95 protein-coding genes and 1 tRNA gene (2 of these 96 cut by a window edge) are annotated in these 115,343 nt (G+C 59.0%); 56 read left to right on the plus strand and 40 right to left on the minus strand.

Annotation, left to right across the window (positions count from 1 at the left end; translation table 11 throughout):
* Nucleotides 1-568, minus strand: the 5' portion of a protein-coding gene (alaA, locus tag ACLH1I_RS01095; RefSeq protein ID WP_198079925.1) for an alanine transaminase AlaA. The gene continues 650 nt to the left of window position 1, outside the view; 568 of the gene's 1,218 nt are visible here — the first part of the coding sequence; it begins with the start codon at nt 566-568; its stop codon lies beyond the left edge, outside the window.
* An 875-nt stretch (nt 569-1,443) separates the two neighbouring features.
* Between alaA and ACLH1I_RS01100 the strand changes: the two genes are divergently transcribed.
* The 14 genes from ACLH1I_RS01100 (at nt 1,444) to nuoN (ending at nt 18,175) form a co-directional block, all read left to right on the plus strand.
* On the plus strand, nt 1,444-2,370 hold the full coding sequence (locus ACLH1I_RS01100) for a LysR family transcriptional regulator (protein ID WP_004201747.1): 927 nt from the start codon (nt 1,444-1,446) through the stop codon (nt 2,368-2,370).
* A 650-nt stretch (nt 2,371-3,020) separates the two neighbouring features.
* Nucleotides 3,021-3,467, plus strand: coding sequence for an NADH-quinone oxidoreductase subunit NuoA (nuoA, locus tag ACLH1I_RS01105; RefSeq protein WP_002913181.1), 447 nt, complete (start codon nt 3,021-3,023; stop codon nt 3,465-3,467).
* Nucleotides 3,468-3,482: 15 nt separating this feature from the next.
* A complete protein-coding gene (gene nuoB, locus ACLH1I_RS01110; RefSeq protein ID WP_002913178.1) occupies nt 3,483-4,157 on the plus strand; it encodes an NADH-quinone oxidoreductase subunit NuoB in 675 nt (224 codons plus the stop codon).
* A gap of 87 nt (nt 4,158-4,244) precedes the next feature.
* Nucleotides 4,245-6,053: an NADH-quinone oxidoreductase subunit C/D gene (gene nuoC, locus ACLH1I_RS01115; protein WP_151628823.1), complete on the plus strand. Its 1,809-nt coding sequence runs from the start codon at nt 4,245-4,247 to the stop codon at nt 6,051-6,053.
* A 2-nt stretch (nt 6,054-6,055) separates the two neighbouring features.
* Nucleotides 6,056-6,556, plus strand: a complete 501-nt coding sequence (gene nuoE, locus ACLH1I_RS01120) for an NADH-quinone oxidoreductase subunit NuoE (RefSeq protein WP_002913160.1) — start codon at nt 6,056-6,058, stop codon at nt 6,554-6,556.
* Complete coding sequence (gene nuoF / locus ACLH1I_RS01125; protein WP_002913158.1) at nt 6,553-7,890, plus strand: NADH-quinone oxidoreductase subunit NuoF; 1,338 nt, start codon at nt 6,553-6,555, stop codon at nt 7,888-7,890. The genes nuoE and nuoF overlap by 4 nt, the downstream gene beginning before the upstream one ends.
* 33 nt (nt 7,891-7,923) lie before the next feature.
* Nucleotides 7,924-10,650: an NADH-quinone oxidoreductase subunit NuoG gene (gene nuoG / locus ACLH1I_RS01130; RefSeq protein WP_151628821.1), complete on the plus strand. Its 2,727-nt coding sequence runs from the start codon at nt 7,924-7,926 to the stop codon at nt 10,648-10,650.
* Nucleotides 10,647-11,624 carry an NADH-quinone oxidoreductase subunit NuoH gene (nuoH, locus tag ACLH1I_RS01135; RefSeq protein WP_002913156.1) on the plus strand — a complete coding sequence of 326 codons (978 nt, stop codon included), beginning with the start codon at nt 10,647-10,649 and terminating at the stop codon, nt 11,622-11,624. Before nuoG ends, nuoH begins: the two co-directional genes overlap by 4 nt.
* 14 nt (nt 11,625-11,638) lie before the next feature.
* Nucleotides 11,639-12,181, plus strand: a complete 543-nt coding sequence (gene nuoI, locus ACLH1I_RS01140) for an NADH-quinone oxidoreductase subunit NuoI (RefSeq protein ID WP_002913152.1) — start codon at nt 11,639-11,641, stop codon at nt 12,179-12,181.
* Nucleotides 12,182-12,191: 10 nt separating this feature from the next.
* The gene (gene nuoJ, locus ACLH1I_RS01145; protein WP_004201743.1) at nt 12,192-12,746 is read left to right on the plus strand and encodes an NADH-quinone oxidoreductase subunit J; all 555 of its coding nucleotides are present in this window, start codon (nt 12,192-12,194) and stop codon (nt 12,744-12,746) included.
* Nucleotides 12,743-13,045, plus strand: coding sequence for an NADH-quinone oxidoreductase subunit NuoK (gene nuoK, locus ACLH1I_RS01150; RefSeq protein ID WP_002913148.1), 303 nt, complete (start codon nt 12,743-12,745; stop codon nt 13,043-13,045). The genes nuoJ and nuoK overlap by 4 nt, the downstream gene beginning before the upstream one ends.
* Nucleotides 13,042-14,883 (plus strand): NADH-quinone oxidoreductase subunit L, encoded by a 1,842-nt coding sequence (nuoL, locus tag ACLH1I_RS01155; RefSeq protein ID WP_004201740.1) that lies wholly within the window; start codon nt 13,042-13,044, stop codon nt 14,881-14,883. The genes nuoK and nuoL overlap by 4 nt, the downstream gene beginning before the upstream one ends.
* A gap of 298 nt (nt 14,884-15,181) precedes the next feature.
* Complete coding sequence (gene nuoM, locus ACLH1I_RS01160; RefSeq protein WP_004201738.1) at nt 15,182-16,711, plus strand: NADH-quinone oxidoreductase subunit M; 1,530 nt, start codon at nt 15,182-15,184, stop codon at nt 16,709-16,711.
* Between the two features lie 6 nt (nt 16,712-16,717).
* Nucleotides 16,718-18,175 carry an NADH-quinone oxidoreductase subunit NuoN gene (gene nuoN / locus ACLH1I_RS01165; protein ID WP_151628819.1) on the plus strand — a complete coding sequence of 486 codons (1,458 nt, stop codon included), beginning with the start codon at nt 16,718-16,720 and terminating at the stop codon, nt 18,173-18,175.
* Nucleotides 18,176-18,231: 56 nt separating this feature from the next.
* On the opposite strand, the gene rnz is transcribed toward nuoN, so the two are convergent.
* A complete protein-coding gene (gene rnz, locus ACLH1I_RS01170) occupies nt 18,232-19,152 on the minus strand; it encodes a ribonuclease Z (RefSeq protein WP_004201736.1) in 921 nt (306 codons plus the stop codon).
* A gap of 57 nt (nt 19,153-19,209) precedes the next feature.
* On the opposite strand from rnz, the gene ACLH1I_RS01175 reads away from it, so the two are divergent.
* The 7 genes from ACLH1I_RS01175 to menE all read left to right on the plus strand — a co-directional run bounded on the left by ACLH1I_RS01175 (nt 19,210) and on the right by menE (nt 26,798).
* Nucleotides 19,210-19,671, plus strand: a complete 462-nt coding sequence (locus tag ACLH1I_RS01175) for a GNAT family N-acetyltransferase (protein WP_017899278.1) — start codon at nt 19,210-19,212, stop codon at nt 19,669-19,671.
* Nucleotides 19,672-19,806: 135 nt separating this feature from the next.
* Nucleotides 19,807-21,096, plus strand: a complete 1,290-nt coding sequence (gene menF, locus ACLH1I_RS01180; protein WP_151628817.1) for an isochorismate synthase MenF — start codon at nt 19,807-19,809, stop codon at nt 21,094-21,096.
* Nucleotides 21,097-21,177: 81 nt separating this feature from the next.
* Nucleotides 21,178-22,848: a 2-succinyl-5-enolpyruvyl-6-hydroxy-3-cyclohexene-1-carboxylic-acid synthase gene (menD, locus tag ACLH1I_RS01185; protein WP_198079929.1), complete on the plus strand. Its 1,671-nt coding sequence runs from the start codon at nt 21,178-21,180 to the stop codon at nt 22,846-22,848.
* Nucleotides 22,845-23,603, plus strand: coding sequence for a 2-succinyl-6-hydroxy-2,4-cyclohexadiene-1-carboxylate synthase (menH, locus tag ACLH1I_RS01190; RefSeq protein ID WP_048325216.1), 759 nt, complete (start codon nt 22,845-22,847; stop codon nt 23,601-23,603). The genes menD and menH overlap by 4 nt, the downstream gene beginning before the upstream one ends.
* Nucleotides 23,604-23,617: 14 nt before the next feature.
* Entirely contained in the window at nt 23,618-24,475 is an 858-nt protein-coding gene (gene menB, locus ACLH1I_RS01195) for a 1,4-dihydroxy-2-naphthoyl-CoA synthase (RefSeq protein WP_004201730.1), read from the plus strand.
* Entirely contained in the window at nt 24,475-25,440 is a 966-nt protein-coding gene (gene menC / locus ACLH1I_RS01200) for an o-succinylbenzoate synthase (RefSeq protein ID WP_048325214.1), read from the plus strand. The genes menB and menC overlap by 1 nt, the downstream gene beginning before the upstream one ends.
* Nucleotides 25,437-26,798, plus strand: coding sequence for an o-succinylbenzoate--CoA ligase (gene menE, locus ACLH1I_RS01205; protein WP_198079931.1), 1,362 nt, complete (start codon nt 25,437-25,439; stop codon nt 26,796-26,798). The genes menC and menE overlap by 4 nt, the downstream gene beginning before the upstream one ends.
* Here the strand turns inward: menE and ACLH1I_RS01210 are convergent.
* From ACLH1I_RS01210 to ACLH1I_RS01220, 3 genes are read right to left on the minus strand one after another with little or no spacing between them, the layout of a single operon-like run.
* Nucleotides 26,795-28,312 (minus strand): tripartite tricarboxylate transporter permease, encoded by a 1,518-nt coding sequence (locus tag ACLH1I_RS01210; RefSeq protein ID WP_004201726.1) that lies wholly within the window; start codon nt 28,310-28,312, stop codon nt 26,795-26,797. The two genes, menE and ACLH1I_RS01210, sit on opposite strands and share 4 nt — an antisense overlap.
* Before the next feature lie 11 nt (nt 28,313-28,323).
* A complete protein-coding gene (locus tag ACLH1I_RS01215; protein ID WP_004201725.1) occupies nt 28,324-28,755 on the minus strand; it encodes a tripartite tricarboxylate transporter TctB family protein in 432 nt (143 codons plus the stop codon).
* Nucleotides 28,756-28,770: 15 nt separating this feature from the next.
* Entirely contained in the window at nt 28,771-29,751 is a 981-nt protein-coding gene (locus ACLH1I_RS01220; protein ID WP_004201724.1) for a Bug family tripartite tricarboxylate transporter substrate binding protein, read from the minus strand.
* Nucleotides 29,752-29,884: 133 nt separating this feature from the next.
* On the opposite strand from ACLH1I_RS01220, the gene tctD reads away from it, so the two are divergent.
* Nucleotides 29,885-30,562 (plus strand): transcriptional regulator TctD, encoded by a 678-nt coding sequence (tctD, locus tag ACLH1I_RS01225; protein ID WP_004201723.1) that lies wholly within the window; start codon nt 29,885-29,887, stop codon nt 30,560-30,562.
* Nucleotides 30,549-31,955 (plus strand): sensor histidine kinase, encoded by a 1,407-nt coding sequence (locus ACLH1I_RS01230; protein WP_043520256.1) that lies wholly within the window; start codon nt 30,549-30,551, stop codon nt 31,953-31,955. The genes tctD and ACLH1I_RS01230 overlap by 14 nt, the downstream gene beginning before the upstream one ends.
* Here ACLH1I_RS01230 and nudI read toward each other — a convergent pair.
* A complete protein-coding gene (gene nudI / locus ACLH1I_RS01235; RefSeq protein WP_048325210.1) occupies nt 31,947-32,372 on the minus strand; it encodes a nucleoside triphosphatase NudI in 426 nt (141 codons plus the stop codon). The two genes, ACLH1I_RS01230 and nudI, sit on opposite strands and share 9 nt — an antisense overlap.
* A 414-nt stretch (nt 32,373-32,786) precedes the next feature.
* Between nudI and ACLH1I_RS01240 the strand changes: the two genes are divergently transcribed.
* From ACLH1I_RS01240 to yfaU, 6 genes are all read left to right on the plus strand, one after another.
* Nucleotides 32,787-33,329 carry a YfaZ family outer membrane protein gene (locus tag ACLH1I_RS01240; protein WP_004201712.1) on the plus strand — a complete coding sequence of 181 codons (543 nt, stop codon included), beginning with the start codon at nt 32,787-32,789 and terminating at the stop codon, nt 33,327-33,329.
* Between the two features lie 102 nt (nt 33,330-33,431).
* On the plus strand, nt 33,432-34,628 hold the full coding sequence (locus tag ACLH1I_RS01245; protein WP_057216343.1) for a nicotinamide mononucleotide deamidase-related protein YfaY: 1,197 nt from the start codon (nt 33,432-33,434) through the stop codon (nt 34,626-34,628).
* A 203-nt stretch (nt 34,629-34,831) separates the two neighbouring features.
* Nucleotides 34,832-35,617 (plus strand): IclR family transcriptional regulator, encoded by a 786-nt coding sequence (locus ACLH1I_RS01250; protein ID WP_087832070.1) that lies wholly within the window; start codon nt 34,832-34,834, stop codon nt 35,615-35,617.
* Nucleotides 35,618-35,627: 10 nt separating this feature from the next.
* Nucleotides 35,628-36,833: an L-rhamnonate dehydratase gene (gene rhmD, locus ACLH1I_RS01255; protein WP_198079933.1), complete on the plus strand. Its 1,206-nt coding sequence runs from the start codon at nt 35,628-35,630 to the stop codon at nt 36,831-36,833.
* A 41-nt stretch (nt 36,834-36,874) separates the two neighbouring features.
* A complete protein-coding gene (locus ACLH1I_RS01260; protein WP_004201705.1) occupies nt 36,875-38,164 on the plus strand; it encodes an MFS transporter in 1,290 nt (429 codons plus the stop codon).
* Between the two features lie 14 nt (nt 38,165-38,178).
* Nucleotides 38,179-38,982 carry a 2-keto-3-deoxy-L-rhamnonate aldolase gene (gene yfaU, locus ACLH1I_RS01265; protein ID WP_004201703.1) on the plus strand — a complete coding sequence of 268 codons (804 nt, stop codon included), beginning with the start codon at nt 38,179-38,181 and terminating at the stop codon, nt 38,980-38,982.
* A 21-nt stretch (nt 38,983-39,003) separates the two neighbouring features.
* On the opposite strand, the gene glpC is transcribed toward yfaU, so the two are convergent.
* From glpC to glpA, 3 genes are read right to left on the minus strand one after another with little or no spacing between them, the layout of a single operon-like run.
* Nucleotides 39,004-40,182: an anaerobic glycerol-3-phosphate dehydrogenase subunit GlpC gene (gene glpC / locus ACLH1I_RS01270; RefSeq protein WP_048295234.1), complete on the minus strand. Its 1,179-nt coding sequence runs from the start codon at nt 40,180-40,182 to the stop codon at nt 39,004-39,006.
* The gene (gene glpB / locus ACLH1I_RS01275) at nt 40,179-41,438 is read right to left on the minus strand and encodes a glycerol-3-phosphate dehydrogenase subunit GlpB (protein WP_048295233.1); all 1,260 of its coding nucleotides are present in this window, start codon (nt 41,436-41,438) and stop codon (nt 40,179-40,181) included. The genes glpC and glpB overlap by 4 nt, the downstream gene beginning before the upstream one ends.
* Nucleotides 41,428-43,050, minus strand: a complete 1,623-nt coding sequence (gene glpA / locus ACLH1I_RS01280; protein ID WP_053810123.1) for an anaerobic glycerol-3-phosphate dehydrogenase subunit A — start codon at nt 43,048-43,050, stop codon at nt 41,428-41,430. Before glpA ends, glpB begins: the two co-directional genes overlap by 11 nt.
* Nucleotides 43,051-43,322: 272 nt before the next feature.
* Between glpA and glpT the strand changes: the two genes are divergently transcribed.
* Nucleotides 43,323-44,669: a glycerol-3-phosphate transporter gene (gene glpT, locus ACLH1I_RS01285; protein WP_004201695.1), complete on the plus strand. Its 1,347-nt coding sequence runs from the start codon at nt 43,323-43,325 to the stop codon at nt 44,667-44,669.
* A gap of 9 nt (nt 44,670-44,678) precedes the next feature.
* On the plus strand, nt 44,679-45,749 hold the full coding sequence (gene glpQ / locus ACLH1I_RS01290; protein WP_198079937.1) for a glycerophosphodiester phosphodiesterase: 1,071 nt from the start codon (nt 44,679-44,681) through the stop codon (nt 45,747-45,749).
* Between the two features lie 463 nt (nt 45,750-46,212).
* Here the strand turns inward: glpQ and yfaE are convergent, their stop codons facing one another.
* The 4 genes from yfaE to ubiG form a co-directional block, all read right to left on the minus strand.
* Nucleotides 46,213-46,467 (minus strand): class I ribonucleotide reductase maintenance protein YfaE, encoded by a 255-nt coding sequence (gene yfaE / locus ACLH1I_RS01295; protein ID WP_004201692.1) that lies wholly within the window; start codon nt 46,465-46,467, stop codon nt 46,213-46,215.
* Nucleotides 46,467-47,597: a class Ia ribonucleoside-diphosphate reductase subunit beta gene (gene nrdB / locus ACLH1I_RS01300; RefSeq protein ID WP_004140835.1), complete on the minus strand. Its 1,131-nt coding sequence runs from the start codon at nt 47,595-47,597 to the stop codon at nt 46,467-46,469. Before nrdB ends, yfaE begins: the two co-directional genes overlap by 1 nt.
* Nucleotides 47,598-47,698: 101 nt before the next feature.
* On the minus strand, nt 47,699-49,984 hold the full coding sequence (gene nrdA, locus ACLH1I_RS01305) for a class 1a ribonucleoside-diphosphate reductase subunit alpha (protein ID WP_004201691.1): 2,286 nt from the start codon (nt 49,982-49,984) through the stop codon (nt 47,699-47,701).
* 344 nt (nt 49,985-50,328) lie between these two features.
* Complete coding sequence (gene ubiG / locus ACLH1I_RS01310) at nt 50,329-51,057, minus strand: bifunctional 2-polyprenyl-6-hydroxyphenol methylase/3-demethylubiquinol 3-O-methyltransferase UbiG (RefSeq protein ID WP_198079939.1); 729 nt, start codon at nt 51,055-51,057, stop codon at nt 50,329-50,331.
* A 146-nt stretch (nt 51,058-51,203) separates the two neighbouring features.
* On the opposite strand from ubiG, the gene gyrA reads away from it, so the two are divergent.
* The gene (gene gyrA / locus ACLH1I_RS01315; protein WP_198079941.1) at nt 51,204-53,837 is read left to right on the plus strand and encodes a DNA topoisomerase (ATP-hydrolyzing) subunit A; all 2,634 of its coding nucleotides are present in this window, start codon (nt 51,204-51,206) and stop codon (nt 53,835-53,837) included.
* 133 nt (nt 53,838-53,970) lie between these two features.
* On the plus strand, nt 53,971-56,811 hold the full coding sequence (rcsC, locus tag ACLH1I_RS01320) for a two-component system sensor histidine kinase RcsC (protein ID WP_198079943.1): 2,841 nt from the start codon (nt 53,971-53,973) through the stop codon (nt 56,809-56,811).
* Between the two features lie 45 nt (nt 56,812-56,856).
* On the opposite strand, the gene rcsB is transcribed toward rcsC, so the two are convergent.
* A complete protein-coding gene (gene rcsB / locus ACLH1I_RS01325; RefSeq protein WP_004201684.1) occupies nt 56,857-57,507 on the minus strand; it encodes a response regulator transcription factor RcsB in 651 nt (216 codons plus the stop codon).
* A gap of 15 nt (nt 57,508-57,522) precedes the next feature.
* The gene (rcsD, locus tag ACLH1I_RS01330) at nt 57,523-60,180 is read right to left on the minus strand and encodes a phosphotransferase RcsD (protein ID WP_198079945.1); all 2,658 of its coding nucleotides are present in this window, start codon (nt 60,178-60,180) and stop codon (nt 57,523-57,525) included.
* 772 nt (nt 60,181-60,952) lie between these two features.
* On the opposite strand from rcsD, the gene ompK36 reads away from it, so the two are divergent.
* The 6 genes from ompK36 (at nt 60,953) to mgtE (ending at nt 68,321) form a co-directional block, all read left to right on the plus strand.
* Nucleotides 60,953-62,071 carry a porin OmpK36 gene (gene ompK36, locus ACLH1I_RS01335; RefSeq protein ID WP_004149145.1) on the plus strand — a complete coding sequence of 373 codons (1,119 nt, stop codon included), beginning with the start codon at nt 60,953-60,955 and terminating at the stop codon, nt 62,069-62,071.
* A gap of 103 nt (nt 62,072-62,174) precedes the next feature.
* On the plus strand, nt 62,175-63,227 hold the full coding sequence (apbE, locus tag ACLH1I_RS01340; RefSeq protein WP_053810124.1) for an FAD:protein FMN transferase ApbE: 1,053 nt from the start codon (nt 62,175-62,177) through the stop codon (nt 63,225-63,227).
* A 73-nt stretch (nt 63,228-63,300) separates the two neighbouring features.
* On the plus strand, nt 63,301-64,365 hold the full coding sequence (gene ada, locus ACLH1I_RS01345) for a bifunctional DNA-binding transcriptional regulator/O6-methylguanine-DNA methyltransferase Ada (protein WP_017899301.1): 1,065 nt from the start codon (nt 63,301-63,303) through the stop codon (nt 64,363-64,365).
* The gene (gene alkB / locus ACLH1I_RS01350; protein WP_198079947.1) at nt 64,365-65,018 is read left to right on the plus strand and encodes a DNA oxidative demethylase AlkB; all 654 of its coding nucleotides are present in this window, start codon (nt 64,365-64,367) and stop codon (nt 65,016-65,018) included. The genes ada and alkB overlap by 1 nt, the downstream gene beginning before the upstream one ends.
* Before the next feature lie 74 nt (nt 65,019-65,092).
* On the plus strand, nt 65,093-66,736 hold the full coding sequence (locus tag ACLH1I_RS01355; RefSeq protein ID WP_049116727.1) for a multidrug ABC transporter permease/ATP-binding protein: 1,644 nt from the start codon (nt 65,093-65,095) through the stop codon (nt 66,734-66,736).
* 148 nt (nt 66,737-66,884) lie between these two features.
* On the plus strand, nt 66,885-68,321 hold the full coding sequence (gene mgtE, locus ACLH1I_RS01360) for a magnesium transporter (protein ID WP_004201674.1): 1,437 nt from the start codon (nt 66,885-66,887) through the stop codon (nt 68,319-68,321).
* Here the strand turns inward: mgtE and ACLH1I_RS01365 are convergent.
* Nucleotides 68,284-69,522: a SulP family inorganic anion transporter gene (locus ACLH1I_RS01365; protein ID WP_080838101.1), complete on the minus strand. Its 1,239-nt coding sequence runs from the start codon at nt 69,520-69,522 to the stop codon at nt 68,284-68,286. The genes mgtE and ACLH1I_RS01365 overlap by 38 nt on opposite strands.
* 280 nt (nt 69,523-69,802) lie before the next feature.
* Between ACLH1I_RS01365 and mqo the strand changes: the two genes are divergently transcribed.
* Nucleotides 69,803-71,437 (plus strand): malate dehydrogenase (quinone), encoded by a 1,635-nt coding sequence (gene mqo, locus ACLH1I_RS01370; RefSeq protein WP_064794903.1) that lies wholly within the window; start codon nt 69,803-69,805, stop codon nt 71,435-71,437.
* Nucleotides 71,438-71,492: 55 nt separating this feature from the next.
* Here the strand turns inward: mqo and eco are convergent, their stop codons facing one another.
* The 5 genes from eco to ACLH1I_RS01395 form a co-directional block, all read right to left on the minus strand.
* Nucleotides 71,493-71,984 carry a serine protease inhibitor ecotin gene (gene eco, locus ACLH1I_RS01375; RefSeq protein ID WP_004201671.1) on the minus strand — a complete coding sequence of 164 codons (492 nt, stop codon included), beginning with the start codon at nt 71,982-71,984 and terminating at the stop codon, nt 71,493-71,495.
* A 173-nt stretch (nt 71,985-72,157) separates the two neighbouring features.
* A complete protein-coding gene (locus ACLH1I_RS01380) occupies nt 72,158-73,267 on the minus strand; it encodes an AI-2E family transporter (protein ID WP_004201670.1) in 1,110 nt (369 codons plus the stop codon).
* 185 nt (nt 73,268-73,452) lie between these two features.
* Nucleotides 73,453-73,529 (minus strand) — tRNA-Pro (locus tag ACLH1I_RS01385).
* Nucleotides 73,530-73,605: 76 nt separating this feature from the next.
* Nucleotides 73,606-75,366, minus strand: coding sequence for an LPS biosynthesis-modulating metalloenzyme YejM (gene yejM, locus ACLH1I_RS01390; protein WP_004201669.1), 1,761 nt, complete (start codon nt 75,364-75,366; stop codon nt 73,606-73,608).
* Between the two features lie 18 nt (nt 75,367-75,384).
* Nucleotides 75,385-75,612: a YejL family protein gene (locus tag ACLH1I_RS01395; RefSeq protein ID WP_004195346.1), complete on the minus strand. Its 228-nt coding sequence runs from the start codon at nt 75,610-75,612 to the stop codon at nt 75,385-75,387.
* A 186-nt stretch (nt 75,613-75,798) separates the two neighbouring features.
* Between ACLH1I_RS01395 and yejK the strand changes: the two genes are divergently transcribed.
* Complete coding sequence (gene yejK / locus ACLH1I_RS01400; RefSeq protein WP_004144267.1) at nt 75,799-76,806, plus strand: nucleoid-associated protein YejK; 1,008 nt, start codon at nt 75,799-75,801, stop codon at nt 76,804-76,806.
* A 13-nt stretch (nt 76,807-76,819) separates the two neighbouring features.
* Here the strand turns inward: yejK and ACLH1I_RS01405 are convergent, their stop codons facing one another.
* On the minus strand, nt 76,820-77,587 hold the full coding sequence (locus tag ACLH1I_RS01405; RefSeq protein WP_017899307.1) for a DeoR/GlpR family DNA-binding transcription regulator: 768 nt from the start codon (nt 77,585-77,587) through the stop codon (nt 76,820-76,822).
* 81 nt (nt 77,588-77,668) lie between these two features.
* Here ACLH1I_RS01405 and ACLH1I_RS01410 point away from each other — a divergent pair, with 81 nt between their 5' ends.
* Nucleotides 77,669-78,265, plus strand: coding sequence for an NUDIX domain-containing protein (locus ACLH1I_RS01410; protein WP_017899308.1), 597 nt, complete (start codon nt 77,669-77,671; stop codon nt 78,263-78,265).
* Between the two features lie 20 nt (nt 78,266-78,285).
* Here the strand turns inward: ACLH1I_RS01410 and ACLH1I_RS01415 are convergent, their stop codons facing one another.
* Nucleotides 78,286-79,572, minus strand: a complete 1,287-nt coding sequence (locus ACLH1I_RS01415) for a serine hydrolase domain-containing protein (RefSeq protein WP_017899309.1) — start codon at nt 79,570-79,572, stop codon at nt 78,286-78,288.
* Nucleotides 79,573-79,675: 103 nt separating this feature from the next.
* Between ACLH1I_RS01415 and ACLH1I_RS01420 the strand changes: the two genes are divergently transcribed.
* Nucleotides 79,676-80,563, plus strand: a complete 888-nt coding sequence (locus tag ACLH1I_RS01420) for a LysR family transcriptional regulator (RefSeq protein ID WP_017899310.1) — start codon at nt 79,676-79,678, stop codon at nt 80,561-80,563.
* A gap of 58 nt (nt 80,564-80,621) precedes the next feature.
* Here ACLH1I_RS01420 and rplY read toward each other — a convergent pair whose 3' ends face one another.
* Together rplY and ACLH1I_RS01430 are read right to left on the minus strand one after the other, a co-directional pair.
* The gene (gene rplY / locus ACLH1I_RS01425; protein WP_004201664.1) at nt 80,622-80,906 is read right to left on the minus strand and encodes a 50S ribosomal protein L25; all 285 of its coding nucleotides are present in this window, start codon (nt 80,904-80,906) and stop codon (nt 80,622-80,624) included.
* Nucleotides 80,907-81,042: 136 nt separating this feature from the next.
* Nucleotides 81,043-82,800 carry a DEAD/DEAH box helicase gene (locus tag ACLH1I_RS01430; protein WP_017899311.1) on the minus strand — a complete coding sequence of 586 codons (1,758 nt, stop codon included), beginning with the start codon at nt 82,798-82,800 and terminating at the stop codon, nt 81,043-81,045.
* A 147-nt stretch (nt 82,801-82,947) separates the two neighbouring features.
* On the opposite strand from ACLH1I_RS01430, the gene rsuA reads away from it, so the two are divergent.
* The 3 genes from rsuA (at nt 82,948) to ACLH1I_RS01445 (ending at nt 85,535) form a co-directional block, all read left to right on the plus strand.
* A complete protein-coding gene (gene rsuA, locus ACLH1I_RS01435) occupies nt 82,948-83,667 on the plus strand; it encodes a 16S rRNA pseudouridine(516) synthase RsuA (RefSeq protein WP_004201662.1) in 720 nt (239 codons plus the stop codon).
* Nucleotides 83,664-84,860, plus strand: coding sequence for a Bcr/CflA family multidrug efflux MFS transporter (locus ACLH1I_RS01440; RefSeq protein ID WP_004201661.1), 1,197 nt, complete (start codon nt 83,664-83,666; stop codon nt 84,858-84,860). The genes rsuA and ACLH1I_RS01440 overlap by 4 nt, the downstream gene beginning before the upstream one ends.
* Nucleotides 84,861-85,190: 330 nt before the next feature.
* On the plus strand, nt 85,191-85,535 hold the full coding sequence (locus tag ACLH1I_RS01445; protein ID WP_002912974.1) for a YejG family protein: 345 nt from the start codon (nt 85,191-85,193) through the stop codon (nt 85,533-85,535).
* A gap of 3 nt (nt 85,536-85,538) precedes the next feature.
* Here ACLH1I_RS01445 and yejF read toward each other — a convergent pair whose 3' ends face one another.
* From yejF to ACLH1I_RS01490, 9 genes are all read right to left on the minus strand, one after another.
* Entirely contained in the window at nt 85,539-87,128 is a 1,590-nt protein-coding gene (yejF, locus tag ACLH1I_RS01450; RefSeq protein WP_151628805.1) for a microcin C ABC transporter ATP-binding protein YejF, read from the minus strand.
* Nucleotide 87,129: 1 nt separating this feature from the next.
* Nucleotides 87,130-88,155 carry a microcin C ABC transporter permease gene (locus tag ACLH1I_RS01455; RefSeq protein WP_017899313.1) on the minus strand — a complete coding sequence of 342 codons (1,026 nt, stop codon included), beginning with the start codon at nt 88,153-88,155 and terminating at the stop codon, nt 87,130-87,132.
* Entirely contained in the window at nt 88,155-89,255 is a 1,101-nt protein-coding gene (locus ACLH1I_RS01460; protein ID WP_151628803.1) for a microcin C ABC transporter permease YejB, read from the minus strand. The genes ACLH1I_RS01455 and ACLH1I_RS01460 overlap by 1 nt, the downstream gene beginning before the upstream one ends.
* Nucleotides 89,256-89,264: 9 nt before the next feature.
* A complete protein-coding gene (locus ACLH1I_RS01465) occupies nt 89,265-91,070 on the minus strand; it encodes an extracellular solute-binding protein (protein ID WP_049116734.1) in 1,806 nt (601 codons plus the stop codon).
* Between the two features lie 68 nt (nt 91,071-91,138).
* Complete coding sequence (locus ACLH1I_RS01470; RefSeq protein WP_004201655.1) at nt 91,139-92,701, minus strand: cyclic di-GMP phosphodiesterase; 1,563 nt, start codon at nt 92,699-92,701, stop codon at nt 91,139-91,141.
* 187 nt (nt 92,702-92,888) lie between these two features.
* Entirely contained in the window at nt 92,889-93,458 is a 570-nt protein-coding gene (mepS, locus tag ACLH1I_RS01475) for a bifunctional murein DD-endopeptidase/murein LD-carboxypeptidase (protein ID WP_004201653.1), read from the minus strand.
* Nucleotides 93,459-93,884: 426 nt separating this feature from the next.
* The gene (locus ACLH1I_RS01480) at nt 93,885-94,598 is read right to left on the minus strand and encodes a phosphatase PAP2 family protein (RefSeq protein WP_004201651.1); all 714 of its coding nucleotides are present in this window, start codon (nt 94,596-94,598) and stop codon (nt 93,885-93,887) included.
* 37 nt (nt 94,599-94,635) lie between these two features.
* Nucleotides 94,636-95,613 carry a CobW family GTP-binding protein gene (locus tag ACLH1I_RS01485; RefSeq protein WP_043520310.1) on the minus strand — a complete coding sequence of 326 codons (978 nt, stop codon included), beginning with the start codon at nt 95,611-95,613 and terminating at the stop codon, nt 94,636-94,638.
* A 120-nt stretch (nt 95,614-95,733) separates the two neighbouring features.
* Nucleotides 95,734-97,200: a mannitol dehydrogenase family protein gene (locus ACLH1I_RS01490; RefSeq protein ID WP_151628801.1), complete on the minus strand. Its 1,467-nt coding sequence runs from the start codon at nt 97,198-97,200 to the stop codon at nt 95,734-95,736.
* A gap of 207 nt (nt 97,201-97,407) precedes the next feature.
* Here ACLH1I_RS01490 and uxuA point away from each other — a divergent pair, with 207 nt between their 5' ends.
* Complete coding sequence (gene uxuA, locus ACLH1I_RS01495; RefSeq protein WP_043520315.1) at nt 97,408-98,598, plus strand: mannonate dehydratase; 1,191 nt, start codon at nt 97,408-97,410, stop codon at nt 98,596-98,598.
* Nucleotides 98,599-98,668: 70 nt separating this feature from the next.
* On the opposite strand, the gene yeiP is transcribed toward uxuA, so the two are convergent.
* Entirely contained in the window at nt 98,669-99,241 is a 573-nt protein-coding gene (yeiP, locus tag ACLH1I_RS01500) for an elongation factor P-like protein YeiP (RefSeq protein ID WP_002912951.1), read from the minus strand.
* 147 nt (nt 99,242-99,388) lie between these two features.
* Between yeiP and ACLH1I_RS01505 the strand changes: the two genes are divergently transcribed.
* The gene (locus ACLH1I_RS01505; protein ID WP_004201647.1) at nt 99,389-99,643 is read left to right on the plus strand and encodes a YkgJ family cysteine cluster protein; all 255 of its coding nucleotides are present in this window, start codon (nt 99,389-99,391) and stop codon (nt 99,641-99,643) included.
* Nucleotides 99,644-99,645: 2 nt separating this feature from the next.
* Here ACLH1I_RS01505 and ACLH1I_RS01510 read toward each other — a convergent pair whose 3' ends face one another.
* The gene (locus ACLH1I_RS01510; RefSeq protein ID WP_049004214.1) at nt 99,646-100,578 is read right to left on the minus strand and encodes a LysR family transcriptional regulator; all 933 of its coding nucleotides are present in this window, start codon (nt 100,576-100,578) and stop codon (nt 99,646-99,648) included.
* A gap of 213 nt (nt 100,579-100,791) precedes the next feature.
* On the opposite strand from ACLH1I_RS01510, the gene ACLH1I_RS01515 reads away from it, so the two are divergent.
* Both ACLH1I_RS01515 and ACLH1I_RS01520 read left to right on the plus strand, forming a co-directional pair.
* Nucleotides 100,792-101,136, plus strand: a complete 345-nt coding sequence (locus ACLH1I_RS01515; RefSeq protein ID WP_017899321.1) for a DUF3302 domain-containing protein — start codon at nt 100,792-100,794, stop codon at nt 101,134-101,136.
* Between the two features lies 1 nt (nt 101,137).
* A complete protein-coding gene (locus tag ACLH1I_RS01520) occupies nt 101,138-102,274 on the plus strand; it encodes an HlyD family secretion protein (RefSeq protein ID WP_151628799.1) in 1,137 nt (378 codons plus the stop codon).
* A 34-nt stretch (nt 102,275-102,308) separates the two neighbouring features.
* Here the strand turns inward: ACLH1I_RS01520 and setB are convergent, their stop codons facing one another.
* Nucleotides 102,309-103,490: a sugar efflux transporter SetB gene (gene setB / locus ACLH1I_RS01525; RefSeq protein WP_048325162.1), complete on the minus strand. Its 1,182-nt coding sequence runs from the start codon at nt 103,488-103,490 to the stop codon at nt 102,309-102,311.
* Between the two features lie 336 nt (nt 103,491-103,826).
* Here setB and fruB point away from each other — a divergent pair, with 336 nt between their 5' ends.
* The 3 genes from fruB to fruA are packed head-to-tail and all read left to right on the plus strand — an operon-like array spanning nt 103,827 to nt 107,607.
* Entirely contained in the window at nt 103,827-104,957 is a 1,131-nt protein-coding gene (fruB, locus tag ACLH1I_RS01530; RefSeq protein WP_004201642.1) for a fused PTS fructose transporter subunit IIA/HPr protein, read from the plus strand.
* On the plus strand, nt 104,958-105,896 hold the full coding sequence (fruK, locus tag ACLH1I_RS01535; protein WP_002912941.1) for a 1-phosphofructokinase: 939 nt from the start codon (nt 104,958-104,960) through the stop codon (nt 105,894-105,896).
* 16 nt (nt 105,897-105,912) lie between these two features.
* Nucleotides 105,913-107,607 (plus strand): PTS fructose transporter subunit IIBC, encoded by a 1,695-nt coding sequence (gene fruA / locus ACLH1I_RS01540; protein ID WP_151628797.1) that lies wholly within the window; start codon nt 105,913-105,915, stop codon nt 107,605-107,607.
* Nucleotides 107,608-107,660: 53 nt separating this feature from the next.
* Here the strand turns inward: fruA and nfo are convergent, their stop codons facing one another.
* Both nfo and ACLH1I_RS01550 read right to left on the minus strand, forming a co-directional pair.
* Nucleotides 107,661-108,515, minus strand: a complete 855-nt coding sequence (gene nfo, locus ACLH1I_RS01545; protein ID WP_017899323.1) for a deoxyribonuclease IV — start codon at nt 108,513-108,515, stop codon at nt 107,661-107,663.
* Between the two features lie 71 nt (nt 108,516-108,586).
* A complete protein-coding gene (locus ACLH1I_RS01550) occupies nt 108,587-109,636 on the minus strand; it encodes a YeiH family protein (RefSeq protein WP_198079948.1) in 1,050 nt (349 codons plus the stop codon).
* A gap of 265 nt (nt 109,637-109,901) precedes the next feature.
* On the opposite strand from ACLH1I_RS01550, the gene yieE reads away from it, so the two are divergent.
* From yieE to cirA, 3 genes are all read left to right on the plus strand, one after another.
* On the plus strand, nt 109,902-110,768 hold the full coding sequence (gene yieE / locus ACLH1I_RS01555; protein WP_004201638.1) for a DNA-binding transcriptional regulator YeiE: 867 nt from the start codon (nt 109,902-109,904) through the stop codon (nt 110,766-110,768).
* Nucleotides 110,769-110,949: 181 nt separating this feature from the next.
* Nucleotides 110,950-112,419 carry an amino acid permease gene (locus ACLH1I_RS01560; protein ID WP_099441505.1) on the plus strand — a complete coding sequence of 490 codons (1,470 nt, stop codon included), beginning with the start codon at nt 110,950-110,952 and terminating at the stop codon, nt 112,417-112,419.
* A 300-nt stretch (nt 112,420-112,719) separates the two neighbouring features.
* A complete protein-coding gene (gene cirA / locus ACLH1I_RS01565) occupies nt 112,720-114,693 on the plus strand; it encodes a catecholate siderophore receptor CirA (protein WP_151628796.1) in 1,974 nt (657 codons plus the stop codon).
* Between the two features lie 70 nt (nt 114,694-114,763).
* Here the strand turns inward: cirA and fghA are convergent, their stop codons facing one another.
* Nucleotides 114,764-115,343, minus strand: partial view of an S-formylglutathione hydrolase gene (fghA, locus tag ACLH1I_RS01570; RefSeq protein WP_004201634.1) — the 3' portion only. The gene runs 254 nt beyond the window's last position; the window shows 580 of its 834 coding nt (coding positions 255-834); the start codon falls outside the window, past its right edge — the gene reads right to left on this strand; the stop codon is at nt 114,764-114,766.

Genomic DNA, 115,343 nt, shown 5'->3' on the forward strand with positions numbered 1-115,343 from the left:
GCAGCTCTTTGGAGTAGACCGCGCCGGTGGGGTTGTTGGGGTTGATGATCACGATCCCGCGGGTGCGAGGCGTGATTTTGGCGCGGATATCGTCAAGATCCGGAAACCAGTCAGAGGATTCGTCACACAGATAGTGCACCGCTTTACCACTGGAAAGAGACACCGCCGCCGTCCACAGCGGGTAGTCCGGAGCGGGAACCAGCATCTCATCGCCACTGTTTAACAGCGCCTGCATCGCCTGCACAATCAGCTCGGACACGCCGTTGCCGATGTAAATATCTTCCACGGTGACATCGCGCATTCCCCGCGCCTGGTAATGCTGCATGATAGCTTTACGCGCCGAGTACAATCCTTTCGAATCGCAGTATCCCTGGGCGGTAGGCAGATTGCGGATGACGTCGACGAGGATCTCGTCAGGGGCCTCGAAGCCGAAGGGCGCCGGGTTGCCGATGTTCAGTTTCAGAACCTTATTGCCTTCTTCTTCAAGACGTTTCGCTTCTTTCAGAACCGGTCCGCGGATGTCATAACAGACGTTCTCTAACTTGCTGGATTTTTCGATGGGGGACATGAATCTTGACCTTTTAGCTGTTATCGCCACTCCCTGCCGTGGAAGTCAGCACGGAACAATGTACTCCGCCTCCCCGCTGTTTTGAAGGCTTTGCAGGAGAAGATTTTGCTAATGCAGGATTTTAAGCGTAATTGATTTATCTGTTGGTTGCTGGTTTTTCCTATGGTTTATGCCTTTTCATGGCATTTTTTCGGTCGTCTATGTTGATGTAGTGCCTTTTTTACCATCATTTATCTGGTTTGTTGGTTAGGTAAACGGGGCGCTGGAGAATGGGGGGCGGCTAGAAAACGCTATTCTTAATCTCATAGCGGTTGATTTGTAATTTTGATGTTAAATAATTTTAATAAAAAACTGCGCGTAAGCGCATTATTATTATTTTTGACAGGTAATAATCTGAGGTTTGTTAATTTATATAAAATGTTGAAAAAAATTTAAAATTATCTCAGTTAATCCTTATTAAGGCTTATAAAAAGGATGGGAATCGGTTAGAATATCGCCGTTAATATCAGTGGTAGTCGGCATGAATTATGGCTGAATTGATATTTAATATATTGTTATTACAGGATTTTATTGTTCGTTGTTCGCCAAAAAGAAGTCCGGCGAAAGAGAGGCTTTCTCACCACTACTGCGCGATTTTCCGGGGCGACGTAAGACGCCTGGCTGGCCGTGGTAATAAATAATAATGAGAAATACGAACAATATATTACTCCGGTGTTCTGCGCATTTGCTCAGACGAGTACTTTGGCATGTAATAACGTTCGTCCAGTTGTTTATCCGCCATCAGACGGTGAGCACGAGGCTCAGGGAATAGCCGGAAACCTGGCGTAAAGCATCAACAAGGCAGGTCAGCGTTAGCCACCTGTAAGTGAAGAAAGATGATTAATACAACACGTCCGATACTCAACCTCGATCTCGATCTGCTGCGCACCTTTGTAGCAGTCGCTGATTTGAACACCTTCGCTGCCGCCGCCGCCGCAGTGTGTCGTACCCAGTCCGCGGTCAGCCAGCAAATGCAACGCCTGGAGCAACTGGTTGGCAAGGAGCTTTTCGCTCGTCACGGACGCAATAAACTGCTGACCGAGCAGGGCATCCAGCTGCTGGGCTATGCCCGCAAAATCCTGCGCTTTAACGATGAAGCCTGCATGTCGCTGATGTATGGCAGCCTGCAGGGGGGACTGACCATCGGCGCGTCGGAAGAAACCGCTGATACTATCCTGCCGTTTCTGTTAAACCGCATCGGCTGCTTCTATCCCAGAATGACGCTGGAGATTAAAGTCCATCCCCATGCCGTCATCATGGCGATGCTGAGCGCGGGAGAGGTCGATCTGGCATTAACCACCCATCAGCTTCCCGGTTTTACCGCTTTCACGCTGAGAACGTCGCCTACCCTCTGGTACTGTGCAGCGGACTACGTGCTGGCGAAAGGGGAATCGATCCCCCTCATCTTGCTCGAAGAGCCTGGCCCGTTCCGTGAGGACATCATCGCCGCGCTGGAGGCTGCCCGCGTCTCCTGGCATCTGGCCCACGGCGCCTCGTCGCTCTCCGGGGTGAAAGCGGCGGTGAAAGCCGGGCTGGGGGTCACCGCGCGTCCGGTCGAAATGATGAGCCCGGATTTGCGCGTGGCCGGCATCAGCGATGGCCTGCCGGTCCTGCCGGATACCCGGTACGTCGTTAGCTGCAATCCGCAGACGGTGGGCGAACTACCGCAGGCGATTTTTCAGTCTCTGAGCCAGGAGAGCGATCCCTGGCGCGCCGGGCCGGCACTTACTCCGGAAGAGGGAGGAAGCACCTTCATTTTGTGAGGTTATTTTGCTAACAAAGATCACAAAAACTGGTAACAGAATGTAAGTGCCCAAAAAGAGCCTCAAGGGTGGGTTTCCCGTCTGGTGGCTCTTTTTTTTGCACTATTATTGATGTTTTGAATCTTTTTTTTATTTCTTTGCAATAAAATCAGCATATTGGCGTGACCTGGCGCTCACCTTGCCGACTTTTCCCAGCACTTTCAACACTTCCTGCTAATGTTAAAAAACCGGATGGATTGTTGCCGATTTCCTGGGGTAATTAACAAAACCGTGTCGCAGATCAAGAAAATACCCCTCTTTGGGGGGAGGAATCGAGGCTAAATCCTGTCAAAATAGCAGGGATTTTTGATTTACGACGGAAACGGACACGATTCAACAACACTAAAACCGAACAGTATGCAAGGTTATTTCGCATAAAAGGGCATTTAATGTTAATGAAAAGATTCCAATGTAAATTAATGTTATGAAAACTTTTGTTAAAGTTGACAAAAGGTTAAAGAAAGGGGTAAAAAGCCACGGCATCTGGGCTTCTCACATCTTCCAGGGACGCTTTTTTGCACGGTTATTTTTTATTCCTCCCGTGAAACGCTGTGGCGTTCATCTGCCAGTAAGAGCAGAGGGTTTTGGCGCTACACTTTTTTGGTTAAGCAATGCGTATGTCAACATCCACTGAAGTCATCGCTCATCACTGGGCATTCGCTATATTTCTCATCATCGCTATCGGCCTGTGCTGCCTGATGCTCGTCGGCGGCTGGTACCTTGGCGGTCGCGCGCGCGCGCGTAGCAAAAACACGCCGTTTGAATCGGGGATCGACTCCGTTGGTTCGGCCCGCTTACGTCTTTCTGCGAAGTTTTATCTGGTTGCCATGTTCTTCGTTATCTTCGACGTGGAAGCCCTGTATCTCTACGCATGGTCGACCTCCATCCGCGAGAGCGGTTGGGTCGGCTTTGTGGAAGCCGCAATTTTCATTTTAGTGCTACTGGCTGGTCTGGTTTATCTCGTTCGCATCGGCGCACTGGACTGGACGCCTGCGCGTTCCCGTCGCACGCTGGTTAACCCGGAAACAGACAGTCCCACTAACCGTCATATGCAGTAAAAGCGAGGCAATAAGATGGATTATACGCTCACCCGCATAGATCCTAACGGTGAGAACGACCGTTACCCCCTGCAGAAACAGGAGATCGTTACCGACCCCCTGGAGCAGGAAGTCAACAAAAGCGTGTATATGGGGAAACTCGAACACGCGCTGCATGACATGGTGAACTGGGGCCGTAAGAACTCAATTTGGCCGTATAACTTCGGCCTTTCTTGCTGTTATGTGGAAATGGTGACGTCATTCACTGCGGTGCATGACGTTGCGCGCTTTGGGGCCGAAGTTCTGCGCGCCTCTCCGCGTCAGGCGGACCTGATGGTGGTCGCCGGAACCTGCTTCACCAAAATGGCGCCGGTGATTCAGCGTCTCTATGATCAGATGCTGGAGCCGAAGTGGGTGATTTCCATGGGCGCCTGCGCGAACTCCGGCGGCATGTACGACATCTATTCCGTCGTCCAGGGCGTGGATAAATTCATCCCGGTCGATGTGTACATCCCGGGCTGCCCGCCGCGTCCGGAGGCCTATATGCAGGCGCTGATGCTGCTGCAGGAGTCCATTGGTAAAGAACGTCGTCCGCTCTCATGGGTGGTTGGCGATCAGGGCGTCTATCGCGCCAATATGCAGTCGGAACGCGAGCGTAAACGCGGCGAACGTATTGCAGTGACCAATCTGCGGACGCCGGACGAGATTTAATTTGCGCCTGCGGGCGGGAGAAACACTTCGCAAATCAATCTACAACAGCGCGAAGTCTCGCCCGGCAGTCACCACGGACCTTTTGCAATGGTGAACCATATGACCGATTTAACCGCGCATGACGCCGCACCAGCCTGGCAAACCCGCGATCACCTTGATGACCCGGTGATCGGCGAACTGCGCAACCGCTTTGGGCCGGATGCCTTTACCGTTCAGCCAACCCGCACCGGCGTACCGGTGGTATGGGTCAAGCGCGAGCAGCTGCTTGAGGTGGGTGATTTCCTGAAGAAATTGCCGAAGCCTTACGTGATGCTGTTTGACCTGCACGGTATGGACGAACGTCTGCGCACGCACCGCGATGGCCTGCCCGCCGCGGATTTTTCCGTTTTCTATCACCTGATTTCCATCGACCGCAACCGCGACATCATGCTCAAGGTGGCGCTGTCTGAAAACGATCTGCATCTGCCAACCTTCACCAAACTGTTCCCCAACGCCAACTGGTATGAGCGTGAAACCTGGGAAATGTTTGGTATTACCTTCGATGGCCACCCAAATCTGCGTCGCATCATGATGCCGCCGACCTGGGAAGGCCACCCGCTGCGTAAAGACTACCCGGCGCGCGCCACCGAATTCGATCCGTTTGAGCTGACCAAAGCCAAACAGGATCTGGAGATGGAAGCGCTGACTTTCAAACCGGAAGAGTGGGGCATGAAACGCGGCACCGACAACGAGGACTTCATGTTCCTCAACCTCGGTCCGAACCACCCGTCCGCGCACGGTGCCTTCCGCATTATTCTGCAGCTGGATGGCGAAGAGATCGTCGACTGCGTGCCGGATATCGGTTACCACCACCGCGGCGCCGAGAAGATGGGCGAGCGCCAGTCCTGGCACAGCTACATCCCGTACACCGACCGTATCGAATACCTTGGCGGCTGCGTCAACGAGATGCCGTACGTGCTGGCCGTAGAAAAACTGGCCGGGATCACCGTGCCGGATCGCGTCAACGTGATCCGCGTGATGCTCTCCGAACTGTTCCGCATCAACAGCCACCTGCTGTATATCTCAACCTTTATTCAGGACGTCGGCGCGATGACGCCGGTCTTCTTTGCCTTTACCGATCGGCAGAAAATCTACGATCTGGTGGAAGCGATCACCGGTTTCCGTATGCACCCGGCGTGGTTCCGCATCGGCGGCGTCGCGCACGATCTGCCGCGCGGCTGGGATCGTCTGCTGCGTGAGTTCCTCGAGTGGATGCCGAAGCGTCTGGACTCCTATGAAAAAGCCGCCCTGCGCAACACCATTCTGAAGGGCCGTTCCGTCGGCGTGGCAGCCTATACCGCCAAAGAGGCGCTGGAGTGGGGCACCACCGGCGCAGGCCTGCGCGCCACAGGTATCGGCTTCGACGTGCGTAAATGGCGTCCTTATTCTGGCTACGAAAATTTCGACTTCGAAGTCCCGACCGGCGGTGGCGTTTCTGACTGCTACACCCGCGTGATGCTGAAAGTCGAAGAGCTGCGCCAGAGCCTGCGCATTCTTCAGCAGTGCCTCGACAATATGCCGGAAGGGCCGTTCAAAGCGGATCACCCGCTGACCACGCCGCCGCCGAAAGAGCGCACGCTGCAGCATATCGAAACCCTGATCACCCACTTCCTGCAGGTATCGTGGGGCCCGGTCATGCCGGCCAACGAATCCTTCCAGATGATTGAGGCGACCAAGGGGATTAACAGTTACTACCTGACCAGCGACGGCAGCACCATGAGCTACCGTACCCGCGTCCGCACGCCGAGCTTTGCGCACCTGCAGCAGATCCCGTCGGCGATCCGCGGCAGCCTGGTATCCGACCTGATCGTCTATCTGGGTAGTATCGATTTTGTTATGTCAGACGTGGACCGCTAATTATGCACGAGAATCAACAACCACAAACCGAGGCTTTTGAGCTGAGTGCGGCAGAGCGTGAGGCTATTGAGCACGAGAAGCACCACTACGAAGACCCGCGTGCGGCGTCCATCGAAGCGCTGAAAATCGTTCAGAAACAGCGCGGCTGGGTGCCGGATGGCGCGATCTACGCCATTGCCGATGTGCTGGGCATCCCGGCCAGCGACGTCGAAGGCGTGGCGACGTTCTATAGCCAAATTTTCCGCCAGCCGGTTGGCCGTCACGTGATCCGCTACTGCGACAGCGTGGTGTGTCACATTACCGGCTATCAGGGGATTCAGGCCGCCATCGAGAAGAAGCTGAACATCAAGCCAGGGCAGACCACCTTTGATGGCCGCTTTACCCTGCTGCCGACCTGCTGCCTGGGCAACTGCGACAAGGGACCGACCATGATGATTGATGAGGACACTCACAGCCATCTGACGCCGGAGGCAATTCCTGACCTGCTGGAGCAGTACAAATGAAAACCGTAATTCGTACTGCGGAAACGCATCCGCTCACCTGGCGCCTGCGCGACGACAAGCAGCCGGTCTGGCTGGACGAGTATCGCAGCAAAAATGGCTATGAAGGGGCGCGAAAAGCGCTGACCGGCATGGCGCCGGACGAGATCGTCACGGCGGTAAAAGACGCTGGCCTGAAAGGGCGCGGCGGCGCGGGCTTCTCCACCGGTCTGAAGTGGAGCCTGATGCCGAAAGACGAATCCATGAACATCCGTTACCTGCTGTGTAACGCCGATGAGATGGAGCCGGGCACCTATAAAGACCGCCTGCTGATGGAGCAGCTCCCGCACCTGCTGGTGGAAGGCATGCTGATCTCCGCCTTTGCGCTGAAGGCTTATCGCGGCTACATCTTCCTGCGCGGAGAGTATATCGAAGCGGCCCAGCATCTGCGCCGCGCGATTGCCGAAGCCACCGAGGCGGGCCTGCTGGGGAAAAATATCCTCGGCACTGGTTTTGACTTCGAGCTGTTTGTCCACACCGGGGCAGGACGCTATATCTGCGGCGAAGAGACGGCGCTGATCAACTCCCTGGAAGGCCGCCGCGCTAACCCGCGCTCCAAGCCGCCGTTCCCGGCGAGCTCCGGCGTGTGGGGTAAGCCGACCTGCGTCAACAACGTGGAAACCCTGTGCAACGTGCCGGCGATTCTGGCTAACGGCGTCGAGTGGTACCAGAACATCTCCACCAGTAAAGATGCCGGCACCAAGCTGATGGGCTTCTCCGGTCGCGTGAAGAACCCGGGCGTCTGGGAGCTGCCGTTCGGCACCACGGCCCGCGAGATCCTTGAAGATTACGCCGGCGGTATGCGCGATGGCCTGAAGTTTAAAGCCTGGCAGCCGGGTGGGGCAGGGACCGACTTCCTCACCGAAGCGCACCTCGATCTGCCGATGGAGTTCGAAAGCATTGGTAAAGCGGGCAGCCGTCTGGGCACCTCGCTGGCGATGGCCGTTGACCACGAGATCAACATGGTCTCGCTGGTGCGCAACCTCGAAGAGTTCTTTGCCCGCGAGTCCTGTGGCTGGTGTACGCCGTGCCGCGATGGTCTGCCGTGGAGCGTGAAGATCCTGCGCGCCCTGGAGCGCGGCGAAGGTCAGCCTGGCGATATCGAAACGCTTGAGCAACTGTGTCGATTCCTGGGCCCAGGGAAAACCTTCTGCGCGCACGCGCCGGGCGCGGTTGAGCCGCTGCAGAGCGCGATTAAATATTTCCGCGAAGAATTCGAGGCTGGCATTAAGCAGCAGTTCAGCAATACCCATGCAATCAACGGGATTCAGCCGAACCTGCTTAAGACGCGCTGGTAATCTAAAGGTTTTTTTATTTTTGGAAGCACGCTAATGGCTACGATTCATGTAGACGGCAAAGAATACGAGGTCAACGGAGCGGACAACCTGCTGGAGGCTTGTCTCTCTCTTGGGCTTGATATTCCCTACTTTTGCTGGCATCCGGCGCTAGGGAGCGTCGGTGCTTGCCGCCAGTGTGCGGTGAAGCAATATCAGAACGCGGAAGACACGCGTGGTCGCCTGGTGATGTCCTGTATGACTCCGGCATCCGACGGCACCTTTATTTCTATCGACGACGGCGAAGCGAAGCAGTTCCGCGAAAGCGTGGTGGAGTGGCTGATGACCAACCACCCGCACGACTGCCCGGTCTGCGAAGAGGGCGGCAACTGCCACCTGCAGGATATGACGGTGATGACCGGCCATAGCTTCCGCCGCTATCGTTTTACCAAGCGTACCCACCGCAACCAGGATCTGGGGCCGTTTATTTCTCACGAAATGAACCGCTGCATCGCCTGCTACCGCTGCGTGCGCTACTACAAAGATTATGCCGACGGCACCGATCTGGGCGTCTATGGCGCCCACGACAACGTCTACTTCGGCCGCCCGGAAGATGGCACCCTGGAAAGCGAATTCTCCGGCAACCTGGTGGAAGTCTGCCCGACCGGCGTCTTCACTGATAAAACGCACTCTGAGCGTTATAACCGTAAGTGGGACATGCAGTTTGCGCCGAGCATCTGCCAGCAGTGTTCCATTGGCTGCAACATCAGCCCGGGCGAACGCTATGGCGAGCTGCGTCGTATCGAAAACCGCTATAACGGTACCGTTAACCGCTACTTCCTCTGCGATCGCGGTCGTTTCGGCTATGGCTACGTAAACCTCAAAGATCGTCCGCGTCAGCCGGTTCAGCGCCGCGGCGACGATCTGATCGCGCTCAACGCCGAACAGGCGATGCAGGGGGCGGCGGATATCCTGCGCCAGTCGAAGAAAGTGATCGGCATCGGCTCCCCGCGCGCCAGCATTGAAAGCAACTTCGCGCTGCGCGAGCTGGTGGGTGCCGACAACTTCTATACCGGCATCGCCAAAGGCGAACAAGCGCGCCTGCAGATGATGCTGAAAGTGCTGCGCGAAGGTGGGATCCACACCCCAAGCCTGCGCGATATCGAATCCTACGACGCGGTACTGGTGCTGGGCGAAGACATTACCCAGACCGGCGCGCGCGTCGCGCTGGCGGTGCGTCAGGCGGTGAAAGGGAAAGCACGCGAAATGGCGGCGGCACAGAAAGTGGCCGACTGGCAGATTGCGGCGATCCTCAACATCGGCCAGCGCGCCAAGCACCCGCTATTCGTCACCAACATCGATGACACCCGCCTGGATGACATCGCCGCGTGGACCTACCGCGCGCCGGTAGAAGATCAGGCGCGTCTCGGCTTCGCCATCGCCCATGCGCTGGACGACAGCGCGCCGGCGGTTGACGGCCTGAGCCGCGAACTGCAGGGTAAAGTCGATGTCATCGTCCAGGCGCTGGCCGGGGCGAAAAAACCACTGATTATTTCCGGGACCAACGCCGGCAGCATGGAGATCATCCAGGCCGCCGCTAACGTGGCGAAAGCCCTGAAAGGCCGTGGCGCCGACGTCGGCGTGACCATGGTTGCCCGCGCGGTGAACAGCGTCGGTCTGGGTATGATCGGCGGCGGCTCGCTTGAGGAGGCGCTCGACGAACTGGAAAGCGGTGCCGCAGACGCAGTTATCGTGCTGGAAAACGACCTTCACCGTCATGCTTCCGCCGCCCGCGTCGACGCAGCGCTCTCCAAAGCGCCGCTGGTGATGGTGGTTGACCATCAGCGCACGGCGATTATGGACAAAGCGCACCTGGTGCTCTCCGCGGCAAGCTTTGCGGAAAGCGACGGTACCGTGGTGAACAACGAAGGCCGCGCCCAGCGTTTCTTCCAGGTCTACGACCCGGCCTACTACGACGCGAAAACCGTGATGCTGGAAAGCTGGCGCTGGCTGCATTCTCTGCACAGCACCGTTAACAACCGTCAGGTTGACTGGACGCAGCTGGACCACGTTATCGATGCCGCGATTGCCGCACTGCCGCAGCTGGCGGGCATAAAAGATGCCGCGCCGGATGCGACCTTCCGCATTCGTGGGCAGAAACTGGCGCGTGAACCGCACCGCTACAGCGGCCGCACGGCGATGCGCGCTAACATCAGCGTCCACGAGCCGCGTCAGCCGCAGGATAAAGACACGATGTTCGCCTTCTCCATGGAAGGGAACAACCAGCCGTCTGCCCCGCGTTCGCAGATCCCGTTCGCCTGGGCGCCGGGCTGGAACTCCCCGCAGGCATGGAACAAGTTCCAGGATGAAGTGGGCGGGAAACTGCGCCATGGCGATCCGGGCGTCCGCCTGTTTGAAGCTTCCGCCAGCGGGCTGGAATACTTCACGGCGGTGCCGGCCAGCTTCCAGGCGGAAGAGGGGAAATGGCGTATCGCACCTTACTATCACCTGTTTGGCAGCGATGAGCTGTCACAGCGCGCGCCGGTGTTCCAGAGCCGGATGCCTGAGCCGTACATCAAGCTGAACCCGGCGGATGCCGCGAAGCTTGGCGTCAACGCCGGGGCGATGCTCTCCTTTAGCGTGGAAGGCCAGACCCTGCGTCTGCCGCTGGTTATCTCTGAAGGTCTGACCGCAGGGCAGGTTGGCTTACCGATGGGCATGCCGGGCATTGCGCCGGTACTGACCGGATCGCGTATTGATTCACTGCAGGAGGCGAAAGCATGAGCTGGTTAACGCCGGATCTTATCGACATTCTGTTAAGCATCCTGAAGGCCGTGGTCATTCTGCTGGTGGTGGTCACCTGCGGCGCGTTCATGAGCTTCGGCGAGCGTCGTCTGCTCGGTCTGTTCCAGAACCGCTACGGGCCAAACCGGGTGGGCTGGGGCGGTTCGCTGCAGCTGGTCGCCGACATGATCAAGATGTTCTTTAAAGAGGACTGGATCCCGCGCTTTTCCGATCGCGTGATCTTTACTCTGGCGCCGGTTATCGCCTTTACCTCGCTGCTGCTGGCCTTCGCTATCGTGCCGGTCAGCCCGACGTGGGTGGTGGCTGACCTGAACATCGGGATCCTGTTCTTCCTGATGATGGCAGGCCTGGCGGTTTACGCGGTGCTGTTCGCCGGTTGGTCGAGCAACAACAAATACTCCCTGCTGGGGGCGATGCGTGCTTCCGCGCAGACCCTAAGCTACGAAGTGTTCCTCGGCCTCTCCCTGATGGGCGTGGTGGCGCAGGCGGGGTCATTCAATATGACCGATATCGTCAACAACCAGGCGCATCTGTGGAACGTTATCCCGCAGTTCTTCGGCTTCGTGACGTTCGCCATCGCCGGCGTGGCGGTGTGTCACCGTCACCCGTTCGACCAGCCGGAAGCGGAGCAGGAGCTGGCCGATGGTTACCACATTGAATACTCCGGCATGAAGTTCGGTCTGTTCTTCGTGGGTGAATACATCGGTATCGTCACCGTTTCAGCGCTGATCGTCACGCTGTTCTTCGGCGGCTGGAATGGCCCGTGGTTACCTCCTTTCATCTGGTTCGCGCTGAAAACCGCGTTCTTCATGATGATGTTCATTTTGATCCGCGCATCATTACCGCGTCCGCGCTATGACCAGGTAATGTCCTTTGGCTGGAAGGTATGCCTGCCGTTAACGCTGGTCAACTTGTTGGTAACGGCGGCTGTCATTCTCTGGCAGGCGCAATAAGGGGTGAATTGAACATGACCTTAAAAGAATTATTGGTGGGGTTCGGCACCCAGGTCCGGAGTATCTGGATGATTGGCCTGCATGCCTTCGCCAAACGTGAAACCCGGATGTACCCGGAAGAGCCGGTCTATTTGCCGCCGCGTTATCGCGGCCGCATCGTGCTGACGCGCGATCCGGACGGTGCAGAGCGCTGCGTCGCCTGTAACCTGTGTGCGGTAGCCTGCCCGGTGGGCTGTATTTCGCTGCAGAAAGCAGAGACGGTAGACGGCCGCTGGTACCCTGAGTTCTTCCGCATCAACTTCTCACGCTGCATCTTCTGCGGTCTGTGCGAAGAAGCGTGCCCGACCACGGCGATCCAGTTGACCCCTGACTTCGAGCTGGGTGAATACAAACGTCAGGATCTGGTGTACGAAAAAGAGGATCTGCTGATTTCCGGTCCGGGCAAATACCCGGAATATAACTTCTACCGGATGGCGGGTATGGCAATCGACGGCAAAGATAAGGGCGAAGCGGAAAACGAAGCTAAGCCGATCGACGTCAAGAGCCTGTTACCGTAAGGAGAGGGCAATGGAATTCGCTTTTTATATCTGTGGCCTGATCGCCATCCTCGCAACCTTGCGGGTCGTCACCCACACCAATCCGGTGCATGCGCTGCTGTACCTGATCATTTCGCTGTTAGCGATTGCCGGGGTGTTCTTCTCGCTGGGCGCGTACTTCGCCGGGGCGCTGGAGATTATCGTCTACGCTGGGGCCATTATGGTGCTGTTCGTCTTCGTGGTGATGATGCTCAACCTGGGCGGCAGCGAAATCGAACAGGAACGCAAATGGCTGCAGCCGGGGATCTGGATTGGCCCGGCCATCCTCTCCGCAGTGCTGCTGGTGGTTATCGTTTACGCCATTCTGGGGATTAACGACCAGGGTATCGACGGCGCGGCAATCAACGCTAAAGAAGTGGGTATTGCGCTGTTTGGGCCGTACGTCCTGGCGGTGGAGCTGGCCTCCATGCTGCTGCTGGCGGGCCTGGTGGTCGCCTTCCACATCGGTCGCGAAGAGCGCGCCGGCGAGGTGCTGAGCAACCGCGTGAACGACAGCGACAAAAGAAAAACGGAGGAACACGCATGATCCCCTTAACACATGGACTGATCCTCGCGGCCATCCTGTTTGTGCTTGGTCTGACGGGGCTGGTGATCCGCCGCAATCTGCTGTTTATGTTGATCAGCCTGGAAATCATGATTAACGCCGCCGCGCTGGCCTTTGTGGTGGCGGGCAGCTACTGGGGCCAGGCAGATGGTCAGATTATGTATATCCTCGCCATCAGCCTTGCGGCTGCGGAAGCGAGTATCGGTCTGGCGCTGCTGCTGCAGCTCCATCGTCGCCGCCAGAACCTGAACATCGATTCAGTAAGTGAGTTGCGTGGATGAACATGCTTGCCTTAACCATTCTTTTGCCATTGATTGGCTTTGTGCTGCTGGCCTTCTCCCGCGGGCGCTGGTCGGAAAACCTTTCCGCCACCGTTGGCATGGGCTCGGTAGGCCTGGCGGCGCTGGTCACCGCCTATGTCGGCGTCGACTTTTTCGCTAACGGCAAACAGGCGGTCAGCGTGCCGCTGTGGACCTGGATGTCGGTAGGGGATTTCAACATCGGCTTCAACCTGGTGCTGGACGGCCTGTCGCTGACCATGCTCTCCGTGGTGACCGGCGTCGGCTTCCTGATCCACATGTTCGCCTCCTGGTATATGCGCGGTGAAGAGGGCTACTCCCGCTTCTTCGCCTACACCAACCTGTTTATCGCCAGCATGGTGGTTCTGGTACTGGCCGACAACCTGCTGCTGATGTACCTGGGTTGGGAAGGGGTGGGTCTCTGCTCTTACCTGCTGATCGGCTTCTACTACACCGATCCGAAGAACGGCGCCGCAGCGATGAAAGCGTTTGTGGTGACTCGCGTCGGCGACGTGTTCCTCGCCTTCGCGCTGTTCATCCTCTACAACGAACTGGGTACCCTCAACTTCCGCGAAATGGTTGAGCTGGCGCCGCAGCACTTTGCTAACGGCAGCACCACGCTGCAGTGGGCGACGCTGATGCTGCTCGGCGGCGCGGTCGGTAAATCCGCCCAGCTGCCGCTGCAAACGTGGCTTGCCGATGCGATGGCGGGTCCGACGCCGGTTTCCGCGCTGATCCACGCCGCGACCATGGTCACCGCGGGCGTCTACCTGATCGCCCGTACCCACGGTCTGTTCCTGATGACGCCGGAAGTGCTGCATCTGGTCGGGATCGTCGGGGCGGTTACCCTGGTGCTGGCGGGCTTCGCCGCGCTGGTGCAGACCGACATTAAACGCGTTCTCGCTTACTCCACCATGAGCCAGATTGGCTACATGTTCCTCGCGCTGGGCGTGCAGGCATGGGACGCGGCGATTTTCCATCTGATGACTCACGCGTTCTTTAAAGCGCTGCTGTTCCTGTCGTCTGGTTCGGTGATTCTCGCCTGCCATCACGAACAGAACATCTTCAAGATGGGCGGCCTGCGCAAATCTATTCCGCTGGTGTACGTCTGCTTCCTGGTGGGGGGCGCGGCGCTGTCCGCTCTGCCGCTCATTACCGCAGGCTTCTTCAGTAAGGATGAGATTCTGGCGGGGGCGATGGCCAACGGCCATATCAACCTGATGGTGGCGGGCCTGGTCGGCGCCTTTATGACCTCGCTGTACACCTTCCGCATGATTTTCATTGTGTTCCACGGTAAAGAGCAAATTCACGCGCACGCAGGGAAGGGGATCACCCATCATCTGCCGCTGATTGTGCTGCTGGTGCTGTCCACCTTCGTTGGCGCGCTGATCGTGCCGCCGCTGGAAGGCGTCTTACCGCAGACCACTGAACTGGCGCACGGCAGCGTGATGACGCTGGAGATTGCCTCCGGGATCATCGCTATTGCCGGCATCCTGATCGCCGCATGGTTGTGGCTGGGCAAACGCACCCTGGTGACCTCTATCGCCAACAGCGCGCCTGGCCGCTTCTTCGGTACCTGGTGGTTCCATGCCTGGGGCTTCGACTGGTTATACGACAAAGTATTCGTTAAGCCATTCCTCGGCATTGCCTGGCTGCTGAAGAGCGATCCGCTGAACTCGTTGATGAACATCCCGGCGCTCCTCTCCCGCTTCGCAGGTAAAGGCCTGCTGGTGAGCGAGAACGGCTATCTGCGCTGGTATGTGGCGTCAATGAGCATTGGCGCGGTGGTGGTGCTGGCGCTGCTGATGGTATTGCGTTGAGTTTGAGAACGATTGTGTTGCCCGGCGGCGCGGTGCTTGCCGGGCCTACGGGAGCGTAGGTCGGGTAAGCGTTAGCGCCACCCGACAAAACAAGCCTCAAACCGAAGTGAATTTTCTGTGAGAATTCGTTGAAAATCAGGTCGTAAAGGACAGGCGTTATCGGCGAAGTCAAAGTGGACGCCGCCTGCGCGGGGCAATCGGAGCGTACTAAAGTACGTGAGGATTGTGAGCACAGCCGGAGTTCGTTATGACGAGTAAGATAGCCTGAACCGGACTTAAATAAGGAATAAAAATCACCATGTTATTGCCTTGGTTGATATTAATCCCCTTTATCGGCGGCTTCCTGTGCTGGCAGACCGAACGCTTTGGCGTGAAAGTGCCGCGCTGGATCGCGCTGATTACCATGGGACTGACGCTGGTGCTTGGCCTGCAGCTGTGGATGCAGGGCGGCTATTCTCTGACGCAATCCGCGGGTATTCCGCAGTGGCAGTCTGAGTTCGTGCTGCCGTGGATCCCACGCTTCGGCATTAGCATTCATCTGGCGATCGACGGCCTGTCGCTGCTGATGGTAGTGCTGACCGGCCTGCTCGGCGTGCTGGCGGTGCTCTGTTCCTGGCGCGAAATCGAAAAATACCAGGGCTTCTTCCACCTCAACCTGATGTGGATCCTGGGCGGCGTCATCGGCGTGTTCCTCGCCATCGACATGTTCCTGTTCTTCTTCTTCTGGGAAATGATGTTGGTGCCGATGTACTTCCTGATCGCGCTGTGGGGCCACAAAGCCTCTGATGGTAAAACGCGTATCACGGCGGCCACCAAGTTCTTCATCTATACCCAGGCGAGCGGCCTGGTGATGCTGATTGCCATTCTGGCGCTGGCATTCGTCCACTTCAACGCCACCGGCGTGTGGACTTTCAACTATGAAGAGCTACTGAAAACCCCGATGTCCCACGGCGTGGAATATCTGCTGATGCTCGGCTTCTTCATCGCCTTCGCGGTGAAAATGCCGGTGGTGCCGCTGCACGGCTGGCTGCCGGACGCCCACTCCCAGGCGCCGACCGCCGGTTCCGTCGACCTTGCGGGGATCCTGCTGAAAACTGCGGCCTACGGTCTGCTGCGCTTTGCGCTGCCGCTGTTCCCGAACGCCTCCGCCGAGTTTGCGCCTATCGCCATGTGGCTGGGCGTGATCGGGATCTTCTACGGCGCGTGGATGGCCTTTGCCCAGACTGATATCAAACGTCTCATCGCCTACACCTCCGTGTCCCACATGGGCTTCGTGCTGATTGCTATCTACACCGGCAGCCAGCTGGCGTATCAGGGGGCGGTGATCCAGATGATTGCTCACGGTCTCTCCGCGGCGGGTCTGTTTATTCTCTGCGGCCAGCTGTACGAACGTCTACATACCCGTGACATGCGTCAGATGGGCGGTCTGTGGAGCAAAATCAAATGGCTGCCGGCGATGTCGATGTTCTTCGCCGTCGCCACCCTGGGGATGCCGGGCACCGGTAACTTCGTCGGCGAATTTATGATCCTGTTCGGCAGCTATAAAGTGGTGCCGGTGATCACCGTGATCTCGACCTTTGGTCTGGTATTCGCGTCCGTTTACTCGCTGTCGATGCTGCATCGCGCTTACTTCGGTAAAGCGAAAAGCGAAATCGCGGCGAAAGCGCTGCCGGGGATGTCCCTGCGTGAACTGTCTATCATCCTGCTGCTGGTGGTGCTGCTGGTGCTGTTGGGCTTCTTCCCACAGCCGATCCTCGACACCTCGCATGCTGCGATGAGCAACATTCAGCAGTGGTTTGTTAATTCTGTTTCTACTACAAGGCCGTAATTCGCCATGACAATAACTCCACAACAACTGATCGCACTGCTACCGCTGCTGATCGTCGGCTTGACGGTGGTGGTTGTGATGCTCTCCATTGCGTGGCGACGCAATCATTTTCTCAATGCCACGCTGTCGGTTCTCGGGCTTAATGCCGCGCTGGTCTCGCTCTGGTTCGTCGGCCAGAATGGGGCAATGGACGTCACGCCGCTGATCCGCGTTGACGGCTACGCGATGCTCTACACTGGGCTGGTGCTGCTGGCGAGTCTCGCCACCTGTACTTTCGCCTATCCGTGGCTTGAGGGTTACAAGGACAACAAAGAAGAGTTCTACCTGCTGGTGCTGATCGCCGCCCTGGGCGGCATTCTGCTGGCCGGTGCGAATCATCTGGCGGCGCTGTTCCTCGGCATTGAGTTAATCTCGCTGCCGCTGTTCGGCCTGGTCGGCTACGCCTTCCGCCAGAAGCGTTCGCTGGAAGCGAGCATCAAATACACCATCCTCTCCGCGGCAGCCTCCTCTTTCCTGCTGTTCGGTATGGCGCTGGTGTATGCGAACTCCGGCAACCTGTCCTTCCTTGCGCTGGGCAAGAGCCTGGCGGACAACACGCTGCACGAGCCGCTGCTGCTGGCGGGTCTCGGCCTGATGATCGTCGGTCTTGGCTTTAAGCTGTCGCTGGTGCCGTTCCACCTGTGGACGCCGGACGTTTACCAGGGGGCGCCTGCGCCGGTCTCCACCTTCCTGGCGACCGCCAGCAAGATCGCCATCTTCGGCGTGGTGATGCGTCTGTTCCTGTACATGCCGGTGGGCAACAGCGAAGCGGTGCGCGTGGTGCTGGGGCTGATCGCCTTCGCCTCTATCATCTTCGGTAACCTGATGGCGCTGAGCCAGACCAATATCAAACGTCTGCTCGGTTATTCTTCTATCTCCCACCTCGGCTATCTGCTGGTGGCGCTGATCGCCCTGCAAAGCGGCGAAATGTCGATGGAAGCCGTTGGCGTCTACCTGGCCGGCTACCTGTTCAGCAGCCTCGGCGCGTTCGGCGTGGTCAGCCTGATGTCCAGCCCATACCGTGGCCCGGACGCGGACTCGCTGTTCTCCTACCGCGGTCTGTTCTGGCACCGTCCGATCCTGTCGGCGGTGATGACGGTGATGATGCTCTCCCTGGCCGGTATCCCAATGACTCTCGGCTTTATCGGTAAGTTCTACGTGCTGGCCGTCGGTGTTCACGCCCATCTGTGGTGGCTGGTTGCCGCGGTGGTTGTCGGCTCGGCGATCGGTCTCTACTACTACCTGCGCGTGGCGGTGAGCCTGTACCTGAGCGCGCCGGAGCAGCTGAACCGTGATGCGCCGTCGAACTGGCAGTACAGCGCTGGCGGTATCGTGGTGCTGATCTCTGCCCTGCTGGTGCTGGTGCTCGGTATCTGGCCGCAGCCGCTGATTAGCATCGTGCAGCTGTCGACGCCGCTGATGTAAGTGGATTGACTCAATAAAAAAACCGCCGGAATGGCGGTTTTTTTATGCCCGGAATGTTACGCCACCGTGTAAACCATAAAGTCTTCCGCCAGCAGGGTGTCCGGGAAAATCTCCCGGCATTCCGCCAGCATCCGCAGGCAGCCCTCGGCATCGTAGCGTGAGCTAAAGTGGGTGGCGATAAGCGTGCCGACGCCTGCCTCTTTAGCCAGCGTCGCGGTCTGCTGACTGGAGGAGTGGCCGCGACTATTGGCTTTCTCCGCCATCGCCTGCTCCAGGGTGGTCTCGTGGACCATCACATCCGCGCCGCGCGCCATCTCCAGCGCCTGCGGGCAGGGAGCGGTATCGCCAAAGATGGCCAGCGTTTTACCCGGCGTGGCGGGCCCCAGGTAGCGGCTGCCGTCGATCACCCGGCCATCCGCCAGCGTCACCTGTTCACCGCGCTTAAGGCGGTGAAACAGCGGCCCGGGAGGCACGCCGTCGGCAATCAGCTGGGCGGCGTCGAGGGCGCCGGGCTTGTCGTGTTGCTCAATGCGATACCCGTAGCACTCAACCGGATGGCTAAGCGGGAACGCGGTGACCCGATAGCCCTCTTCGTCGAACACCAGACCGGGGCCGACTTCGATGATGGTCAGAGGATAGTCGGTCCACGAGCCGCTGAGGCGCAGCGCGGTGTCAATGAATTCTTTTATTCCTGTTGGTCCGTAGACCGTCAGCGGCAGCGAATTCCCCTGCATCGAGCGGCTGCACAGCAGCCCGGGCAGGCCGAACAGATGGTCGCCGTGCAAATGGGTAATAAAGATCTTATTCAGTTTGCCAGGATGATGGGGCGTATGCAGAAACTGATGCTGGGTCCCTTCGCCGCAGTCAAACAACCACATTTCGGCGCGGGTTGGCTGTTGCAAATTGAGTATTATCGACGTCATATTACGCGTGCGGGTCGGCACCCCGGCGGATGTCCCCAAAAAAGTTAATTCCATCGTCCAGTGTCCTCAGGGCGAGTCGCAAAACATCAGTATATCAATAAGGAGCAGCAGATGATGACCTGGCAGGATCTCCATCATAGTGAACTCACCGTTCCCCAGCTGTATGCGCTACTGAAGCTGCGCAGCGAAGTCTTTGTCGTGGAGCAGCAGTGCGCTTATCAGGATGTCGACGGCGATGATTTGGTTGGGGAAAATCGCCATCTGCTCGGCTGGCGCGATGGCGAACTGGTGGCTTATGCGCGGATCCTTAAAAGCGAAGAGATGTACGATCCGGTGGTGATTGGCCGGGTTATCGTCAGCCCCGCCGCGCGCGGCGAAAAGCTTGGCCATCAGCTGATGGCGCAGGCGCTGGCCAGCTGTCAGCGGCACTGGCCGCAAAAGTCGATTTACCTTGGGGCGCAGGCGCACCTGCAAACTTTTTACGCCCACTTCGGTTTTACGCCGGTGACTGAGGTCTATGATGAGGATGGCATTCCGCACATCGGCATGGCGCGGGAAAGCCGCGCTGTTTGACCCCTTAACACTCACATACCAACCCTGTTCCGGGCCGGCGAGCAGGTGAGATAAAACCCGCTCCCTCGTCATGGGTACTGCTATTCCGCCGACGAACCCCTTATAATGTGGGGTTTTACTACCGTGGAGGTTTGCGTGCTGTCTGTTTCCACTGCGCTGGCCCGTTTACGTGACGGCCTGAGTGAGCCCTTTCCTGACTCACCCGGCACGCGAATTATCGATATTGCCTTTCCGCTGAATGATGCCTTCGATCCGCTGCTATGGTGCGGCCAGCAGCCGCAGTGGCCGCAGTTCTACTGGCAACAGCGCAATGGCGACGAGGAGATGGCGGCGCTGGGGGCGGTAAAAAGCTTTCCCTCGCTCAACGCGGCGAACCGCTTTTTACACCAGGCCGGACGGCAGGATCTGCGCATCTGCGGCCTGAATGCGTTTGCCCCGCAGCAAGGCCGGCTGGTGCTGCCGCGTCTGGAATGGCGTCGGTGCGGCGGCAGGGCCGTGATGCGACTGGTGCTGCACAGCGACCTCTCCCTGCGCGACGATGCCGTGACGGCGCGTGATTTTCTCGCCAGCCTGACCACCGCCCAGGCGACCCCTGGCGGCGTACCGCCGCTGTTGAGCGAGCGCCACTCCTCCGACTACCCTCAATGGCAGGCAATGATAGACCTGGCGACGCAGGCCATCGCCGCCGGCGACATGGATAAAGTGGTGCTGGCGCGGGCAACCGACCTGCAGTTTGCCGCGCCGCTGGATGCCGTGAGCATCATGGCCGCCAGCCGCAGCCGCAATCTTAACTGTTTTCATTTCCTGATGGCGTTCAATGCCCGTCAGGCGTTTTTCGGCTCCACGCCGGAGCGGCTGTGGCGCCGGCGCGGCGCGCTGCTGCGCACCGAAGCGCTGGCGGGCACCGTCGCTAATCATCAGGATGACGCGAAGGCGCAGCAGCTGGCCGACTGGTTGATGAAAGACGACAAAAATCAGCGGGAAAACATGCTGGTGGTGGAGGATATCTGCCAGCGCCTGCAGAGTGAGGCCTCGACGCTGGACGTTCTGCCGCCGCAGGTGGTGAGGTTGCGCAAGGTACAGCATCTTCGACGCTGCATCTGGACCGAGCTGGCGGAGCCTGACGACAGCCGCTGTCTGCTGCAGCTGCAGCCTACCGCCGCGGTGGCCGGCCTGCCGCGGCGGGCGGCGCTGGCATTCATTCAGCGCCATGAACCTTTTTCCCGTGAATGGTACGCTGGTTCCGCCGGGTATCTGTCGCTGGCGCAAAGCGAGTTTTGCGTGGCGCTGCGTTCGGCGAAAGTGGACAACGACACCCTGCGACTGTATGCCGGGGCGGGGATCGTCAGCGGCTCCGATGCGCTGCAGGAGTGGCAGGAGATTGACAACAAAGCGGCCGGGCTGCGCTCGCTACTCTGTCCATAAGCGGGAATGACGATGCATATCAAAACGCCGTCACTTTGGCTTATCTATACTTAGCATCAATATTTGATACCGGACAATTTCATGTCAGTAAGCGCATTTAACCGACGCTGGGCGGTGGTGATCCTGGAAGCTTTAACGCGCCACGGTGTGCAGCATATCTGCATCGCGCCGGGCTCGCGCTCGACACCCTTAACCCTGGCGGCGGCGGAAAACCGCGCCTTTATCCATCATACCCATTTTGACGAACGCGGCCTCGGCCACCTGGCGCTCGGTCTGGCGAAAGCCAGTCGCCAGCCGGTGGCGGTCATTGTGACCTCCGGGACCGCCACCGCGAACCTCTATCCTTCGCTGATTGAGGCGGGTCTCACCGGGGAAAAGCTGATTCTCCTGACCGCCGACCGTCCGCCGGAGCTGATCGACTGTGGCGCCAATCAGGCGATTCGTCAGCCGGGGATGTTCGCCTCCCATCCGTCGCAGACGATTTCTCTGCCGCGTCCCTCGCAGGATATTTCCGCCCGCTGGCTGGTCTCGACCATCGACCAGGTGCTGGGCGAGCTGCACGCCGGCGGGGTGCATATCAACTGCCCGTTCGCCGAACCGCTGTATGGCGATATGGATGATACCGGCGTGGAGTGGCAGCAGCAGCTCGGCAGCTGGTGGCAGAGCGATAAGCCCTGGTTACGTCAGGCGCTGCAGAGGGAAAGTGAGAAACAGCGCGACTGGTTCTTCTGGCGGCAAAAGCGCGGCGTGGTCGTGGCGGGCAGAATGAGCGCTGCCGAAGGGAAAAAAGTGGCCGAGTGGGCCCAAACCCTCGGCTGGCCGCTGATCGGCGATGTCCTGTCGCAGACCGGGCAGCCGCTGCCGTGCGCTGACCTGTGGCTGGGCAATGGCAAAGCGGTGAGCGAGCTGGCACAGGCGCAGATCGTGGTTCAGCTCGGCAGCAGCCTGACCGGCAAGCGGGTTCTGCAGTGGCAGGCCACCTGCGAGCCTGATGAATACTGGCTGGTGGATAATCTGCCCGGTCGTCTCGATCCGGCACAGCACCGCGGCCGCCGTCTGCTCGCCAGCGTTGACCGCTGGCTTGAGCTGCACCCGGCGGAGAAACGCCAGCCGTGGGCGACGGCCATTCCTGAACTGGCCCGACAGGCGTGGGAGGCGGCGGTCGCCAGCAACGAACCCTTTGGCGAAGCGCAGCTGGCGCAGCGAATTCGCCGCTATCTGCCGGAACAGGGGCAACTGTTTGTCGGCAACAGCCTGGTGGTGCGCCTGATCGACGCCCTGGCGCAGCTGCCGGCCGGCTACCCGGTTTACAGCAACCGCGGCGCCAGCGGCATTGATGGCTTGATCGCCACCGCCGCCGGCGTGCAGCGCGCCAGCGCCCGGCCAACCCTGGCCATCGTCGGCGATCTTTCGGCGCTGTACGATCTCAACTCGCTGGCCCTACTGCGACAGGCGTCGGCGCCGCTGGTGCTGATCGTGGTGAACAACAACGGCGGGCAGATTTTCTCCATGCTGCCGACGCCGCAGGATGAGCGGCGCCAGTTCTACTTAATGCCGCAGGATGTTGATTTCAGCCACGCGGCGGCGATGTTCGGCCTGGCCTATCATCGCCCGGCTGACTGGCAGGCGCTGGATGAGGCGCTGGCCGGCGCCTGGCGCAGGGCAGGGGCGACGGTGATTGAGCTGGCGGTCAATGAGACCGACGGCACACAGACCCTCCAGCAGCTGCTGGCGCAGGTAAGCCGCCTGTGACTCTCAGCGCGGCTGTCGAACATGGCCAGCCGGGTTATCCCTGGCTGGTCTTTCTGCACGGTTTTTCCGGCGACCGCAACGAGTGGCGGGAAGTGGGCGACGCGTTTCGCGCCTGGCCGCGGCTGTATCTCGATCTGCCGGGCCACGGCGGCTCCGCGAATATCGCAGTGCAGGACTTTGCCGGGGTCAATATTCTGCTGCAGGCTACGCTTAATAGTTACAACATACTTAAATACTGGCTGATCGGCTATTCGCTGGGGGGCCGGGTGGCGATGAACTTCGCCTGCCAGCCGCGCGCGGGTCTGCGCGGCCTGATCGTCGAAGGCGGCCATCCTGGCCTGCAGGATGCCGAAGCGCGGCGGGCGCGGCGCAGCAACGACAGCGCCTGGGCGGACCGTTTTCGCCATGAGCCGTTGGCGCAGGTCTTTGCCGACTGGTATCAGCAGCCGGTCTTCGCTTCACTGAACGCCGGGCAGCGCGCGGCGCTGGTCGCCTTACGCAGCCGGAACAACGGTGCGACGCTGGCGGCGATGCTGCAGGCGACCTCCCTTGCCGGGCAGGCCGATCTGCGTGCACCCCTGCAGGCGCGCGATTTCCCCTTTCATTACCTGTGCGGCGAGCGCGACGCGAAGTTTCATGCCATCGCCCAGGCGCTCGCGGCGGATCTCCATCTTATTCACCATGCCGGACACAACGCGCACCGGGACAACCCGGCGGCGGTGATTGCCTGTCTGGCGCAGATTTTGGCAAGTTAACTGAAGGACATTCTATGATCTCTCTTGATGAAGCAATGCTCTATGCCCCTGTTGAATGGCACGATTGTTCCGAAGGCTATACCGATATTCGCTACCACAAATCGGCCGACGGCATTGCCAAAATCACTATCAACCGCCCGCAGGTGCGCAACGCCTTCCGCCCGCTGACCGTCAAAGAAATGATCCAGGCGCTGGCGGATGCCCGTTATGACGACAATATCGGGGTGATTGTCCTGACCGGCGAAGGTGAGAAAGCCTTTTGCGCCGGCGGCGATCAGAAAGTTCGCGGTGATTACGGCGGCTATCAGGATGACTCCGGCGTACATCATCTCAACGTACTCGACTTTCAGCGCCAGATCCGCACCTGCCCGAAACCGGTGGTGGCGATGGTGGCCGGCTACTCTATCGGCGGCGGCCACGTGTTGCACATGATGTGCGATCTGACCATCGCGGCGGAAAACGCCATCTTCGGTCAAACCGGGCCGAAGGTCGGCTCCTTCGACGGCGGCTGGGGCGCCTCCTATATGGCGCGCATCGTCGGGCAGAAAAAAGCGCGGGAAATCTGGTTCCTCTGCCGTCAGTATGACGCCCAGCAGGCGCTGGATATGGGGCTGGTGAACACCGTGGTGCCGCTGGCGGATCTGGAAAAAGAGACGGTGCGCTGGTGTCGGGAAATGCTGCAGAACAGTCCAATGGCGCTGCGCTGCCTGAAAGCGGCGCTGAACGCCGACTGCGACGGCCAGGCCGGTCTGCAGGAGCTGGCCGGCAACGCCACCATGCTGTTCTACATGACGGAAGAGGGGCAGGAAGGCCGCAATGCCTTCAACCAGAAACGTCAGCCGGACTTCAGCAAATTTAAACGGAATCCCTAATGCGCATTTCGCAGGTTTACCGCTGGCAGATACCGATGGACGCGGGCGTGGTGCTGCGCGAACGGCGGTTAAAAACCCGCGATGGGCTGTTCATCCACCTGCGGGAGGGTGAACGGGAGGGCTGGGGGGAAATATCTCCCCTGCCGGGATTCAGCGCAGAGACCCTGGAGGAGGCGCAGGCGGCGCTATTGCTCTGGGCGCAGGCCTGGCGCGACGGCGCGGAGCCGGCGCTTCCTGCGCTGCCTTCTGTCGCGTTTGGCATCAGTTGCGCGCAGGCGGAGCTCAGCGGCGAGCTGCCGCTGGCCGCGGATTATCGCGCAGCGCCGCTCTGCTCCGGCGATCCGGATGAGCTGTTCGCCAGACTGGCGGCGATGCCCGGCGAGAAAGTCGCTAAGGTGAAAGTGGGGCTCTGGGAGGCGGTCCGCGACGGCATGGTGGTTAATCTGCTGCTGGAAGCCATCCCCGACCTGCAGCTGCGTCTGGATGCCAACCGGGCCTGGACGCCGCTGAAAGCGCAGCAGTTTGCGAAATATGTCGATCCGGCGTATCGCCAGCGCATTGCGTTTATTGAGGAGCCTTGTAAAACGCCGGAGGACTCACGAGCCTTTAGCCGCGAAACCGGGATCGCTATCGCCTGGGATGAAAGCCTGCGCGAGGCGGATTTTCGCTTCGTCGCCGAGCCGGGCGTGCGCGCGGTGGTGATTAAGCCGACGCTAACCGGCAGTTTACACCAGGTTCAGCAGCAGGTCGCCGCGGCCCATGCGCTGGGGCTGAGCGCGGTGATCAGTTCGTCGATCGAGTCCAGCCTCGGGTTAACTCAGCTGGCGCGGGTTGCCGCCTGGCTGACGCCGCAGACCATCCCCGGACTGGACACCCTGTCGCTGATGAGCGCCCAGCTGGTACGGCCGTGGCCGGAAAGCACCCTGCCGATGATCAACATGGATACGCTGGAGGCGCTGTTGTGACCTTTTGCGACTGGCCCTGGCGCCACTGGCGCCAGCGGCGCGGAGAGGCGCAGGCGCTGCGCCTGAATGACCAGCCGCTGACCTGGCGCGACCTGTGCGACCACGTTGACGCGCTGGCGGCCGGCTTTGCCGCGCAGGGCGTAACGGCAGGTCACGGGTTGGCGCTGCAGGCTTTTAACCAGCCCTCGACGCTGCTGGCCTGGCTGGCGCTGCTGCAGTGCGGCGCGCGGGTGCTGCCGCTGAATCCGCAGCTGCCCGCAGCGTTGCTGCAGGAACTGCTGCCAGCGTTGACCGTCCAGCATCAGCTGGTGCTTAACGGCGATGCGCTGCCGGGGGATTTACCGGCGTTAACCCTGCAGGCGGCAGCGGGAACCCATGCTGTGCCGTGGCGCGGGGATCGTTCCGCCTCAATGACGCTGACCTCGGGGTCGACCGGTCTGCCGAAGGCTGCAGTGCATGATGCCAGCGCCCATCTGGCCAGCGCCGCCGGCGTGCTGGCGCTGATGCCGTTTGCCGCAGAAGATGACTGGCTGCTGTCGCTGCCGCTGTTTCATGTCTCCGGCCAGGGGATTATGTGGCGCTGGCTGCTGGCCGGCGCGCGGCTGACGGTGCGCGATAAACAGCCGCTGGCGCAGATGCTGCAGGGCTGCACCCACGCTTCGCTGGTGCCGACTCAGCTGTGGCGCCTGCTGAATGACGGTGCTGCGCTCTCCCTCAAGGCGGTGCTGCTTGGCGGCGCGGCGATCCCCGTCGAGTTGACCGAGCGGGCGCGGGGGCAGGGGGTACGCACCTACTGCGGCTATGGCCTGACCGAATTTGCTTCCACCGTCTGCGCCAAAGAGGCCGACGGCGCGGCGGATGTGGGCGCGCCGTTGCCGGGGCGGGAGATGAAAATCGTTGCCGGCGAGGTCTGGCTGCGGGCGGCGAGTATGGCCGCGGGCTACTGGCGCGACGGTCAATTGTTGCCATTGACCAACGACGAAGGGTGGTTTGCCACCCGCGATCGCGGCGAGATCATCAATGGACGGCTCACTCTCCTCGGGCGCCTGGATAATCTCTTTTTCAGCGGTGGGGAAGGGATCCAGCCTGAGGAGGTGGAACGGATCATCGTGGCGCATCCGCAGATACAACAGGCGTTTGTCGTGCCGCTGGACGATGCGGAATATGGCCAGCGTCCGGTCGCGGTGGTGGAATGCGATGATGGCTGCGAAATGAGCGTGCTGGCGGCATGGAGCGCGGAGCGGCTGGCGCGTTTCCAGCAGCCGGTGCGTTGGCTGCGGCTGCCGGAAACGTTAAAGAACGGTGGGATTAAGATCTCGCGCCGGGCGCTGCGCGAATGGGTCAATTCGCCGGCTTAGCCGATATTGGCTTCGGCGCGACGCTGGCGCTGTTTACGCCGCAGACGCAGCAGCGGCGGCACCACCAGCACGGCGATGGCCAGCACCAGCAGCGTTTTGGTCACTCCACTTTGCCACAGGATCGCCAGGTTGCCGTTGCTGATGGACAGCGCGCGACGCAGGTTCTGCTCCAGCATCTCCCCCAGCACGAAGCCAAGGATCAGCGGCGACATCGGGAAGTGCATTTTGCGCATGATGTAGCCAAGCACGCCAAGCCCCACCATCAGCAACAGGTCAAAAGTGGTGCTGTGTACCGCGTAAACGCCGACGGCGGAGACCGCGGCGATGGCCGGGACCAGAAACCACAGCGGAATGGTCAGCATACGGGTGAACAGGCCGATCAACGGAATGTTCATGATAAGCAGCATCACGTTAGCGATCAGCAGGGCGGCAATCAGCCCCCAGACGATATCCGGCTGTTCGGTGAACATCGCCGGGCCGGGCGTAATGTTATACAGCGTCAGCGCGCCCATCATCACCGCGGTGGTGCCGGACCCTGGCACGCCGAGCGTCAGCATGGGAATAAAGGAACCGCAGGCGGAGGCGTTATTAGCCGCTTCCGGCGCCGCCACGCCGCGAATATCTCCCTTGCCGAAGTTATCGCTGTTACCGCTGAGTTTTTTCTCCGTCATGTAGGTAATGGCGCTGGCGATGGTCGCCCCGGCGCCGGGCAGAATACCGACGAAGAAACCCACCACCGAGGAGCGCAGCGTCGCGCCGACGCACTGTGCGGCCTCTTTGGTGTTAAACAGCATCCGTCCGGTTTTCCGCACCAGGGTTTGTCCGCCGCTGGTGCTCTCCAGCATCAGCAGGATCTCCGAAACCGAGAACAAGCCGATCACCACCACAATAAACTGCACGCCGTCGGAGAGATGGACGCTGTCGAAGGTGAAGCGGTAAACCCCGGTATTGGCGTCTACTCCCACCGTCGCCAGACCCAGGCCGATTAACGCCGCGAGGAACGACTTCAGCGGGTTCTGCGCCATCATGCTGCCAAGACAGGCGATGGCGAAGACCATCAGCGCGAAGTATTCCGCGGGACCGAACGCCAGCGACCACTGGGCGAGCAGCGGCGCGAACAAAATAATGCCGCCGATGGCGATCAGTGAGCCAAAGAAGGAACTGACGGCGGAAATCGACAGCGCAACGCCGCCGCGACCCTGCTGGGCCATCGGATAGCCGTCGAGGGCGGTCATAATGGCGGCGGCATCGCCGGGCACGTTCAGCAGAATCGATGAGATTCGCCCGCCGTATTCGCAACCGATATAGACCGTCGCCAGCAGGATCAGCGCCGATTCCGCGGGCAGGTGAAGGGCGAAAGCCAGCGGCAGCAGGATCGCCACGCCGTTGATAGGGCCCAGCCCCGGCAGCAGGCCGACGATAGTCCCGACAAAGCAGCCGATCAGGGCGATCAGCAGGTTCTCCGGCGTCATGGCGACGGCGAAGCCCTGCGAGAGATAGATCCAGGTATCCATAAACGCCTCCGTTAATTAAACCAGATGCCGAGGGGCAGGGTGACATCGAGCAGGGTGTCGAAGGCGTACCATAACGACACGCCCATCGCGACGCCGGCAATGCCCGCCGCCGGCAGCGTCGCGCCGAACAGCAGACCAATGATCGCCGTCAGCAGCGCGGTGGCCAACGGAAAACCGAGCCATTCAAATCCCCAGGCGTACACCACCAGCACCACGACCATGGTCAGCAGACGCTGCAGCACATGCCGTCCCGGCCACTCGACGGCGTCCGGGCGACGCAGCAGCATTAACGCCGAGCACAGCAGCATCAGGCCGATGATCCCGAGCGGGAAGGGGCGCGGGCCGACGGGTTCATAGGAGTATTCGCTATGGATCTGCCAGGCGATAAACAGACCGCCAGTACATAACAACAGCCATACTCCGGCAAAAATACGATCGCTCATGAGCGCCTCCGCGGTTTATTTTGCCAGGCCAAAGGCTTTCGCCTGTTCGCGGTAGTCGCTGACCTGCTGCTTAACGTAGGTATCGAGCGCCTTGCCGTTCATATTGAATTCAAACAGGCCGCGCAGTTCACGTTGCTTTTTGAACGCTTCGGTTTGCTGCAGTTTAGTGAATTCATCGACCCACCACTGGTACTCGGCGTCGCTGACTTTCGGGCCCATAAAGAAACCGCGAATAATCGGCCAGACCAGGTCGTAGCCCTGCTCTTTTGCAGTGGGGACATCGGCGAGCGCGCCCGGCAGTCGTTCACTGGAGAAGACCGCCAGCACGCGGATTTTATTACCCTGCAGATAGGGCACCATCTCGCTGAGATCGCCGGAGACTGCCTGCACATGGTTACCGAGCAGCGCGGTCACCGGCTCGCCGCCGCCTTCAAAGGCGACATAGCGCATTTTATGCGGGTCGACGTTGGCTTTTTGCGCCAGCAGCGCCGCTTTCATCCAGTCCTGACTGCCGATAGAGGCCCCGGCGCCAATCACGATACTGGAGGGGTTTTTCTCCAACGCGGTCATAAACGATTTCAGATCTTTCCATGGCGAATCGGCGCGCACGGCGATCATGCCGTAGTCGGTGCCGACGCTCGCCAGCCAGCGCACGTCATCGACGCTGTAACGGCCGAATTTACCCTGCGACAGGTTTAGCAGCGAGCCGCCGGAGAAGGCGACGACGGTCCCCGGCTCTGCCGGGCGCTGGGCGACAATGGCGTTGTAGGCCACCGCGCCCACGCCGCCGGGCATATAAGTGACGCGCATCGGTTTTTCGATGGCGCCGGTTTCCATCAGGCTCACCTGAATCAGCTTACAGGTCAGGTCAAAGCCGCCGCCCGGTTTAGCAGGCGCGATACATTCGGTGCGGGACGGGGCCTCCGCGGCGAAGGCGGATGTGGTACAGAGGCACAGCGCGATGGCGCTCAGATGACGGAGAAATGGCGTTTTCATAGGCTTCCTCAGCAGGTACAGGGCAGGTTTTTTTGATTATGTGAACCGACATATGGCGATTCGGTTGCATGATTGTTAAAACAGTTACCTTTCATTTCCCTTTCAATGCGGCAGCAACGTTACAGGATGTGATATGCGTCTCTTATTAGCCGAGGATAACCGTGAGCTAGCTCACTGGCTGGAAAAAGCGCTGGTGCAGGGCGGTTTTGCCGTGGATTGCGTCGCTGACGGGCGTGCGGCCGACCATCTGCTGCAAAGCGAGCAATATGCGCTGGCGGTGCTGGATATCGGTATGCCGGGGTACGATGGCCTTGAAGTGGTCCAGCGGCTGCGCAAGCGCGGGCAGACTCTGCCGGTGCTGTTGCTGACCGCCCGCAGCGCGGTAGCGGACCGGGTGAAAGGTTTAAATGCCGGCGCGGATGACTATTTACCCAAGCCCTTTGAGCTGGAAGAGCTTGACGCCCGCCTGCGGGCGCTGCTCCGGCGCAGCGAAGGGCAGGTGCATGAGGTGCAGCAGCTTGGTGAGCTGGCGTATTGTGACGAAGGCTATTTTTTACTCCGTGGCCAGATGCTGTCTTTGACGCCGCGCGAGCTGGCGTTATTGAAGGTGCTGATGTTTCGCCGCACCCGCCCGGTTTCGCGCCAGCAGTTATTCGAACAGGTGTTCAGTCTTAGCGACGACGTCAGTCCGGAAAGCATCGAACTCTATATTCACCGTCTGCGCAAGAAACTTCAGGCGAGCAATGTGCGTATAACCACCCTGCGCGGGTTAGGCTATCTGCTTGAGTGCGAGCGCCATGAGATGGGGTAAGCCGCAATCGCTCTATGCCCAACTGTTGCTGTTTCTCGGCCTGCCGCTGGTTCTGCTGTGGGGACTCTCCGCGTTTAATAGCTACGTCAGCGCGCTGCAGGCGGCGACGCAAGCCTACGATCGTACCCTGCTGTCGTCGGCGCGGACGGTGGCCGAGCGGTTGGTGGTTCGCGGAGGACAACTGGAGGTGAATGTGCCCTGGGTGGTGCTGGACAGCTTCGAGCTCAACATGAACGATCGCCTCTATTACAAGGTGCTTGACCCGCAGGGGAAGGTCATTTCCGGCTATGACGATCTGCCCGCGATGCCGCCCTCCACCTCGCGAACTCAGCTCTATCCGGCGCTGGCATGGTTTTATCATACCGAATATCGCGGTCAGGCAATTCGCGTGGCGCGCCTGCTGCAGCCCATCAACGAAGGGGGCATCGTGGGCATGGCGGAGATCTATATTGCCGAAACGCTGCAGTCCCGCCGCTGGCTGGCTGGACAATTACTCTTCTCATCCTGGGTGTCGCAGGGCTTACTGGTCCTGTTGACGCTGGTGCTGGCAGCCTGGCTGCTGCGCCGCGTGCTGCGGCCCATGCGCCAGCTCTCCGCGCTGATGGTGCGCCGTGAACCCGGCCTGCTGACGCCGCTGCCGGAGCTGCTGCCCTGGTCTGAAACGCGGCTGCTGATTGTCGCGTTCAACCGCTATATCGACCGCCTGCGGGTGATGATCTCCCGTCAGGAACGCTTCAGCGCCGATGCGTCCCATCAGCTGAAAACCCCGCTGGCGGTGCTGAAAACGCAGGCTTCGGTTGCGCTGGCCAGCGACGATCCGCAACTGTGGCGCGAAAGCCTGCAGGCGATGCGCGCCACGCTGGACGATACGGTCTTGTTAACGGAGCGGTTGCTGCAGCTGGCGACGGTAAAACAGCGGGATCAGGCGTTTGCGGTGATTAACTTGCCGGAAATTGTGTGCAACAGCTGCTTTTCGCGTATTGCGCAAGCGCGGAGCAAACATATCGATCTTGGCTATGAGGGCGAGCAGTCGGCGGTACAGGTGGCAGGCGATAGCGTTCTGCTGGGGGAACTGTGCGCTAACCTGCTCGACAATGCCATTCGCTATACCCCGGAATATGGTACGGTCACGCTTAGCCTGCATCGCGACGGCGACGCCGTGCTGCTCAGCGTGGAAGACAGCGGCCCGGGAATTGACGACCAGCAGGTACACCAGGCGCTGATGCCGTTTCGCCGCCTCGATAACGCGGGCGCGATACCCGGCGCCGGTCTGGGGCTGGCGCTGGTAAACGATATCGCGCGTCTGCATCGTAGCCACCTGCAGCTTTCGCGCAGCGAAAGCCTGGGCGGACTGAAGGCGACGCTGCGCCTGCCGACCGTGGCGTTAGAGTAGCCCCTTCATGCTCAGGGTCAGGCGGGTGGCGGCGTTGAGATCGTAGTTTTTAAGCTCATCCGCTTTCACCCAGGCGTAATCGTCAAACTCCTCGTTGATCGTCACGTCACGATTGGCGCTGACGCAGTCGAAGATCAGATAGATCATATAGATCGCTTCCTGGCACCCGTCGGGGTAAGTTTTAACGCGGGTATCATCGCGGAAGCTCCACGGCGCAATATGGGTAAGGATGAGTTTTTCGCCGAGCTCTTCGCGGATTTCCCGGCGCAGCGCCTCTTCAAGACGTTCCCCAGGCTCTACGCCGCCGCCGCATAAGGCCCATTGTCCGGGAAAAACGCCGCGGTCGGCAGCCATCTTGCACAACAGGTAATGGCCATCATTTTGGATTAGCGGGCAAACAATCGTCCTTTGACGCATGGTTTTTCTCCTTCAGGGGATAGGGCGGTAGGCTGATGAAACAGTTTGCGAGCCGCCTCGGTAAATCGCAACAGAAATAAAGCCCTGGCCTTGTCGAGTGCTACGTTAAGCGAAAATAACCGTATGGAGCACCGCCATGGAAAGGGCGACGAATTCCCCCTCGCCGCGCCGATCGTGCGGTGTGCCCCTTTTAACGTCAATGTATTTTGCGTAAATCATATTAAACATCAATATGAATGACGCTGAATTCCCGACGCCCCGCACCGGCAACGTCCGATGCCGTAAAAAGACGCAACTGGTTACACTCTTGTGAAAAATCATTTCGCCAGGTCATTGATTCCTGACGAGTGCGCAGTAGAATTTTCGGGTTTTTTCGGGACTTCTTTGATTTTAATTTTCTGGATAGAGTAAATAATGAAAAAAAGCATTTTTATGGCGCTGGCTGGCGTCATGCTGGTTTCTTCGGCGGCCCATGCGATCAGCGTTACCGGCGAAGCAGGCGAGCATTACACCAACCTTGGGGTCGGCTTCGGCACCGAGTCCACCGGTCTGGCTGTTTCGGGTAACTGGTTGCACAGCGATAACGACGGCGACGCCGCGGGTTTAGGCCTGGGCCTGAATATTCCGCTGGGGCCGTTCCTCGCGACCGTGGGTGGTAAAGGGGTATACACCAACCCGAAACAGGGTGATGAAGGCTATGCGGCAGCGGTCGGCGGCGGCCTGCAGTGGAAAATCGGCGACAGCTTCCGTCTGTATGGCGACTACTACTACTCTCCGGATTCCCTCTCCAGCGGCATTGACAGCTATCAGGAAGCCAACGTCGGCGCCAGCTGGACCATTATGCGTCCGCTCAGCATCCAGGCGGGCTATCGCTATCTGAACCTGGCGGGTAAAGATGGCAACCGTGATAACACCATCGCCGACGGCCCGTACATCGGCGCCAGCGCCAGCTTCTAATCTCCTCCGGCGCGGTATCTTCTTGCCGCGCCAGATTTTCCTCCTCGTCAGCCTCCCGCTTTGCGTTATAGTATTTGCCACCTGGCAGGCAAGGAGTGAGCAATGTTGAATGTGGAAATGCTGTCCACTGGCGATGAAGTGTTGCATGGTCAAATCGTTGACACCAATGCAGCATGGCTGGCGGATTTCTTTTTTAATCAGGGTTTACCATTAACGCGCCGTCATACCGTCGGCGACGATCTCGATGCGCTGGTGGCGATTCTGCGCGAACGCAGCGAACAGGCGGATGTGCTGATCGTCAATGGCGGCCTCGGCCCCACCAGCGACGACCTGAGCGCGCTGGCCGCGGCCACCGCGAAAGGCGAAGGACTTATTTTGCATCCGGAGTGGCTGGAAACAATGACCCGCTTCTTTGCTGAACGCGGGCGGCCGATGGCGGAAAGCAACCGTAAGCAGGCGGAAATCCCCGCCAGCGCCGAGATGATCAATAACCCGGTGGGCACGGCCTGCGGCTTTGCCATCCAGCTCAATCGCTGCCTGATGTTTTTCACCCCCGGCGTACCCTCTGAATTTAAAGTGATGGTCGAGCAGGAGATTTTACCGCGTCTGCGCCAGCGCTTTACGCTGCCGGAGCCGCCGGTATGCCTGCGTCTGACCACCTTTGGCCGCTCGGAGAGCGAGCTGGCGCAAAGCCTCAATCCGCTGACGTTACCGCCTGGCGTCGTGATGGGCTACCGCTCGTCGATGCCGATCATTGAGCTGAAGCTGACCGGACCGGCTGAGCAGCGTGACGCCATGCTGGCTCTGTGGCCGGAAGTGCGTAAAGTGGCTGGCGACAGCCTGATTTTCGAAGGCACTGAAGGGTTACCGGCGCAGATTGCACGCTGCCTGCAGGAGCGGCAGCTGAGCCTGACGCTCAGCGAGCAGTTTACCGGCGGTCTGCTGGCGCTCCAGCTGTCCCGCGCCGGCGCGCCGCTGCTGGCCAGCGAAGTGGTCCCGGCGCAGGAGGAGACGCTGGCGCAGGCGGCCCGCTGGGCGGCCGAGCGGCGCATTAACCATTTTGCCGGCCTGGCCCTGGCGGTGAGCGGCCAGGAGAACGATCATCTTAACGTGGCCCTGGCCACCCCGGACGGCACCTTCGCGCTGCGGGTGAAGTTCAGCGTCACCCGCCACAGCCTGGCGGTACGCCAGGAAGTCTGCGCCATGATGGCATTAAACCTGCTGCGTCGCTGGCTGAATGGCCAACCGCTGGCCAGCGAACATGGCTGGATTAACGTGGTGGATTCCCTCTCGCTGTAAGTCGTTTCCCGGCGCACGGGCTTCTCCCGGGCGCCGGTTGTCCAGCCTGTTGTACTCTCCTGAAAAAATTCTGTGCGTTAAGTCGCAATTTTCCGCTGCGAACGGTCCAGCATACGGGAAAGCGATTGCCCCGCGATGTCGCTCACACTTTACCGCCCGGACAACCGCAACACTGATTCCAGTATTCAGGATTGGAGTCCAGTATGTTGGAATCAACGAAAGTCCCGGCGCTGACCCGCGCGATTGAGATCCTCAATTTAATTAGCCGGATTGGTCCCTGCAGCGCAGCCACCATCATTGCCGAACTGGGGATCCCGAAAAGCACGGTTTATCTGCTGCTGGGCGAGCTGAAAAAGCAGCGCTTCATCAGTATGGATAATCAGGATAACTACTGCCTGTGGACCAAGCTGGTGGAGCTGGCCGGGCAGGCGCTAAGCAAAATGGACCTGCGCGAGCTGGCGCGTCCACGCCTGACCCGGCTGATGGATGAGTGCGGCCTGCTTTGCCATCTGGGCATTATCGATCACGGTAACGCCTACTACATTCTGAAAATTGAATCACCCGCCACCATTAGCGTGCGTTCGCACGAAGGTAAGAGCCTGTCGCTTTATCGCTCCGGGATCGGCAAATGTTTGCTGGCCTGGCAGCCCGCCAGCGTTCAGGCGTCGATTATCGAAGACCTGCAGTGGGAGCGGGCTACGCCAACGACCATCAGCAATGCTCAACAGCTGCGGGAGGAGCTGGGGCGGATCCGCGCCCGGGGCTGGAGCTTTGATAATGGCGAGGACTACCCGGATGTGCGCTGCGTGGCCGCGCCGGTGTTTAACGCCAATAACGACCTGACCGCCGCCATCTCGGTGGTGGGCACCCGTCTGCAAATCAATGAAGACAATCGCGATTATCTGGCAGGTAAGGCGATTGCCTGCGCGAAAGATATTTCACGACTGCTGGGGTGGAAAAGCCCCTTCGAACAACTCGCCTCATCATAAGGAGAACACCATGACCCTACCGAAAATTAAACATGTCCGTGCCTGGTTTACCGGCGGCGCCACGGCAGAGCAGGGCGCCGGCGGCGGCGATTACCACGATCAGGGGGCTAACCACTGGATTGACGATCATATCGCTACCCCGATGAGCAAATATAAACAGTATGAGCAGTCCCGCCAGTCGTTTGGCATCAACGTGCTGGGCACGCTGATTGTGGAAGTGGAGGCTGACAACGGGCAGACCGGCTTTGCCGTGTCGACGGCCGGAGAGATGGGCTGCTTTATCGTCGAAAAACATCTCAACCGCTTTATCGAAGGCAAATGCGTCAGCGATATCAAACTGATCCATGACCAGATGCTCAACGCCACCCTCTACTACGCAGGATCCGGCGGTCTGGTGATGAACACTATCTCCTGTGTCGACCTCGCGCTGTGGGATCTGTTCGGGAAAGTGGTTGGCCTGCCGGTCTACAAACTGCTGGACGGAGCGGTGCGTGACGAAATCCAGTTCTATGCTACCGGCGCTCGTCCGGATCTGGCGCAGGAGATGGGCTTTATCGGCGGCAAAATGCCCACCCATTGGGGGCCGCACGATGGCGACGCCGGGATCCGCAAAGACGTCGCCATGGTGGCGGACATGCGCGAAAAATGCGGCCCGGATTTCTGGTTAATGCTGGACTGCTGGATGAGCCAGGACGTTAACTATGCCACCAAACTTGCCCATGCCTGCGCCCCTTACAACCTCAAGTGGATCGAGGAGTGCCTGCCGCCGCAGCAGTATGAAGGCTATCGCGAGCTGAAGCGCCAGGCGCCCGCCGGGATGATGGTGACCAGCGGCGAGCACCACGGCACCCTGCAGTCCTTCCGCACCCTGTCGGAGACCGGGATTGATATTATGCAGCCCGACGTCGGCTGGTGCGGCGGCTTAACCACGCTGGTGGAGATAGCGGCTATTGCTAAAGCGCGCGGGCAGCTGGTGGTGCCGCACGGCTCGTCGGTGTACTCACATCATGCGGTGATCACCTTCACCAACACGCCGTTCAGCGAGTTTCTGATGACCAGTCCGGACTGCGCCACGCTGCGTCCGCAGTTCGACCCGATCCTGCTCGGCGAGCCGGTGCCTGAGAGGGGGCGCATTCATAAATCGGTACTGGATAAACCCGGTTTTGGCGTCGAACTCAATCGCGACTGCAACCTGAAACGTCCTTATCAACACTGATCCCCCGGGCCGCCCGGCGGCCCACGCCTGAGGATATTATGATGAGCAACACACTGCTGGAGAGCGTGGTGAAGAAAAACCGCGCCCGCTTAATCCCCTTTATGCTGGCGCTGTACGTGCTGGCGTTTCTTGACCGTTCGAATATCGGTTTCGCCAAAGAGACCTACCAGCTGGATACGGGCCTCAGCAACGAAGCCTATGCGCTGGGGGCGGGGATTTTCTTTGTGGTCTATGCCTTTCTCGGGGTACCTGCCAACCTGCTGATGCGCAAATTCGGCGCCAGAAAATGGATCGGCTGCACCACGCTGCTGTGGGGCGTGCTGTCGGCGGCGATGGCGTGGGCGGATACGGAAGCGAAATTCCTGCTGGTACGCACCCTGCTGGGCGCGGCGGAGGCGGGCTTCTTCCCCGGCATGATCTACCTCACTTCACAGTGGTTTCCCCAGCAAAACCGCGCCAGCATTATGGGGCTTTTTTATATGGGGGCGCCGCTGGCGCTGACGCTCGGTTCGCCTTTATCCGGCGCACTGCTGGAGATGCATGGGTTTATGGGCCATCCCGGCTGGTTCTGGATGTTTGTGATTGAAGGCCTGCTTGCTGTCGCCGCGGGAGCGTTCACCTTCTTCTGGCTGGACGATTCGCCGCAGCATGCCCGCTTCCTGAGCGCTGCGGAGAAACAGGCGCTGATCGGCGAGCTGGCGCGAGAGGAGGAGAAAAAGGTCACCTCGCGCCTGTCCGATGCGCTGCGTAACGGGCGGGTCTGGCAGCTGGCGCTGATTTACATGACCATTCAGGTGGCGGTCTATGGCCTGATTTTCTTCCTGCCTACTCAGGTCGCCGCGCTGTTGGGCACCAAAGTCGGCTTCATTGCGTCGGTGGTGACGGCTATCCCATGGGTGGCGGCACTGTTCGGCACCTGGCTTATCCCTCGCTACTCCGATCGCACCGGCGAGCGGCGCAATATTGCCGCGCTGACGCTGCTGGCGGCAGCGGTCGGGATTGCGGTTTCCGGGCTGGTGGCGCCGGTGCTGGCTATCATCGCGCTGTGCGTGGCGGCGGTTGGGGTGATTGCCGTGCAGCCGGTCTTCTGGACGATGCCGACGCAGCTGCTCTCCGGCACGGCGCTGGCCGCCGGGATTGGCTTCGTTAACCTGTTTGGCGCCATCGGCGGCTTTCTGGCGCCAATCGTTCGCGTGCAGGCCGAAACGCTGTTCGCCAGCAGCGCCGCCGGACTGTTAACCCTGGCCGGCGTGGCCATCGTCGGGGTGATCATCATCTTCTCATTAAGCCTCACCCGCGCGGTTCCTCAGCGCGGCAGCGTACAGCATTGATTAAAGGAATCGCTATGAACGCACTATTATCTAACCCCTTCAAACGTGGATTATTACGCGGTGAGACGCAAATTGGCCTGTGGCTGAGCTCGACCTCCTCCTATATGGCGGAGATTGCCGCCACCTCAGGATATGACTGGCTGCTGATCGACGGCGAGCATGCCCCGAACACCATTCAGGACCTTTATCATCAGCTCCAGGCCATCGCTCCCTATGCCAGTCAGCCGGTGATCCGACCGGTGGAGGGCAGCCGCAGCCTGATAAAACAGGTGCTGGATATTGGCGCCAGAACGTTGCTGGTGCCGATGGTCGATACCGCCGAGCAGGCGCGGGAAGTCGTCTCGGCAACCCGTTATCCTCCCGTCGGTAGCCGCGGCGTGGGCGCCGGCGTGGCCCGGGCGGCACGCTGGGGCAGAGTGGAGAATTATATGGCGGAGGCGAATGACGAGCTCTGTCTGCTGATTCAGGTAGAGAGCCGAACCGCGCTGGAAAATCTGGACGCTATCCTCGAGGTGGAGGGCATTGACGGGGTGTTTATCGGTCCGGCGGATCTCTCCGCTTCGCTGGGGCACCCGGACGATGCCGGCCATCCTGACGTGCAGCGGGTGATTGAGCAGAGCATCCGGCGCATTCGCGCGGCGGGAAAAGCGGCCGGATTTCTGGCGGTCGACCCGGCGATGGCGGAAAAATGTCTCGCCTGGGGGGCCAATTTCGTCGCCGTCGGGGTCGATACCATGCTCTACACCGAGGCGCTGGACCGCCGGCTGGCGATGTTTAAATCCGCCAGCGCTCAGCCGCAGGGGAAAGCGAGCTATTGACGGCGCAGGCTGGCGCCGGACTCAGGCGAGCGCCTGCGCCAGCACCGCTAGCGGATGTTCGCAGCGTTTGCTGGTGGACATTTCTATCTGCCATTTGCAGGTCTCGCAGTCGGTGACGACGATGTCGGCTCCGCTCTCCTCAATCTGACGGAACAGCGGGGCGCCGATAGCCTGGGATACCGCGTAATTCTCAGTCTTAAACCCGTAGGTGCCGGCGATGCCGCAGCACTGGGAATCCAGCACCTCCAGCTGCAGGCCGGGGATCAGCCGCAGCAGTTCGAGGGTATACAGCGACCAGCCCATTTTCTCCATATGGCACGGGGTGTGATAGACCACCTTCAGCGGCAGCCGGCGCAGCGGCAGCGTTTTGCCACTATCCAGTTGTTTCCAGATCCAGCGAGTGGCCAGTTCCACTCGGTCGCGGAGGTCGCTGTTGTCAACATCCAGGAGGTGAGGGTATTCATCGCGCAGGGTAAAGGTGCAGGTCGAAGAGGTGGCAATGATCGGCAGCGCGTTTTCCCGCATCGCGGCGACGTTGCTCAGCGCCTGCTTACGTGCTTTGTCAAAAAAGCCGTTGGCGATCAGCGGCACGCCGCAGCATTTTTCCCTTGATAACAACTGCACGCCGGTGCCCAGCGCATTGACGACGCGAATCAGGTCCTTGCCCAGCTGCGGGTGGTTATAGTTGACGTAGCAACCATGAAAGAAGGCCACCTGCTCAGGGTACTGCGTCTGGTGGGCCGCGAGCTGGCGGTAAGCGCGGCGGAAGGTACCGAAGCCATATTTCGGCAGCGTGCGGCGATGATCGATATGGAGCGCTGCGTCGAGCAGGCGGCGTACCGGTTTTAAGCCGGTGGTGGCATTAACCAGTGGGGCAAAGGGGGTGGAAAGGGTGCCCATCAGGTCGGTATGGCTGAGGATGGCGTCGCGCAGGGTCGGCTTTTGCTGGCCGTACTGTGCCCGGGCGCGTTGAATGATATCGCCAATTTTCACATCCGACGGGCAGGCCACCTCACAGCGCTTGCAGTTGATGCAGTACTTGAGCGCCTCATCGTAAAGCGCGCCATCCTTCAGGCGGAGGCGTTCGCCATCCGGCCCCGCCTGTTTCGGCCCGGGATAACGCGGATTGACCCGGCTAACCGGACAGGTGGTGGTACAGACCGTGCACTTAATGCAGCTTTCAAAACGGGTATCGTTCATGGCCGGCCTCCGGCAAGAGCGTGGATCTGTCTGGCGGCGTGCAGCGCGGTGACGGCACAGACCCCGCCGCCGCAGCCGAGCTGAATGGCATCGAACCCGCCGAGCAGTGAACCGATGGCGAACAGATTGCTGAACGGCTGCCCGCCCAGCAGGGGACGCAGCAGGGCATCGGTTTTCACCCCGAAGCGCTGCCACGGCTGGGAGGCAAAGAAGTCCCGCTGGTACCAGTCGTCGCGCGGCAGGGTCTGTTGCAGATCGAGACCAAGAATGGGTTCGCGCACGCTCTCCCGCGTGGCGACAAGACCGTTACTGAAAAAGCTGCCGCTGGCCAGCACGGTAAAACGCGGACGCAGCGCAATATCGCCGTGATTTCGCGTCCAGACGGCCTCGACGGCGCCCTGTCGATGGCTGATGTTCACCACTTCATCGCCGGCAAGCCAGGTGCCGCCGCCGCGAATAAACTGCCGCTGCAGCAGACTGTGCAGGCGCATCCCGGGAACCGAAGGCGGCAGCGTCGGCAGCAGACGCAGCGGGCAGGGCAGGCGCGCCTGCAGCCAGTGGTACAGGCGATCGTCGGCGAGACCAAAGCAGGCGGGCATGATCAGCAGCTCATGCTGCTGCGCCAGGGGCAGCAGCGCCGCGTGCAGGGCAGGCCAGTGGTTTTCATCGTCGAGGAGGCGGGCGATATTGGCGGCGCGAAATTCGGTGGGGTTGTCACGCAACACATCCAGCAGCGGTAACTCGATTTCCGCCGCCACGGCGGTAACGCCGGTTTGCCCGAGCGCGGCGGCGGCGAGATGCGGCTGAAAATCGGCAAAGCCGCTGATCCCCACCAGGCAGACCCCTTGTCGGGGGAGTGGCGCGACAGGAACCTCCTGCGGCGATAGCCACGCCGCGCGCAGCGTCCCCAGCGGCGTTACTCGCCGGTGCGGGTGGTGCGCGTCGCCCTGCATCACCGCCCCGCAGGTGGTCAGCAGGGCTTCAGTCTGTTTAGCGTATTCGAGCACCGCCCCGGCACCGAGCCGGGAATAAGGGTGCTCAGGAAGCAGTTCAGCGAGCTGCTGCAGACCTTGCGCGAGGTCAGTGACGTTATCGCCGTTCGGCAGCGCCGAGAGCAGATCTAACGACGCGGAGGAAAAATGCAGCGCGCTTTGCCCGCGGCTGATGATAACGCTGCGCAGGCCGGACTGATTCAGCGTCAGGCCGCACAGCAGACCGGCCAGTCCGCCGCCGATAATCGCGCAGTCAAATTTCATCCTGATGCTCCTGTGGCAGTCCGCACAGGCCGAGGTAGACCCAGCGGGTGAATTCGCTTTCGCGCAGCGCGTCGCCCCAGGCGATGGGCTGCACGCCCTTCCAGCGTTCATTGAGAAACGCCGACAGCTGGGCCAACGACTGCGCGGGGGTGGTGACGTTAAAGCGCTGCAGCAGCCCGGCGGCGCGGCAGGCGCAGAGTTCCCCCTGGCAGGTCCCCATGCCAATCCGGGTACGGCGGCGCAGGTCGAGCAGGGTGTTGACCGCCAGATTTTCCACCGCGTATTTCACTTCACCAGCGGTGACGGCTTCGCATTCGCAGACCAGGCTACGGTGCTGGCGGCTGTCGCCAAGCCAGGCCGGAGTGCGATCGCCATGGCGGTAGACGGCAGAGCCGCGCAGCGGGCCAGGCAGGGAGATAATTTTTCGCAGGGTGCTTTCCGTCGGCTCCTGTGAGCCGGGCAGCGGGCTCTCGGCCGTGGTACAGGGGATAGTGTTTCCCAGCTTACGACAGACGGCGTCGGTGGCCCACTCGGCCATCAGGCGATAGGTCATCAGCTTGCCGCCGGTGATGGTAATGAAGCCTTCCATGCCGTCACGCTGAGCATGGTCGAGCAGGACGATGCCGCGGCTGACGCTGCGTCCGCTGGGATCGTTGTCGCTGGCCACCAGCGGGCGGACGCCGGAGTAGGCGCGGAGGATCCGGGTGCGGCCCATGACCGGCGCCAGCTTTTCGCCTTCGCGCAGCAGGGTATCAACTTCCGCGGTCGTGACCCGGTTGTCGTCAATTTCGTCATAAGGAATATGCATCGAGGTGGTGCCGATCAGCGAGATGGTATCCCCGGGCACCAGAATATCGGCATCGGCCGGCTTACGGCAGCGGTTGATCACCAGGTTGTTAATCCGGTGGTCGAGGATCAACAGCGATCCCTTCGCCGGGAACATGGTGATGCGCAGGTCGGCATATTCCGCAATGCGCTGCCCCCAGATCCCGGCGGCATTAACCACTACCCCGGCGTGCAGCGTGCGGGTCTGGTGAAGCTGACGGTCGTACACCTGGACGCCGCAGACGCGATCGCCCTGGCGCAGCAGGCCAGTGACTTCGCAGCCGGTGAGGATCTGCGCGCCGTGTTCGCGGGCGTCGAGCATATTGGCCGCGGTGAGGCGAAACGGGTCAATGGTGCCGTCCGGAACCTGCACCGCCCCCAGCAGCGCCGGGTTGACGGCGGGCTCGCGGCGCAGCGCCTCCTGCGCAGAGAGCGGCGTGGCCTCTATGCCAGCCTGCTGGCAGGCGGCGATAAAGGTCTGCTGATATGCCAGATCGTCTTCAGGCAGGGTTATGAACAGACCGCCGGCAGGTTCGATACAGTGACGGGCGATGCGGCGCAGGATGCGGTTCTCACTGATGCATTCGCGGGCGGATTCGTTGTCAGTCACCGCATAGCGGGCGCCGCTGTGCAACAGCCCATGATTACGGCCGGTGGCCCCGGTGGCGATATCATGACGCTCAATGAGCAGTGTGCGTAATCCGCGCCGGGCGCAATCGCGGGCGATACCGGCGCCGGTTGCTCCGCCGCCGATGATTATGACCTCGCTATCCAGACGTCCCGTCATCTTCAGCTCCTTTGCTTTCGTTTAACACCATTTAGCCACAGTCTATAAGGTTATTGTTTGATTTCGAGCATATTCGCGCGTTATTTGAGCGTGTTATGTGATTTCGTGCTCACATTGGAACCTTTTGTCATATTTCTGTAACAAATTGTGCGATGTTTCACAGTATCAGCTCTACGTATCGCCTACCATCGCGGCCAGATTCGAAGTTAGTGATTAATCTGGGATTGTTGTCGTGACGTCAGTAAAAAACAGCAAGGGCCACGGAGGCTGATATGTTAAGTATTTTTAAACCCGCCGCGCATAAAGCGCGTTTGCCAGCCGCGGAGATCGACCCGCTCTATCGTCGGTTACGCTGGCAGATTTTTATCGGCATCTTCTTTGGTTATGCCGCTTACTATCTGGTTCGTAAGAACTTTGCCCTGGCGATGCCCTATCTTATCGAGCAGGGTTTCTCCCGCGGCGACCTCGGTTTCGCCCTTTCCGGCATCTCCATTGCCTACGGATTTTCGAAATTCATCATGGGATCGGTCTCTGACCGTTCGAATCCACGCATTTTCCTGCCGGCGGGGCTGATCCTCGCCGCGCTGGTGATGCTGGTGATGGGCTTCGTACCGTGGGCCACCTCGAGCATCATGATCATGTTCGTGCTGCTGTTCCTCTGCGGCTGGTTCCAGGGGATGGGCTGGCCGCCGTGCGGCCGTACCATGGTCCACTGGTGGTCGCAGAAAGAGCGTGGCGGAATTGTTTCAGTGTGGAACTGCGCGCATAACGTCGGCGGCGGGATCCCGCCGCTGTTGTTCCTGTTGGGTATGGCCTGGTTTAACGACTGGCACGCGGCGCTCTATATGCCGGCGTTCGCCGCTATCCTGCTGGCGATTTTCGCCTTTGCGATGATGCGCGATACTCCGCAATCCTGCGGCCTGCCGCCAATCGAAGAATATAAAAATGACTACCCGGACGATTACAGCGAAGAGCATGAACAAGAGCTGACGGCGAAGCAGATCTTTATGCAGTACATTCTGCCGAACAAGCTGCTGTGGTACATCGCGGTCGCCAACGTCTTCGTTTATCTGCTGCGCTACGGCATTCTCGACTGGTCGCCGACCTACCTGAAAGAGGTGAAGCACTTCGCGCTGGATAAATCCTCCTGGGCCTACTTCCTGTACGAGTACGCGGGGATCCCGGGCACCCTGCTGTGCGGCTGGATGTCGGATAAGGTGTTTAAAGGCAACCGCGGCGCCACCGGCGTGTTCTTTATGACCCTGGTGACCATCGCTACCATCGTGTACTGGCTGAACCCGGCGGGTAACCCGGGCGTGGATATGGCCTGTATGATTATTATCGGCTTCCTGATCTACGGCCCGGTGATGCTGATTGGTCTGCATGCGCTGGAGCTGGCGCCGAAGAAAGCTGCCGGTACCGCGGCAGGCTTCACCGGTCTGTTCGGTTATCTCGGCGGCTCCGTGGCCGCGAGCGCCATCGTCGGCTACACCGTCGATTTCTTCGGCTGGGACGGCGGCTTTATGGTAATGATCGGCGGCAGTGTGCTGGCGGTCGTCCTGCTGGTTATCGTGATGCTCGGTGAACGCCGTCATCATCAACAGCTGAAACAAGCCTAAGGAGCGGCGATGAACATGAAACTCACCGCGTTAATGAGCAGCATGATGTTGGTCGGTTCGGCACTGTGCTCCAGTGTCGTCGCGGCAGAAAAAATGGTTATCGCCCACCGGGGCGCCAGCGGTTATCTGCCTGAGCATACCCTGCCGGCGAAAGCGATGGCCTACGCGCAGGGGGCGGATTACCTTGAGCAAGACCTGGTGATGACTAAAGACGACCGGCTGGTGGTGTTGCACGACCATTATCTCGACCGGGTGACCGACGTCGCTCAGCGCTTCCCGCAGCGGGCGCGTCAAGATGGCCGTTTCTATGCCATCGACTTTACCCTGGCCGAGATTAAGTCGCTGAAGTTTACCGAAGGCTTTGAGCCGAAAGATGGCAAGAACGTGCAAACCTACCCCGGGCGTTTCCCGATGGGCAAATCCGATTTCCGCATTCATACCTTTGAAGAGGAGATTGAGTTTGTCCAGGGGCTGAACCATTCCACCGGCAAAAACATCGGTATTTACCCAGAAATCAAAGCGCCGTGGTTCCACCATCAGGAAGGCAAAGATATTGCAGCCAGCACCCTGAAAGTGCTGAAAGAGTATGGCTACACCAGCAAGCAGGATAAGGTCTATCTGCAGTGCTTTGACGCCAACGAGCTGAAGCGCATTAAAAATGAGCTGGAGCCGAAGATGAGCATGGATCTTAATCTGGTGCAGCTCATCGCCTATACCGACTGGAATGAAACCCAGCAGAAACAGGCCGATGGCCAATGGGTGAACTACAGCTATGACTGGATGTTCAAGCCGGGGGCTATGGCGCAGATTGCACAGTACGCCGACGGCATTGGTCCGGATTACCATATGCTGGTGGCGGAAGGCTCAAAGCCGGGGGCGGTGAAGTTGACGGCGATGGTGAAAGAGGCGCACGCCAGCCATCTGCAGGTGCATCCGTACACCGTGCGCGCGGATCAGTTGCCGGAGTACGCGACTAACGTTAATCAGCTCTATGACCTGCTGTATAACCAGGCGGGCGTCGACGGCTTGTTTACCGATTTCCCGGATAAAGCGGTGCAGTTCCTGGACGCTAAACGCTAAAAAGCCGGGTGGCGGTTGCGCCTTACCCGGCGTACGAACTGCGGTTTTGTTGACACGGTTCTCGGCGTGCAACGATTTCGACCCGGGAATAACGTTTGTTCTATGATATTTCCTGGAAGATTGTGCTCCCGATATTTCTTCTGCGTTATGCCTTTCATAGCGCAGGGAGCGCACAGGGGGAGGCCAGTCGCCGCCTCCCCCTGTACCCCCGGGCTCCGGCCAGCAAAATCGCCGCTGCGCGGTCCCTTCGACTTATCCCTGCAGGCTTCGGATCGGGCCGAGGCAGCGTCCATGCAAAACACGGCCCTCAGCCCGCATCCATGCGGGCTGCCACGGCCTTCCGGGAACGTCTCAGCGATTTTGAGGCCGTCAACACCGGCAGTTTCAGCAGCCCAGGGCGGCAGTGCGTAAACGGCCGGTCCTGGAACAGTAGGTCAGGTAAGCGTAGCGCCACCTGACAAGACTACATCTCGATCTCAATATCGCCTTTCGCCCGGCAGCAGCAGGGCAAAATCTCGCCCGGCTGGATAAAGGCCAGCGGCTCGGTCAGCCAGTCAACCTGGCCGGAGACCAGACGGGTGCGGCAGGAGCCGCAATAGCCTGCGCGGCATTGATACTCGACGTCGATATTATGCGATTCAAGAGCAGCCAACAGGGAAGGGTGTTCATCCTGACACTCAAGGCGAGTGTCAGAGATTTTCAAGAAGATCCGCTTCATTACAGCTGGAAGTTGCTCAGATCGTCGGCATCGACTTCAGAGTCGATCTGGCCGACCAGGTAAGAGCTGACCTCTACTTCCTGCGGCGCCACCTGAACGTTGTCGGAGACCAGCCAGGTGTTGATCCACGGGATCGGGTTGGAGCGGGTCTGGAACGGCAGATCAAGGCCCACCGCCTGCATGCGGATATTGGTGATGTACTCGACGTACTGGCAGAGAATATCTTTGTTCAGGCCAATCATCGAGCCGTCGCGGAACAGGTAGTCCGCCCACTCTTTCTCCTGCTGGGCCGCCAGCACGAACAGATCATAGCACTCCTGTTTGCACTCTTCGGCGATTTCCGCCATTTCCGGATCGTCGCTGCCGGAGCGCAGCAGGTTCAGCATATGTTGAGTGCCGGTCAGGTGCAGCGCTTCATCGCGGGCGATCAGGCGGATAATTTTGGCGTTGCCTTCCATCAGTTTGCGCTCGGCAAAGGCGAAGGAGCAGGCGAAGCTGACGTAGAAGCGGATCGCTTCCAGGGCGTTGACGCTCATCAGGCATAGATAGAGTTTCTTTTTCAGCTCGCGCAGATTGACGGTCACGGTCTTGCCGTTGACGGTATGGGTGCCTTCGCCCAGCAGATGCCAGTAGCTGGTCATCTCGATAAGCGAATCATAATAGTGAGAGATCCCTTCCGCACGTTTCTGGATCTGCTCGTTGGTGACGATATCGTCGAACACGGTCGCCGGATCGTTGACGATGTTGCGGATGATATGGGTGTACGAGCGCGAGTGAATGGTCTCAGAGAAGGCCCAGGTTTCTACCCAGGTCTCCAGCTCCGGGATGGAGATCAGCGGCAGCAGAGCGACGTTCGGGCTGCGGCCCTGGATGGAGTCGAGCAGCGTCTGGTACTTCAGGTTGCTGATGAAAATGTGTTTTTCATGTTCCGGCAGCGCCTGGTAGTCGATGCGATCGCGGGAAACGTCAACCTCTTCCGGGCGCCAGAAGAAGGAGAGCTGCTTTTCAATCAGCTTTTCAAAGATGTCGTATTTTTGCTGATCGTAGCGGGCCACGTTAACCGGCTGGCCAAAAAACATTGGCTCAAGCAGCTGATCGTTTTTCGTCTGTGAAAAAGTGGTGTATGCCATTGAAGTGAGTCCTGTTGAACTGTATTGCCCGGCGGGAATGGGTTGGCCGGGCCTACAAAATCGTAGGCCGGGTAAGCGTAGCGCCACCCGGCAAAAATACCTTAGATCTTACAAGCGCCGCTTTCGCAGCCGTCGTCCTGAATGGACGGGGCCAGGTCATCCTGAGCGTCTTCAGCGCCATCACGGGTGTTGTGATAGTACAGCGTTTTGACGCCGAATTTATAGGCGTTGAGCAGGTCTTTCAGCAACTGCTGCATCGGCACTTTTCCGGAAGGGAAGCGCGTCGGATCGTAGTTGGTATTCGCAGAGATCGACTGGTCGATAAACTTCTGCATGATACCCACCAGCTGCAGGTAGCCGTCGTTGTTCGGCATTTCCCACAGCAGCTCGTAGGCGTTCTGCAGGTTTTCGTAGTCCGGCACCACCTGGCGCAGGATCCCATCCTTCGAGGCTTTGATACTCACGTGACCGCGCGGCGGCTCGATGCCATTGGTGGCGTTGGAGATCTGCGACGAGGTCTCGGACGGCATCAGCGCGGAGAGCGTAGAGTTGCGCAGGCCGTGGGTTTTAATGGACTCGCGAAGCGCTTCCCAGTCGTAGTGCAGGGATTCGCTGACGATGCCGTCCAGGTCTTTTTTGTAGGTATCGATCGGCAGGATACCCTGCGCATAGGTGGTTTCGTTGAACCACGGGCAGGCGCCCTGTTCGATAGCCAGCTCGTTGGAGGCCTTCAGCAGATAGTACTGAATCGCTTCGAACGTTTTGTGGGTCAGGTTGTTGGCGCTGCCGTCGGAGTAGCGTTTGCCATGCTTGGCCAGATAGTAAGCGAAGTTGATCACGCCGATGCCCAGCGTACGGCGGCCCATTGCGCCGCGTTTGGCGGCCGGGATGGGGTAATCCTGATAGTCGAGCAGCGCGTCCAGGGCACGCACCGCCAGCACCGCCAGCTCTTCCAGCTCGTCGAGGCTGTCGATAGCCCCGAGGTTGAAGGCCGACAGGGTGCACAGCGCGATTTCGCCGTTTTCGTCGTTGACGTCTTCCAGCGGTTTAGTCGGCAGAGCGATCTCCAGGCACAGGTTAGACTGGCGCACCGGGGCGACCACCGGATCGAACGGGCTGTGGGTGTTGCAGTGGTCGACGTTCTGGATGTAGATGCGGCCGGTGGAGGCGCGCTCCTGCATCATCAGCGAGAACAGCTCAACCGCTTTAATGCGCTGCTTGCGAATGCTGTCGTCCTGCTCGTACTGGGTGTACAGGCGCTCAAACTCGTCCTGATCGGCGAAGAAGGCGTCATACAGGCCCGGGACGTCGGAAGGGCTGAACAGGGTAATGTCGCCGCCCTTCAGCAGACGGGTGTACATCAGCTTATTGATCTGCACCCCGTAGTCCATGTGACGAACGCGGTTGGCGTCGGTACCGCGGTTGTTTTTCAGCACCAACAGGCTTTCCACTTCCAGATGCCACATTGGGTAGAAGAGGGTCGCCGCGCCGCCGCGAACGCCGCCCTGCGAGCAGGACTTCACCGCAGTCTGGAAATGTTTGTAGAACGGAATGCAGCCGGTGTGGAAGGCTTCGCCGCCGCGGATCGGGCTGCCCAGCGCGCGAATGCGGCCGGCGTTGATGCCGATGCCGGCGCGCTGGGAAACGTATTTCACAATCGCGCTGGAGGTGGCGTTGATGGAATCCAGGCTGTCGCCGCACTCGATCAGCACGCAGGAGCTGAACTGACGGGTCGGGGTACGCACACCGGACATGATCGGCGTCGGCAGCGAGATTTTAAAGGTCGACACCGCGTCGTAGAAACGCTTGATGTAGTCCAGACGCGTTTCGCGCGGGTAGTTAGAGAACAGGCAGGCAGCCACCAGAATATAAAGGAACTGCGCGCTCTCATAAATTTCGCCGGTGACGCGGTTCTGTACCAGATACTTGCCTTCCAGCTGCTTCACGGCAGCATAGGAGAAGTTCATGTCGCGCCAGTGGTCGAGGAAACCGTCCATCTGCTGGAACTCTTCTTCCGTGTAGTCTTCCAGCAGATGATGATCGTATTTACCCTTCTCGACCATCTTCACCACGTGATCGTAAAGCGCCGGCGGCTCAAACTGGCCGAAGGCTTTTTTACGCAAGTGGAAGATCGCCAGACGCGCGGCGAGGTACTGGTAATCCGGCGCCTCGCGGGAGATCAGGTCCGCAGCGGCTTTAATAATGGTTTCGTGGATGTCCGCGGTTTTAATGCCGTCATAGAACTGGATATGCGAGCGCAGCTCTACCTGGGAAATCGAAACGTTATTCAGTCCTTCTGCCGCCCAATCCAGTACGCGATGGATTTTGTCGAGATTGATGCGCTCGGTGGTCCCGTCGCGCTTTGTCACCAGCAGACTCTGATTCATGTGGATTTTACCTGTCCGTGAAAGAAAATATCCCCCGTTTATCCACAGAAGGCCGTTGTGACTAACTCTGTGGATAAATACTATATGTAGGGGGTTGTCGATAAAAGGAACGCTATATGGTGAGTATTTTAGTAAGGAATCTTTTGAGTACAAGGGTTGATTTTGACGTTAAATTGAGGTTGCGGAAGGGTAATAATCCGCAAGTCCACGTCGCATAAGGCCTGGAGAAGAAGTCAATAAAACAGAAAAAAAAATGAAAATTTGATCGAGTGCTGATTTCTTCATCGGAAGAAATAATCACGCGGCTTGATGCCGCGCAATCATCATAAGCGCAGCTGCTGACGTCACGCTTTTTTGGCGCTGCTATGCAACATATAGTTAACATCAACCCCCGGCGCCAACTTGAAGGTGTTGGTCAACGGATTGTAATGCAGACCGATGATATGCTGCTCTTTCAGAGTAGTCTGATCTACCCAGCCCAGCAGTTCGGCCGGCTTGATAAACTTTTTCACATCATGGGTGCCTTTGGGCACCATCTTCATGACATATTCCGCGCCGACCACCGCCATCAGCCACGCTTTACCGTTGCGGTTGATGGTGGAGAAGAAGACCTGACCGCCAGGCTTCACCAGCCGCGCGCAGGCGTGGACTACCGACTGTGGATCAGGGACGTGCTCCAGCATCTCCATGCAGGTGACGACATCGTATTGCTGCGCGTGCTTCGCGGCATGTTCCTCAACCGTTTCCTGAACATATTCCACCTGAATACCGCTCTCCAGGGCGTGCAGTTTCGCCACCTGCAGCGGCTCTGCACCCATGTCCAGTCCGGTGACCGTCGCGCCTTCGCGCGCCATACTCTCGGCGAGGATGCCGCCGCCGCAGCCGACATCGAGGACTTTTTTACCGAACAGGCCGCCTGAGCGTTCGGCGATATAGCCCAGCCGCAGGGGATTAATGCGGTGGAGCGGTTTGAACTCGCCCTCCAGATCCCACCAGCGCGAGGCGACGGCTTCGAATTTGGCGATTTCAGCATGATCGACGTTAGGGGCTACCGACGTTTTTTCGGCATTCATGGGCGCTTTTACTCCTTTTCTGTTCAGACCTGGGAGTATATCAGCAGCGCGCCATGAATAAACCGTATTGCTTTACCTCTCTTAGCGCGGCTGTGTTATAATTTGCGACCTTTGAATCCGGGATACAGTAGAGGGATAGCGGTTAGATGAGCGACCTTGCGAGAGAAATTACACCGGTCAACATTGAGGAAGAGCTTAAGAACTCTTATCTGGATTATGCGATGTCGGTCATTGTTGGCCGTGCGCTGCCGGATGTCCGAGATGGCCTGAAGCCGGTACACCGTCGCGTACTTTACGCCATGAACGTATTGGGCAATGACTGGAACAAAGCCTATAAAAAATCAGCCCGTGTCGTTGGTGACGTAATCGGTAAATACCACCCGCACGGCGACTCCGCGGTATACGACACCATCGTCCGTATGGCGCAGCCGTTCTCGCTGCGTTACATGCTGGTGGACGGCCAGGGTAACTTTGGTTCCATCGACGGCGACTCCGCCGCGGCGATGCGTTATACCGAAATTCGTCTGGCGAAAATCGCTCATGAGCTGATGGCCGATCTTGACAAAGAGACGGTCGATTTCGTTGACAACTATGACGGTACGGAGCGTATTCCGGACGTCATGCCGACCAAAATTCCTAACCTGCTGGTAAACGGCGCCTCCGGGATCGCCGTCGGGATGGCCACCAACATACCGCCGCATAACCTGACGGAAGTGATCAACGGCTGTCTGGCCTATGTCGACGACGAAGACATCAGCATTGAAGGGCTGATGGCGCATATTCCTGGCCCTGATTTCCCGACCGCCGCCATTATCAACGGCCGTCGCGGCATTGAAGAGGCCTACCGCACCGGTCGCGGTAAAGTCTACATCCGCGCGCGCGCGGAAGTGGAAGTGGACGCCAAATCCGGCCGCGAAACCATCATCGTGCATGAAATTCCTTATCAGGTGAACAAAGCGCGCCTGATTGAGAAAATCGCCGAGCTGGTAAAAGAAAAACGCGTGGAAGGCATCAGCGCGCTGCGTGATGAGTCTGATAAAGACGGGATGCGCATCGTGATTGAAGTGAAGCGCGATGCGGTAGGGGAAGTGGTGCTCAACAACCTCTATTCCCAGACCCAGCTGCAGGTCTCCTTCGGTATCAACATGGTTGCGCTGCACCATGGCCAGCCGAAGATCATGAACCTGAAAGACATCATCGCCGCCTTCGTGCGCCACCGCCGCGAAGTGGTGACCCGTCGTACGATTTTCGAACTGCGCAAAGCGCGCGACCGGGCGCATATCCTCGAAGCGCTGGCCGTGGCGCTGGCCAACATCGACCCGATTATCGAACTGATCCGTCGCGCGCCGACCCCGGCTGAAGCGAAAGCGGCGCTGGTTGCCCAGGCGTGGGATCTCGGTAATGTCGCGGCGATGCTGGAACGTGCCGGTGATGACGCCGCGCGTCCGGAATGGCTGGAGCCAGAGTTCGGCGTGCGCGAGGGTAAATACTACCTGACCGAGCAGCAGGCTCAGGCGATTCTGGATCTGCGTCTGCAGAAATTGACCGGCCTTGAGCATGAAAAACTGCTCGACGAATATAAAGAGCTGCTGGAACAGATCGCGGAACTGCTGCACATCCTCGGCAGCGCCGACCGTCTGATGGAAGTGATTCGCGAAGAGCTGGAGCTGATCCGCGACCAGTTCGGCGACGAACGTCGTACCGAAATCACCGCCAACAGCGCTGATATCAACATCGAAGATCTGATCAACCAGGAAGACGTGGTGGTCACCCTGTCGCATCAGGGCTATGTGAAGTATCAGCCGTTGACCGACTACGAAGCACAGCGTCGTGGCGGTAAAGGCAAATCGGCAGCGCGCATTAAAGAAGAAGACTTCATTGACCGCCTGCTGGTGGCCAACACCCATGACACTATCCTCTGCTTCTCAAGCCGCGGTCGTCTGTACTGGATGAAGGTCTATCAGCTGCCGGAAGCCAGCCGCGGCGCGCGCGGTCGTCCGATCGTCAACCTGCTGCCGCTGGAAGCCGATGAGCGTATCACCGCTATCCTGCCGGTCCGCGAGTACGAAGAGGGCGTTAACGTCTTTATGGCCACCGCCAGCGGTACCGTGAAGAAAACCGCGCTGACCGAGTTCAGCCGTCCGCGTTCCGCTGGCATCATCGCGGTGAACCTGAACGAAGGCGATGAGCTGATCGGCGTCGATCTGACCTCTGGTCAGGACGAAGTGATGCTGTTCTCCGCGGCCGGCAAGGTCGTGCGCTTCAAAGAAGATGCCGTTCGCGCCATGGGCCGTACCGCCACCGGCGTACGCGGCATTAAGCTGGCGGAAAACGACAGCGTCGTCTCGCTGATTATTCCGCGCGGCGAAGGCGCGATCCTGACGGTGACGCAAAACGGTTACGGTAAACGTACCGCCGCGGCTGAGTATCCGACCAAGTCGCGTGCTACCCAGGGCGTTATCTCGATCAAAGTCACCGAGCGTAACGGTTCCGTGGTCGGCGCCGTACAGGTGGATGATTGCGATCAGATCATGATGATCACCGACGCCGGGACGCTGGTGCGTACCCGCGTTTCCGAAGTGAGCATCGTGGGCCGTAACACCCAGGGCGTGATCCTCATCCGCACCGCGGAAGATGAAAACGTGGTGGGTCTGCAGCGCGTCGCTGAGCCGGTAGACGATGAAGAGCTGGACGCCATCGACGGTAGCGCGGCGGAAGGCGATGATGATATCGCCCCGGAAGCAGATACCGATGACGACATCGCCGAAGACGAAGAGTAATCGTCCCAGGTAAATGTTCTGAAAGGGGGCCGGGTATTCTCCCGGCCCTTTTTGCATTAACATTGCGGCAAAGCCGGTTTACCGCTACTTTAACCCCATTCTGTTGAGTCCCTGACGGCCGAGCATCGCCACATTGAAATATCTTGCCTCTTTCCACACAACCCTGAAGGTTTCACGTTATCTGTTCAGAGCGCTGGCGGTATTGCTGTGGCTGCTGATTGCGTTTGTCTCTGTGTTTTATATCGTCAACGCGCTACACGAGCGGGAAGCCGAGATCCATCAGGAGCTCAATCTCAATGCCGATCAGGCCCAGCGCTACATTCAGCGTACGGCGGACGTGATTAAAGAGCTCAAGTATGTCGCCGGTAACCGGCTGTCGGCAGGGGATGCGGTAGCGCAAGGGCAAAGCGGCGATATTGCGATCCCCAGCTTTGAACCCCTGTATCCTGACTCCGACTGCAGCGCAATGAGTAGTGCATGGCGTAATTCGCTCCAATCGCTGGCGTGGTTTATGCGCTACTGGCGGGATAATTTTACCGCCGCCTACGACCTTAACCGCATCTTTCTTATCGGCAGCGATAATCTCTGTATGGCCAACTTTGGCCTGAGGGACGTGCCGATTGAGCGCGATCAGGCGCTGAAAGTCCTGCATCAACGCATTGAGCAATACCGCAATGCGCCGCAAAACGAGCGCGGCAACAACCTGTTCTGGATAAGTCAGGGCGTGCGCCCCGGGGTGGGCTACTTTTACGCCCTGACGCCGATCTATATGGCCAATCGCCTGCAGGCGATGCTCGGCGTGGAGCAGACCATCCGCATGGAAAGCTTCTTTACGCCGGGCAGCCTGCCGATGAGCGTGACGATCTTCGACGATAACGGCCAGCCGCTGATCTCGCTGGCCGGCGCGGAAGGCAAAGTCCAGAGCGAAGCGAAGTGGATGCAGGAGCGAATGTGGTTTGGCTACAGCACGGGTTTCCGCGAGCTGGTGCTGAAGAAAAGCCTCGCGCCGTCCTCCCTGAGCATCGTCTATTCCGTCTCGGTAGACCAGGTGCTGGAGCGGATCCGCATGCTGATCATCAACGCCATCGTTCTCAATATCCTCAGCGGCGCGATGCTGTTTGCGCTGGCGCGGATGTATGAGCGGCGCATTTTTATCCCGGCGGAAAATGACGCTCAACGGCTGGAAGAGCATGAGCAGTTCAACCGCAAAATCGTGGCCTCCGCCCCGGTGGGGATCTGTATTCTGCGCACCCTCGACGGGACCAACATTCTCAGTAACGAGCTGGCGCACAACTATCTGAACATGCTGACCCACGAGGACCGCCAGCGGCTGACGCAGATTATCTGCGGCCAGCAGGTCAACTTTGTCGATGTGCTGACCAGCAACCATACCAACCTGCAGATTAGCTTTGTCCACTCGCGCTATCGCAATGAAAACGTGGCGATTTGCGTGCTGGTGGACGTTTCCGCCCGCGTGAAGATGGAGGAGTCGCTGCAGGAGATGGCCCAGGCGGCGGAGCAGGCCAGCCAGTCGAAATCGATGTTCCTTGCCACCGTCAGCCATGAGCTGCGTACCCCGCTGTATGGCATCATTGGTAACCTCGATCTGCTGCAGACTAAAGCCTTGCCGAAAGGCGTCGATCGCCTGGTGACGGCGATGAACAACTCCTCGAGCCTGCTGCTGAAAATCATCAGCGATATTCTCGATTTCTCCAAAATCGAGTCCGAGCAGTTGAAGATCGAGCCGCGGGAATTTTCCCCGCGCGAGGTCATGAACCATATCTCCGCCAACTATCTGCCGCTGGTGGTGCGCAAGCAGCTGGGTCTGTACTGCTTTATCGAACCGGACGTTCCGGAACAGATGTCCGGCGACCCGATGCGTCTGCAGCAGGTGATCTCAAACCTGCTGAGCAATGCGATCAAGTTCACCGACACCGGCTGCATTATCCTGCACGTTCAGTGCGCAGGAGATTATCTGCAGATTAGCGTCCGCGACACCGGGGAGGGGATCCCGGCGAAAGAGGTATTGCGCCTCTTCGACCCTTTCTTCCAGGTGGGGACCGGCGTGCAGCGCAACTTCCAGGGCACCGGCCTTGGCCTGGCGATCTGCGAAAAACTGATCAGCATGATGGATGGCGATATCGCCGTGGAAACGGAGCCGGGAATGGGCAGCCGCTTTACCATCCGCATCCCGCTGTATGGCGTGCAGAACACGCCGCAGGTGACGGCGGACGGTTTCGCTGGCAAGACCTGCTGGCTGGCCATCCACAACACCTCGTTGGCGATGTTCGTCACCTCGCTGCTCAGCTATCACGGCCTGACGGTACGCCGCCATGCCGGAGAAACCCCGGACGCCGAGGATGTCTTACTCACTGACGATGAAGCGCTGAGCGGCTGGCAGGGAAGGGCGATGGTCATCTTCTGCCGTCGTCATATCGGTATTCCGCAGGAGCGGGCCGCCGGCGAGTGGCTGCATAGCGTGACGACGCCGCATGAACTGCTGCCGCTGTTGGGACGTATTTTCCACGTCGCGCTGGCCAGTGTGGAGAATAGCCGGGCGCTGATGGCGCCTGAGGCGCAGGTCGGCAATAACGACGACATGATGATTCTCGTGGTCGACGATCATCCGATCAACCGCCGCCTGCTGGCGGATCAGCTGGGATCGCTCGGCTACCAGTGCGTGACCGCCAACGACGGGGTCGACGCGCTCAACGTCCTCAGCAAGCAGCACATCGATATTGTGCTCAGCGACGTCAACATGCCTAATATGGATGGTTATCGTCTGACGCAGCGTATTCGTCAGCTTGGCCTGATGCTGCCAGTGATTGGCGTAACGGCCAATGCCCTGGCGGAAGAGAAGCAGCGCTGTCTGGAATCGGGGATGGACAGCTGTCTGTCCAAGCCGGTGACGCTTGACGTGCTGAAGCAAACGCTGACGGTATATGCGGCGCGGGTACGTAAAGGGCGGGAATAATGGGGAGCTCCGTCTCGCCGGGGCGAGACGGAGAGCGCGTCGGGATTACTCTTTGTCCGTCGAGCTCAGCGAGACGGAGGAGAGGTAGTTCAGCAGGGCGATGTCGTTTTCGACGCCCAGCTTCATCATCGCCGACTTTTTCTGGCTACTGATGGTTTTGATGCTGCGGTTCAGCTTTTTGGCGATCTCGGTCACCAGGAAGCCTTCGGCGAACAGACGCAGCACTTCGCTCTCTTTCGGCGACAGACGTTTATCGCCATAGCCGCTGGCGCTGATTTTTTCCAGCAGACGAGAGACGCTTTCCGGGGTGAATTTCTTCCCTTTCTGCAGCGCGGCCAGCGCTTTAGGCAGATCGGTCGGCGCCCCCTGCTTGAGGACGATCCCTTCGATATCCAGATCCAGCACCGCGCTGAGGATTGCCGGGTTATTGTTCATGGTCAGAACAATGATCGACAGATCCGGGAAGTGGCGCTTGATGTATTTGATCAGCGTGATCCCGTCGCCGTATTTATCACCGGGCATGGACAGATCGGTGATCAGCACATGGGCGTCCAGCTTCGGAAGATTGTTGATAAGGGCCGTGGAGTCTTCAAACTCGCCAACGACGTTCACCCACTCAATTTGCTCAAGTGACTTACGAATACCGAACAGTACGATCGGATGGTCATCGGCAATAATTACGTTCATAGTGTTCATGTATAAGGCTACCTTCTACAGCAAACTCTTGACGTAAGCGTCAATGTCGCTGATATATTTTTCTATGCCTTGCGCATCCTTTTCGCGAATCAGATGCTCAAGCGTTTCACATAACTGCTTGCCGGGTATCAGATTAAGCATAGCAAATGCCCCTTTGAGGCGGTGGGCGGTTTGCGCCAGAGCAGCAAAATCACCCGCTTCGTTTTCAGTATACAATCTCTGAACATCATCCGGTACCGTATCGGCAAACAGTGCGTAATAGCCGCTGGCATGGAGTTCGGCGTTACTCTCGTTTCCTGAGGTGGCGGGTTGAACCGCCTCCTCCGCCAGCTGCTGCTCAATAAGCTGCAGGATAGCCTCCTGCATCGCCGTGCTAATATTAAAGTTGACCCGCAGTTGGCCCGGGCCGATTTTGCGTATCCCAACCTCATCATCGCTTAAAAGCAAGCTCGAAGCAGTAAGATTAGACGGATTATCCGTTAAATACAGATCGAACGCTTGACTTGTCGCTCGATCGTCCGGCGTGATGCAGGACGCCCCCCAGCTCTCCAGCTGGCGGGTGACAATCCGCCGTACTTCGCTGGAGGTCACATCCAGCAGGACGATAACGTCATCCAGCAGATGTTCTCCCGCCTCTGGCGCCTCTTCGCTGGCCGGCATTTTCAGATGCAGGCTATAGCGAGTCCCCAGCGACTCCCGCGCTTTGATGGTCAACTGCCCGCCCAGCTTGCGCGTCATGCGGTCACATAACCAGAAGGTAAGGGCGTTCGCTTTGCCGTACAGATCGCTCTGAGTCTCATTGAGATACGGGAAGTGCATATTGTCGATCTCGTTTGCCGAGACCCCGTTGCCAGTATCCAGTATGCGGAAGGTCAGGCGATCGCTGGCCGACTCTTCCTGGCAGACGTCGAGGGTGATCTTGCCGATAGGCGTGGTGGTGATGGAATACTGGATCAGCAGTACCAGCGTGCGCCGCAGGGCTTCACGGTCGCCATAGCGTTGCTCGCCGGCAGGCAGCGCGTTATTGATAAGCAACTGCAGCCCCTTGCGCTTCATCGCCGGCAGCACCTCCGGTACGACGTCGTCGATCAGCTCCTGCACCGAGAACAGCGACTGGCTGGTTTTCCAGGCATCGCTTTCCAGCAGGTTGGCGAGCTGAATATCATCGATCAGTTTGACCAGCTCATCGGCATGCTGCGCCAGCATCCGGCTCTCCGCGCCGTCGAGCGCCGCTGCCTCAGCCGCCAGGTTAAGGGCTGGCTGCTTCAGGGCGCTGCCGATATGCCGCATAAAGGTCGTCCGGCCCTGCTGGTTTTTCTCATACAAGCGCTGGGCCTGTTTGAGCTTTTTATTGACCAGCACTTCGCGGTCCTGGTCTCGGATAATCAGGATCTGCGTGCGCGGCGCAACCTGGCTGCGATACTGGCGGATCTCATACTGTTCGTTGTTGACGGTGGCCTGGATCATCCCCTGATGCTGGTCCGCCATGTTAGTGATGTTCTGCAGATTCAGGTGCGGAAGCAGATGGTCGGCAATCGGGTTGCTGATCACCGTTCGGTTGGCTTCCTGATCGTGGACCAGCAGTCCCAGCGGCAGCAAAGAAACAATTTCTTCATTAAGGGCGCGCAGTAAACGCAGTTCGCTATTGGCGGCGGAGGGGAGCCCGGCGCCCGAGGTGCTGCTGCGACCTTTATAATTCCGGAAGGTCGTGAAACCGAACAGCGCCAGCGCCAGCAGGCCAATGTTAAGCAGCAGCGGCAGAAGAATGTTTTGCAGGGATTCCAGCAGCATGGTGCTCATCGGTACCGTCCACACTAACTGCATACCGGTGGTGCTGATGTCGGTGGCGATGTCAATCTGCATGCCGTTGAAGGTGATCCCGATATGATCGCTAGCCTCTTTCTCGGGGCTGGCGGCCACATTTTGCGTGGGATCAGGCTCGATACGAAAGCTATCCAGCGCCATGCCCGGCGGGATCAGATCGTTAATCGGCAGGTCGAAGGCGACTACCGTTGCCAGGTGTCCTGGCTGATTGAAGGTAGTACGTAACGTAAAGTAGTGCGCGTTCTGCCAGGCAAGATGGCGCAGCGGCGAGAAGGTCTCGCGCTCATCAAGGGTATTGGCCTGCAGCAGCATTTCCGCGCGCCGGGATTCCACCACGCTGCTGATCGTTGACTCTTTAAAGCTTGAGGAGAGGTCCTTCAACGGCAGGGTGGAGATAAGGAGCAGGCTATTGTCCAGCCCATTGAGATAGTACATCGACCACGGAATGGTCTCCGCGCCCCACAAAATATCCAGATAATCGGACATTTTCTGCGTCATCTCGAGGGTCGAACTGTCGTGGGAGCCAAAGATCAGGGCTTCGGTTTTACGCCGGGGCTTCTCCAGATAGTACACGTCCTGCTTTAAACGCGTCTCCTGCAGACCGCCGCTGGCGGTGTTGGCGGAGGTGGCGGCGATATTGTCGTAGATCTGCCAGGTGGCATAGCGCCAGGTATCAATGCGTTGGTGCAGGGCATGGGAGACATCAACTACCTGATAGCTCTTCTCTTTCAGCCAGGCATTGACGGCGCTTTGAATCATCACCCCCATCGTCGCCAGCAGGACAATAACCATCAAAATGAAGAAGCGGCTGATGTTGCCGGGGATCAGAGAGAATTTTTTCGGGGTCATCTTGTGGCTGAACGACTCATCATTGTTTGTAAACAGGATGTAGCGCCAGAGTAACTGGCAACAAAGCAGATGCTGCAGGCAGTATAAAGGCTAATGGCGTAAATCCATACTACAGATTGGTGCCAGCGGCGCGATACCGCCCAGGAATTATCTTAGAAACGAAGCGTAAATGAAACCGCGTCCGCAAGACTGACCAGTGACGATATTGACAGAAACAAAAGCCAGGAATCGCACGAAATAACAAGACATTGGCAGAATAAGCGCAAAAGACGGCCTAATTGATTGATTAATAGTCGTTAGGGAATCATTGGCTGTAGCACAGATAAATTAAAGTTGTGTAAAGAAGGGTAAAAAAAACCGGATGCGAGGCATCCGGTTGAAATAGGGGTAAACAGACATTCAGAACTGAATGACGGTAATAAATAAAGTTAATGATGATAGCGACTGTTATTTTAGTCACCGATGATCATTTTGTTTTACCATTCAGTGCTATAGGCTTAGTTTTGTATATCGTGTTGATTTTAAATGGCTAAATAATTTTTTTGATTATTAGTGCGTATTTCCCTGGCCATTTTGGGGTAAAAAAAAGTTCCGCCATATTTACAAATTGAAACATCTTGTGGGAACTTTGAAACATCTTAGAAGTTTTAGTATCATATTCTTGTTGGATTATTCTGCATTTTGCAGCACAATGAAATAGCCGACTGATTAGAAGGGTAATCAGTAAGCAGTGGCATAATAAAAGGCATATAACAAACAGAGGGTTAATAACATGAAAGTTAAAGTACTGTCCCTCCTGGTACCGGCTCTGCTGGTAGCAGGCGCAGCAAATGCGGCTGAAATTTATAACAAAGACGGCAACAAATTAGACCTGTACGGTAAAATTGACGGTCTGCACTACTTCTCTGACGACAAGAGCGTCGACGGCGACCAGACCTACATGCGTGTAGGCGTGAAAGGCGAAACTCAGATCAACGACCAGCTGACCGGTTACGGCCAGTGGGAATACAACGTTCAGGCGAACAACACTGAAAGCTCCAGCGATCAGGCATGGACTCGTCTGGCATTCGCCGGTCTGAAATTTGGCGACGCGGGCTCTTTCGACTACGGTCGTAACTACGGCGTAGTATACGACGTAACGTCCTGGACCGACGTTCTGCCGGAATTCGGCGGCGACACCTACGGTTCTGACAACTTCCTGCAGTCCCGTGCTAACGGCGTTGCAACCTATCGTAACTCTGACTTCTTCGGTCTGGTTGACGGCCTGAACTTTGCTCTGCAGTATCAGGGTAAAAACGGCAGCGTCAGCGGTGAAGGTACTTCTCCGACCAACAACGGTCGTGGCGCTCTGAAACAGAACGGTGACGGCTTCGGTACCTCTCTGACCTATGACATCTATGATGGCATCAGCGCTGGTTTCGCGTACTCGCACTCCAAACGTAACGGCGATCAGAATCGTTTGGATAAAGGCCGTGGCGACAACGCTGAAACCTACACCGGTGGTCTGAAATACGACGCCAACAACATTTACCTGGCGACTCAGTACACCCAGACCTACAACGCAACTCGTTTCAGCGGCAACGGAGAATCTGATTCTATTAGCGGTTTTGCTAACAAAGCACAGAACTTCGAAGTGGTTGCTCAGTACCAGTTCGACTTCGGTCTGCGTCCGTCCGTAGCTTACCTGCAGTCTAAAGGTAAGGACATCGAAGGTTACGGCGACCAGGACCTGCTGAAATATGTTGACGTTGGCGCGACCTACTACTTCAACAAAAACATGTCCACCTATGTTGACTACAAAATCAACCTGCTGGACGAAAACGATTTCACTCGTCGCGCTGGTATCTCTACCGACGACGTGGTTGCACTGGGCCTGGTTTACCAGTTCTAAGTTGCAAGCTGCATAACAAAAAGGCGCCTCCGGCGCCTTTTTTTATGTCCGGTTTAACCTCGCTGGTATACTCTTGTCGCCCTGGTAAGAGGAGCCTCGATTAATGGATATGACTTTCTTTCGCGCCGCGCTGTTGGGCGCCTGCGTACTCTTCTCTGGCTGCGATTCAGCCACCACTCCCGCGACACCCGCATCAACGGCCACCGTGCTGGATGGTAAAACAATGGGCACCTTCTGGCGGGTCAGCGTTATCGGCGTGGATGAGGCAAAGGCCCAGGCGCTGCGCGCCAAGGTTCAGGCCCAGCTGGACGCCGACGATCGCCTGCTGTCGACCTGGAAAAACGACTCGGCGCTGATGCGTTTCAACCACGCGGCGGATACCCGGCCCTGGCCGGTGAGCGAAGCGATGGCGGACATCGTGACCCTGTCGCTGCGGATTGGCGCCAAAACGCATGGCGCGATGGATATCACCGTCGGGCCGCTGGTCAATCTGTGGGGCTTTGGCCCGGATAAACAGCCGGTTGCCACTCCGGATGCGCAGGCGATCGCCGCGGCGAAAGCGCGCACCGGCCTGCAGCATCTGCAGGTTATCAATCAGAGCGGCAGGCAGTTCCTGCAAAAAGATATTCCCGATCTGTTTGTCGACCTCTCCACCGTGGGTGAAGGCTATGCCGCCGACCACCTCGCGCGCTTGATGGAGCAGGAAGGGATCTCCCGCTATCTGGTGTCGGTAGGCGGGGCGCTGGTCAGCCGCGGGATGAACGGCGAAGGCAAGCCCTGGCGGGTGGCAATCCAGAAACCGACCGACCGGGAAAACGCCGTTCAGGCGATTGTCGACATCAATGGTCACGGCATCAGCACCTCCGGCAGCTATCGCAACTACTATGAACTCGATGGCAAACGTATCTCGCACGTCATCGATCCGCAGACCGGGCAGCCGATAACCCATAAGCTGGTCTCCGTGACCGTCATTGCGCCAACGGCGCTGGAGGCGGACGGCTGGGATACCGGGCTGATGGTGCTGGGGCCGGAAAAAGCGCAGCAGGTGGTGCGCGAGCAGGGCCTGGCGGTCTACATGATCGTCAAAGAGGGGGAGGGCTTTAAAACCTGGATGTCGCCGCAGTTCCGTACCTTTCTCGTCGGCGAAAAAAATTAAAAAGCAAGATTGCGGGTTTTTTGCTGCGGGCTTTACCGCAGACTGAGGATACACTTACAGCAGGAGACCCGTGATGAAACCGATAGTTGCCGATACCGATGACCGCCGCTGGCAGGCGGTCTGCGAGCGTGATACCCGGGCCGATGGTCAGTTCGTCTTTGCGGTACTGACCACCGGCGTCTGCTGCCGTCCCTCCTGCCGCTCACGGCGCGCGCGGCGGGAAAACGTGCGCTTTTTTGCTGACGTCGCTGCTGCCGTGGCGGCGGGATTCCGCCCCTGCAAACGCTGCCAGCCGGATAAAGACTCTCCGCAGCAGCAAAGGATCGACAAGGTGGCGCAGGCCTGTCGGCTGCTGGAGCAGGAGGCGCCCCTGACCCTCGAGGCGCTGGCGTGCGAGCTGGCGGTCAGCCCGTTTCATTTCCACCGTTTATTCAAATCCGTCACCGGCATGACCCCGAAAGCCTGGCAGCAGGCGTGGCGCGCGCGACGCCTGCGGGAGGCGCTGGAGCAGGGGAAACCGGTGACCCGCGCCGCGCTGGCGGCCGGCTTTCCCGACAGCAGCAGCTATTATCGCCAGGCCGATGCCGCCTTAGGGATGACCGCCAGCCAGTTTCGCCGCGGCGGCGCCGCCACCGTGGTGACCTGGACGACAGGCGACTGTGCGCTGGGCCGCTGCCTGGTGGCGCAAAGTGAACGCGGCGTCTGCGCTGTGCTGCCGGGTGATAACGATGCTGCTTTGCTCGACGATCTGCGTCAGCGCTTTCCCCGCGCCGAGCTGCGTCAGGGCGACCCTGAGTTTCGTCGTCAGATGGCGGAGATTTTCGCCCACCTCGACGACAGCCGGCGGCCGGTGTCGCTGCCGCTGGATCTGCGGGGCACCGCGTTCCAGCTGCAGGTCTGGCAGGCGCTGCGGCAGATCCCGGCGGGGGAGACCCGCAGCTACCGCCAGGTGGCCGAGCATATTGGCCAGCCGCGGGCGGTAAGAGCCGTGGCCGGCGCCTGCGCGGCGAATTCACTGGCGGTGATCGTTCCCTGCCATCGGGTGGTGCGTGAAGATGGCGCGCTATCCGGTTATCGCTGGGGAACGGCGCGAAAAGCGCAGCTGCTGGCGCGCGAGGCGCAACGAGAGGAGGAGTAATGCTCGATCTGTTTAGCGATACCCCACCGTGGCAGGAGCCGCTGGCCCCCGGCGCGGTGGTGCTTCGCCGCTTTGCCCGCGAGCGTGCCCCAGGGCTGCTGCAGGCGATTGCCGACGTCGCCCGCCAGTCGCCGTTTCGCCAGATGGTCACGCCGGGTGGGTACACCATGTCGGTGGCGATGACCAACTGCGGCCGGCTGGGCTGGACCACCGATCGCCACGGCTACCTCTACGCCCCGATCGATCCGGTCACCCGTCATACCTGGCCGCCGATGCCGGCCGTGTTCCATGAACTGGCGCTGGCGGCAGCCGCGGCCGGCGGCTATCCGGGCTTTTCCCCCGACGCCTGTCTGATTAACCGCTACCAGCCCGGCGCAAAGCTGTCGTTGCATCAGGATAAAGATGAACAGGATCTACGGGCGCCGATCGTCTCGGTCTCCCTGGGCCTGCCGGCCATCTTTCAGTTTGGCGGGTTGCAGCGCAGCGACCCGCTGCGGCGGCTGTTGCTGGAGCATGGCGATGTGGTGGTCTGGGGCGGGGAGTCGCGCCTGTTTTATCATGGCGTTAAGCCGCTGAAAGCGGGCCATCATCCCGAGACCGGCGACTGTCGATATAACCTCACCTTTCGGCAGGCGGGCCGTCCCGGCGATTAAAATAAGAATTATTCTTGATGTCACCGGCGAGCCGTTTAAACTGCTGGCTGTTTTGCTTTTCCGGATAGCCTGTTATGGAACTTCTTTCTCTCGTCTGGCGCCAGTATCGCTGGCCGTTTCTGGGCGTTATTGCCCTTAGCCTGCTCAGCGCCGCGCTGGGTATCGGCTTAATCGCTTTTATTAACATGCGCCTGATCGCCACTGTCGATACCTCGCTGCGGGTGCTGCCGGAATTTCTTGGCCTGCTGGGGCTGTTAATGGCGGTGACCCTGGGCTCGCAGCTGGCGTTGACCACCCTCGGCCACCATTTTGTTTATCGCCTGCGCGGCGAGTTTGTGAAACGCATCCTCGATACCCAGATTGAACAGGTGGAGAAGATCGGCAGCGCGTCGCTGCTTGCCGGGCTGACCAGCGATATCCGCAATATTACCATCGCCTTTGTACGCCTCCCTGAGCTGGTGCAGGGGATCATTCTCACCTTCGGCTCCGCCGCTTATCTGGCCTGGCTGTCAGGAAAAATGATGCTGGTGACGGCCCTGTGGATGGCGCTCACCATCTGGGGCGGCTTTGTGCTGGTGTCGCGGGTGTACAAACATATGGCCAGCCTGCGCGAAACGGAAGATAAGCTCTATCACGACTACCAGACGGTGCTGGAAGGGCGCAAAGAGCTGACCCTCAACCGGGAGCGCGCGGAGTACGTGTTTAATCAGCTCTATCTCCCGGACGCCCGCGACTACCGGCATCACATCGTTCGCGCCGATACCTTCCATCTCAGCGCGGTCAACTGGTCGAATATTATGATGCTTGGCGCCATCGGGCTGGTGTTCTGGATGGCCAACAGCCTCGGCTGGGCCGATACCGCCGTGGCGGCGACCTACTCCCTGACGCTGCTGTTTTTGCGCACGCCGCTGCTCTCCGCCGTCGGCGCGCTGCCCACGCTGCTTAGCGCCCAGGTGGCGTTTAATAAGCTGCGCCAGTTCTCGCTCGCCCCTTACCGGGCGGATTTCCCCCGGCCGCAGCCGCAGGCTGACTGGCAGACGCTAGAGCTGCGCGATGTCACTTTCCATTATCCGGACCATCGCTTTGCGGTAGGGCCGCTTAACCTGACGCTAAAACGCGGCGAACTGGTGTTTCTGATCGGCGGCAACGGCAGCGGCAAGTCAACCCTGGCGATGCTCCTGACCGGCCTGTATCAGCCGGTTTCCGGTCAGATTCTGGTGGACGGCCAGCCGCTGGCGGCGGATAAACCGGAGGCGTACCGCAAACTGTTCTCCGCGGTGTTTACTGACGTCTGGTTGTTCGACCGTCTGCTCGGGCCGCAGGGCGAGGAGGCCGATCCGGCGCTGGTGGCAACGTGGCTGGAGCGTCTGCAAATGGCCCACAAGCTGCAGCTGGAAAACGGTAAGATCGGTGACCTGCGGCTGTCGAAAGGGCAGAAGAAGCGCGTGGCGCTCCTGCTGGCGCTGGCCGAGTCCCGGGATATCATTCTGCTGGATGAATGGGCGGCGGATCAGGATCCGCATTTCCGCCGCGAGTTCTACCAGGTCCTGCTGCCGCTGATGAAGCAGATGGGGAAAACCGTGTTTGCCATCAGCCATGACGATCACTACTTCCAGCACGCCGATCGCCTGCTGGAGATGCGTGCCGGGCAGCTGTCCGAGCTCACTGGCGAAGAGCGGGCGCAGGCCTCCCGCGATGCGGTGGCCCGCACGGCCTGATTCACGCTGCGCGCCCAGGGAAAGCCGGGCGCCGCTGAAATTTTCAGCGTCTACAGTGCTGACGGTTATTATTTCCCCCTCCTCGCGCTATGCTTAAGGCTTCCGGCCCGCAGGCCGGCTCACTATTCTCAAAAGGATTGCCTGACCGATGTCCGTTTTGCATAAAAAAAGCGCCCGCTTGCGTGACGAAGAGCGCGCCCGTCTGATTTGGCTCTTGAGCACCGATAAAGCGGTGACCTCCGCGCTGCTGGGCAAACTGACGCTGGCCGAACGTTACGATGAAGGGACGCTGGCCGATGACCTGGCTGAAGTGGAAATGCTGGTCTCGCATCTGCCGCCGCCGGATCTCGCCGATGCGCTGGAAGCGCTCCCCTATGACGCCCGCACCGCGCTGTGGTGCCTGGTGCCCGACGATAAACGCGGCGAAGTGCTGCTGGAAGCTTCAGAAAACGTCTGGGGCGACCTCATCGATAAGATGAGCGACCACGAGCTGCTGCAGGCGATGCAGCCGCTGGATATCGATGAACAGGTTTACCTGCTGCAGCATCTGCCGCGCAATCTTACCGGACGGTTGCTGGCGACCCTGCCGGCTGAGAAGCGCGCCCGTATTCGCCAGATTATGCGCTACGCCGACAACAGCGTCGGGTCGATCATGGAGTTTGAGGTCATTACGGTGCGGCCGGAGGCCACCCTGGCGGCGGTCCAGCGCTATCTGCGGCGTCTCGGGAAAATGCCGGAGAACACCGATAAACTGTTCGTCACCACCCGCAATAAGCTGCTGCTCGGCGAGCTGGAGCTGCAGACCATTCTGCTCAACGATGCGCAGAAGCGGGTGGGGGAGGTGATGGAGGGCGATCCGGTCACCTTTCAGCCGCATGAAGAAGCGGAGAAGGTGGCGCGCACCTTCGAACGTGATGACTTGCTCAGCGCCGCCGTTATCGATGCCGATGGCAAACTGATCGGCCGTCTGACCATCGATGAGATCGTCGATGTGGTCTATGAAGAGACCGACAACGATCTGCGGCGGATGGGCGGCCTGAGCGATGAAGAAGATGTCTTCGCCCCGGTCAGCAAAGCGGTGAAAACGCGCTGGGCGTGGCTGGCGGTGAACCTGTGTACGGCGTTTATCGCTTCCAGGGTCATCGACGGCTTCGAACATACCATTTCACAGCTGGTGGCGCTGGCCTCGCTGATGCCGATCGTCGCCGGGATCGGCGGCAATACCGGCAACCAGACGATCACCATGATCGTTCGGGCGATGGCGCTGCAGCAGATCCAGCCTGGCAGCTTTACCTTTCTGATCCTGCGTGAAATGGGCGTTGCGCTGATTAATGGCCTGGTGTGGGGCGGGATCATGGGGGCCATCACCTGGTGGCTGTATGACGATCCGCAGCTTGGCGGGGTGATGACGCTGGCCATGATGCTCAACCTGCTGATGGCGGCGATGATGGGCGTGATAATCCCGATGGTCATGGTGAAGCTGGGGCGTGACCCGGCGGTCGGCTCCAGCGTAATGATCACCGCTATCACCGACACCGGCGGCTTCTTTATTTTTCTGGGTCTGGCGACGCTGTTTCTGATGTAGCCTGCGCTTTTGCTCGCAGGCGGCGGGGGATGATCGCCATCGCGACAATCCCCGCCAGCACGCCAATCGCCAGATTGCTGGTTCCCACCGTCGCGGCGACGGTCACCAGCATCACCAGCGTTTCCGGCCACGGATTGCACGCCAGCTCGCCCGGGCGAATGCTGTGCCAGCTAAAGGTCTTCACCGCCACGATCACCATCACCCCGGCCAGGACCGCCATCGGGATCTTCGCCATCACCTGGCTGAGCGCTGTCACCAGCAGGAGCAGCACCAGGCCGGCGATAACCGTTGAGAGACGGCTACGGGCTTTGCCCATTTCCACGTTAACGATAGTCTGGCCGATCATCGCGCAGCCCGCGATACCGCCATAACAGCCGGCGAGGATGTTGGCGATCCCCAGCCCGGCGCTCTCCCGCGATTTATTCGACGGCGTATGGGTCAGGTCATCCACCAGCTTAGCCGTCAGCAGAGACTCCATGAGGCCGACAAAGGCGATGCTGAGGGCGCACGGCCAGATTATCTGCAGGGTGGTCAGGTTCAGGGGAACGGTCAGGGCGGTGAACCCCGGCAGGCCGCCGCTCATTGACCCTTCATCACCCACGGTCGGCAGCAGCTGGCCGGTGGTCGCGGTATAGAGAGTGAGCGCGACGATGGCGATCAGCGGCGCCGGGATAGTCTTAATAAAGCGCGGCGCCCACAGAACGATAAGCAGCGTCAGGACGAACAGGCCGACGATCAGCGGCTGGCGGCTCCAGAAGTGCGGCACCTGGGCGAAGAAAATCAGGATCCCGAGGGCGTTGACGAACCCGGTCATCACCGCCGGGGGAATAAAGCGCATCAGGCGCGCCATGCCGCACAGACCAAACAAAATTTGAATCATACCCGCCAGAATGACGGCTGGCAGAATGTAACCCACGCCGTGCTGATGCACCATCGGGCCAATGACCAGCGCCACTGATCCCGCGGCGGCGGTGACCATCGCCGGGCGTCCGCCGAGTAGCGACATCGCCAGACAGAGCACGACGGAAGCAATCAGGCTCACCTGCGGGTCAACGCCGGCAATAACCGAAAACGAAATCACTTCAGGAATTAACGCCAGGGCGGTGAGCACGCCGGCCAGGACTTCGCGCGTCAGCAGCGACGGAGAACGAAGGATTGGACGCAGGTTGCCGGAAGCGGCGGGGTCTGAAACTGGGGGCATAAAAAAAGTTCGCAGATTATAAAAAAAGGAGGAGCGGTGTCAGGCCCTGCTTCCGTGCGGTCTGTCACAAAACCAGGGATGATAGCGCGGAATCTGCCAGGGCACCAGTACAAAAAGTGATTTTGTGTATACATTTATTAAACATTTTTATAACGGATCTCAAAACAGAACTTAAAATTTAAACAATATTTAAATTTTTGAGCTTCGGTGGTAACGTGAGGGGTGACAATCGTATCACCTGCGCTAAATAAAACAGCGAGTAAAGTAAGGCTCAAATCCGATGAATAAAAAGATGGCCGTACCACGCTCACAGGCGGTTGGTCCCAACAGCACTCGGACCAACACCCGCCATGAGCAAGAGACGGATGTATTGTTGATTGGCGGCGGCATTATGAGCGCCACACTGGGAACCTGGCTGCAGGAGCTTGAGCCAGACTGGTCTATTACCATGGTTGAGCAGATGTCCAGCGTGGCGGAAGAGAGCTCAAACGGATGGAACAATGCGGGTACCGGCCACGCGGCGCTGATGGAGCTGAACTATACGCCGCAGACCGCCAACGGCATCAATATCGACAAAGCGGTCGACATCAACGAAGCCTTCCACATCTCGCGTCAGTTCTGGGCGCATCAGGTGACGCGCGGCGTCCTGAACAAACCAAAATCATTCATTAACAGCGTGCCGCACATGAGCTTTGTGTGGGGCGAAGATAACGTCAACTTCCTGCGCGCACGTTATGCGGCGCTGCAGCAGAGCGAACTGTTCCGCGGCATTCGTTATTCTGAAGACCATCAGCAGATCAAAGCCTGGGCGCCGCTGGTGATGGAAGGCCGCGACCCGCTGCAAAAGGTGGCCGCCACCCGTACGGAAATGGGAACCGACGTCAACTATGGGGAAATCACCCGCCAGCTGATCGCCAGCCTGCAAAAGCATGATAATTTCTCCCTGCAACTGGGCACCGTGGTGCGTCGCTTCAAGCGCAACGCCGACAAGACCTGGACGGTGACCCTCGCGGATGCCGACAACCGTCGTCAGAAGCGGGTCATTAAAGCCAAATTTATCTTTATTGGCGCCGGCGGTGCAGCGCTGACCCTGCTGCAGGAAACCGGCATTCCGCAGGCCAAAGAGTATGCCGGCTTCCCGGTCGGCGGCCAGTTCCTGGTCTGCGAAAATCCGGAGGTAGTAAACCACCATCTGGCGAAGGTTTACGGCCAGGCCGAAGTGGGCGCGCCGCCGATGTCGGTGCCGCACATCGATACCCGTATTATCGACGGTAAACGCGTGGTGCTGTTCGGGCCGTTCGCAACCTTCTCGACCCGCTTCCTGAAGAACGGTTCGCTGTGGGATCTGCTGGCCTCGACCAATACCTCGAATATCCTGCCGATGCTCAACGTCGGCCTGGACAACTTTGATCTGGTGAAATATCTGATTAGCCAGGTGATGCAGAAAGATAAAGATCGTCTGGCCGCGCTGTGCGAATACTATCCGGAAGCGCGGAAAGAGGACTGGCGGTTGTGGCAGGCCGGCCAGCGCGTGCAGATCATCAAGCGCGATGCGAAGAAGGGCGGGGTACTGCGCCTGGGCACCGAAGTGGTCAGCGATGACGAAGGCACCGTCGCGGCGCTGCTCGGCGCATCGCCAGGCGCCTCCACCGCGGCGCCTATCATGCTGCAGCTGATGGAAAAAGTGTTTAAAGACAAAGTGAATTCGCCCGAATGGCAGGCCAGGCTGAAGGCGATCATCCCGACCTACGGTATTCGCCTTGATGGCAACCCGGCGGAGATTGAGAAAGCGCTGGCGTGGACCAGTGAAGTGCTGGAGCTGAAATATGAGCCGGCCGCGGCGGCGGATGAAGCTCCGCAGGCGGAGCTGAAGCCGCTGAGCGGCGGCAAGCCGATGGCGGACATCGCGCTCTGACAAAAACGGCAGCCTGCGGGCTGCCGTTGTTTTATTACTGATTTAATTGCGCGCCTTAGCGGATCTCGGCGTTGCCGATAGTCTCGTCGGCGCGCCAGATGCGATATTTTACATCGACATTAGTCGGCGTGTAGATGACGATCGGCAGCTTGCTGTTGTAGCGCAGCATAGCGTCATCGCCGAGGCCGGCAGTAACAAATTTCTTCGTTTTCTTGCCGTCCGGGCAGGCCATCATGGTGGATACCGGGCCGCTCAGCTTATCAAAGACATAGTAGTCATAACCCCAGCCTTCCAGGGTTTTGCTTTCCAGCTGCCCGCCAAAACGATGGTGGTTGCAGTCGACTTCCAGCGTCTGGCCGATCATCAGCTCAACCTTCAACGCCGACTCATCCTGCTGCTGCGGCAGCTGAATAACCTGACGCTTCATGCCTTTTTCCGCTTTCGGGAACGGCGCGACTTTTTCCAGCGGCTGGTCTGCGGCCAGGGCGCCGGCAGACATGCAGGCGGCGGTGAGCAGAGAAACGGCTAGCGTAGTGATTTTTTTCACGGTTGATCATCCTTTATTTTCGTTCCTGACAGGGATAGCCTATCATCACTTAGCTGAATGTTAAGATTTATTTACCATTTTTTGCAAAGTGAACAGTGTTATCTACTGGCAAAAGGGCAGCGTTCAGAGCGCAACAGAGGCGCTGGCGGGCCGCCAGACGCCTGCCGGAGAAGCTATTCAGTACGGCTATTTTTCGCTTCCTCAATAAACTCTTCATCGATTTCATCGGTGTTGCCAGCATGTTCCCGTCCCGACAGCAAATTCCAGCAGGCGATAAACAAGGCGGCGATCAGTGGCCCGATCACGAATCCATTGATACCGTAGATCTCCATGCCGCCTAAAGTGGCGATCAGGATCAGGTAGTCCGGCATCTTGGTATCCTTGCCCACCAGCAGCGGACGCAGAATATTGTCCACCAGACCAATCACAACGACAAAGAAGCCGACAATAAAGGCGCCCTGCCACAACTGGCCGGTAGCAAAAAGGTAAATAGCCGCCGGCACCCAGATAATAGCCGAGCCCACCGCCGGGATAAGCGACAGGAACGCCATCAGCGCCCCCCAGAGAATGCTGCCGTCCAGACCGGCGATCCAGAAGGCTAAGCCGCCCAGCGCCCCCTGCGCCAGCGCCACGGCGACGGTGCCTTTTACCGTGGCGCGGGCCACTGCGGCGAACTTAGCGAACAGGTGCTGCTTCACATAGCTGGATAACGGCAGAGATTCGAGGATCAACAGCACCAGGTAAGGTCCATCCTTCAGCAGGAAAAACAGTAGGTACAGCATGATGCCGAAGCTGACGGTAAAGCCAAAGGTCCCTTTGCCAATCAGAAACGCGCTGCCGGCCAGATACTGGCCACCTTTCAGGGCGACATCGGAGAGCTGCTGCTGGATCTGCTGCGCGCTATCAAGGTTATGTTCTGCCAGGAAGCTTCTGGCCCAGCCGGGGAGGTGGGCAATCAGGCTGGCGACCACCGTCGGGAACTGGGTATCGTTATGCTGCAGTTTGCTGTACACCACGTTCAGCTCGTAGGCCAGTGACGACAGGATAATCGCCAGTGGCGTAAACACGATAAGGCAGATAATGACGATGGTCATCAGCGCCGCCAGGCCATTACGCTCGCCGAGGCGGGTGCGAATTTTGTTTTTGACCGGATTAAAAATCACCGCGAGGATCGCGGCCCAGAGAATGGCGGAATAGTAGGGTGAGAGAACATCAAAAAAGGCCAGGGTTACAATGAAGACGATAAGGATGAAAAATCCTTTGGTAAGTCCATTAACTCTCATGTCATCCGCTCCTGCTTATGAGTCATACGGTCGAATAATAGATGCTACGACGTAATTTACCATCAGGATAGTCGTACTCTATACGCTGTGGTGCGGAAAGGGCACAAATTCAACGAGGTGGGGGACGGGCGTAAAAGAGAGACATAAAAAAACCAGCCTTAAAAGGCTGGTTTCTCTGGGATTTTTGGTCGGCACGAGAGGATTTGAACCTCCGACCCCCGACACCCCATGACGGTGCGCTACCAGGCTGCGCTACGTGCCGACGCGTGGGGAACAATATTACCCGTTCCCCAGGCGAATGCAAGCGGGTCGCGCGCGATTGATTCATAATTAATCAATCAGTTAGCGATAAAGCGTTTTTCGTCGGTCAGGACCTGCAGCAACAGGCTGAGCTGCGGTTTCTGATCTTTGATTTTCTCGCCGTCGCGGCTCCAGGTGGTGTAGGTGCCGTTATGGTTGAGGACCACGGTGATGGTCGGGGTGGTAATGGCCAGCGTATCGCCGTTGGCCGCGGTGACCCAGTTCCGACGCCGCGCGGCGCTGAACAGATCTTCACCCTGCGAATACTCATTGGCCGGCGTCGAAACGTGAAGCAGGCGCTGCATCAGCGTGGTCATCACATCTTTGTTATCGGTCAGGGTGGCAATTTCCTGGGCTGGCGTGCCCGGCCAGTGAATAACCAGCGGCACCTGCAGCTGCTCGCGCGACCAGTCGAATGAGTCGTGTTTGACGTTAAGCGGCTTGCCGTGGCCGCCGGTGATAATCACCACCGTATTATCGAGCTTGCCGGCTTCGCGCAGCGCGGTCAGCACCCGATCGATCTGGGCATCAACGTCGCCTGCCGCCTTGCTATAACGGCGGACAAAGTTCTGCTGCTGCGTGTCGTCGAGAGTGGTGCCATTCAGCGAGATCCACGAGAACCAGCGATTCTCATCCTGCGCGTAACGGTCCAGCCAACTGATCCACTGATTGGCGGTCTGCTCGTCGCTCTGGGTCTTCGCGCTCGGCAGCGAGAAGTCGGAGAGCAGCGCCTGGCGATACAGCGGGCTGCTAAACCCATCGGAAGAGAACAGCCCCAGCTGGTAGCCCTGCTGGTTGAGGGCGGTGATCAGCGCTGCGGGAATACGCGCCGAGAGGACACCGTCCATATAGGCTGGCGAAATGCCGTAGAACAGGCCAAACAGGCCGCTGTCGGCGGTATTGCCCGAGCTCATATGCTGGGTAAAGTTGACGTTTTCTTTGGCAAACGCCGCCAGCGCCGGCATCGTCTTTTCAAACCGCGAGTAGTTCAGGTTGTCGACGGTGATCAGCAACACGTTATAGCCCGCGCCGAGGTCGCGGTAGCGCAGGTTACTGAGCGGATACTGGACCGATACCGCCTCCGGCGCCCCTTGTTCCACCAGGCGACGCTGATAATCCTGGGCGTCGAGCAGGCCATGTTTCTCAAGGAAACGACGGGCGGTCATCGGATAGGAAAGCGGTAGATTCGCTCGCTGCATGGTGATCGGGCGATAGAAGTTGGCATCCGCCCAGATATAGACCAGGTGGCTGCTGACGAACGACAAAAAGAAGAACCAGGCCACCGGGCGGGCGTAATGGCGGCGGCGCGTCAGGCTGCGCAGCTTTTGCCAGCTCCAGGTGGCGAAGAGCATTTCAATCAAAAAGATGACCGGGACGCTGATAAACATCAGCTGCCAGTCGCGCGCCATCTCATTCTGGTCAGGGTTGATGACCAGCTCCCAGACCACCGGATTTAAATGAAGATGGAAGCGGGTAAAGACCTCGCTGTCTATCAGCAACAGCGTCATCCCGGCGGTGGCAAGGATCACCGACAGGAAGCGCATCAGGCGCTGCGAGACCACGATAAAGGTCAACGGAAAGAGGATCAGCACATAGCTGGTAAACACCAGGAAGCTGAAGTGCCCGACGAGACTGACGTACGAAAAGAGTCGTCCGGCAAGCGTCGTCGGCCAGTCGGCGACAAAAAGGTAGCGGCTGCCGAGCACCATGGCCAACAACATGTTGAACAGGGCGAACCAGTGCCCCCAGCTAACCATCTGGGAGACTTTTTCTCGGTAGGGCTGACGTAGAGTCACCATATACTGTTGCTGTTATCCTTAATGCGCTGGATCGTCGTTAATCGAAGATTGCAAAGCCTGCGCGAAAGAACGGGCGATGGCCTGACGCTGCGCCGGCGCGACGCTACTGTTGATCAGGTTGGTCACCATATTGCCTAACACCATCAGTGAAAGGTCAACCGGGGCTTTGTGTGATTCCAGGACGTTCGTCAGCTCGCTGAGCAACTGTTCGACCTGTTGATCGCTATAGCGGGAAATTTGCGGCATAAACTCAAAATCTGTTTGTTCGTGAAAGGGCAACATATTACCGTAGCAGCAGCTTTTTTTCCGCATTTTTTCGCCGCGGCGCAAAAGCGCACCGATCGTCAGTCATGACGTCGAAATGTGTGGCGCCAGTTGCGTCGGCTACCCGGCGGTGGTTGAATACCGCCCGGTCTAAAAGGAGAGTTTAACATGAGTCTGGATATCGACCAGATTGCCCTGCATCAGTTAATCAAACGTGATGAACAAAATCTGGAGCTGGTGCTGCGCGAGTCACTGCTGGAGCCGAACGCGACGGTCGTCGAGATGATGGCTGAACTGCACCGGGTTTATAGCGCCAAAAGCAAAGCCTATGGGCTGTTCAATGAAGAGAGCGAACTGGCGCAGGCGCTGCGCCTGCAGCGTCAGGGCGAAGAGGAGTTTCTGGCGTTCAGCCGCGCGGCGACCGGCCGCCTACGCGATGAGCTGGCGAAATACCCGTTCGCCGAAGGGGGCATTGTCCTCTTCTGCCAGTATCGTTACCTGGCGGTCGAGTATCTGCTGGTGGCGGTGCTCAATAACCTGAGCAGTATGCGCGTCAACGAAGAGCTGGATATCCGCTCGACCCATTATCTGGATATTAACCATGCCGATATCGTCGCGCGCATCGATCTGACCGAGTGGGAAACCAACCCGGAGTCGACCCGCTACTTAACCTTCCTGAAAGGGCGGGTGGGGCGCAAAGTGGCCGATTTCTTTATGGATTTCCTCGGGGCCAGCGAAGGCCTCAACGCCAAAGCGCAGAACCGCGGCCTGCTGCAGGCGGTGGACGACTTCGCCGCCGACGCGCAGCTTGATAAATCCGAGCGACAGAATGTGCGTCAGCAGGTCTATGCGTACTGCAACGAACAGCTGCAGGCCGGGGAAGAGATTGAGCTGGAATCGCTGTCCAAAGAGCTGGCTGGCGTCAGCGAAAAGAGCTTCCAGGAATTCACCGCCGAACAGGGTTACGAACTGGAAGAGAGCTTCCCGGCGGATCGCAGCACCTTACGCCAGCTGACCAAGTTTGCCGGCAGCGGCGGCGGTTTAACCATTAACTTCGACGCGATGCTGCTGGGCGAACGCGTATTCTGGGATCCCGCCACCGATACTCTGACCATTAAGGGCACCCCGCCGAACCTGCGCGACCAGCTGCAGCGCCGGACCTCCGGCGGCAACTAAGCGCCGCGCCCCGTCAGCGCGACCGCTGAACGGGGACGATCTCCACGCCGCGCTGCACCAGCTGCTGGCGCAGCGCGGCGTCGGGATCCCCATCGACGATAAGCGTACTGGCGAGGTTCAGCTCGCCGATGGCAAAGGCCGACGCGGCGTTGAGCTTTTCCCGGGAGGCCATCACCACGGTTTCCGCGGCCCTGGCCGCCAGCGCGCGCTTGATGCCTGCCTCTTCATAATCACCGGTGGTAAAACCCGCACGCGGGTGGACGCCGGTCACCCCCATAAAGAACACATCGGCGTTGATCCGCGCCATTCCTTCCAGCGTTTCGGGGCCGACGGCGACAACTGAATGCTTAAACACTTTGCCGCCAAGCAGGATCACCTCGATTCGCGGGTGATCGACCAGCGCCACGGCGATGCCGGGGCTATGGGTGACCACCGTGCAGCTGAGGTCGGCGGGTAAGAAGTCGATCATCGCCGCGGTGGTGGTGCCGCCATCGACAATCACCACCTGTCCCGGCTGGATCAGGGCGGCGGCGGCGCGCGCCACCGCCTGCTTGGAGGCGATTTGCACGCTTTTGCGTGTTTCAATAGGGGCGATGGCAGCGGAGACCGGCAGCGCCCCGCCGTGGACCCGCTGCAGTTTTCCTTCCGCCGCCAGCTCGCGCAGGTCGCGGCGAATGGAGTCCTCTGAGACGTTAAACCGCTGGCTCAGCTCCCCGGACATCACCTGTTTTTCCTCCGCAAGAATCTGCAGGATTTGCTGTTTTCGTTGACTGGCGAGCATGATTTTTCCTTCACGAGTGATCTTGTTTGTGCACGATTATGCATGTTATGGTGCCTGCTGTCATCTTAAAGGGGATATAACATGCAAACTCATGCACCGCACGTCCGCCACATTCGCGAGAAGCTGCTCTCTGATAACTGGTACACGCTGAAAAAATATACCTTTGAACTGCAGCGCCGGGACGGACGCTGGCAGGAGCAGAGCCGCGAGGCCTACGATCGCGGCAACGGCGCGGTCATTTTACTCTACAACCGGGAAAAGCGAACGGTGGTCCTGACTCGTCAGTTCCGTTTTCCGGTGTTTACTCACGGTCACGACGGATATCTCATTGAAGCGGCGGCCGGGCTGTTGGATAACGCCTCGCCGGAGGCGAGGATCGTTGCCGAAGCGGAAGAGGAGACCGGCTTTCGGGTGACGCGCATCGAGCCCGTCTTCACCGTCTTTATGAGCCCCGGATCTGTCACCGAAAAACTCTACTTTTTTATCGCCGAATATCAGGCCGATGACCGGCAGGGAGAGGGCGGCGGGCTGGCGGCGGAAGGTGAGGACATTGAAGTGCTGGAGTGGCCGCTGGCGCGGGCGCTGCAGGCCATTCGCGATGGCGAGATCATGGATGCCAAAACCATTATCCTGCTGCAGCACCTGGCGCTGAATGCCGACACGCTCCTCGCCGGCTGAGCGGCAAGGAGCTGGGGGGGTTAACGCAGCTCGCGGGCAATGGCGCTGTACATCAGCGCCGCTTCCAGCGGCTGGGCGTTAAAGGAGGGTTCCGCCTGCGGCCAGGTCGACCACTGGACGATCACCAGGTGTTCCGCGCGGTTCACCATGATCACCTGGCCGTAGATACCCAGCGCCCAGAGCGAGTCCTTCAGCCCTTCCTGCGGCGTCGGCTGGACGTTTTGCGCATTCGCCGGAATGGCGTTATTCCACCACTGATAGCCGTAGATACCTTCCGGATGCGCCGCCGAGACCGAGTTCAGCGCTGTGGTCCAGCTTGCGGCCTGATCGAACCAGCCCGCAGGCACCAGCTTTTTGCCGTTGCTTAACCGACCATCGCGGGCGACGAATTCGCCGAAGCGGCCCCAGTCTTCAAGGGTGGCGTTAAAGCCATGGGCGCCAACATCATGCTTCCCTTGCTGATAAGCATGCCATACGCCGTCGTGGGCCATCCCGGCGGGCTGCCACAGCGACTGCTCAAGCCAGGCGGCCAGCGGCATACCGGTGGCGCGCTCCAGGATATCGCCCAACAGCCAGGCGCCGCCGGAAGAGTAGGACCACTGCTCCCCCGCCGGATGCTGGCGCGCCAGGCCGGTGACGATCTTGCGCACGCAGGCATAGGCGCCGGGCTGCGCCTCGCACTGGGTCAGGCGGGCGAAGTGCGACTGCGGGTCGGTGTAGTCTTCATTCCATTCCACACCGCTGGTGTGCTGAATTAACTGCTTCAGCGTCACGCCGTCCCAGGCGGTGCCTTTCAGTTCGGGCTCATAAACGGTAATCAGATCATCGAGGGAGTGGATCTTACCCTGCTGAATGGCGATACCCACCAGCGTCGAGACCACCGATTTTCCCACCGAGCGTGAGGTCCACAGGGTGGTATCGGTGTTGCCGTCGCCAAGATATTTCCAGGCGACTTTGCCGTCTTTCAGCACCAGCATACCGCTGACGTTCTCGCGCTTCAGGTAATCCTGCAGGGTCCAGGTGTGGCCGTTAAGGGTATAGCGGGCATCGGTCAATTGTTTTTCAGCGCGTTCCAGCGGCACTGAGTCGCCGTGGCGGAAGACATCCCCGGCATAGTTGCGATAGTCATTGCGAAAGCCAATCACGCGTGAAGTCTGATCCCAGCTGAGCATGTCTTTGGCCGCGGGTAGCGTTTGATCGTAAGGCGTTGGGCAGACATCCAGCGTCAGGCCGCCGCAGTTTTGCGCCATTGCCGCCGCCGGCAGCGCCGCCAGGATTAACGCCAGGGCCAGTGGTTTTCTTATCATCTTCCTTTCCTCGTTTGCCATAGATTCGCTGCGCAGTATATAAATCGGCGCGCGCCGGCTAAAATCAGCACAGGGGGGATTTTCCCCCGTAAGGGAGAGAAGGATGAAAACCCTGCAATATTCTTTCGCGCAGATTGAAGCATTCGCCACCATCGCCGAGACCGGCAGCCTGTCGCGGGCGGCCATTCGGTTAGGTAAAGACCGAACCACGCTGCGCGATCTGCTGGACTATCTGGAAGACGCGCTGGGTTACCATCTGTTCAGCCGGGAAGGGCGTACCCTGACCTTAACCGACGAAGGCGAGCAGCTTTTTCGTCAGGCGCATCTGCTGTTGCGCCAGGCGCAGGCTTTCGAGTCTTTTGCGCAAACGCTGCCGCAAACCACCGGACAGGCGCTGCGTCTGGTGTACGATCCCTTTATCCCACGTGATTTTCTCTGCGCGCTGGCCGATACGCTGGCCCGGCGGCAGATCCGCCTGAGCTGCTGGAGCGCCTCGCGGCGCGAAGCCGAGCAGGCGCTGAGCGATGGCGTGGCGGATATGGCGCTGTGCCAGGCTAACAACCGCACGCTGGGGAGCGAAATGGAGTGGCGGGCGCTCGGCACCGTGGATCTGCGTTTCTACGCGGCGGACAGCCTGTTCCACGACGCTCCGCGGCCGCTGACGCTATTGAATCTTTCGTTGACGCCGCAGTTAGTGATGCACCGGCGCAGTGACGATCAGATTGCCCGCCGGCTGCAGATCTCCGGCCATACGCTGTATATGAACGAAATTACTCTGCTGCGCCATGCGCTGGAGCAGGGGAGGGGCTGGGGGTTTTTACCGGACCATTTGCGGCCAGGCGAGTGGCAGGGAGTCAGTGAAATCGCGACGGAGGTCGGCAGTCAGGGGCTGAACGTCACCATGGTGATGCTCTGGCTGCCCGGAATGAATAAGCACCGGATGCTTAGCGACATCGTGGACAAGGCGCCGGAGCTTTGGCGGCGCGGATAACAAAACGCCCCGGAGCCGAAGACCCCGGGGCGCTTGCCATACAACTTGCTATCGGCGATTACGCGCGAACGAAGTCGATGTGAGTCAGTTTCGGCTTGAACGCGTGGCGCTGAACAGCCTGAACTTTGACTTTTTCTTCTTTGCCATCAACCACGACGGTCAGAACTTCGCCGTAAAACTCAGCTTTGTCCTGCATGTTCCAAACTTTGTCGTGGTCCAGTTCGATAGCAACCGGAGCAGCTTCGCCACCGTAGATGATTGCCGGGAACTTGTTAGCTGCGCGCAGGCGGCGGCTCGCACCCTTACCCTGCTCTTTACGTACTTCTGCGTTGATAGTAAACATTGATGTCTCTCTATATATAAAGCCTGCTACAGGCGACCCAGCAACAGGCGGATTATCTGCTTTGCGAATGCAAAAGCGGGCGGCATTATAGCCGCCAAACGACACCCGGGCAATCAAAACCTCAGCTTTCGGGTGATTAACGCAGCTCGTTGGCGCGGCGAAAACGCCCCTGATAATCGAACACTTTTTCCCGCACCTGCCAGTACTGGCCTTTCATGCGGGCGACGACAAAGTCCGGATGGCGCAGCAGCGCCTGCTGGGCCACGATATCCGCCGGCGTTATCCAGCGCAGCGGCACCCCCGGCGTGCGGGTATGCGGGCGAATAAACAACTGCTCAAAGGCGGTACGCTGGGCGGGCGTCTGCAGACGGAAGCGCTCACTGACGTCGGCGCCGTCTTCATCGTAGTAGGTGATTTTCAGCCACGGGCCTTTCTCGTCGCCGCCGTGCTGCAGGGCCATGCCGCTGCAGCGTAGCACCAGCGCGTCCTTCAGCTTCAGCGCCGCCTTCAGCATATCGTCCGGGTCAACCAGAATGGTGTCGCACTCCCGGCAGCGGCGGGCGGCGATATCGTTTTCCGCGTTGCACTGCGGACAGTTTTTGAAGCGAAAGCGGAAGTCGCACTGTTCTCGGTGGCCGTCGTTATCTTCGAACCACCCCTGGCAGCGGCGGCCAAAGTGTTCAATCAAGGTGCCGTCGGCGGTGGTTTTGCCCCAGAAGGTATTGGCGAAGCCGCAGGCCGGGCAGAAGACCTGCACCGGCACGTTGTCGCTTTTACCCTTCGGCGTTCCCACTTCCGGGGCGTACAGGTCGTGCGGGTTGCCGGCGTAGTCGAGGATCAGGCAGTCGGTTTTTCCCGGCGCCAGGCGCAGGCCGCGGCCAACGATCTGTTGGTAAAGACTCACCGACTCGGTGGGGCGGAGGATGGCGATCAGGTCGACGTGCGGGGCGTCGAAGCCGGTTGTCAGCACCGCGACGTTCACCAGATAGCGATACTCCTGCGCTTTAAACGCCTCGATGATGCGATCCCGTTCCGGACCCGGGGTTTCCCCGGTGATCAGCGCCGCCTGGCCTGCCGGTAGCAGGCCGGTCACTTCCCGGGCGTGCTCCACGGTGGCGGCGAAGATCATCACCCCTTTGCGGCTTTCGGCGAACTCCACGATCTGGCTGACGATATGTGGGGTGATACGCTGCTGTTTTTTCAGCTCATGGTTAAGATCGGCTTCGCTGAACAGGCCGTTGCTTTGCGCCTGCAGGCGACTGAAATCGTACTGCACCACCGGCATATCTAGGCGCTCCGGCGGCGTCAGGTAGCCGTGCTTAATCATATAGCGCAGCGGTAGCTCATAGATGCAGTCGCGGAACAGGGCCTTTTCATCGCCGCGCACCATCCCGTGGTAGTGGAACTGATAGATCCAGCCCTTGCCAAGGCGGAACGGAGTGGCCGTCAGGCCGAGCAGCCGGATCTGCGGATTAACCTGCCGCAGGTGGCCGATGATCTGCTGATACTGGCTGTCGTCATCATCGCTGATGCGGTGGCATTCATCGACGATGAGTAGCGAAAATTCGCTGCGAAACTGGTCGAGATTGCGCGCCACCGACTGTACGCTGCCGAACACCACTTTGCCGTGGCTCTCTTTTCGCTGCAGACCGGCGGCAAAGATATCCGCCTCAAGGCCAAGGGCGCAGTATTTGGCATGATTCTGCGCCACCAGCTCTTTGACGTGGGCCAGCACCAGCACGCGGCCGCGGGCCAGGCGGGCAAGCTCGGCGATCACCAGGCTTTTGCCCGCGCCGGTGGGCAGGACAATCGCCGCCGGCTCGGTATGGCGACGGAACCAGGCGAGGGTGGCATCGACGGCTTCTTGTTGGTAAGGACGTAATGTAAAAGTCATGAATTCACGGGGCTAATTAACTCGCGAATAGTATGCCATGAATCTTTTCCCTTGAGTGGTGTTAAGAGCCCGTTATACTAGCCAGTGAAATTCTTCTTTTTCGGGCGATTTGCCCGCTCCAGCACTTTGACAGGCTAAAAAAATCTCATGCGACTTGATAAGTTTATCGCTCAGCAGCTTGGCGTCAGCCGGGCTATTGCCGGGCGTGAAATCCGCGGCAGCCGCGTTACCGTGGACGGCGACATTGTAAAAGATGCTTCCTTTAAGCTTCAGCCGGAGCACGAGGTGGAGTATGACGGGAACACGCTGACCCAGCAGAACGGCCCGCGCTATTTTATGCTCAACAAGCCGCAAGGGTACGTCTGTTCCACCGACGATCCCGATCATCCGACTATCCTTTATTTCCTCGACGAGCCGGTGGCGCATAAGCTGCACGCCGCCGGACGGCTGGATATCGACACCACCGGACTGGTGCTGATGACCGATGACGGCCAGTGGTCGCACCGCATTACCTCGCCACGCCACCATTGTGAAAAAACCTATCTGGTGGCGCTGGAAAGCCCGCTGGCGGAAGGGACCGCGGAGCTGTTCGCCAAAGGGGTCCAGCTGCATAACGAAAAAGATCTCACCAAACCGGCGGTGCTGGAAATTATCACTCCGACCGAAGTGCGCCTCACCATCAGCGAAGGCCGCTACCATCAGGTGAAACGCATGTTCGCCGCCGTGGGTAACCACGTGGTTGGCCTGCATCGGGAACGCATCGGCGACATCCAGCTGGATGAATCGCTGGCGCCGGGTGAATATCGTCCGCTGACGGAAGCGGAAATCGCCAGCGTGGGCGCCCCGCAGCCACGGAGTAAAACGTGACGCTGAAGCAGAATTCTTCACTGGGGATTGTGTTTATCCTTGGCCTGCTGGCCATGCTGATGCCGCTGTCGATCGATATGTACCTCCCGGCCCTGCCGGTGATCGCTGCCCAGTACCACGTGCCGGACGGCAGCGCGCAGATGACCCTCAGCACCTATATCCTCGGCTTTGCGTTGGGTCAGCTGCTGTACGGTCCGATGGCTGACAGCCTCGGCCGCAAGCCGGTGATCCTCGGCGGAACGCTGGTCTTCGCGGCGGCCGCGGTGGCCTGCGCCCTGTCGCAGACCATCGAGATGCTGATCGCCATGCGCTTCTTCCACGGTCTGGCGGCCGCGGCGGCCAGCGTGGTGATTAACGCCCTGATGCGCGACATCTATCCGAAAGATGAGTTTTCGCGGATGATGTCGTTTGTCATGCTGGTGACGACCATTGCGCCGCTGGTGGCGCCGATGGTCGGCGGGGCGGTGCTGGTCTGGTTCAGCTGGCATGCCATTTTCTGGATCCTTGCCCTGGTGGCCCTGCTGGCCTCGCTGATGATCGGCCTGTTTATCCGCGAAACGCTACCGGCTGAAAGGCGTCAGCCGTTCCACCTGCGCACCACGCTGGGTAACTTTGCCACCCTGTTCCGCCATAAGCGGGTCCTGAGCTATATGCTGGCGAGTGGCTTTAGCTTCGCGGGCATGTTCTCTTTCCTAAGCGCCGGGCCTTTCGTCTATATCAATATTAACCACGTTGCGCCTCAGCACTTTGGCTACTATTTTGCGCTGAACATTGTCTTTTTGTTCCTGATGACCATGTTCAACAGCCGGTTTGTGCGGCGGGTAGGGGCGTTGCGCATGTTCCGCGCCGGGCTGTGGATCCAGTTTGCCATGGCGGTGTGGATGGTGGTTTGCGCGCTGCTCGACGTCGGTTTCTGGTCGCTGGTGATCGGCGTGGCGGCCTTCGTTGGCTGCGTATCGATGGTGTCGTCTAACGCTATGGCGGTGATCCTCGATGAGTTTCCGCATATGGCGGGCACCGCTTCGTCGCTGGCGGGGACTTTCCGCTTTGGTATCGGGGCGATTATCGGCGCGCTGCTGTCGATGGCGACCTTTACCACCGCCTGGCCGATGCTGATCTCTATCGCCTTCTGCGCCACCAGCTCTATTTTCTTCTCGCTTTACGCTTCCCGCCGGCGAAAAATCGCACGCTAGGTCACATTTTCAGGGGCGAAATCGCCCCTTTCTTGATGCATGTCAACCGCAATGGGCTTCAGGGTTCTGTGATTTGTTTCCTTTATGTAAAATCAATTAGTGTAAAAAGTCGCATTGTTGCGATAAAAAAGTTGTTTTGGATCACAGAAACGGGTACATATAGCGCCAATCGGCTTGCCGGGTTAAAAAATAACACGCTGGAATATAAGCGCTTAACCCTGGTCCGACGCGGCTGTAAACGTTTTCTGCGTCTGAGCAGGACTATTTGTCAACAGTGTGTTAATATTGATGTAAATTTATTGTGAAGCCTTTTGCTTCCGGGGAAACCACGTGAATACACAACAACTCTCTATCGTACACCGTCTGCCGCAGAGCTATCGCTGGCTGGCCGGTTTTGCGGGTTCCAGAGTTGAACCGATTCCGCAAAACGGCGCGCAGAACGAAAACAGTCTCGTCGCCCTGAAACTGCTGAGTCCGGACGGTGAAAAAGCCTGGCCGGTGATGCATAAGCTCAGCCAGGCGTTAAGCGACATCGAAGTCGACTGTTCCGTTCTTGAGTGCGAAGGCGAACCCTGCCTGTTCGTTAATCTGCAGGATGAGTTTGCCGCCACCTGTCGTCTGAAAAATTTTGGCGTGGCGATCGCCGAGCCCTTCTCCGGCAATAACCCTTTCTGACCGTCAGCTTAGCGCCAGCAGCTGGCGGGTATACTCATGCCGGGGCGCGCTGAAGACGGACTGGCACTCGCCCTGTTCAACCACCACTCCCTGCCGCAGCACCATCACCTGGTGACACAGCGCGCGCACCACGCCTAAATCATGGCTGATAAAAATATAGGCCAGCTGATGCTTCAGCTGTAATGCTTTCAACAGATTCAGGATCTGCGCCTGAACGGTTTTATCCAGCGAGGAAGTCGGCTCGTCGAGGACGATCAGCTGCGGCTTGACGATTAACGCTCTGGCGATGGCGATACGCTGGCGCTGGCCGCCGGAGAATGCCGCCGGGTAGCGCTGGCGGCTGGCCGGATCGAGCCCGACCTCCTGCATGGCAAGGATTACCGCCTGTTCGCGTTCGACTGCCGTCAGCGTCGGCTGGTGGACGCGCAATCCTTCTTCAATAATCTGCTGCGCCGTCAGGCGCGGATTGAGCGACGAGTTCGGATCCTGAAAAACCACCTGCATTTGTCGGCGCAGCGGCAGCAGCTGTCGACGGTTACGCCCCTGAATCGGCTGACCGGTAAAGGTTATCCTGCCCTCGGATGAGATCAGGCGCAGCAGCGCCAGACCGGTGGTGCTTTTCCCCGAGCCCGATTCGCCCACCAGCCCCAGCGTCTCGCCGGCGCGCAGCTGAAAACTGAGGCTGTTGACCACCCGATGGTGATCGACAACCCGGCGCAGGATCCCTTTGCGAACAGGAAATGCCACGTTTAAATCGTCCACCTGCAGCAGCACCGGGGCATCGAAGGCCAACGGCACCGGCTCACCGTCCGGTTCGCTATCCAGCAGGCGTTGGGTGTAGGGATGAGCCGGCGCGCTGAACAGCGCTCGACAGTGATTGTGCTCCACGCAGCGGCCGTTCTGCATTACCGCCACCCGGTCAGCCAGCTGGCGGACGATGCTCAGGTTATGGGTAATAAACAGCATCCCCATGTTCAGCTCCAGCTTCAGCTCGCGCAGCAGCTGCAGAATTTGCGCCTGCACTGACACATCGAGAGCGGTGGTCGGCTCGTCGGCGATCAGCAGCTCAGGGCGCGTCAGCAGCGCCATGGCGATCATCACCCGCTGGCGCTCGCCGCCGGAGAGCTGGTGCGGATAGTCCGCCAGCCGCCGCGGCGCCTGTCGGATCCCGACGCGCTCCAGACAGTCTAGGATCTCCCCGCGCGCCGCCTCTTTGCGCATTCCCCGGTGTAACGACAGCACCTCGTAGAGCTGTTTTTCCAGGGTATGAAGGGGATTGAGCGACACCATCGGCTCCTGAAAGATCATCGCGATCCGGTTGCCGCGCACGCCGCGCAGGGTCGCCTCATCCGCATGCAGCAGAGACTGGCCATGAAAACGGATATCGCCGCTGGGGTAGCTGGCCGGCGGGGTAGGGAGCAGCCGCAGCACCGACAGGGCGGAGATGCTCTTACCGGAGCCGGATTCACCCACCAGGGCCAGCGTTTCGCCGACCGCCACCTCGAGCGACAGATTATGCACGACGGTCTGCGTCTCGCCCTGCTGGCGAAAGGCGATAGAGAGATTGTCGATAGCTAACAGCGGGTGGGTCATATTACACCGCCTTACTGGGGTCAAAGGCGTCGCGAACCGCTTCACCGATGAAAATCAGCAGCGTCAGCAGCACGGCGACGGAAAGAAACGCGGCAATACCCAGCCAGGGCGCCTGCAGGTTGTTTTTGCCCTGCAGGAGCAGCTCGCCGAGTGAGGGCGAGCCAAGCGGCAGGCCGAAGCCGAGAAAATCCAGCGACGTCAGGGTGGTAATAGAGCTGCAGAGAATAAAAGGCAGGAAGGTGAGGGTCGCCACCATCGCGTTGGGCAGCATATGCCGCAGGATGATCTGCCGGTCGCTGACCCCTAACGCCTGCGCCGCCCGGATGTAGTCGTAGTTGCGGGTGCGGAGAAATTCAGCGCGCACCACGCCCACCAGTGTCATCCAGCCAAACAGGACGGTGATCGCCAACAGCCACCAGAAGCCCGGCTGCACGACGCTGGAGAGCAGAATGATCAGAAACAGCGTCGGCATGCCGGACCAGACTTCGATAAAACGCTGCCCCCAGAGGTCGATTTTACCGCCGTAATAACCCTGGATCGCCCCGGCCAGCACCCCCAGCACGCTGGAGAACAGCGTCAGCAGCAGGCCAAAGAGTACCGAGATGCGCGTCCCATAGAGGATCCGCGCCAGCACATCGCCGCCGTTGGCGTCGGTGCCGAGCCAGTTGCTGGCTGAGGGCGGCGAGGGAAAAGGAACTGTGCTGGCAAAATTGATCGTCGTCGCGCCGAAGCGCACCGGCGGCCAAAGCGCCCAGCCGTGGCTGGCCAGCTGGTGCTGCAGCCACGGATCCTGATAGTCAGCGGCGGTGGCGAATGCGCCGCCGAAGGTCTGCTCGGTGTAGTTTTTTAATACCGGGACGTACAGCTGGCCCCGGTACTGCACCAGCAGCGGCCGATCGTTAGCCAGCAGCTCAGCCCCCAGGCTGCAGAGGAAGAGAATTAAAAACAGCCACAGCGACCAGTAACCGCGACGGTTGTGGCGAAAGCGCGCCCAGCGGGCCTGATTAACGGGACTGAAGAACGACATTAGCGGCCCTCAAAATCAATACGCGGGTCGACCAGCGTATAGCTAATATCGCTGACGATATTTAGCAGCAGGCCGATCAGGGTGAAAATATAGAGCGTCCCGAACATCACCGGATAGTCGCGGGAGACCGTCGCTTCATAGCCCAGCAGCCCCAGACCATTCAACGAGAACATCACTTCGATCAGCAGCGAGCCGGTAAAGAACATACTGATAAAGGTGGCCGGGAAACCAGCGATCACCAGCAGCATCGCGTTGCGGAACACGTGTCCCCAGAGGATCTGTTTCTCCCCGACCCCTTTGGCGCGGGCGGTGACCACATACTGTTTGCGGATCTCGTCGAGGAAGCTGTTTTTGGTCAGCATGGTCAGGGCGGCGAAGCCGCCGATCACCGTCGCCAGCACCGGCAGGGTGATGTGCCACAGATAGTCGAGGATCTTTTCATACCACGGCAGGGTGTCGAAGTTTGGCGAGACCAGACCGCGCAGCGGGAAAAGGTCGAAATAGCTGCCGCCGGCAAAAATCACTATCAGCAGGATGGCGAACAGAAAGGCGGGGATCGCATAGCCAATGATAATCAGCGTACTGCTCCAGATGTCAAAGCGGCTGCCGTTGCTAACGGCTTTGCGGATGCCCAGCGGAATGGAGACCAGATAGATGATCAGCGTGCTCCACAGCCCGAGGCTCACCGAGACCGGCAGGCTGTCTTTAATCAGCTGCAGCACGGAGGCGCTGCGAAACAGGCTGTCGCCAAAATCAAAGCGCAGATAATCGCCCAGCATCTTCAGGTAGCGCTCGTGCAGCGGTTTGTCGAAGCCGTAGCGGTGGGTGATCTCGGCGATGACTTCCGGATCGAGGCCGCGCCCGCCGCGATAGTGCCCCTCGCTGATATTGCCGGCGCCGGCGCCGGTGCGGGCATGGCTGGCGCCCATCCCGCCGTCGCCGGCGCCTGGCATTCCGCCGTGCTGACCAAATTCGATGGCGGCGATGGCCTGGTCGACCGGGCCGCCGGGAGCGATCTGTACAATAAAAAAGTTAATGGTAATGATGGCCCACAGGGTGGGGATCACTAACAGCAAACGGCGGATCAGGTAACTGCCCATGGTATGTCCTTAGCGTCTGTCCGCGGGGAGGGTGGCCGCTTTGTTCACGTCATACCACCAGGTATCAAGGCCGGACGAATAAATGGGGCGGGTTTTCGGGAACGAGAATTTATTCCACCACGCGGTGCGGTCCTGCGCCATATACCACATCGGCAACATATAGTGGTTCCAGGTGAGGACGCGGTCCAGCGCCCGGCCGAGCGGGATCAGCTTCTGCTTATTACCCTGCCACTGCAGGATCTGCGCAATCAGTTTATCTACCACCGGACTCTGCACCCCCGGCGCGTTGTAGCTGGAGTGAATATAGTCTGACGCCCAGGAGATTTGCAGGTCGGTCCCCGGCCAGGGCATGGCACGCCACAGGCTTGGCATCATGTCGTAATCGCGGCTGCGGCGGCGGTTGCTGTACTGCGAGTTATCCACCTGACGAATATCCATGACGATCCCCAGGCGCTGCAGGTTGTGCTGGAACGGCAGCACCCAGCGGTCATTGCTTCCGGCCGGCATCAGCAGCTCAAAGCGCAGCGGCTTGCCGGTGGCGGCGTAAACCCGGCGCTGGTTCTTCACCGTCCAGCCTGCCGCGTTGAGCAGGGCGTCGGCTTTGAGTAAGTTGGCGCGGTCAAAGCCATCGCCGCGGGAGACCGGCGGCTGGTAAACCTGACTGAAGAGCTCGGGGGGCAGTTCGTTTTTCATCGGCGTCAGCAGGGCCAGTTCGGCCGCGTCGGGCAGGCTGCGGGCGGCATATTCGGTGTTCTGGAAATAGCTGTTGGCGCGCTGATAGGCGCTGTAGAACAGCGCTTTGTTCATCCATTCAAAATCAAACGCCAGGGTAATGGCCTCCCGCACCCGGCGATCGGCGAATACCGGGCGCTGGATATTGAACGCCAGCCACTGGGTATCCTGCGCCGAGGTGTTGGCATACTCCTCTTTGATGATGTAGCCGCGGCTGAAGTTGCGGCCAACGTAGCGGGTAGCCCAGTTTTTGGCGACCGTCTCTTCCCGGCGGTCAACGGCCCCGGCTTTAAAGGCTTCAAAAGCGACGTTGTCGTCAAGATAATAGTCATAGCGCAGCGTATCGAAGTTCCAGCGACCGCGGTTGACCGGCAGGTCGGCCGCCCAGTAGTCGGCGACCCGGGAATAGGTAATATACTGTCCCATCCGCCAGGCGCTGATGCGATAGGGTCCGCTGGCCAGCGGCGGCTTTGACAGCGGGTCGCTAAGTTTGTGATGGCGCCAGAACGCCTCGGGCATCACCGGTAGGCTCAGCAGGCTCAGCATATTCTCTTTACCGGGCTGGCCGAGGTCGATACGCACAGTCAACGGCGCGATGGCCTTCACGGTGGTGCCTTTATAAAAGAGGCGGAACTGCGGCACCCCTTCGGTCATAAACTTCTTGAAGGTAAAAGCGACATCCTGGGCGGTGATTGGCGTGCCGTCGTGAAAACGGGCGCGGGGGTTGAGAGCGATCTCCATCCATGAATAGTCCCCGGCGTAGCGCGCCCGCTCGGCAATCAGCGGATAATAGCTCCCGGGCTCATCATCCGAAGTGGTGAACAGGGGATCGTAGAGCGCCTCAGTTCGTACCGCGGGATTGCCGCGCAGCGCATAGCGGTTGAAGTTGTCGAAGGTGCCGATTGCCGCCAGGGTGAGGGTACCGCCTTTCGGCGCCTGTGGATTGACATAATCAAAATGGCTGAAACCGGCGGCGTACTTGGGCTCGCCGATAATCGCGAAGGCGACGCTTTCCTGAATGGATTGCGCGTTAGCGCTCAGGCTAAACAGAGCAAGCAGAAGCAGAAAAAGTCGCGCATACATAGGCGGCAGAATACCCCGTCATAGCCGGCCCCCATGGCCGACTTCTGTTCCCGCATCATAAGTGAGACTTAACGCGTTGTGAAATAGTTCGCGGGTTCATCGTGCGCGGCCACCAGCGCCGCCAGCGACAGCGGCCGGCTGATCCAGTACCCCTGCAGGAAATGAACCCCCTGAGCGCGGAGCCACTCCGCCTGCTCCTGGGTCTCCACCCCTTCGGCGATGGTCATTAATTTCAGCCGGCGGCTGAGGGTCAGCACCGCATCCAGCACCGGCGAGGTAACAGTTTCTGTGCCAATCGCCTGCACAAAGCCGCGATCGATCTTCAGATAGTCGAAGTTATAGCGCTCAAGATAGATCAGCGCGCTATGCCCGGTGCCAAAATCATCAATCGCGATTTCGAATCCCTGGCGGTGGAGCCAGGCGAAGTTAGCCATCGATTTTTCTTTATCAATCATCGCCCGCTCGGTCACCTCCAGCACCACGTGAAAATGGCCGGCGGGCAGGGCGGCGGTGAAGCGCAGCATATCGTCGCGGAAGCTGTCGGCCTGCAGATGCGCAGGGGAAATATTCAGCCCCAGCTTGACGCCGCGCGGCAGAATACGCTGCAGCGCCGGCGCGTCGCGGGCGATCAGCGCCAGCAGGTGATCGGTCAGCGGCACGATCATCTGCTGGGTTTCCGCGAGGTTAATAAAGATGTCAGGCGGGATTTCGCCCACCACCGGATGGCGCCAGCGCATCAGAACCTCCACGCCCATGATCCGCAAGGTCTGAGCATTCACCACCGGCTGATAGACGATGTAGAACTGGTTGTTTTTGATCCCCAGGAGAATGGATTTTCGCGGATCGGATTTGATCGTCAGCACGTAATAGCAGAGCAGCCCCGCCAGCAGGCCGCACACCACCCCGAGCAGCAGAGCAAACTGCGTATTTTCCGCCAGCCAGCTGTTGGCATACAGGTAGACCTTCAGCGGTAAACCCTCGATCTGTGTCTGGCGGATCGGCGCGTCATGCAGCGTTTGCGGATCCACCAGCCGGTTACTGAAGGTGGAGATGGCGGTGTGATCGATGGCCAGCGCAATGCCGCTGAAATCATTCTGCCGTGCAGAATAGAGGATATACGGTGTGAGATTGGCGTTAATCGACACGAAAATGCCGCTGTTTTTATCACCAGGTTTTCCTACCCACAACGCCAGCGCCGCGCTCTTCGGCATCATCGGCGTGCCCGGCAAAATGGCCATATCAAGGGGTTTGCGGATATCAATGGCCGGGATCAGCTGGGTGAGGGGGGTATCCATGGCGCCGGTTGCCGAGGAGCAAAAGGCCACGCCGTTTTTGACCAGCAGAAAGGCGCGGACGTTAGGGCTGAAAGCGGCATGGGAGGTGAGCCCGGAGTCAATATTCTCGCAGGGCTGGTCCACCAGCGGCTGCAGGCCGTCGATGGTCTGCCGCAGGTCGTGAAAGTAGCTCTTCAGATAGGTATTAACGTTGTTGATAATGGCGTCGAAACGCTCCGCCCGGTTATGGTAAATCACCATAAACTGAATGCTGCCGGCCAGTAGCGCGACGATAACTCCCACGCACAAGCTGGTTATCCAGGTTTTACGCTGGGGCGAAAAGTAGCGAGTCAGCATAGCTATAGTCTTTCCGTGTTATTGATGCGCAGCAACGGGTTGTCAGTCGTCGTTTTTCTCATTCCCACTTAAAAGACATAGCTTATTTTGCGTCGTTCAGAATCAGGTGGCAAAAAAAAACACTGCCGGGGCAGTGTTTTTTATCCCGCTTCCAGCCAAGGGATAACCGGCGGCGGTAGAGGACAGTTTACGAGCGGCTCAGGACTCGACGCGCTTCGTTGTAGCGCTTTTTCCAGTATGGCTCATCCATGCTGGAGATAGTCACCCCGCTGCTGGTAGAGGCGTGAACAAACTGGTTGTTGCCGAGGTAGATCCCGACATGGCGGCCGGTAGAACCGGCACGGAACAGAACCAGATCGCCGGTACGCAGCTGGGTACGGGAAATCGATTTTCCGGTTTCCTGCTGTTCAGAAGTTGAACGCGGCAGTTCCAGACCAAATTGTTCGCGGAAGGTGCGCTGCACGAACGCCGAGCAGTCGATACCTTTGCGGGTGCTGCCGCCGAGGCGGTAACGCACGCCTTTCCAGCTGGCATACTGATCCATTAAACGGGACTTCACGTCCAGGTTACGGACCATCGTTTCAAATTCATCCTGAGAGGCTTGCAGTGATGATAAATCGCCACTACCCACAGCATGCGTCTCAGAATGCATATTCCTGGCGGTACTTGTTGAACTACACGCGGAAAGCAGAACCGCTACTGCAATCGCGGGGGCTACCCGCAAGATGTATCTCAAAATCGGCTGAGATTTGACCATGCTGTTTATTTTCCCTTGTTGTCCTTAACGACAATGTCGTTATAAAAAATGCCAAACGTGTTAGAGCCTAAATACCCATCCGCAATGAGACAATTCCTTAAGCTTAAATTTGTGCAGTCACGCACAATTTTATTCACGCCTTGAATTAATGTTGCGGAAAAGGCAAAACGAGAACGAGATTACCCTATCAAACGCCGCATGGCGAGCGGTTTTGCGCGATTTCTTATAAGTATTTTGGTGACAAAAAGTGAATCATCGGGAAAGGCCAAAATAGCGACAATATCGGGCAAAAAACAGACAATTCCTTCATTTGTCACGGGATTAATGTGACAAGAAGATGAACGTGATGTAGAAAAAAAGGACAATTGAAAAAAGGGACCCAAAAGGTCCCCTTATAGATAATGAGTCTGGCGACTGCCGGAGACATTATTTGGCTGATATTCCACCGGGTAAGTAGCGATCGAAAAAGGCGATCAGTTTATCGCTCAGGGGAGTCATCAATACCCAGGGCGCGCCAATCAGCACGGCGGTCAGCGAGCCGACGGCAATATCGCTGAACCAGTGGGCGCCAATCATCACCCGCGGGAAAGCAAAGACCACAAATATCACCAGCGCCACGGCCAGCGCGCGGCGACCAAAATAGCGCCACATAAAGCTCGCGAAGATCAGCAGCATCATCCCATGATCGCCGGGGAAGCTGTCCTTGGAAGCATCCTTAGTGGGGAAGTTAACGACGTCGCTGACGCGGGTCACATCGCTGAAAAACAGCGACGGGCTGGCGCGCTGAACCGGCATCAGGTGCTGCGCCAGCTGGTTGATGATCACCGCCGCCAGCAGCATCACCAGGCCCATAATGGCGATCTGACGACGGCCTGCCGCCGGCGCCTTGAGCCAGTAGCTAAGCATCAGGCACCCCATCGCCAGCAGCGAGCAGGCGTCGAAGGCGCGATTGTTGATGATCGCCAGCAGCCAGGCGTAAGCGCGGCTGACGCTGACGCCATGGTTAAAGAAATGGAAGATCGCGGAGTCAACAGGCGCCCACGCGCCGTGGTTGGCTGGCAGATACCAGGAGCAAAATAGCGCCACACCCGCGATGTTTAGCAGCAAGATTAAAGGAATTCGGTTTTTCATCATAGCCATTGCGATTTTGTGACAGTCGGCGGCAACCTTAGCCGCCTTAACTTAAACGAAGCCTCAACAATGAGGTCTGGAGCGCATTCCAGTCGGCTTCATTAGCGGAGATAAGCTCGATGCGGCTATCGGGCGGGGCAACGCTGAGGGTCTCGATATGCAGATCCTCACCCTGGCGGTTGATCCGCACCGCCCCTTCGGCAATGCGCAGCACACCTTTGACGCGCGCCACCGGCGCCAGCCGGGCCCACTCCAGCAGGGCGATGGTGTCAAAGACCGTTTCCGCGTCGAAGATCCAACCGCAGGCCTGATAGCCCTGGCCGCTGTTAAGGTGGCGGCGCCAGCGCTGGTGTTCCGCCAGGCTAAGGGCGGCGAGACCGGCTGTTGGGGGATGGCGATGGGCGTGCTCCGCGCTCGCCGGCAGTGGGGCGGTGTTCCGTCGTGGCTCATCAAGCAGGGCGAGGTCGATATTCCCCTGGGTCGCCGACACCTGGCGGCGCTCGCCGCCCCAGCGTTGCCACCAGTCGGCAAATGCCTGAGCGCTTTCGGGCGTTTCCCGATCGCTTTTATTGGCCACGATGATATCCGCCGCCGCCAGCTGGTCGCGAAAGTTGTCGTTGTTGACCGCTTTCTCGTCCAGTAGCTGACGCGGATCGAGGATGCACAGGGTCGCGCGCAGATCGATCCAGGGTTCATACACCGCCGCGGTGAGAATATCGAGGATCTGCTTTGGATGGCCAAGTCCGGTAGGTTCGATCAACAGACGATCGGGTTTCCCCTGGCGCAGCAGGGTGTTCAGTCCGACCTGCATCGGCAGGCCATTGACACAGCACATGCAGCCGCCGGGGATCTCTTTGAGCAGGGCGCCGCTGTCGGCCAGCAGCGCGCCGTCTATCCCGACTTCGCCAAACTCGTTAACCAGTACGGCCCATTTTTCATCCGCAGGCTTCTGCGCCAGCAGATGAAGAATCGAGGTCGTCTTACCGCTGCCGAGAAAGCCGGTGATCAAATTGGTTCTGGTCACTCTTTTCTCCAGGATAAATGTAATGTTGTAACAGTTATGCCTATCCTGACGAAAAAAGAGGGAAAAGAGAAGTCCTGAGGCGGACAGAAGGGAATTCTGTCCGCATAAGCGCAAATATTGTTAAGAATCGAGCGCGCGGGCAACTGCCTCGCGGGCGCCGTGCATCGCCAGCTGCTGCCAGGCGGCGCGGATCCCGGCGACAAACAGGGCGTTGCGCGGCAGGTCGCGGCCAAATATTTCCTCCAGACCCAGCAGGGCGTCAACACGCTGCTGCTCATCGCTCTGCGCCACCCGCTGCTGGATCTTGTCTACCAGCGGATCGCGCACGTCGATGGTCTGACCGGCATCATCCGTGCCGCTGACGTAGCGCATCCAGCCGGCCACGCCGAGGGCCAGCAGCGGCCAGCGGCTGCCGCGCTCAAGATGCACGCGAATACCGTCGAGCATGCGCTGGGGTAGCTTCTGGCTGCCGTCCATGGCGATTTGCCAGGTACGGTGTTTGAGCGCCGGGTTGCTGAAGCGCGCGATCAGGCTGTCGGCATAGGCCGCCAGGTCGACGCCGGTAATGGTCAGCGTCGGGGCCTGTTCGTCGAGCATCAGCTGGCGGGCGGCGCGGCGGAAGACCTCATCCTGCATGCAGTCGCTGACGTGCGCATGACCTGCCAGATAGCCAAGCCAGGCGAGGAAAGAGTGGCTGCCGTTGAGCATCCGCAGCTTCATCTGCTCCCAGGGCAGCACGTCGTCGGTCATCTGCACGCCTGCCGTCTCCCAGGCGGGGCGCCCGGCGACAAAGTGGTCTTCGACTACCCACTGGATGAAGGGTTCGCAGCTGATGGCGCAGGGATCTTCCACCCCCAGCACGGCGGCGATTTCCGCCAGCGATTCGGCGGTGGCGGCGGGAACAATGCGATCCACCATGGTGCCCGGGAAGCTAACGTTGTCGGCGATCCAGCTCGCCAGCGCCGGACTGCGTTTTTCCGCCATGCCGAGGACGGCATTTTTCACCACGTGGCCGTTATCGGGAATGTTATCGCAGGAGAGCACGGTAAAGGGCGGCAGGCCGCGTTCCCGGCGGCGGGCCAGCGCTTCAACTAAAATACCGGGAGCCGACTGCGGGAGCGTCGGATTTTCCAGATCGTGAACGATGCGCGGATGCGTCGGATCCAGCTTGCCGGTCGCCGGATCGATGCAATAGCCTTTTTCCGTGATGGTCAGCGAGACAATCGCCACCTGCGGCTCGCAAAATTTCTCGATAATCGCCGCCAGCGAATCGAGCCTGGCGTTCAGGCATTCGTGCACTGCGCCGATAATAATGGGCTGATTACCGTCGGCGCCTTTTTCCAGTACGGTAAACAGGTGCTCCTGTTCGCGAAGCTGGCTCATCAGCGTATCGCCGCTGAACAGACTGATTTCGCAGATCCCCCAGTCGCCGCCGATGTTATTCAGCACGCGATCGGTCAGCAGCGCCTGGTGCGCGCGATGAAACGCGCCAAAGCCGAAATGGACAATACGCGAGCGGAGCTGGCTGCGATCGTACTGAGGACGTTGCACATTTTCCGGTAGCGTAGCGGTTGCAATTGTTGTCATTCTTCACACACCTGTTTAACTGCTTATTAACATTGCCAGTCTAAAGTTATATGACAGGAAATTAAATTGGTAAGCCGAAATTATCCGCTGACTGTGAGCTGGATCAATCAATGCACCGGCACTGTTTGCAGCCTGCTGAGAAACATGTATGGTAGTCGTCATGAGTGTCGCCATTATTGGTATAACAACTTTTGTGAGGGCATAGCGATGGAGCAAACCTGGCGGTGGTATGGGCCGAACGATCCGGTATCGCTTGATGATGTACGGCAGGCAGGAGCGACCGGGGTCGTCACTGCGCTGCACCATATTGCAAACGGTCAGGTCTGGCCGGTCGACGAGATTAAAGAGCGTCAGGCGCTGTTAGCGGCGAAAGGGCTGACCTGGTCGGTGGTCGAAAGCATTCCGGTGCACGAGGATATTAAAACCCACAGCGGGCAGTATGCGACCTGGATTGCCAACTATCAGCAGAGCATCCGCAACCTCGCGGCCTGCGGCATCGATACCGTATGCTACAATTTTATGCCGATCCTCGACTGGACGCGCACCGATCTGGAATATGAGCTGCCGGACGGCTCCCGGGCGCTGCGTTTCGATCAGATCGCCTTCGCCGCCTTTGAACTGCATATCCTCAAACGCCCGGGGGCGGAAGCGGATTACAGCGAAGAAGAGCAGCGCCAGGCCGAGGCGTATTACAAGGCGATGAGCGAAGCGGACATTGAGAAACTGACCCGCAATATCATCGCCGGCCTGCCGGGGGCGGAAGAGGGTTACACCCTCGACCAGTTCCGCGCGCGTCTGGCGGAATATGACCACATCGATAAAGCGCAGCTGCGCGAAAATATGGCCTATTTCCTGCGGGCCATCGTGCCGGTGTGCGAAGAGGTGGGGATCCGTCTGGCTGTGCATCCGGACGATCCGCCGCGGCCGATCCTTGGCCTGCCACGTATCGTCTCGACCATTGAAGATATGCAGTGGCTGAAAGAGACAGTGGACAGCATTAATAATGGCTTTACCATGTGCACCGGATCCTATGGCGTCCGCGCCGATAACGATCTGGTGAAGATGGTGGAGACCTTTGGCGATCGCATCCACTTTACCCATCTGCGCTCCACCTGCCGTGAAGCGAACCCGAAAACCTTCCACGAGGCGGCGCACCTTAGCGGCGACGTTAATATGGTGGCGGTGGTGGATGCGATTCTGCGTGAAGAGCAGCGGCGTAAGCAGGCCGGCGATCTGCGCCCGATCCCCTTCCGTCCGGATCATGGTCATCAGATGCTCGACGATCTGCGCAAGAAAACCAACCCAGGCTATTCGGCGATTGGCCGTCTCAAGGGGATGGCGGAAGTACGCGGCGTGGAGCTGGCGCTGAAGATGACCAAATACCCTGAACTGCTGTAATCGCGGCAATGGGGATAACAAAAAGGACAGCCAGCGGCTGTCCTTTTTTATGTCAACTCGTCACGGAAGATTAATCCGCGCGGCCCATATAGCGGCACTCTTCGATATGAATGCGGATTTTCTCACCGGTGGTCAGGTATTCCGGCACCTGAATCACCAGGCCAGTGCTCATGGTGGCGGGCTTGGTGCGGGAGCTGGCGGATGCCCCTTTAATCCCCGGCGCGGTTTCGATAATTTCCAGGTCCACGGTCTGCGGCAGCTCAAGCGCCAGCAGCTGCCCATCCCAGGTCAGCACCTGCATATCCGGCATGCCGCCTTCCGGAATAAACTGCAGCTCTTCTTCGATCTGCTCTTTCGTGAAGGTGTAAGGGGTGTAGTCTTCTTTATCCATGAACACGTATTCGTTGCCATCGACATAAGAGAAGTCAACGAAACGGCGGGTCAGGGTCACGGTATCGACGATATCGTCGCCTTTGAAGCGCTCTTCTACTTTCAGGCCGGTACGCACATCGGAGAAGCGCATTTTATACAGTGTCGCAGCACCGCGGGCGCTGGGTGACTGAATATCGATATTTTTCACAATCAGCAGCTTGCCGTTGTAATTCAGCACCATACCTTTTTTAATTTCATTCGCTCTTGGCATTGCAGTAATCCTGTCACTTAACGAGTCAAAAATATCGCGTAAAACTACTCGCGCCCGGGCGTTCAGGCAAGTGGAATTCGCGAGTTTTGCTATCTTCTGGCAAAACGTTTAGGCTGTGGCGCAAAATGAGCGTTCGGGAGCTGGGTTGTGGAATGTCGTACTGATTGTGGCGCATGTTGCATCGCCCCCTCTATATCATCGCCGATCCCCGGTATGCCGCAGGGCAAGCCGGCCAACACTCGCTGTATTCAGCTCTCCGAGCACAATCTGTGCCTCATTTTCGGTTCCCCACTGCGCCCGAAGGTGTGCGCAAGCCTGCAGCCCTCGCCGGAGATGTGCTTGACTCATCGTGATGAAGCCATTACCTGGCTGCTGGCGCTTGAGCTGGCCACCGCGCCCTGAGCTTAAAGCAGCAAATGAGACAGGTTTTTGATATGGACGCTGAGGCCGTCCAGCAGCGCCTGGACGCGCAGCGGAAGAATGTCCCGTCGCTGGTAGATAAGCCAGGCCTGCAGATCGATACAGCGCTCCTTTTTCAGACAGGGAACCAACTGTCCTGCCGCCAGCTCGGTGGCGAGTGAATAGTAGGGCGCATAAACGATCCCCATCCCCAGCTTCGCCAGCTCCACCGCCGGCAGCGTGTTATCGCACACGAATCCCCCCTTTACCGTGAGATTAAGCGGTTTGCCGTTTTTGCTTTTGAAGGTCCAGATATTGTCGCTGCCGCCCAGCATACGCAGGGTGATGCACTCATGATCCGCCAGCGCCTCCGGTTCGGCGATAGGGTGTTGCGCGAGGTAATCCGGGGAGGCGAAGACGCCGGTACGAAAGCGGGTAAACGGGCGGGCGATGAGGTTTTCATTCTGTGGCTTAAAGGGGCTTATCAGCAGATCGCAGTCGCTATTGAAAATGGCGCCGTATTTCTGTTCCCGCTCGCTGGCGTTGCGGGTGACCAGATTGATCTGCAGCTCCGGCAGCGTTTTTCTTAGCGCTGGCAGAATATAGCGCCCGAGAAACTGGTGGATGCCGATGGGCGCCCCAAGGGTGACAACGCCCTGCAGTGTGTTCTTATAACGGTCGGCGAGGTTGATAAGCTGCTCATGCTGCGCAAGAACGGCGCTGCTGGCGTGAATAAACTGCTCGCCGAACTCGGTACGCACCAGTTCCCTGGCGGTGCGCAGAAAAATAGCCAGACCGACTTTCCGCTCCACGCTGGTCAGCGTCCGTGAGACGTTAGACTGGGGCATATTCAGGCGCTGGGCTGCCCGGCTTACGCTGGCGGTTTCGGCGATGGCGCAGAGGATCCTCAGCTCGTCCATTTTAAAGTCTTTCAACATCTTATCGCTGCCTGATATTAATGGTATATCAAAAATGATATACCAGTTTGGCTGAATTGCCATGTGATTTATTGATCCGCTGAACGTATGATGGCCTTTGCGTTGAACAGTCGTTTATTTAAGGAAATCTGTGCGTTTTATTGCTTCTTTTGTGGTTCTCGACGTGATTAAAAATAACGATCTTCCCGCTGGCTTACTGAGTGTATATGCACCATGCTGCTTAATTATTTTGCTTTGTTTGTATTAATACTGGTATTTCTCATATTGTTTTATGGAGTTATTATTATCCACGATATTCCCTATCACATCGCGCAAAAACGCCAGCATCCCCATCAGGACGCGATTCATGTAGCAGGCTGGATAAGCCTGTTTACCCTGCATGCTATCTGGCCTTTTCTGTGGATCTGGGCCACGTTGTACCGGCCTGATCGTGGCTGGGGGATGGCCTCACAGACCGAGGGACATCAGCAGCGAGCGGAGCTGGAGAAACGCATTGCGTTACTTGAAGCGGCATTAAAAAACAGCCAGCAGGCGTCGGTGGAGAATAGCGAGAAATAATATGGATCTGTTAATTATCCTTTGCTATGTCGCCATTGCTTGGGGCGTGTTTAAAATATTTCGCATTCCAGTAAATAAATGGACGATCCCCACCGCTATATTAGGCGGAATAGTGATCGTCGGTGCGCTAATATTAACGATGAACTATAACCACCCCTATACGATGCGAGCGCAAAAAATTGTCGTCTCCATTCCGATGGTGCCGCAGGTATCAGGCGAGGTGGTGGAGGTGACCAGTAAAACCAATGTGTTAATGAAGAAGGGCGAACTGCTGTTTCGCATCGACGATACCCGCTACCGCGCACGGCTGAACAAGCTGAAAGCCGATCTGGCGGCCGAGGAGGCCACGCTGCGGGCGAAGCAGGCAACCATTGACGATGCCAGCGCCAGAGTACAGCAGGCGCAGGCGGAGTACGACCGGGTCACCCGCGACTACCAGCGCTATGCCCAGGGAGCGGCCATGCCGGTGAATCCTTTTTCGGAACAGGATGTGACCCATGCCAGGCAGCAGGTGCAGATCCAGTCGGCGGTACTGCAGGCGGCGAAAGCGCAATTACGAAACGCCCGAGAGCAGGTATCCGGACGCTACCACGGGCTGGATGCCAATATTGCCAGCCTGAAATCGCAGATCCTTGAAGCGGAGTATAATCTGGCGCAAACCGTGATTCGCGCGCCGAGCGACGGCTACGTCACCCAGCTTCTGGCGCGGCCGGGGATGACCGCGGTGCGTCTGCCCTTCAAGCCGGTGCTGGTGTTTATTCCCCAGCAAAAGCGCCAGGTGGTGGCGGTATTCCGCCAGAATTCGGTCCTGCGTCTGACGGCCGGGGATAGCGCGGAGGTGGTGTTTAACGGTCTGCCGGGCAGCGTCTACAGCGGTAAGGTATCGCGGGTGTTGCCGACCGTCCCGGACGGCAGCTACCAGGCCAGCGGCGCGCTGCAAGGACTGAACGCCGGGGCAGGGAAAGAGGGCATTTACGTGCTGATCGACCTCGATCCCCATCCGGAAGTGGAACATTTACCGGACGGGGTCAGCGCCCAGGCGGCGGTGTATACCGATTATTTTGCCCATGTGTCGATTATGCGCAAAGTGCTGCTGCGCATGACCAGCTGGCTGCATTATCTCTATCTGGATCATTAATCCCCATTGCCCGGCTCCGGCCGGGCAACCTTATCTAGACGTCCCTGATCCGCCACAGGCAGGCCTGCGTGGCGATCCCCATGACCAGCGCAATCCAGAACACCGCATGATAGCTCCAGATCTCTGCCACCACGCCCGCCAGTGAGCCGGCGATGATCCAACCGACGCGGGTGGTATTGGTGTAGAGGGTGGTGGCAGCGCCTGCCTGCCCGGGCATCAAATCCTGGAAATAAAGCATGCCAATCCCGGCGAGGATCCCAATATAGATGGCGTTCAGCACCTGCATCGCCAGCAGCAGCCCCGGCGTATGCACCGTCAGCATACCCACATAAAACAGCACCCCAGCCACCGCGGAGAGGCGCATCAGAAAGCGTTTACCGAAGCGCCGGGCATAGTAACCGGCAATCAGCATGGTGGGGATTTCCAGCCCGGCGGCGGTACCCATCATCAGGCCGGCCAGCTTCTCCGGCAGATGCAGCTCGTTAATGATAAACAGCGGCATATTAATGATGTACAGGCTGTTCGTGCCCCACATCAGCGTGCAGATGCTGAACAGCAACAGCGCATCGCGGCGGTGCGTGCGCGGGGCTTCCAGCCGGCCGGTCGCCACCGCCTTCGCTTTGCGCATGCTGGGCAAGAACAGCCAGACCATTATCCCGCAGACGATAAACGCCGCCGCGGCGCTGAGGTACATCGCGGTAAAGCCAAACCCCATCGCCAGCGCATAGGCCAGCGGGGGACCAATCACCCATGCCAGGGAAACCTGGGCGCGCAAAATGGAGCTGAACATTACCGCTTCGCGGCCGGTTTTGTCGGCATGCTCGCGCGCGAGGGCGAACATCTGTGGGTTGGCGGTCGAACCAAAGCTGCTGAGGAAGACGCCGACGAACAGCAAAATGAAGTAGTTCCGGTTCCAGGCAAACAGCACGCAGGCCAGCACTCCCAGCAGGCAGCAGACGACAATCAGCTGCTTGCGGTCGCCCTGACGGTCAGAACGTCCGGCGAGGAACTGGCTGACCAGAATGCCTATGACGGCGCTGCCGGTAAAAAAGAAACCCACCATCGCCGGGCGGACGTGTACTTCATTGGTCAGAAACAGGCTCAGGGTCGGCGTCTGCAACGCCCCGGCAATGCCCGTCAGAAAGGCGACGATCAGGAAGGCGGAAGAGGTGACATCGAATCCGCGTCGGGGAAGGGCGGCGCTTCGGTTTTCCATGTGTTTGGTTTTCTGTAGTTTCAGGAGACGGCGCGGAGTTTACGCCTGCTGGCTGAAAATAAACAGTAGTATGGCACGAATAATTAAAAAGGCGTTTCAAAATACAAGGTTCAGCAAAAAGCTGACGCTTACCCCAGCCAGGCGCCAGGGCTTCAGCAAAAGTGTGCAGTACCTCTAAGTTCTGCAATCAAGTCGCTGACGTACCTTGCGCATTGAGCAAGAAAGGTACAAAATTCTTGAAACGTTTCAGCGTCATTCGACATATCGTTCACCGTCAGATGGCGCCTTTTTTCTCAAGTTAGCTGAAACGATTCAATTCAGCAGGAGAGGAGAACCATGTTCCAGTTATCTGTGCAGGATATTCATCCCGGCCAGCAGGCCGGTAATAAAGAAGAGGCCATCCGGCAGGTCGCCGCCGCGCTGGTCAGCGCCGGCAACGTGGCCGATGGCTACGTGAACGGCATGCTGGCACGCGAGCAGCAGACCTCGACCTTCCTCGGCAACGGGATCGCGATCCCGCACGGCACGACGGATACGCGTGATCAGGTGCTGAAGACCGGCGTTCAGGTGTTTCAGTTCCCGCAGGGCGTCACCTGGGGCGAAGGGCAGACCGCCTATGTGGCGATCGGGATTGCCGCCAGCTCAGATGAACACCTCGGCCTGCTGCGTCAGCTGACCCACGTGTTGAGCGATGACGCCGTCGCCGCCCAGCTGCAGTCCGCCACCACCGCGGAAGAGCTGCGTGCGCTGCTGATGGGAGAGAAACAGAGCGAAGCGCTGAAGCTGGATAACGAGACCCTCAGTCTCGACGTCGCGGCCAGCGATCTGCTGACCCTGCAGGCGCTGAACGCCGCGCGTCTGAAAGAAGCAGGCGCGGTGGATTCCGCCTTCGTTAGCCACGTCATTAACGATACGCCGCTGAACCTCGGTCAGGGCATCTGGCTGAACGACAGCGCTGAAGGCAATCTGCGCAGCGCCGTGGCGGTCAGCCGCGCCGCCACCGCCTTCACCCGCGACGATCAGCCGGTTTCCCTGCTGGTCACGGTGGCGATGACCGACGAGCAGCCAACCGCGGTGCTGAACCGCCTGAGCAAGCTGCTGCTGGACAAGAAAGCTGACCATCTGCTGAAAGCCGACGCCGCCACCGTGCTGGCGCTGCTGACCAGCGACGACGCGATTGCCGAAGATGTGCTGAGCGCCGAATTTGTGGTGCGCAATGAGCATGGCCTGCATGCCCGTCCGGGCACCATGCTGGTCAACACCATTAAACAATTTTCCAGTGACGTCACCGTCACTAACCTCGACGGTTCCGGCAAGCCGGCCAACGGTCGTAGCCTGATGAAGGTCGTGGCGCTGGGTGTGAAAAAAGGTCACCGTCTGCGCTTTACCGCGCAGGGTGAAGATGCGCAACAAGCGCTGGATGCGATTGGCGAAGCGATCGCCGCAGGCCTTGGGGAGGGCGCATAAATGAGCAGACGTGTAGCAACCATTACTTTAAACCCGGCGTACGATCTGGTGGGCTTCACCCCGGAGATCGAGCGCGGTGAAGTGAACCTGGTGCGTACCACCGGCCTGCACGCCGCCGGGAAAGGCATCAACGTGGCGAAAGTGCTGAAAGATCTTGGCATTGACGTCACCGTCGGCGGCTTCCTGGGGAAAGACAACCAGGATGGCTTTCAGCAGCTGTTCAGCGAGCTGGGGATCGCCAACCGTTTCCAGGTGGTGCAGGGCCGGACCCGCATCAACGTTAAGCTGACGGAAAAAGATGGCGAAGTGACCGATTTCAACTTCTCCGGCTTTGAAGTGACCCCGGGCGACTGGGAACGCTTCGTCAACGACTCCCTGAGCTGGCTCGGGCAGTTCGATATGGTCTGCGTCAGCGGCAGTCTGCCGTCCGGCGTCAGCCCGGAGGCCTTTACCGACTGGATGACCCGTTTGCGCAGCCAGTGCCCGTGCATCATTTTCGACAGCAGCCGCGAAGCGCTGGTTGCCGGACTGAAAGCGGCGCCGTGGCTGGTGAAACCGAACCGTCGCGAGCTGGAAATCTGGGCTGGCCGTAAGCTGCCGGAGATGAAAGACGTTATCGACGCCGCCCATGCGCTGCGCGAGCAGGGGATCGCTCACGTAGTGATTTCCCTGGGCGAAGAGGGCGCGCTGTGGGTGAACGCCTCCGGCGAGTGGATTGCCAAACCGCCTTCAGTCGAAGTGGTCAGCACCGTTGGCGCCGGCGATTCGATGGTCGGCGGCCTGATTTACGGCCTGCTGATGCGTGAATCCAGCGAGCATACCCTGCGCCTGGCGACCGCTGTCGCTGCCCTGGCCGTCAGCCAGAGCAATGTAGGGATCACCGACCGTACCCAGTTGGCCGCGATGATGGCGCGCGTCGACTTACAACCCTTTAATTGACAGCAGGAGAGGCATAATGAAAACGCTGCTGATTATTGATGCCGGACTCGGACAGGCGCGCGCCTATATGGCGAAAACCCTGCTGGGCGCCGCCGCGCCAAAAGCGCACCTTGAACTGATTGATAACCCCAACGACGCCGAACTGGTGATTGTTCTCGGGTCGGCGCTGCCCACTGACAGCGCGCTGAACGGCAAACAGGTTTTCCTCGGCGATATTAATCGCGCCGTGGCGCACCCGGAGCTGTTCCTGAGCGAAGCCAAGAGCCATGCGACGCCGTACGCGGCGCCTGCCGCCGCGGCAGTCCCGGCGGCCACCAGCGGACCGAAACGTATTGTCGCGGTCACCGCCTGTCCGACCGGCGTTGCCCATACCTTTATGGCCGCTGAAGCCATTGAAACCGAAGCGAAAAAACGCGGCTGGTGGGTGAAAGTGGAAACTCGCGGCTCCGTCGGCGCGGGCAATGCTATCACCCCGGAAGAGGTGGCCGAGGCGGATCTGGTGATCGTCGCCGCCGATATCGAAGTCGACCTGGCGAAATTCGCCGGCAAGCCGATGTATCGCACTACCACCGGTCTGGCGCTGAAGAAAACCGCCCAGGAGCTGGACAAAGCGGTGGTGGAAGCCAAACCGTACCAGCCTTCCGGGAAACCTCAGGCTGCTGGCGAAGGTAAAAAAGAGTCGGCGGGCGCCTACCGCCACCTACTGACCGGCGTCTCCTACATGCTGCCGATGGTGGTGGCGGGCGGCCTGTGTATCGCGCTCTCCTTTGCTTTCGGGATCAAAGCGTTTGAAGTAAAAGACACCCTGGCGGCGGCGCTGATGCAAATCGGCGGCGGCTCGGCCTTTGCGCTGATGGTGCCGGTGCTGGCGGGCTTTATCGCCTTCTCTATTGCCGACCGTCCGGGTCTGACCCCGGGTCTTATCGGCGGTATGCTGGCGGTCAGCGGCGGCTCCGGCTTTATCGGCGGGATCATCGCCGGTTTCCTTGCCGGTTACGTGGCGAAAGCCATCAGCACTAAGCTGAAACTGCCGCAGAGTATGGAAGCGCTGAAGCCAATCCTGATCATTCCGCTGGTTTCCAGCCTGATCGTGGGCCTGGCGATGATCTACCTGATCGGTAAACCGGTCGCCGGTATCCTCGCCTGGCTGACCCACTGGCTGCAAACCATGGGCACCGCCAACGCGGTTCTGCTGGGCGCGATCCTCGGCGCGATGATGTGTACCGACATGGGCGGCCCGGTGAACAAAGCGGCCTATGCCTTCGGCGTTGGCCTGCTGAGTACCCAGACTTACGCGCCGATGGCGGCGATCATGGCGGCCGGTATGGTGCCTCCGCTGGCGATGGGTGTCGCGACGCTGGTTGCCCGCAATAAGTTCGACAAAGGGCAGCGGGAAGGGGGCAAAGCCGCGCTGGTTCTCGGCCTGTGCTTTATCTCTGAAGGGGCGATTCCTTTTGCCGCCCGTGACCCGATGCGCGTGCTGCCTTGCTGTATCGTCGGCGGCGCGGTAACCGGCGCTATCTCGATGGCAATTGGCGCAAAACTGATGGCGCCGCACGGCGGGCTGTTTGTTCTGCTGATCCCGGGGGCGATTACGCCAGTGCTGGGCTACCTGCTGGCGATTGTCGCCGGGACGCTGGTGGCGGGCCTCTCCTACGCGGTGCTGAAACGCCCGGAAGCGCAGGTAGCGGAAGTCGAAAAAGCGGCATAATCTCTCCGCAATAAAAAAGGGCCGATTGTTCGGCCCTTTTTTTATGTCTCTGTTTACGCCACTTCGGCGATCTGCTGCGCCCGCAGCCAGGCTATCTCTTCCGCCCAGATATCCGGGTTGATGGTTTCCAGAATCAGCGGAATGCCGTCGAAGCGGCTGTCCTGCATGATCCAGCTGAAGCAGTCGTGGCCGATGTTGCCTTCCCCCAGACTATGGTGACGGTCAACCCGGCTGCCAAAGGCGCTCTTGGCATCGTTGAGGTGCATGCCGCGCAGATACTGAAAGCCGACGATACGGTCGAAGTCGGCAAAGGTCTTCTCGCAGGCTTCGGCGCTCCGCAGGTCGTAGCCCGCGGCGAAGGCGTGGCAGGTATCGATGCAGACGCCGACGCGGGTTTTATCTTCCACGCCATCGATGATGGCCGCGAGATGCTCGAACTTAAAGCCGAGGTTGCTGCCCTGGCCGGCGGTGTTTTCGATCACGGCGGTGACGCCTTCGGTCTTGGCCAGCGCGATATTGATCGATTCGGCGATGCGCGCCAGGCACTCCTCCTCCGGGATCTGCTGCAGATGGCTGCCGGGGTGGAAGTTGAGCAGCGTCAGCCCCAGCTGCTGGCAGCGGGTCATCTCATCGATGAAGGCATCACGGGATTTTTCCAGCGCTTCTTCCACCGGATGGCCGAGGTTAATCAGGTAGCTGTCGTGCGGCAGGATCTGCCCGGGGCCAAAGTGATACTTTTCACAGGCGGCTTTGAATTCGGCGATGGTCTCGTCGCTGAGCGGCGCGGCGCGCCACTGGCGCTGGTTTTTGGTGAAGAGGGCGAAGGCGGTTGCTTCGATTTCGGCGGCGCGAATGGCGGCATTGGCCAGTCCACCTGAGGCGCTCACGTGCGCTCCTACGTATTTCATAAAAAAACTCCAGTTAAAGCCGCTGGGGGGTGGGTAATGATAGCGGCTTAACTGGAGAAAGATGTAGTGCTTTATGCCATCAGGCTGTGGATCGCGACGTTAATGGCCCCGCCGCCAACAATCAACCAGACGAACAGCATCAGCGCCATCAGCAGCGGTTTCGCCCCGGCTTTTTTCAGCGCGCTGACGTGAGTGGTCACCCCAAGAGCGGCCATGGCCATCGCCAGCAGGACGGTATCCAGCGTCACCAGCATATCCACTACCGCTTTCGGCAGCAGATGGAAGGAGTTAAACACTGCCACCAGGATGAACATAATGGCAAACCACGGAATGGTGATTTTGCTTTTCTCGCCGTTACCCGCCGGGGTCAGCTGTTTAACACGCGCCGCCAGGAACAGCAGGAACGGGGCCAGCATCATCACGCGCAGCATTTTAGCGATAACCGCGGCATTCTCCGCATCCGGGCTGACCGCATGGCCGGCGGCGACGACCTGCGCCACTTCATGCATGGTGGAACCCATATAGATGCCGTAGGTCTCCGGGGTAAACCAGTGCGCCAGCAGCGGGTACATCGCCGGGTAGAGGAAGATGGCGATGGTACCAAAGATCACCACCGTGGCGACGGCGACGGTCACTTTACTGGCTTCGGCTTTGACCACCGGCTCGCTGGCGAGCACAGCCGCCGCGCCGCAGATGCTGCTGCCGGCGCCGATCAGCCAGCTGGTGTGCTTATCGAGCCCAAACACTTTCTGGCCCAGGAAGCAGGCGATGAAAAAGGTGCTGGAGAGCGTCAGAACGTCAATCAAAATACCGCTCACGCCGACGTCGGCAATCTGGGCGAACGTCAGGCGGAAGCCGTAGAGGATGATCCCCAGGCGCAGCAAATGCTGTTTGGCGAAGATCACCCCGCCGTCGCAGGGTTGCCAGATTTTCGGATAGACCGTATTACCGACGACCATCCCGAACAGGATAGCGAGAGTCAGGGCGCTGAAGCCCGCCCCGGCGATGGCCGGAAAGCTACCGGCCCACAGGGCGGCGCCGGTCAGGGCGGCGGTCAGCGCCAGGCCTGGGACAAAATGCCACAGGGAACGATGTTTGGCGGGTAAAGTGAGTGCTGTCATAACCTTCTCCTTTGTCTGCCTAAAGGTTACGCCGCGCGGGATTAAATATAAAATTGATTATATGTTTATAATCAATCGTAATAAGTGGTTAATGACCGCTTCGCCGGTGACAATGGGGCAGGGGAGTGAGGCGCGGAGGCGAGCTGTTCTTGTCAGCAAGACGATGATTTTGTGACGTAAGGGGATTTTCCTTCCATCAGCCGCCTCGATTTGTGTCACCATAGTAAGAAAGGTTATTCAGACTGGATTACTCAACGGGTGGGTTATGCATATTACGCTGCGGCAGCTGGAAGTGTTCGCCGAAGTCCACAAGAGTGGGTCGACCACTCAGGCGTCACAGATGCTGGCGCTTTCGCAATCTGCGGTCAGCGCCGCGCTGACCGATCTGGAAGGGCAGCTCGGCGTACAGCTGTTCGACCGCGTCGGCAAGCGGCTGGTGGTCAATGAGCATGGACGGCTGCTCTATCCGCGCGCCCTGGCGCTGCTGGAGCGGGCCCTGGAGATCGAGCAGCTGTTTCGCGGCGACAACGGGGCGATTCGGGTCTACGCCAGCAGCACCATCGGCAACTATATTATGCCGGAGATCATCGCCCGCTATCGCCATGACTTCCCGGATCTACCGGTTGAGCTGAGCGTGGGCAACAGCCTGGACGTGATCAACGCCGTTGCCGACCTGCGGGTGGATTTCGGTCTGATCGAGGGGCCGTGTCATGCCGCCGATATTATTGCCGAGCCGTGGCTGGAAGATGAGCTGGTGGTGTTTGCCGCGCCTGACTCGCCGCTGCTGGCGGGGGAGGTGACCCTGCAGCAACTGGCCGAGGCGCCGTGGATCCTGCGCGAGCATGGGTCCGGCACCCGAGAGATTGTCGATTACGTTCTGCTGTCGCATCTGCCGGCGTTTCATCTGGGGATGGAGCTCGGCAACTCGGAGGCGATCAAACACGCGGTGCGCCATGGGCTGGGGATCAGCTGCTTATCGCGGCGGGTGATTGCCGAACAGCTGGCCTCCGGCACGCTGGCGGAGCTGAAAGTGCCGCTGCCCCGGCTGACGCGCACGCTATGGCGGATCCACCACCGGCAGAAGCATATTTCTAAAGCATTACAACGTTTTCTGCAGTATTGCCAGGTGTAGCGATCCGGCTTTATCGCCTGATAATGGTGGGGGGAATTTGCTGGCAATTCCGCAGGTTAGTGCTTTACTAATAATTTGCGGTCGATCATGAAGCTCTCTTATAACTTTGCATTTGTACCGGATGGAACCCCGATCGTCTGCTACAATCGCGCCTCATTTTTTGGATGGATAGCATTATCACATGGTTTCGGAAACTAAAACCACAGAAGCGCCCACGCTACGTCGTGAACTGAAGGCGCGCCACTTGACCATGATCGCCATCGGCGGTTCCATCGGTACGGGTCTTTTTGTTGCCTCTGGCGCAACGATTTCGCAAGCAGGTCCCGGCGGGGCGCTGCTGTCTTATATTCTGATCGGTCTGATGGTCTATTTCCTGATGACCAGCCTGGGCGAACTGGCGGCGTTTATGCCGGTGTCCGGTTCCTTCGCCACCTACGGGCAGAATTATGTTGAAGAGGGCTTTGGCTTCGCGCTGGGCTGGAACTACTGGTACAACTGGGCGGTAACGATCGCCGTTGATCTGGTGGCCTCGCAGCTGGTGATGAGCTACTGGTTCCCTGACATCCCGGGCTGGATTTGGAGCGCCTTGTTCCTCGGCATTATGTTCCTGCTGAACTGGATCTCGGTGCGCGGCTTTGGCGAGGCGGAATACTGGTTCTCGCTGATCAAAGTGGCCACCGTCATTATCTTTATCATCGTCGGCGTGATGATGATTGTCGGCATCTTCAAAGGGGCGCAGCCTGCCGGCTGGAGCAACTGGGGGATCGCGGATGCGCCGTTTGCCGGCGGCTTCTCGGCGATGATCGGCGTGGCGATGATTGTCGGCTTCTCCTTCCAGGGCACCGAGCTTATCGGTATTGCCGCCGGTGAGTCTGAGAACCCGGAGAAGAACATTCCGCGCGCGGTGCGCCAGGTCTTCTGGCGTATCCTGCTGTTTTACGTCTTCGCGATCCTGATTATCAGCCTGATCATTCCATATACCGATCCGAGCCTGCTGCGCAACGACGTTAAAGATATCTCCGTCAGCCCGTTCACGCTGGTCTTCCAGCACGCCGGTCTGCTGTCGGCGGCGGCGATCATGAACGCCGTTATCCTGACGGCCGTTCTGTCGGCGGGTAACTCGGGGATGTACGCCTCTACGCGTATGCTGTATACCCTGGCCTGCGACGGCAAAGCGCCGCGCATCTTCTCGAAGCTGTCGCGTGGCGGCGTGCCGCGCAACGCCCTGTACGCGACCACCGTTATCGCGGCGCTGTGCTTCCTGACTTCGATGTTCGGTAACCAGACGGTGTACCTGTGGCTGCTGAACACCTCCGGGATGACGGGCTTTATCGCCTGGCTGGGGATTGCCATCAGCCACTACCGTTTCCGTCGCGGCTACGTCCTGCAGGGTAACGATCTCAATAACCTGCCGTATCGTTCCGGGTTCTTCCCGCTGGGGCCGATCTTCGCCTTCGTGCTGTGCCTCATCATCACCCTGGGACAGAACTATGAAGCGTTCCTCAAGGACACCATTGACTGGGGCGGTGTGGCGGCGACCTACATCGGTATTCCGCTGTTCCTCGTCATCTGGTTTGGCTACAAACTGGCGAAAGGCACCCGCTTCGTTCGTTACAGCGATATGACCTTCCCGGACCGCTTTAAGCGTTAATCCCGGCGGTGATACAGCACAAGCCCTCTGATACAGAGGGCTTTTTTTATGTCCGCGCAGTTACAGCCTGACACAATTCTTCATAATTATATTGATAATAGAAATCATTATCTTTATCATTTCCGACCATTACGGATGAAGCCACTCCCCCGTCTCTGCCATGTGTACAGACTGACATCGGGCGACCAGCCACATCGACAAGAAAACAGCGAGTCTACCGCCGACAGAGCGGCAGGCCGCCAGCGCGTGTGAGCAGCACCTTTTTTGTTTGTTTGGTTGTACACCTCATGGAGATTTGGAATGTTCAGGTTAAACCCTTTTATCCGGGCGGGATTGTCTGCGTCCGTCGTATCGTTGGCGTTTCCGGCCCTGGCCGACGTGAATGAAGAAACGCTGGTGGTGACCGCCTCGGCGACTGAACAGAGCGTCAAAGACGCGCCGGCGAGCATCAGTGTCATCACTCAGCAGGATTTGCAGCGCAAGCCGGTCCAGAACCTGAAAGACGTACTGCGCGATGTGCCCGGGGTCCAGCTCACCAACGAAGGGGATAACCGCAAAGGCGTCAGCATCCGCGGTCTGAGCAGCAGCTATACCCTGATCCTGGTTGACGGCAAGCGCGTCAACTCGCGGAACGCCGTCTTCCGCCACAATGACTTCGACCTTAACTGGATCCCGGTGGATGCCATCGAACGTATCGAAGTGGTGCGCGGCCCGATGTCTTCCCTGTACGGCTCCGATGCGCTCGGCGGCGTGGTCAACATTATTACCAAAAAAATCGGCCAGAAATGGACCGGGACGCTGAGTGCTGATACCACCATCCAGGAGCACCGCGAACGCGGGGATACCTGGAACGGCCAGTTCTTCACCAGCGGCCCGCTGATCGACGGCGTGCTCGGGATGAAGGCCTACGGCAGCCTGGCGAAACGCGCCAAGGACGATCCGCAGTCCTCCAGCAATGCCACCGGCGAAACGCCGCGCATCGAGGGCTTCACCAGCCGCGATGGCAATGTTGAATTCGCCTGGACGCCGAACGACAGCCACGATTTCACCGCGGGCTATGGCTTTGACCGCCAGGATCGCGACTCCGATTCCCTTGACCGCAACCGCCTTGAGCGTGAGAACTACTCCCTGAGCCATAACGGCCGCTGGGATATGGGCAACAGCGAGCTCAAGTTCTACGGCGAAAAGGTGGATAACAAAAATCCGGGGCAGAGCGGGACCATCACTTCGGAAAGCAATGCCATCGACGGCAAGTACGTTCTGCCGCTGGACATGATTAACCAGCTGGTGACCTTCGGCGGCGAATGGCGCCACGACAAGCTGAAAGATCCGGTCAACCTGAGCAGCGGCGGTCAGTCAACGTCGGCCAGCCAGTACGCCCTGTTTATTGAAGACGAATGGCGCATCATCGAGCCGCTGGCGCTGACCACCGGCATTCGTATGGACGACCATCAGACCTATGGCGATCACTGGAGCCCGCGCGCCTATCTGGTGTATAACGCCACCGATACCGTCACCGTCAAAGGCGGCTGGGCGACGGCGTTTAAAGCCCCGTCCCTGCTGCAGCTTAATCCCGACTGGACCACCAACTCCTGCCGCGGCTCGTGCAGCATCGTTGGTAACCCGGATCTAAAACCGGAAACCAGCGAAAGCTTCGAGCTCGGTCTCTACTACCGCGGGGAAGAGGGCTGGCTTGAAAATGTCGAAGGCAGCATCACCACCTTCCAGAATAATGTCGACGACATGATCGATGTTCTGCGCACCTCCAGCGCCAGCGAAGCGCCGGGCTACCCGAACTTTGTCGGCTGGAAAACCGTCAACGGCAAGCGCGTGCCGATCTTCCGCTATTTCAACGTCAACAAAGCGCGCATCAAAGGGGTGGAGACCGAGGTGAAGATCCCGTTTGGCGATGAGTGGAAGCTGACGGTGAACTACACCTACAACGATGGTCGCGATCTGAGCAACGGCGGCGACAAACCGCTGCAGACGCTGCCGTTCCATACCGCCAACGGCACGCTCGACTGGAAACCGCTGGATGACTGGTCCTTCTACGTGACAGCCAACTATACTGGCCAGCAGCGCGCGGTGAGCGCCACCGGCAAAACGCCGGGCGGCTATACCCTGTTTGACGTCGGCGCGGCGTGGCAGGTCACCAAGAATGTGAAACTGCGCTCCGGGGTGCAGAACGTGGGTGATAAAGATCTCAGCCGGGACGACTACAGCTATACCGAAGAGGGCCGTCGCTACTTTATGGCGGTGGATTATCGCTTCTGATTGCCGGCGCTAAAACGCGTCCTGTAGGCCTGAACATGCGCCGCGAAGCAGCTTCGCGGCGCATTTGCGTTTAGCCAAAGAGATGCTGCGCATGGAAGCGCAGATGGTCTTCAATAAACGAGGCAATGAAGTAGTAGCTGTGGTCGTAACCGGGCTGGATGCGCAGCGTTAACGGCCAGGCCTTCTGCCGCGCGACCTCCGCCAGTACCGCCGGCTGCAACTGTCCGGCAAGGAATGGATCGCTGTCGCCCTGATCGATAAGCGTCGGCACAGCGTCCGCCGGCTGGCTGGCCTGCATCAGGGCGCAGCTGTCCCAGGCGTGCCATGTCGATTCATCGGCGCCGAGATAGGCGGTAAACGCTTTCTTACCCCACGGCACCTGGGAGGGATTGACGATCGGCGCGAAGGCGGAGACGCTGACGTAGCGGCCGGGATTGTTGAGCGCCATGATAAGCGCGCCGTGACCGCCCATCGAGTGGCCGCTGATGGCGCAGCGGTCGCCGATGCTAAACTCGCTGCGGATAATCGCGGGCAGTTCGTCGCGCAGGTAATCGTACATTCGATAGTGCGCCGCCCAGGGCGCCTGGGTGGCGTTCAGGTAGAAGCCGGCGCCTTGCCCCAGATCGTAACTGTCGTCGTTGGCCACCTCA

This window comes from Klebsiella sp. 1SOBk10mer (assembly GCF_046602535.1).
GTDB lineage: Bacteria > Pseudomonadota > Gammaproteobacteria > Enterobacterales > Enterobacteriaceae > Klebsiella > Klebsiella quasipneumoniae.

Bases quoted from the DNA above. Each gene is read 5' to 3' on its own strand.
- ACLH1I_RS01100 (WP_004201747.1), top strand. From the start codon at position 1,444: ATGATTAATACAACACGTCCGATACTCAACCTCGATCTCGATCTGCTG.
- nuoA (WP_002913181.1), top strand. From the start codon at position 3,021: ATGCGTATGTCAACATCCACTGAAGTCATCGCTCATCACTGGGCATTC.
- nuoB (WP_002913178.1), top strand. From the start codon at position 3,483: ATGGATTATACGCTCACCCGCATAGATCCTAACGGTGAGAACGACCGT.
- nuoC (WP_151628823.1), top strand. From the start codon at position 4,245: ATGGTGAACCATATGACCGATTTAACCGCGCATGACGCCGCACCAGCC.
- nuoE (WP_002913160.1), top strand. From the start codon at position 6,056: ATGCACGAGAATCAACAACCACAAACCGAGGCTTTTGAGCTGAGTGCG.
- nuoF (WP_002913158.1), top strand. From the start codon at position 6,553: ATGAAAACCGTAATTCGTACTGCGGAAACGCATCCGCTCACCTGGCGC.
- nuoG (WP_151628821.1), top strand. From the start codon at position 7,924: ATGGCTACGATTCATGTAGACGGCAAAGAATACGAGGTCAACGGAGCG.
- nuoH (WP_002913156.1), top strand. From the start codon at position 10,647: ATGAGCTGGTTAACGCCGGATCTTATCGACATTCTGTTAAGCATCCTG.
- nuoI (WP_002913152.1), top strand. From the start codon at position 11,639: ATGACCTTAAAAGAATTATTGGTGGGGTTCGGCACCCAGGTCCGGAGT.
- nuoJ (WP_004201743.1), top strand. From the start codon at position 12,192: ATGGAATTCGCTTTTTATATCTGTGGCCTGATCGCCATCCTCGCAACC.
- nuoK (WP_002913148.1), top strand. From the start codon at position 12,743: ATGATCCCCTTAACACATGGACTGATCCTCGCGGCCATCCTGTTTGTG.
- nuoL (WP_004201740.1), top strand. From the start codon at position 13,042: ATGAACATGCTTGCCTTAACCATTCTTTTGCCATTGATTGGCTTTGTG.
- nuoM (WP_004201738.1), top strand. From the start codon at position 15,182: ATGTTATTGCCTTGGTTGATATTAATCCCCTTTATCGGCGGCTTCCTG.
- nuoN (WP_151628819.1), top strand. From the start codon at position 16,718: ATGACAATAACTCCACAACAACTGATCGCACTGCTACCGCTGCTGATC.
- rnz (WP_004201736.1), bottom strand. From the start codon at position 19,152: ATGGAATTAACTTTTTTGGGGACATCCGCCGGGGTGCCGACCCGCACG.
- ACLH1I_RS01175 (WP_017899278.1), top strand. From the start codon at position 19,210: ATGATGACCTGGCAGGATCTCCATCATAGTGAACTCACCGTTCCCCAG.
- menD (WP_198079929.1), top strand. From the start codon at position 21,178: ATGTCAGTAAGCGCATTTAACCGACGCTGGGCGGTGGTGATCCTGGAA.
- menB (WP_004201730.1), top strand. From the start codon at position 23,618: ATGATCTCTCTTGATGAAGCAATGCTCTATGCCCCTGTTGAATGGCAC.
- menC (WP_048325214.1), top strand. From the start codon at position 24,475: ATGCGCATTTCGCAGGTTTACCGCTGGCAGATACCGATGGACGCGGGC.
- ACLH1I_RS01210 (WP_004201726.1), bottom strand. From the start codon at position 28,312: ATGGATACCTGGATCTATCTCTCGCAGGGCTTCGCCGTCGCCATGACG.
- ACLH1I_RS01215 (WP_004201725.1), bottom strand. From the start codon at position 28,755: ATGAGCGATCGTATTTTTGCCGGAGTATGGCTGTTGTTATGTACTGGC.
- ACLH1I_RS01220 (WP_004201724.1), bottom strand. From the start codon at position 29,751: ATGAAAACGCCATTTCTCCGTCATCTGAGCGCCATCGCGCTGTGCCTC.
- tctD (WP_004201723.1), top strand. From the start codon at position 29,885: ATGCGTCTCTTATTAGCCGAGGATAACCGTGAGCTAGCTCACTGGCTG.
- ACLH1I_RS01230 (WP_043520256.1), top strand. From the start codon at position 30,549: ATGAGATGGGGTAAGCCGCAATCGCTCTATGCCCAACTGTTGCTGTTT.
- nudI (WP_048325210.1), bottom strand. From the start codon at position 32,372: ATGCGTCAAAGGACGATTGTTTGCCCGCTAATCCAAAATGATGGCCAT.
- ACLH1I_RS01240 (WP_004201712.1), top strand. From the start codon at position 32,787: ATGAAAAAAAGCATTTTTATGGCGCTGGCTGGCGTCATGCTGGTTTCT.
- ACLH1I_RS01245 (WP_057216343.1), top strand. From the start codon at position 33,432: ATGTTGAATGTGGAAATGCTGTCCACTGGCGATGAAGTGTTGCATGGT.
- ACLH1I_RS01250 (WP_087832070.1), top strand. From the start codon at position 34,832: ATGTTGGAATCAACGAAAGTCCCGGCGCTGACCCGCGCGATTGAGATC.
- rhmD (WP_198079933.1), top strand. From the start codon at position 35,628: ATGACCCTACCGAAAATTAAACATGTCCGTGCCTGGTTTACCGGCGGC.
- ACLH1I_RS01260 (WP_004201705.1), top strand. From the start codon at position 36,875: ATGAGCAACACACTGCTGGAGAGCGTGGTGAAGAAAAACCGCGCCCGC.
- yfaU (WP_004201703.1), top strand. From the start codon at position 38,179: ATGAACGCACTATTATCTAACCCCTTCAAACGTGGATTATTACGCGGT.
- glpC (WP_048295234.1), bottom strand. From the start codon at position 40,182: ATGAACGATACCCGTTTTGAAAGCTGCATTAAGTGCACGGTCTGTACC.
- glpB (WP_048295233.1), bottom strand. From the start codon at position 41,438: ATGAAATTTGACTGCGCGATTATCGGCGGCGGACTGGCCGGTCTGCTG.
- glpA (WP_053810123.1), bottom strand. From the start codon at position 43,050: ATGACGGGACGTCTGGATAGCGAGGTCATAATCATCGGCGGCGGAGCA.
- glpT (WP_004201695.1), top strand. From the start codon at position 43,323: ATGTTAAGTATTTTTAAACCCGCCGCGCATAAAGCGCGTTTGCCAGCC.
- glpQ (WP_198079937.1), top strand. From the start codon at position 44,679: ATGAACATGAAACTCACCGCGTTAATGAGCAGCATGATGTTGGTCGGT.
- yfaE (WP_004201692.1), bottom strand. From the start codon at position 46,467: ATGAAGCGGATCTTCTTGAAAATCTCTGACACTCGCCTTGAGTGTCAG.
- nrdB (WP_004140835.1), bottom strand. From the start codon at position 47,597: ATGGCATACACCACTTTTTCACAGACGAAAAACGATCAGCTGCTTGAG.
- nrdA (WP_004201691.1), bottom strand. From the start codon at position 49,984: ATGAATCAGAGTCTGCTGGTGACAAAGCGCGACGGGACCACCGAGCGC.
- ubiG (WP_198079939.1), bottom strand. From the start codon at position 51,057: ATGAATGCCGAAAAAACGTCGGTAGCCCCTAACGTCGATCATGCTGAA.
- gyrA (WP_198079941.1), top strand. From the start codon at position 51,204: ATGAGCGACCTTGCGAGAGAAATTACACCGGTCAACATTGAGGAAGAG.
- rcsB (WP_004201684.1), bottom strand. From the start codon at position 57,507: ATGAACACTATGAACGTAATTATTGCCGATGACCATCCGATCGTACTG.
- rcsD (WP_198079945.1), bottom strand. From the start codon at position 60,180: ATGACCCCGAAAAAATTCTCTCTGATCCCCGGCAACATCAGCCGCTTC.
- ompK36 (WP_004149145.1), top strand. From the start codon at position 60,953: ATGAAAGTTAAAGTACTGTCCCTCCTGGTACCGGCTCTGCTGGTAGCA.
- apbE (WP_053810124.1), top strand. From the start codon at position 62,175: ATGGATATGACTTTCTTTCGCGCCGCGCTGTTGGGCGCCTGCGTACTC.
- ada (WP_017899301.1), top strand. From the start codon at position 63,301: ATGAAACCGATAGTTGCCGATACCGATGACCGCCGCTGGCAGGCGGTC.
- alkB (WP_198079947.1), top strand. From the start codon at position 64,365: ATGCTCGATCTGTTTAGCGATACCCCACCGTGGCAGGAGCCGCTGGCC.
- ACLH1I_RS01355 (WP_049116727.1), top strand. From the start codon at position 65,093: ATGGAACTTCTTTCTCTCGTCTGGCGCCAGTATCGCTGGCCGTTTCTG.
- mgtE (WP_004201674.1), top strand. From the start codon at position 66,885: ATGTCCGTTTTGCATAAAAAAAGCGCCCGCTTGCGTGACGAAGAGCGC.
- ACLH1I_RS01365 (WP_080838101.1), bottom strand. From the start codon at position 69,522: ATGCCCCCAGTTTCAGACCCCGCCGCTTCCGGCAACCTGCGTCCAATC.
- mqo (WP_064794903.1), top strand. From the start codon at position 69,803: ATGAATAAAAAGATGGCCGTACCACGCTCACAGGCGGTTGGTCCCAAC.
- ACLH1I_RS01380 (WP_004201670.1), bottom strand. From the start codon at position 73,267: ATGAGAGTTAATGGACTTACCAAAGGATTTTTCATCCTTATCGTCTTC.
- yejM (WP_004201669.1), bottom strand. From the start codon at position 75,366: ATGGTGACTCTACGTCAGCCCTACCGAGAAAAAGTCTCCCAGATGGTT.
- ACLH1I_RS01395 (WP_004195346.1), bottom strand. From the start codon at position 75,612: ATGCCGCAAATTTCCCGCTATAGCGATCAACAGGTCGAACAGTTGCTC.
- yejK (WP_004144267.1), top strand. From the start codon at position 75,799: ATGAGTCTGGATATCGACCAGATTGCCCTGCATCAGTTAATCAAACGT.
- ACLH1I_RS01405 (WP_017899307.1), bottom strand. From the start codon at position 77,587: ATGCTCGCCAGTCAACGAAAACAGCAAATCCTGCAGATTCTTGCGGAG.
- ACLH1I_RS01410 (WP_017899308.1), top strand. From the start codon at position 77,669: ATGCAAACTCATGCACCGCACGTCCGCCACATTCGCGAGAAGCTGCTC.
- ACLH1I_RS01415 (WP_017899309.1), bottom strand. From the start codon at position 79,572: ATGATAAGAAAACCACTGGCCCTGGCGTTAATCCTGGCGGCGCTGCCG.
- ACLH1I_RS01420 (WP_017899310.1), top strand. From the start codon at position 79,676: ATGAAAACCCTGCAATATTCTTTCGCGCAGATTGAAGCATTCGCCACC.
- rplY (WP_004201664.1), bottom strand. From the start codon at position 80,906: ATGTTTACTATCAACGCAGAAGTACGTAAAGAGCAGGGTAAGGGTGCG.
- ACLH1I_RS01430 (WP_017899311.1), bottom strand. From the start codon at position 82,800: ATGACTTTTACATTACGTCCTTACCAACAAGAAGCCGTCGATGCCACC.
- rsuA (WP_004201662.1), top strand. From the start codon at position 82,948: ATGCGACTTGATAAGTTTATCGCTCAGCAGCTTGGCGTCAGCCGGGCT.
- yejF (WP_151628805.1), bottom strand. From the start codon at position 87,128: ATGACCCACCCGCTGTTAGCTATCGACAATCTCTCTATCGCCTTTCGC.
- ACLH1I_RS01455 (WP_017899313.1), bottom strand. From the start codon at position 88,155: ATGTCGTTCTTCAGTCCCGTTAATCAGGCCCGCTGGGCGCGCTTTCGC.
- ACLH1I_RS01460 (WP_151628803.1), bottom strand. From the start codon at position 89,255: ATGGGCAGTTACCTGATCCGCCGTTTGCTGTTAGTGATCCCCACCCTG.
- ACLH1I_RS01465 (WP_049116734.1), bottom strand. From the start codon at position 91,070: ATGTATGCGCGACTTTTTCTGCTTCTGCTTGCTCTGTTTAGCCTGAGC.
- ACLH1I_RS01470 (WP_004201655.1), bottom strand. From the start codon at position 92,701: ATGCTGACTCGCTACTTTTCGCCCCAGCGTAAAACCTGGATAACCAGC.
- mepS (WP_004201653.1), bottom strand. From the start codon at position 93,458: ATGGTCAAATCTCAGCCGATTTTGAGATACATCTTGCGGGTAGCCCCC.
- ACLH1I_RS01480 (WP_004201651.1), bottom strand. From the start codon at position 94,598: ATGGCTATGATGAAAAACCGAATTCCTTTAATCTTGCTGCTAAACATC.
- ACLH1I_RS01490 (WP_151628801.1), bottom strand. From the start codon at position 97,200: ATGACAACAATTGCAACCGCTACGCTACCGGAAAATGTGCAACGTCCT.
- uxuA (WP_043520315.1), top strand. From the start codon at position 97,408: ATGGAGCAAACCTGGCGGTGGTATGGGCCGAACGATCCGGTATCGCTT.
- yeiP (WP_002912951.1), bottom strand. From the start codon at position 99,241: ATGCCAAGAGCGAATGAAATTAAAAAAGGTATGGTGCTGAATTACAAC.
- ACLH1I_RS01510 (WP_049004214.1), bottom strand. From the start codon at position 100,578: ATGTTGAAAGACTTTAAAATGGACGAGCTGAGGATCCTCTGCGCCATC.
- ACLH1I_RS01515 (WP_017899321.1), top strand. From the start codon at position 100,792: ATGCTGCTTAATTATTTTGCTTTGTTTGTATTAATACTGGTATTTCTC.
- ACLH1I_RS01520 (WP_151628799.1), top strand. From the start codon at position 101,138: ATGGATCTGTTAATTATCCTTTGCTATGTCGCCATTGCTTGGGGCGTG.
- setB (WP_048325162.1), bottom strand. From the start codon at position 103,490: ATGGAAAACCGAAGCGCCGCCCTTCCCCGACGCGGATTCGATGTCACC.
- fruB (WP_004201642.1), top strand. From the start codon at position 103,827: ATGTTCCAGTTATCTGTGCAGGATATTCATCCCGGCCAGCAGGCCGGT.
- fruK (WP_002912941.1), top strand. From the start codon at position 104,958: ATGAGCAGACGTGTAGCAACCATTACTTTAAACCCGGCGTACGATCTG.
- fruA (WP_151628797.1), top strand. From the start codon at position 105,913: ATGAAAACGCTGCTGATTATTGATGCCGGACTCGGACAGGCGCGCGCC.
- nfo (WP_017899323.1), bottom strand. From the start codon at position 108,515: ATGAAATACGTAGGAGCGCACGTGAGCGCCTCAGGTGGACTGGCCAAT.
- ACLH1I_RS01550 (WP_198079948.1), bottom strand. From the start codon at position 109,636: ATGACAGCACTCACTTTACCCGCCAAACATCGTTCCCTGTGGCATTTT.
- yieE (WP_004201638.1), top strand. From the start codon at position 109,902: ATGCATATTACGCTGCGGCAGCTGGAAGTGTTCGCCGAAGTCCACAAG.
- ACLH1I_RS01560 (WP_099441505.1), top strand. From the start codon at position 110,950: ATGGTTTCGGAAACTAAAACCACAGAAGCGCCCACGCTACGTCGTGAA.
- cirA (WP_151628796.1), top strand. From the start codon at position 112,720: ATGTTCAGGTTAAACCCTTTTATCCGGGCGGGATTGTCTGCGTCCGTC.